Raw genomic sequence first — 115,343 nt, 5'->3', positions numbered from 1 at the left:
AAAGTAACCGATATAAGCCAAGATTTAGGGTTTAGAAACTAGGCTTAACATCATAAGGACTTGTGGATACCTATAGTTTTTTGATAACTGTAGGTAATAATGATGGCTACTTCGCACTTGTAATAAAAATAATTTATCTTGGGTATAAGATGTTGTAGATTCCCGCTTCAACAATCGGAGATGTGCTAAACAAGTCTAAGTGGGAGATCACAAACAGTACCTAAATCTTCTGTACCGTAAGAGGACTTTTAAGTCATATCCTTGGGCTACTAGCCATCAGTGGGGATGAAAGCTCCCCGCTGATTGAAGATTCACTTTATGTGTTTACAATGAAATTTGCGTCTCTGACTTATTGTTGTCTGTTTGTTTTGCATATTTAGCACTACGTGTCGCGTGTAAAATAAAATATGTTAACATACCAAAAAATAGCGATATAATAAGTGCATGCATTAAAGCGGTAGCTAAGTGCAATCGTGTAAATATAATCATAGCACCAAAGAATACCTGTAAAGTTATTAAACTAATAACCGTCCACCACCCCCAAAACATTAACTTATTATTCTTGTAGGTGCGTATCATGCGAAAAGCGAATATAACCGTCCATAAAAATAAAATCCCTGCAGCAAGCCTATGCCCCATTTGAATCCATTGCGGTATAACGTAATTAGAAAAGTCTAGTGGAGCCTGGTTGTTACAAAAAGGCCAACTCTTACAAACTAAATTTGCGTCAGTGTGGCGCACGAGAGCTCCAGAATAAACGACGAGCATCGTGTAGATGGTTAAAGCATAAATTTCCAATCGATGCGCTTTTTTTATTAAAAGTGACTTTGCATCAAATTTTTTATCTACCTCAAAAATAAGTAACATTAACAGAAATACAGCAGCAAAAGAAATTAATGAAATTCCGAAGTGTGCAGCAAGGGCGAAATCAGATTGTCCCCATACCACAGCTGCCGCTCCAATGAGTGCTTGTAAAATTAAAAATAAAACGGAAAGTATAGAAAGAAATTTAACCTCGCGAACATGACCAAGTTTAATCCAGGCTAAAATCGCCAAACCTATAACGGCAAATCCAACTACACCAGTAACTAATCGATGGCTTAGTTCAATAATTAATTCCGGTGTAATTTCAGAAGGCAACCATTCCCCTTCACATAAAGGCCAGCTATTTCCACAGCCATCTTCTGAGCCGGTTTTTGTTACAAGAGCACCCCCAAGCAACACAAATGTCATTCCAAGTGTCGCTACAATAGATAACCATTTTAAGCTTTTTATCATAATTATTGCCTCGCTTTTTATGTATTATTCACGCTAGTGTAAGTATACCTTTTCATCTACACATTCGTTCAAAAACATCATAGAAATAAGGGAGGAAGCATCATCCTTAGATTAAGTACAGAAGGGGGATTTTGAGAATTATTTTCTACAAAACTATTTGTTAATCCTGTATATAAAGTGCTGTAAACTCCACTTTCAAGTCAAAGCGAGAGATCATAGCACCTAAATCGTGGGGAATAGAAGAACCTCCCAATATTTGAAGACTCCCTTTACATATACAAATTCTGAAAGATAGTAGCTTCAGTTATGTGATAGCAGAAATTTTCTGCTAGATTCATCATAATATTAGTAGCGCCTAAAAAGCAAAGAATTAATTAGAAACAGTTCAATCTGTTAAAGGATTGTGTTAATATTAGCAGGTAATCATTTCATTGCAAAAACTGCATTTATCTTAACATGAAAACAAACTATTTTCACTATAAAAATAAAAAACGCTTGCATTGTTTTCGTATGTTTGCTAGAAATAGTGTAGGGGAATAAGTTGCAACTTAGATAATTGAGGGAGAAAGACTGCATACATAGGTGATTCGCTAACTAATTTAAAACAGTTCGCATTTGTAACAAATGATTCACAAAAACGTCACAAAAAATTACTTATTTTGAAGTAGAATAGGCATGAGGGGGTTTTTCATATAGTATTAGATTTGTAGAAATAATTTTAAGATACAATCAAATTTTTGTAACGCTGTCACGATTTTCATTCGAAAGCATGTATCATATGTTTCTACAATTGTGTAAAGGGGGGGGGAAGGGATGGATAAAGTAGAGGCAGCTACTTCACAGGTTATTACGAATACGTCATCAACCGAAAAAAACAAGCCAGTTTCTACACTTGATGATATTAAATCACTAATAAAAATAGGAATTATTAACTCCAATTTAATTACAGTTTTCACTGGATTTTGGTTGGCAATTTATTATAGTGGATATACATTTACGGATTACATCGGCACGTTTATTATTACGATGTTAGGAAGTGCTTTGGTGATTGCCGGTGGATGTATGCTTAATAACTGGTATGACATTGATATTGATCCAGTTATGAAGCGAACGAAAACTCGACCAACTGTAACGGGTACAATCTCGCTTCCGACGGTACTCGTACTAGGGTTAATTACATCTTTTGCTGGTCTTTTACTTTTACTATTTACAACCATAGAAGCAATGTTGTTTGCGTTTCTAGGCTGGTTTTTCTATGTAGTGCTATATACGATGTGGTCAAAGAGAAAATATACACTTAATACGACAGTTGGTAGCTTTTCTGGTGCTGCGCCACCACTCATTGGTTGGGCTGCAGTAAACCCGAACTTTCATATCGTTCCGCTTATATTATTTTTAATTATGTTCATTTGGCAAACACCTCATTTTTTAGCATTAGCAATGCGAAAGAATGAAGAATATAAAGCGGCAAGAATACCTATGTTGCCCGCAGTCCATGGTTTTGAAATGACCAAGCGACAAATCACCATTTATATCGCATGTTTATTGCCGTTGCCATTTTATTTAACTTCTTTAGGCACAACATTTGTCATCTTGGCGACTTTGTTAAATGTTGGATGGCTAGGGCTTGGAATGAGTGGTTTCTTTATGAAAGATGATATTAAATGGGCGAATATTATTTTTATATACTCTTTGAATTATTTAACCATTCTCTTTTTATTAATGGTTATAGTAACGTGGAATTCGCCATTTAGTTAAATTTTGTCCTTAATGTTTTTTATATAAGGAGCAACAAGAAAAGAAAGAGAGGTATGGATACATGAAAGGTTGGATGGGAAAATTTAAATTTGTATTCCTCTTAAGTTTTCTAGCCATCATCCTTGCGGGATGTGGAAGGGAAAACTTAACGGCTCTTGTACCAAAGGGGTATGGTGCAGAGTCTTCCATGAATTTAATTGTTCTTTCAACAGTAATTATGACTTTTGTATTTATTGTTGTTCTTTCTGTTTATTTGATAGCGATTGTTCGCTTTCGCAAAAAGAAAGGGCAGGAGAATTACATTCCAAAGCAGGTGGAAGGTAGTAAAAAACTAGAAACTATTTGGACAGTGATTCCAATTATTTTAGTTTTGATCCTTGCAGTACCGACTGTTGCTGCTACTTTTGATTTGGCTGATGAGTCTGGTAAAAGTGATCACATTAATGTTGATGTTACTGGTAATCAATATTGGTGGCATTTTAGCTATGCAGATGAAGAAGTGCAAACAAGTCAGGATTTATACATTCCTACTGGAGAAAAAGTATACTTAAACATGAAATCCTCAGATGTTATTCACTCTTTATGGGTGCCAAGTATTTCAGGGAAAATGGATGTGAATCCTGAAAACGAAAACACAATGTATATTGAAGCAAATGAAGAAGGGGTTTATTGGGGCAAATGTGCAGAGCTATGTGGCCCATCACATTCACTTATGGACTTTAAGGTTATAGCTGTGAGTCCAGAAGAATATGAACAATGGGTAGCCGATATGCAAAGTGTAGATCCCGAAGAAAAACCACAAGATGCGGTTGCTCAAGATGGAAAAGCAGCGATGGAAGCAAACAATTGCTTGAATTGTCATGCGATCGGTTCATCGCCAAATGCAGTGGGGCCAAACCTAACGAACTTTGGAGATCGAACAAAAATTGCTGGCTACCTTGAAACAAACAAGCAAAACCTTGTGGATTGGTTATTGGATCCAGAATCCATAAAACCAGGTAACTTAATGACTGGTAAATACCCTGAACTATCTGAAGAAGAAGCAGACAGCATTGCAGAATATTTGCTGCAATTAAAGCCATCTGAAATTACTCCAGAAAGTGCAGGTAACTAATTAATAAAGGGTGGAAGATTGAAAAGGGAGGTTTATGATTTGAGTATTGCAGCTGCTCAAAAAAAGGGCTTCGGAGCTTTTTTATGGGATTATTTGACAACTGTTGACCATAAAAAAATAGCTCATTTATATTTGATTGGCGGAGGGTTTTTCTTTATCCTCGGTGGGCTCGAAGCAATGTTTATTCGTATACAATTAATTGCGCCTGAAAATGATTTTATTAGTGCAGGCTTATACAATGAAATGTTTACTATGCATGGAACGACGATGATCTTTCTTGCAGCTATGCCTTTGTTACTAGGATTAATGAACGCTGTCATGCCATTGCAGATTGGTGCACGTGATGTGGCGTTCCCGTTTTTAAACTCATTAGGATTTTGGTTATTTATGTTTGGAGGCATTCTATTAAACTGTAGTTGGTTTTTAGGTGGAGCACCAGATTCAGGTTGGACTGCTTATACACCGTTATCTGTGGAATCTCCAACACATGGTATTGACTTTTATGTCCTAGGCTTACAAATTTCTGGTGCGGGTACACTAATTGGGGGAATTAATTTTCTTGTAACCATTGTGACGATGCGTGCTCCAGGGATGACATATATGCGCATGCCATTATTTTCATGGACTACTTTTGTCACTAGTACATTAATTTTATTCGCGTTCCCAGCATTAACAGTAGGTTTATTCTTACTGATGTTTGACCGTATGTTTGGATCGGCGTTTTTCAATGTCGCTTTAGGTGGTAACTCTGTAATTTGGCAACATTTATTTTGGATCTTCGGGCATCCAGAGGTATATATTTTAATACTGCCAGCTTTTGGAGTGTTCAGCGAAGTTATTCCAACTTTCTCCAAAAAGCGTCTATTTGGTTATACAGCTATGGTCTTTGCAACCATTCTAATTGCCTTTTTAGGCTTTATGGTTTGGGCACACCATATGTTTACAGTAGGTTTAGGGCCGGTAGCGAACGCTATTTTTGCGATTGCCACGATGGCGATTGCTGTGCCAACAGGAATAAAAATCTTTAACTGGCTAGCGACGATGTGGGGTGGAAGCATAACGATTAATTCAGCTATGCTTTGGGCATTAGGGTTTATTCCGTCATTTACAATTGGTGGTATGACTGGGGTTATGCTTGCATCAGCTGTAGCTGACTACCAATACCATGATTCTTACTTCGTTGTAGCTCATTTCCACTATGTTATCGTTGGTGGAGTAGTTTTTGGTATTTTTGCTGGTCTACATTATTGGTGGCCGAAAATGTTTGGTAGAATTTTAAATGAAAAATTAGGGAAAATAGGTTTCTGGTTATTCTTCATTGGATTCCACTTAACGTTCTTTATTCAGCATTTCTTAGGGCTTATGGGGATGCCAAGACGTTATTGGGTGTTTTTAGAAGACCAAGGTCTAGATACGGGTAACTTTATTAGTACGATTGGTACGTTCTTAATGGCTATTGCTGCAACTATATTTTTAATTAATATTATCTACACAGCAGTAAAAGGAGAAAAGCCTGCTGGAGACCCTTATGATGGTCGTACTCTAGAATGGGCAATACCATCACCGCCTCCATATTATAACTTTAAACAACTACCACTTGTTCGTGGTCTGGATCCATTATGGATTGAAAAAATGGATGGTAAAGGAAAAATGACTCCTGCTGAGCCACTAGGGGATGTTCATATGCCAAATGGGTCGATATTACCTTTTGCCATGTCTCTTGGGTTCTTTGTTGCTGGATTCGGCTTTATTTATCAGACCGATCACCAAGCTTGGAATTTAGCCATATTTGTTGGGATGGGAATTGCGTTAGGATCTATGCTGATTCGTTCATTAAAAGATGATCACGGCTATCATATCAGCAAAGAAGAACTAGAAAGGGAGGCGGACTAAATGAGTCACGATCATTCCTTAAACCCTGAAACGATGCCACAAGAACCAGAAAAAGCAACGTTAGAAGGGAAAAATAAATTTTTAGGCTTATGGTTTTTTCTAGGTGGAGAAACTGTATTGTTTGCAAGTTTGTTTGGAACATATCTTGCTCTTCGTAACTCGACAGCTGGCGGTCCAAGTGGTCAGGATATATTTGGTTTAGAGCTTGTTTTTCTTATGACAATGTTATTATTGACTAGTTCATTGACTAGTGTTTATGCGATGTATCATATGAAAAATAATGACTTTAAAAAAATGCATCTATGGCTTGGAATTACAGCCTTTTTAGGGATTGGATTTCTAGCATGTGAAATTTATGAGTTTTACCACTATATTACAGACTTTGGTTTTACATTTAGGTCATCGGCATTTGGCTCAGCATTCTATACACTTGTTGGTTTTCACGGAGGTCACGTTGTCTTTGGACTCAGCTGGCTTATCGCATTAATGGTGCGAAATGCAAAACGTGGACTAAATTTGTATAATGCTCCTAAATATTACACGTTTAGCCTTTACTGGCATTTCATTGATGTTGTATGGGTATTTATCTTTACGGTTGTATACTTGATGGGAAAGGTGGGCTAATACATGACAGATAACACCAATACCAATTCATTTCAGAAACAAAAAAATAAGGAAGAAATGAAAAAGCAACTGATTACATTTGCATTAATGATTGGTTTTACGATTGTTGCTTTCTCTATTGTAGCAACAAATGCTATGGATAAGATGTTTGCAGTTCCGTTACTACTGATCTTAGCGCTCATTCAAGTCGGGTTCCAATTTTATTATTTTATGCATATGAAAGATAGAGGCCATGAGTTTCCAGCTATGATGATTTATGGCGGGGTATTCGCTGCACTATTAACGATAGCTGCTTTAGTAGCTATTGTATGGTGGTAAAAAAGGTCGGGTATTCCCGACCTTTTTTATTTCTAAGAATGTTTTGAAAAAATGTCAAACTTTATTAATGTCCACACGACGATAAGTAAGTTATAATGAATAAGACAATCCTTTTGAGGTGATTATCATGTGGCTAGAATTACAAATTTTTGGCTTCCGAGCTTTATGGAGTCCTTATTTTCTATTGTTCGTAATTGCGTTAGGAATGGTTTACTTTCTAATAACTGGACCATACCGACATAAATTTGGTGGTGATGAAAAACCATCTAAACTGCAGCAAGGTATGTTTTTGCTTGCGCTCGTATTGTTGTATGCAGTGAAAGGTGCTCCAACAGATTTATTGTCACATATGATGTTAACGGCACATATGATCCAAATGGCTGTATATTACTTAATTTTCCCTATTTTAGTCATTAGAAGTATTCCAGTGTGGATTTGGAAAAAAGTGATTCATGCGCCATTCATACAACCAGCATTTCGCTTGTTAACGAAACCATTGATATCGTTACTTTTATTTAATGGGTTATTTTCGCTGTACCATATTCCTGCTGTTTTTGACTTTGCCAAATCTACACAAATTGCACATACGTCCATTTCTTTAATTATTTTAGTAGCTGCTTTTATCGTCTGGTGGCCAATTTTGTCTCCGATAAAAGAAATGGATTCAATGAGACCAGTTTTAAAGATTGGCTATATTTTTGCGAATGGGGTTTTAATAACGCCGGCATGTGTTCTAATTATATTTGCAGATGTTCCGTTGTTTTCAGCGTACAGTCAAAATGGAGCCTGGTTACAAGCACTCGCCTTATGTGTACCTGGAGACGTACTAGATGGGTTAGCTGTACAAATTAGTGGACCTGAAATGTTTTCGCCAATGAGTACGTTGGAGGATCAGCAGCTTGGTGGAATTATTATGAAAATTATGCAAGAAATCACTTATGGAGTTATCTTGGCAAGAGTATTCTTTAAATGGTTTACAGATGAAAGTTTAAAGGTTGATCCTATGCCAGCTGATGTACAACATTCTCAATAAATGTGCGCATAGAGAGTGTAGTGGGGATTCAAACTTCATTTTTATCTGTTCCTATATAAAAGGTGACAAAAATGTTTCTTTAAAACTTGAATTGTCGCAAATAACGGGTCAGATAACAGGCCTTCCCCCCCTATTGGCTATGGGAGATTATAAAGTTTTTAGGGTTAATTATATAAGAAAACGACAACGCTTTTCCGCCATAAGAATTGGCGGAAAGCCATGTTTTCTACCTAATACAAAGGTCTATACACCATACTCTTTCGTAGGGAAAGAATCCCTTGCGAAAGGAAGATTCAATTCTTTTAAGTAACCCTATGTATCTAACAAAAAAGACTACTTGCACTAATCGAGTTTTATGTAATTTACAAGCCTCTTACCGTGCGAATTAATTTTTACTTTTTTTAGGTAAGTGCTTCGCTTGTTAAAGTTTAACTTGTTAAAATGCAAAAAATAAGAATGCTACTTGTTTCTTGATTTATTAAATAGGAGAGTGGATTTAGTATGCCAATTTTACCAACAATAAGTACTTTTTTTATTGTTATAAGCGCTGTTTTTGTAGCTATTGGCTGGCGTTTCATAGTAAAAGGAGAAGCAGTAAAACATAAAAAAGCTATGATAACAGCTGCAGTTAGTGCTATTATATTCTTTATTATTTACATGTCCAGAACAATATTTATTGGGAATACGAGTTTTGGAGGACCAGAAGATTTAGAAATATATTATACAATCTTCTTAATATTCCACATTACTTTGGCAACTACAGGTGCTGTGTTTGGTATAGTAACCCTAATATTAGCGTTTAAGCGCAATATTCGTGTACATAGAAAAATTGGGCCAATCACTAGTGTTATTTGGTTTTTTACGGCTATTACAGGAGTAGCAGTATATTTATTGTTGTACATTTTATATGATGGTGGGGAAACAACGAGTTTAATTAAAGCTATCTTAGGAACATAAAAAAACGGGAAGTTACCAAAACTTCCCGTTTTTTGAATTACACAGAGTAGTCTTATACGAAATTACATTAGATTTTTATATTCCACTTAATAATCCCAGCTTCTTTAGCCGAATTGAAGGTAATTACGATCAGTGGACCAAGTATAAATCCTAGTAATCCTAACAATTTTAAGCCGATAAACATAGAGATTAACGTGGCCAATGGAGAAAGTCCTATATGCTGCCCCATTACTTTCGGTTCAACGGTTCTACGAATGGCAAGTAAAATAATGGCTAATATAGACAATTGTATTCCAAGGGTTGTATCTCCCGCCATAAACATAAATAACGCCCATGGCCCGAGGATAGCAATGGAGCCGATGATGGGGATTAAATCCACAATCCAAATAATTAATGTCATAATAATGGCAACTTCGGGAGCAATAAACAAAAGACCAATTAAAGTTACGACTAAAATGATTAAGCTAACTAGGAACTGCGCTTTAAAGAAACCTAAAAACACGTTTGTCACTCGTTGATTCATAAACGATACTTTTTCTGCTGTTTCCTTTGTCATCATGTGGTACATCTTTGCTTTAAGGATAGGCAACTCCAGCATGAAAAGAAACAAAGCAATTAAATATACGATAAAGCTAATTAAATACTGCGGAATGGAGGAAACGAGTTGCGCAATTCGTTCAATAGTAATCGTTTCTTTTGCGTTGGTCGTTAACGTATTCAAATTTGCTTCAATACTTGAAGATACTTGTCTTACAAATTCATTTGGGAGGTCATCTGTGTAACGTTGAACTTGCCCTTCCCAATCCTGATAAATCCTATTTAACTCATTAAAATGTTGTGGCACTTCTTCTACAAAATTAACAACTTGGGTAACCGCTCGTGTAATAGTAAACGTTCCTACTACTCCAAGAACGATTAAAAACAATAAAAAAACAATGGTTACGGATAATTTCCGATTGACCTTTAATTTTTTTTGCACTAATCTTATTATTGGGTTTAAAATAAGTGCTGTTACAAAAGCCACAATCAAAGGAATGGATATCGGTAAAACAAAAATGAAAAATAAGATTAATAAAATAGTTAAAAAAATTAGTGACCAATGACGTTTAGTTATATTGCGAAACAAAGTAATATGCTGGCTCCTTTCATTATCAAACAATAACGATATACTTATAAAAAATATAGCATTAAATAGCTAATTTGAACAGAATTAATTACTATTACCGGGAGAATATATTTCGACTACAATGAAAAGAGAGAAAATCTACTGCAAAAAGGGCTATAAAATATCTAAATATGGTCGTTAAATATAGAAAACCGACTACCTTCATTATCGGATGGCGTCGGTTTGTTTGAAAATTCATTCCATATCTAAGGACATAAATTATTGTTTTAGTTGGTTTATCTCTGTTTTTAGTTGACTAATATGGCTTTTAGCTCGTTCTACTATATCACTTGGGAAATTCTCTTCTTCCCCATATTCAACCCCATGCGGATAGTAATGTTTACCTAATAACGGCGTCAACATTTGAATGACTGCATCACCACGATCGACATCGCCTTCTACCGCATAGCCTTGGATTCGGATATAGTATGTAATGCCTTTCTCGTCAGAGTCGATCCGATAATCATACGTAACGCGCTCATAATCCCATTGCCCTGCCCGGATAAAAGCATGTTTTGCTGTTACATGATCAAGCGGTTTTAAATCAATAATTTCTTCTTCTAATCCAGTATTTTCTAATTTCATTTTCCCACCTCACCTTGTTATCCTCACTATACTATATTAGTATGAAATATAACAACTTTCAATGAAAAAGACACGGTGCAATATAAATATTTGCCGCAAGTGATTTTTTTTATTATGATACAGTAAAATACTAGAATAAATAGCATGATATATTTGATGCAACATATACATCGTATAAAGTGATTTTTTAAATAGTAGGTTAGTGAGTGTATGTTATCTGTTCTCAAAATTCATTCCGTTTTCTTGTAAGTAAATTAAAGATATGGAGATTGAAAACCTTACTATAAGCTTCATGAAAAATGAAAAGGAGAAGCGAATAATGCGATTTATACGAAACCTCTTACTTTTAGCAGTAGTCGCTGTTGTCGGTTTTTATTTGTTGGAAAGTAGTGAAACATCTCCCAAAGAAACGATGCAAATAATTAGTGATACAGTAAAAGAAAAACAGCAAATGATTAAAACAAAAGACGTACCAGAAGATAGACCCGATATTGCTTTAGAAGGTGATATATTTAAATGGTATGGCAAATCAAGTGAGCAATTAAAAGATGAATTAGGCGAGCCAGTTAGAAAAGATTTAAGTGCTTATGGTTACACGTGGTGGGTTTATACAAATGATAAGGACCAATATATTCAATTCGGGTTGATGGATGGAACGATTCAGACTATTTATGCGACTGGCAAAGGAACAAATATCAAACCTGTTGCCATTGGAGAAAGTTATGAAAAGGTGCAAAAGCATTTTCCATTTAAAGAAGAAATAAATTATAGAGACGGACTTGCTTCTTACACATTTAAGCTAAGCGCTGACGATAGAAAAACGCGGCCATTAGTAAAAATTTCTGATTCTATTTTCATGCAACTTTATTTTGATACTTTTCAACAACAATTATCTTCTATCCGAATTGTTGACATTGATGCTCTTTTAAAGCATCAACCTTATGAATTGCAATATAGAGGTAAAATCCCAGAAAAACCGAGTTTGTCTGATGAGGAATGGGAAAAAGTAGAAGCCGGTATGGAACAACAAGTGTTAGATATTACTAATATTATGCGGCAACAACGGAATAAAGATAAGTTACAGTGGGAAAAATCAGTTGGAGAAGTTGCCTATTTTCACAGCAAAGATATGGCTGTTAATAAATATTTTTCTCATTCCAGTCAAGATGGAAGAGGGTTAAAAGAACGTTTAGAGGAAGGAGAAGTATCCTTTGTTGCAGCAGGTGAAAATATTGCAGCGCAATACCCAGATGCTGCTGCTGCAATGGAAGGTTGGTTGAATAGTAAAGGTCATAGAGAAGCTTTGTTAAGTGATAAATATACACACTTAGGTGTTGGTGTATACCGATTATATTATACGCAAAATTTTTTAGCTAAACCTTTTTAGTAAGCAGGAAGTTAGAAGCTATTCCAAAAAAATATTAGATTGTACATTGTTAGAACCAAACGGTTAGGAGCTAATGACCAACTGCTCCTAACCATTTTTTATGCAACGATAGTGACTTAAAGTTTTAGAAAAACAAAGGCTTTTATTTTTTTAAAAGTGAAACAGTGTAATGTTGATAGTAACCAAGCCTTGCGACAAGCCGTATGCTTCTAACAATATAAGTAGGGGCAAGTACTTGTTAATCACAAGCGTTCACATATAGCATAAGCTAATTAGTACATATGACTATATGCAAAAGAGGTGACTATGTATGAGTGATCAAGATTTACACCCTTCTGTAAGTGAATTTAAGCAATTTATTAATAAACACCCTCAATTGATCAAAGAAGTCCGTAAAAGCGGAAAACCGTGGCAAGACATATACGAAAAATGGGTATTACTTGGTGAGAATGACCCTTATTGGGATAGATTTAAACAAGCAGATGGAGATAATAATGAAAGTAAATCAAAAGATAATCAGTCGAATGAAAATAATAAAGAACTATTTAGTCAACTATTAAAGATGACAGAATCAGTGGATTTAGAAAAGGTGCAACGTCAAATGGAGCAATTTAGTTCTTCTATATCTACTATTCAAGAAATAATTTCGCAATTTAAGCAGACAAAGGACACGAAACAACCAACCAATGAACGGATGGGGTGGTTTCGTGATTAAGGAGAATAAATATGGATCCGTTATGTTATGACTATTTAAAACAGCAACCTGAACTTTTACAATTTGTCCGTATGAATCCAGTTTGGTATCGTTATTTATCCCGCGACCCTTCTCTGTTACCAGAAGTGAAAAAAGAAGCAAAAAGATTCTATGGGAAAACATTTCCTCAACAAGTAGAAAAGGTGAATCAGCATATGCAAATGGTTAGTATGTTAATGCAGTTCGCTGGAGCAATGAAAGACTAAATATTTTCACATACTATAAAAAATGGTACTATGAAGGAGGAGGTGTTAGGATGATAGCGACAATGGACTACGTAGCACTCCTAGATCAATCAGAAGAACTAACTAAAATGATCTTAGGTTCTGATGTTATGGAAGCTTATCATCATGCTCAGAAGGAACTACAAGCAGATGCAGAGGCCCAAAAGCTCATTCAAGCTTTTTCCTCGATAAAAGAGCATTATGAAGATATACAACGGTTTGGCAGATATCATCCAGATTACAATTCTATTATGAAGGAAGTGCGTAGAGTAAAGCGTGAAATGGATATGAATGACAAAGTCGCTTCCTTTAAAATTGCTGAGCGCAATTTGCAAAAACTATTAGATGATGTCAGTCAATATATAGCAAATAGTGTAAGTGAACAAATTAAAGTGCCTAAAGATGGAGCGGCTCTAAGTGATAGCGGCTGTGGTTGCGGTAGTGGTGGCAGCTGTGGTTGCGCTTCTTAAATGGGTAGAGGAACATATCGTATGGATCTGATACCATGAACAAATCAATGAGCGGGGAGTTCTTCTTTCATCCCCACTCATTGTTGCTAAATATATAAAACTTAGCTAATTCACTAAGGAAGCCGCGGGGTGCCCGTGGTTTGACTTTTAAATAATTGATGTAACTGTAGGGGAGCGAGGTGAAAAAAATGCGGGCAGAGCGTCAAGGCTTAATCGTTTGGTTCCAGCATATGAAGAACTTAAAGCAAATTAAGCGATATGGACATTTGCTGTATAGTTCTAAAAAAATGAAATATGCGGTTATATATGTAAATCAACAAGAAGTAGAAAAAGTGGAAAAAAAACTACTGAAGCTAGCATTTGTTTCTAAGGTGGACAGATCATATAAGCCGTTTGTAGAAACAAACTTTGAAAATGCTAAACCAGATAAAGCAAAACAATACGATTATAAAATGGGGATTTAAAAAAGAAAAAACCTGCAGAAATAGTTCTACAGGTCCCTTTGTTTCCTAGTAAAGAAAACAAAAAGGCAAAGGGAGAGGAGAAACCGGAAGAAGAACTTATGGGGAAGTGTAAGTCTTCTCCGTTTAATGAAACAGCCAAAGTTATTTATAGCTGATTCATTACATTAGTATGGACGTTTCTTTGAATAATATACATGATGCGGATTATTTTTAGGTTTCCCTGTTATTGTTTTTCGTTTTCCTATTTTTATGTTAGGATAAATGTCGAATAATGGTAAAGTGGAGGTGAAGCAATGCGAATAATTGCTGGAGAGCATAAAGGAAGGCAATTAAAGGCAGTTCCAGGCCGTATGACTCGTCCAACAACCGATAAAGTGAAGGAAGCCGTTTTTCAAATTATGGGTCCCTTTTTTGATGGTGGTAATGCACTAGACTTATTTGCTGGAAGTGGCGGTTTAGGAATAGAAGCATTGAGTAGAGGGATAGATCGAACGATTTTTGTGGATAAATCACCACAAGCGATACATATCATAAATGAAAATCTACAGAAATTGGATCTCGTTAGTCGATCTGAAGTGTTTCGTGCGGATGCATTTCGAGCTTTACATGCAGCTGCTAAGCGTCAGTTGTCTTTCCAGTTAGTCCTATTAGATCCTCCTTATGGGAAGGTAAAGCTTGAAGAATTGTTACAAAAAATGTTGGACTTGAACTTGATAACTACGAATACATGGGTATATTGTGAGCATGATCTATCCGAGCAATTACCTGTTGCACATCCTCGTCTTGCCATTGTCAAACAAGCGAGTTATGGAGGTACGATTTGTACGACCATCTACAAAGTTAAATAGAAGGGAGCGCTTATCTTGACTAGATTGGCGATTTGTCCGGGAAGTTTTGATCCCGTAACCTATGGACATCTAGATATTATTCAGCGTGGCGCTAAAATTTTTGATCATGTTATCGTCACTGTATTTAATAATCAATCAAAAGACCCATTATTTACGGTGAAAGAAAGAATAGAACTGTTGAAAGCTTGTACAAGCGATTTACCCAATGTAACTGTAGATTCATCTAGTAGTTTACTTATGGATTATGCAAAATCCAAAAATGCTCAAGCTGTTATTCGTGGCTTGCGTGCTGTTAGTGATTTTGAATATGAAATGCAAATTACGTCAATGAATAGGCAGCTGTATGCAGACATAGAAACTTTTTTTATGATGACGAATAATCAGTATTCTTTTCTAAGCTCCAGTATAGTTAAAGAAGTTGCTAAATACCGTGCAAATGTTAGTGATATGGTTCCTAACGTTGTTGAGGAAGCTTTAGCTCGTAAATTTAAATAAAATTGCAATATTTAATATATGATAGGGTTACGAGTAACAAATACATAATGGTATCAGTATGAAATTTTCGAGGAGTATGTAATATAGAAAAATATACCATTTCACGCGTTTATGAAGCAACTAAATCATTTTCACTATATGTGATTTTCAGGGGATATAAGGTGCTGTAAGGTCCACTTCGAGAATGGAGAGATGAGCTTAGGCGAGTATAAATAAAGAGATAGCAGCACCGAATCCTTTTTTTCGCTGTAGATAATTGAAAAATCTAGGACTATTGTCAAAATCAATTTTTTGTCGTCTAGGATATTATCAAATTTAGCAGCTGTTGATAAACTTACTAAGTTATTTAGCCACGTCCAGCGCCCAGCAACTAGGCGACTTCACTCCATTGCTCTAAGCTAAGTCATCATCGGTTCGTTCTAAATAGGAAGGTCGACTAAAGACGGGCTTGCCGGAGGGCGAAGGCATACTCCTGTTGCAGGAGCATAATTCCTAAAACTTTTGTTGACTCGTTCCACTCGCTACGTTGTTAAACGGGCGCCCCGAGCCTTTGTTCAGACTACTACAATCCGCGTGATAATAGAAGCCGTAAAATGCAATCTTTTCCCCCACTGGAAGACTGTTTACACTCTCCTGCTTCCAATCAGTTTTGTCTTCGGTTATATAAGAGGAACAGCGAAAATCCAATAAAAACGATTGTTACTAACGGCCCAATGGCTACTAATTTTTCCAAAATTACACTCCATGTATTCTCAGGCACATCAAGATGTACAGGTACTACATGCATATCAAAAACTTTTCGGTCAATATATAAAGGTTTATACAGAAGAATCGTTAATATGCTTGCAAATAGACCGTGAAGAATACGGGCAAAAAAATATGGGGCAAATCGGATATCTGTTTTAGCAAGAATGCTCGCTACTTGAGCTTGGACAGAAAATCCATTAAAGCCAAGTATAAAACTGACAAAAACTGCTTGTAAAAATAATGTATCTTGAACAACCGAGATACTCTGAACACCGATGGTAATTTCAAACAGACCGGAAAGTATAGGTAAACCAAAATCGCTTGATATAGAAAAGAAAGTTAATAAATCTCCTAAAAACTGACCGATAAAAGCAGAAATGCCTGTTAAAAAAAGTAATTTCGTCAATACAGAGAATAATACAATGAATCCACCAACCATTACTAACGTTTTTACAGAATGAACCACTGCATCACCTAGAACTTCTCCCAATGGACGCTTATCTTCCAATCTTGTACGATGCATAGCGGAGAAAGCTTTACGTATAGAATAGTTGGGCGTTTCATCTATCCTTTCTTGTTGAGACCGGTCCTTCCTTTTTCCATAAAAACGCATGCAAATTCCGACAAATGTATTACCCAAATAATGACATACTGCAAGTAAAATGCCTAAAGAAGCATTTTGAAAAAAACCTACAGAAATAGCAGCGAAAATAAATAGTGGACTTGACGCATTTGTAAAAGCTATTAATCTCTCGGCTTCAATTCTTGTTAATTGTTGTTCTTCCCTTAAACGAGTAGCTATCTTGGCTCCTGTCGGGTAGCCGCTAGCCATGCCCATAAACCAACCGAAACTGCCTGTACCAGGTACGTTAAACAAAGGGCGCATAACGGGCTCGAATAAAACACCTATGAATTGAACGACACCAAAACTAATTAGCAGTTCAGCGATGATGAAAAATGGAAGTAGCGAAGGGAACACGACCTCCCACCAAAGATTTAATCCGCGAATACTTGCTTCCAATGATTGATCTGGAAATCTTATTAAAGATATAGCAATAAATATAGTGGTCATAGAATAAAGGATTGTTTTTAATATTTGTGTCAAAAGTAGTGCCTCCCACCATTTTTTCCTTACTCTGTACTTATTTAAAGGTTAGTAGTAAAATTGGAATATCGTTTCTTGTGTAAATATGTTCACTCGGTTTTTTGTACTATATATAAAGCAGAAAGTTTTAAGGGTAGTAATATAAGAAAAACGGTAGCTTCCTTCATAAAGAATTAGCGGTAAGAAAGTTTATCAAATACGAGTATACTTAAATATACGCTTTAGTATCATGGTTTTATGCCAATACTTTCATAAGTAATGCAATATTTCCTTTGAAAATTGTTTTTAAAAGTTGGGGTAAAGATTTGAGTTTTTCGTTGAGCGATTATCTTGCATTTAAGGAGAAAGCCTATGGAAAAGAATTGCAGCATGTTGTGATATAACGCATACATATTTGGAGTGGATGTTAGATATCACTATATTAGGGTAAGAATTCGTATGCGGAGGGAAGACAATGAAAAAAAAGTATATTATACATATATTGTTGGTTGTCGTAGCAGTATATTTTTTAGCAATATTTCAATTACCGTATTATATTTACAAACCTGGCGGAGCTGATGCCCTCAACCCGATTGTTAAAGTTGAAGATGGTTTTGCTAGTGAAGGAGATATGCATTTAGTAACAGTTAGTGGTGCTAAAGCCACCCCTATGCAGTTTCTTTTGGCGAAAATATTACCTCATCATGATGTGCTACCGATTGATGAAGTATTTCCTGAAGGGATCACAGATGATGAATATATGCACGTACAGTTACAAATGATGGAAAATTCTCAAGAGGCTTCCACGGTGGTAGCCTACCAATCAGCGGATAAGGATATTTCCATTGATTTTAACGGGGTATATGTTGCAATGGTTGTAGAAAACATGCCGGCAGAAGGTAAATTAGAGTTGGGCGATCGCATTATAGGGATAGACGATAAGAAGGTGAACCAAGCTGATGATTTGCTCGATTATATTGAAACGAAGCAAGTTGGTGACAGTATAACTGTGAAATTTGTCCGGGAAGAAAAAACGATGACGGAATCAATTACTTTAGAAGCAGTAAAAGATTTAGATAATAAACCTGGCATTGGCATTCAATTAGTAACAGATCGTGCTGTTTCTGTTGATCCAGAAGTGAAGTTCTCTAGTGGCCAGATTGGTGGTCCTAGTGCCGGTTTAATGTTTGCATTGGAAATTTATGATCAATTGACAGAAGAGGACATTACACACGGTTATGAAATTGCAGGTACTGGAGAAATTGATTATGATGGCAATGTGTATCGCATTGGTGGCATTGACAAAAAAGTAGTTGCTGCAGATAGGGAAGGGGTAGATGTATTCTTTGCTCCTAACGAACAAGGAAAAGAAGGGTCCAATTATCAAATTGCTTTAGAAAAAGCAAAAGAAATTGAAACGGATATGGAAATTGTACCAGTAGACACGTTTGCGGACGCGATTACTTATTTAGAAGGATTAAAATAGTGAAAAGACCTGCCCCGAGTATGTTTGAAGGGTAGGTCTTTTGTTTTCTTTAAGAAATTCCCACGAAAAGTTCTGCTATAAAAATTTGGTGATAAGCCAAGTTTTTCTAATCTTAGCTACATAGAGGGGAGCGCTCTTGCTTGAGCAAGTTTTGTTTTATCGCTATGGGCAAAATACTATAATAGGCGTTGCTTGCTTTTTCTTCCATTTGTAGCATTGGATGCATGTTTCGGCTCATTTGATGGATAATAGGCGTTACCAAGGTCTTTTTTCGCTCGTGCAAGTATTTTTGTCCTTGTTTCGTAAAACCGAGAATACGTACATACGGTATGGCAGTTAAATTATATAACGCTTCTATGTCACTTTTTTTTGTGTTGGTTAAGATATGTACACACATGCGTTGTAAACGTGTCCATGTATACCTTTTTGTTTTTAGCTTTTCCATCCAATCTTGAAATGTATGGGCATGTTTCGCGGTTTTTTTAATGCGATACTCTAACCCCTCGTCTACACCTTGGATCAAAGAAAGTTCCTGAGCGCTCATCGTTGAAGCACGATAGTGAAGCAAAGGGAAATATGCTTCCCATGTATGCCAAGTAGAAGCTGTTCGTTTATAAGTAATTAACTGTTCATACATTGTTTGCGGGATGGCATTGCGAATAGATGCAGTAATCGAATCTTCTTTTTGTATCGCTTCTCGAATACTCGTAGCACTTGCAATGGATCCATAAATGGTTTTATCATGATAACCACTTTGCGTTCGTTGAATGGTCAGTGGTTGAATAGGTAAATGATAGTCATAAATTGTTTTCAAATAGCTAAAGCCTAGTATATTGTTTGGTTGAGTTAAATTCATAGAGGAAAGCCCAATTATTTCATACGCGTTTTTGCTTGCTTCAGGAAAAGCTAACCCTCTATTCAAATTCTGTTTAAGTGCAACTTGGTATGTATCCATATTTTTCGTTAGCTTTTGGTAACTTTCTTTGAAATGGTTAATGTCTCCTGATTCACTGCCAAAACAAATACTGGAAACTTGTAGCGCATGTAGTGCAAGAACTGCTCCTTTCGCGAACAACTCACTGCTTTGAACGGCGAAAGTGTAAGGAAGTTCAATTACAATATCAACGCCTTCTTTTAGAGCAGCTTTTGCTCGATGAAATTTATCTATCATTGCTGGCTCTCCACGTTGTAAGAACGAGCCACTCATAACAGCGATGATACAATCTGTTTTAGCTAGTTTTTTTGCATGTTGTACGTGATAAACATGTCCATTATGGAAAGGATTGTACTCAACAATTAATCCGCATGCGTTCATTTTATCAACTCCTACAATAGTTCTTAATTATCTGTTTAAATACGTACAAAATACATTATCAACCATTTGTTTTGTTGATAAAATCTTAAAGGATCTAAGTTTCTTTTAATTTTATCAGAATAAGATGATATGTGCATGTATGAAATCAGTGAATTAGAAAAGCTAACTGAACATAAGAATTTCACGATATGAAAATATTTCTTGGTCGGATATGAAGACTAATTTCTAGCGGAAAAAGAGAAGGTGCTTCATTATAAAACGTATGCTTAGCTTGCACGCATATTTTGACAGGGGCCTTCTCATAAGGTTATATGAATGAAACAGAAACAAAGGAATATCAGGTTCTAGGTTTGTAGAACGTGATAGAAAAAGCAGACCAGCAATCGCGCAGTAGCTGTTAGGGTATGGGTTATTTAGAGCAAATATAGCACACTTGGTATGGTTAAGCTAGCTGCATTTTGCATGCATGGTTTTTCTTATACTATAAACCCAAAAAAACGTATACTTTACTATAACGCAAAACAATTGGTTTAAAACTAATTAGAGAAAAACTTGATACATACAGTTTCAATGATAAGTGTGTGTCTCGTTTATCTATATGTTATAGTGGAATAGAATTGGGTAAGATAGCAAATGTGTAAAGAGAATATGTTGACAAAATCATGTTTTTCTTTTAAAATTACTCTTGTTGCCTTGAGGTGAGAACTATGAAATTTGCGTTAGCTCAATTAAAGAAGAATGCTTATAAGGAACCTTTTACTTTTTCAGAAACGGAAGATGTTTCCGAATTGGAAGAGATGAACAACGATATTCGTCATATTGGCGAAGTAGAAGTTCAAGGAACGTGTTTTTTTCAAGGAGATAATATTATTTTTTCCTTACGTATTCATGGTGAAATGGTGCTTCCGTGTGCCCGAACGTTAGAAGATGTTCATTATCCGTTTGCTATCCAAACAGATGAAGTATTTACAACGTCGTTATATAGATCGGAAGCTGAAATCGAAGCTGAAATTCACCCAATTGATGGCGAGGTGCTTGATTTAACCCCGTTAATTAAGGAAAATATCTTGCTAGAGGTTCCGTATCGCGTATTTTCAGAGGAAGAAAACAGTCGACCTGATTATTTAACAGAAGGTAAAGGCTGGCAATTTACTTCTGAACAAAATAACGCAAAATCAATAGATGAGCGTTTTAGGAAATTGGAATCATTGTTTAATAAGGATGAGAAGAACGATTAAGTTTATCTTATCTTTCTATGAAGGAGGTGTAAGTCATGGCAGTACCTAAAAGAAGAACTTCAAAAAAGGTGAAAAACCAACGTCGTACACATAAAAAATTACATGTGCCTGGCATGGTAGAATGTTCAAATTGTGGGGAGTTGACGAAACCGCACTACGTTTGTAAAGCATGTGGTCACTACGATGGTAAAGAAGTAGTCAGCCAATAATAAATGTAATTCTAGCATGTTGAGTCAAAGATCTGAGAAACTTTATAATTCTTGGATCTTTTTCATTTCATATGCATTGCAAGATTAGGGCAGGTCACAAACGTGGCTTGCCTTTTATTCTAGCTGGAATATAATAAACGTATCTGTTACATGTTATTTGTTCCACTATAGGAACGTATAAAAATTTTTTGGTCGGTTATAGTGTAAGAAAAATAAAATCTTTCACCATTAGACTTGGGGAGAATCAAAGTTCTCTAATATTTTCATGTGCCTAGTTTATTATCTGATGGAATGGATTATAACTTTTGTAATTTGTAGCTTCACTTGCGCAGAAATGATCTTTTGGAGAAAATTACGGATAATTTTTAAAGAAAAACTCAAACCTTTTATTCTACCACTCCTAGTTTTTGCATACATTGATAGCAAATGTATAAGGAGGGGTGTTATGAATGTTACAAGACAAGACGCATGGACGAAAGATGAGGATGTCCTATTAGCAGAAACCGTTCTACGTTATATAAAAGAAGGAAAGACCCAGTTGGAAGCATTTAGAGAAGTAGCTCATAGACTGTCTAGAACTCCTGCAGCCTGTGGATTTAGATGGAATGCAACGATTCGAAAACAATATCAAAATGAGGTTCAACGAGCAAAAGAGGAGCGTAAGAGTGAAAATATTAATTATAGCTGGCCTGTTCCAGAATCAGGGAGCCAAGATCCGCTTCAAACTGTCATTTCGCTATTAGAAAGAATTAAAGCTGGGAATGAACAAATTGCATCGGAGCATCTGAATGAACATGAATTACATCTGAAAAAACTACAGAAAGAAAACGAGGAATTAAAATATATTTTGCTTCGCTATGACAAGGCATGGCAAGAGATGGCTACCTTATTGAAATCTGTTGTTACTGAAAAGCCTAACCAAGAGTGAATGGCCTCTATTTGGCATTATCTATATTCCATTATGTACAACTGGAAAAAGGAACGAAAGACATGAATGCAAGATAATTCATGTCTCAAGTTCTTTACTAGCACTATAGGAAAGTATAAAGGTTTTAGGGTCTATAGTATAAGAAAAACTACAGCTTCCGCCATAAAGATGTGGCGGTAAGCCGCGTTTTTCTAAGCTTCATCTTGCTCCTTTGTGTGGTTTTCTTTCACACCTACTGGCATCCAAATCAGTGGGTTTTCTCCCAAATCTCGTTCCATTTTGTACTGTGCCTTTTGAAAGCCCATTTTTTCCCAAAAAGCATAAGAGTTAATTCTAGGGTTTGTCTTTATTGGTAATTGATAACTTTTCGCAAAATCTACTAACGCTTTGCCATATCCTTTTCCTTGGTATTCTGGAAGAACTTCTAATTTCCACAAAGTTAGATAATCTTGAGGTGGGTCAAAATAAAAGTCATACTTTCGATTGACTTTATAGAGGCTCATACGAGCAATTAAACTGTCGCCAATATAAATTCCGTAAAAAGGTGAATCACTTTGGTTTTCCACCAAATTATTCTCCAGATCTTCTAACATAGATAATTCTTGATTACCGTACTCTTTAAAATGTTTAAACTTCTCCAATGTTTTATAATTAATCAAAAGCTTTTCAACTTTCACTTTGTCCATCTTTCTACCCCCTTGCAAATAAAATAATTCTCTTTTCACACTATATAAAAGTTTAAAACTTGCACTATAGTATAAGAAAAACCTACAAGTTCCACCATGATGCCTTGGCTTAAACCCGGTTTTTCGAAGAATTATTTTTGCTTTTCTATGAATTTATTATAATATAAAAAAAGCAAAGATGAAAATAAAGTGAAGCGCATTCATATTTGTTGAACACATTTCTGTTCTTATTTATAGAAAAAAGGTGAATTAAAGTATTTCTATTAGTATAATAACAGCAGCGGTATATTGGAGGAAAAGATATTATGATGATTGGAATTATATATATTATTGCTTTTTTTATTTCTCTACCTTTTTTAGCGACATGGATTGTGTATGTTTGTAGTTATAAGTTAACAGAGCAAAAAATCAAATCTTTTCACCTGGCAGTATATGTAACTACTCCTTTATACTTAGTAGCTGTAACATTAATGATAGACATGGTTATAGGCATATCGTTGACGGGTGCTATTGTTATTCTTTTGCTACTCCTTTTGGTGGGTGTGCTTATTTTTCAGTGGAGGAAGGGAACGGAAGTCCTTTTAGGTAAGGCTATTAGATTAGTGTGGCGGCTGATGTTTTTACTGTTTATTACGTTATATGGACTGTTAATTGTTACAGGGATCATACAACGTATCTTTTTTTCTGTGTAGGAAATAATGATTTTTTAAGTTGATACTATTAGAAAAACTTGACTATCGCCAAGTTTTATGGCATTGAAACGTCATCGTCTTGCTTATACTGTTAACCATAGAAGTCCTATATTTTCTATGGCTTCTTCAAATAGACTTCTGAAGCAAGCTCGAACAGATCGCATGAAATTTTTAAAATTATTATGTACAATACATGGAGGAGATTACATATAAAGGAGCTTGAATCGATGCGGATCGAACCTATAAATTTAAAGCAACAAAGTAATTTAATGAAAGATTATCGTAATAATGAGGCGAGTATTCATTCGTTTTTTGATTACGCTGCATTCGGTGAATGGAAGCATAGGTATCATGATCTGCAAAAAAACGTTTTTAAGCGTCAGGAGTTATGTGATGTTTTACAGTCCATAAACAAACAATGGCAAGCCCCTGAAAGCACGCAAAAAAACATTCAAAGATTACGCCAGTCACAAGCTGTGACCGTTATCGGTGGGCAGCAAGCAGGTCTCCTAACAGGGCCGCTATATACGATTAATAAACTGATTTCAATTATTCAGCTAGCAAGGGAACAGGAAGTGGCGTTAGGTGTACCAGTCATACCTGTTTTTTGGATAGCAGGGGAAGATCATGATTTTGCAGAAGTGAATCATGTTTATATGTGTAAAGAACATCAAATGCAAAAACACATATTAAAGCAACAAGTGCACACCAAAACATCTTTGACGGATATGGAAATGGATCACGCGAAACTGAAGCAGTGGCTAGATAAATTATTTGAACAATTAGGCGAGACGAATCATACAAAAACGTTGTACCATGAAATAAATAGCTGTTTATCATCTTCTAATACATTTGTTGATTTCTTTGCTAAACTTATTTTCTGCCTATTTCCTAAAGAAGGGGTAGTACTAATCGATTCTGGAAATAAGTCTGTACGCCAGTTAGAAAGTGATTACTTTGTGGAAATGGTGGAAAATCAACCAGAGATAAGTAAAGCGGTGTGCGATTCCTTAGATCAATTACACTCTTTAGGCTACACCGTAAATCTACCTGCGACACCTGTAGATGGCCATTTGTTCTATTATGAGAATGGTGAGCGCATATTGCTGCAACGATCGAAGGAAAAAGGATGGACGAACAAACAGAACAGTATATATTTTACAACGGAACAACTAAAGCAAATTGCTAAAGATACGCCAGAAAAATTAAATAATAATGTAGTTACTCGCCCCTTAATGCAAGAAAAATTATTTCCCAACCTTGCATTTATAGCAGGACCTGGTGAAATCAGTTATTGGTCTACATTGAAGGCAGCGTTTCATCACTTGCAAATGAAAATGCCGCCAGTGGTACCTAGGTTATCTTTATCCATTATTGATCGTACGACTGATAAATTATTATCCCATTGTCAACTAAGTGCAGAACAAGTGATTAATGAAGGTGTGAGTGAAGCAAAAGAGAAGTGGCTAGCAACAACATCGTACCCTTCCATAAAAAAAATTACTCAGGAAGTACAAGAACAAATAACTAAAGTTCATGCCCCCGTGCGTCATCTAGCTGCTTCTATGAGGAGTGATTTAGGGGCATTAGCAGATAAAAACTTGGACTATATTCAAAATCATATCCAATACTTAGAAAAACGTTTAATAAAAGAACTGCAATTACAGTATCAAAATGATTTAGCCACATTTGATTTACTGGAAAGTACGCTCCACCCAGAAAATGGATTACAAGAACGTATTTGGAATCCTCTTCCGTGGTTAAATATGTATGGTATCTCATTCGCGAATCGATTGTTACAGCATACATATTCATTCAACAATTCCCACTATCTTATTTACCTTTAAGTTATTCATTCAAGGAGTTAAAGATAAGTTTACATTTTTGTTATTGAGAGGGGCTTGTTCTTAGCTTTGGAGGGCTGTTTTCTCCCACTTGAAATAAATTGTATAAAAAAGGCTGTCATTATGATTATGGCAGTCTTTTCTTTGTTAATTTAAATAGGTACAAATACCTATTTTTAAGCCAGCTAAAGTAATAATGAAAAAATTGGTGGTGAATAGTGGGGGGATGTGGTAATATAGGGTATACGAAGGTGGGGCGGACTATATGTTTATGGGTGAATTCCAACATAACATTGATGCAAAAGGAAGAATAATTGTCCCTTCCAAGTTTCGAGACCAGCTTGGAGATAGCTTTGTTGTGACCCGAGGGCTCGATCAATGTTTGTTTGTTTACCCCATGGAAGAATGGAACATATTGGAAGAAAAGTTAAAAAAACTCCCACTAACGAAAAAAGATGCCAGAGCGTTTACAAGGTTCTTCTTTTCTGGCGCAGTTGAATGTGAGATTGATAAACAGGGAAGAATAAATATTCCACAATCATTACGAAACTATGCAGGCATTGAAAAAGAATGTGTTGTTATTGGTGTTTCGAATCGCATAGAAATATGGTCCAGTGAGCAGTGGGAATCTTATGTTACAGACTCTGAAGAATCTTTCGCTGAAATCGCTGAGAACTTAATGGATTTTGATATCTAAAGCATTGTGTTAGTTTTTTAGCAATAAATTGGACTAACCCACTAACTTGCTTGAAAAGGAACAGGGTGTTTATATGTTTGAACATAAAAGTGTGTTAAAAAATGAGACCATAGAAGGGCTTGCCATCAAACCAGATGGGGTGTATGTAGATTGCACACTAGGTGGCGGTGGACATGCAGAAGTGATAGCCTCCATGTTAAATAAAGATGGTTTGTTACTTGGTTTTGATCAAGATATCCATGCATTACAGGCGGCACAAATTCGTTTGCAGCCTTATAAGGATCGGATAAGATTTATTCACGCTAATTTTAGTGAACTAGAGGTTGCATTATCAAAGGAAAATATTCACAAAGTAGATGGCGTTTTATTTGATTTGGGTGTATCTTCACCACAGCTCGATAAAGGAGATCGTGGTTTTAGTTATCAACATAACGCGAAGTTAGACATGCGGATGAATCAACAGCAAAAGCTAGACGCCTATTTTGTAGTTAATTACTGGGATTATCAAGCTTTAGTGAAGATTTTTTTTCAATACGGAGAGGAAAAGTTTTCTAAGCAAATCGCCCGAAAAATAGAAGAACATAGAAAGAAAGCGCCAATTGAGACGACATATCAGTTAGTAGAAATAATTAAAGAAGCGATTCCTGCCCCTGCACGACGTAAAGGCGGCCATCCAGCTAAACGGGTGTTCCAAGCATTAAGAATTGCCGTCAATGATGAACTAGGTGTATTTAATGATGCGCTTCATCAAGCAGCAAAAGCAACAGGAATAAACGGACGAATAGCAGTTATCACTTTCCATTCTTTAGAGGATAGACTTTGTAAGCAAGCTTTTAAAAAATGGAGTACAGACAAAGAAACTCCACGTAATTTACCAGTATTACCAAAAGAAAATGAAGCCCCTTTTCGTTTAGTTACAAGAAAACCAATTGTTGCAACAGAGGATGAGCTGGATGTAAATAGAAGATCACGATCTGCTAAGCTTCGCGTTGCTGAAAAAGTAGCAGAATGGAGAGACGATTTTACTTATAAAGAAGGGTGGAGAAAATAATGAGTGCAAATCATGCAAGAAGCTGGGAGCAACTAAAACCGCAAAAGACCCAGGAACAATCGGTTCCAGTAAAAGTTACCAAGCAAGGTTGGATAACAAAAGGTGAAAAAATTATTTACAGTCTTATTGGGCTAATCATTATAGCGGCCAGTATCTACATGGTTTCATTTACTTCATCCACAGACTCGATTAATCGCGAGATGCAAGAGCTAGAGAATAAAGTGAAAGTGCAACAATCTGAAAATGATTTATTAAAAGATGAAATTAATTCGTTGAGCCGACCAGAGCGAATCATCGACATTGCTAAGAAAAACGGTTTTCAAGTTCAGGATGCAAAAGTGAAGCAAGCAAAATCTATCGATGAATAATTATTCAAGGAGAATAGATAGGTTATGAGGAAAAACAAAACAACGCATTTTATGGCAGGTATTTTTATCATTCTTTTTGTGGGGATATTTTTAACATTATCAGGAAGATTTCTTTATATACAAGCTACTGCAGAAATTGATGGGGTTTCTTTAGAAGCATGGGCTGACAAGCAACGAACAACATCGTATGAACTCCCAGCAGAGCGCGGGAAGATCTTTGATAACAACGGAATGACACTTGCCTACGATCAAACAAGCTACAGAATGTACGCAATAGTCGATGAAACATATTCTGATGGGGCAGAAGAACCAAGACATGTTAAACAAGTAGAGAAAACAGCAAAAAAATTAGCTCCTCTATTAGATATGGAGGAAAAAGACATATTAGGCCGCTTGCAGGAAGGGATAGATAACAATCGCTTCCAAGTTGAATTTGGTAAGAAAGGTAGAGATTTGTCTTTACAAAAGAAAGAGGAAATTGAGGAACTTCATTTACCAGGGATTCTTTTTAGGGAAGAATCAGTTCGCTCATACCCGAATGGTACCTTTGCTTCCCAAATAATTGGTTTTGCGAAAGAGATGGAAGTAAAGGATCAGAAAGAAAGTACTACAAAGCAAAAAATGCAAGGTGTTACGGGAATTGAGAAAGAAATGGATAAACATTTAAGTGGAGAAGATGGTTATATTGCTTTTCAACGTGATAAATATAATAAAAAACTACTTGATCCGAAAGAAATAGTAAAGAAAAATGAGGACGGCGGAAATATCTATTTAACGATCGACCAAAAAATACAGACTTTATTAGAAGATACCTTAACTCAAGTCGAAAAGAAATACGAACCTGAACGTATTTCGGCAGTAGTGATGAATCCTAAAACTGGAGAGGTTATAGCAATGGGAAATCGTCCAAGTTATAACCCGAACAATCCTGAAAATGTAGAAAATTGGTATAATGATGTTGTATCGACACCATTTGAGCCTGGATCTACAATGAAAATGTTTACTTGGGCGGCTGCGATAGAAGAAGGCGTTTATAATGGAACGGAAGCATATAAGTCAGGTCGCTATCAACCCAATGAGCAAATAACACCTATTCGTGATCATAATGGTGGAAACGGTTGGGGGGCTATTTCATACAATGAAGGTTTTGAGCGTTCTTCTAATGTTGCCGCGTCTAAACTTGTATGGGAAAAAATTGGATCTGATAAATATCTTGAGTATTTAAAAGCCTTTCATTTCGATCAAAAGACAAATATTGATCTACCAAATGAAGTGATTGGAAAAATATTATATAATTGGCCAGCAGAAAAGTTAACTACAGCATTTGGTCAAGGTACAACCATGACTCCTATACAGCAAATGACGGCGGCTACTGCTATTGCCAACGATGGGAGAATGTTAAAACCTTATATTATTAATAAGATTACAAACCCTAATACAGAGAAGCCAACAAAAGAAAAAAAACCGGATGTGGTTGGTGAACCCATTTCTAAAAAAACGTCCCAACAAGTGCTGAAGCTTTTAGATCAAGCAGTTAATGGGGAACACGCAACAGGTAAAGATTACCAATTAGAAAGCTATAAAGTTGGTGGAAAAACAGGAACAGCGCAAATTCCTAATCCTAAAGGTGGATATTTAACAGGTAGAGAAAATTATATTTTTTCCTTTTTAGGAATGGCACCCATTGATGATCCTCAATTAATGATGTATGTATCTGTTAAACAACCAAAGCTAGGTGAAAAAGAAGATGGATCTTTGGAAAGGGGTTCTGACCCGGTAGCATTTATTTTTAAAAATGTCATGGAGAATGGCTTGCATTATTTAAATATCGATCCAGATAAACAAGAATCAGATCAAATAAAACATATAAAAATCCCAGAACTCGTAGGGAAGAGTTCAGAAACGCTAAAACAAGAATTGATGAAAAAGGGATTACGTGTAACGTCAGTTGGTAAAGGTAAAGTCGTTTCAAGTAATGTACAAAAAGGAGATCGAGTGTTGCCGAATGATCATATTATTATGATTACGGAAAAGCCTAAGATGCCAAGCATAATCGGCTGGTCACTTCGCGATGCTCTAAAACTGTCTAGTTTGTTAGAATTAAAGACAGAAACGTTTGGTGATGGTTATGTGAAAACGCAAAGTATTAAAGCGGGAACAGCTGTTAAATCAAAAGACTACCTTGGTATAGAGCTGGAGCCACCAAACAATAAAAAAAATAAAGATTAGTGAGCGGATCTTCTTCCTATACGTTATAGAAACCGACAAATAACAAAGGAACAGTGTTCTAATCCTCTTTTATTATTCATATAGTGGATACAAGCATGTCTTTAAAAAGGAGATGTAGTATGAAACGTGTATCTGCTGTGACTACAAAAAAGAGGATTGTCACTGTTTTTCTTATTGGAATATTGGTGTTTGTTATTATCGATATTCGTTTAGGTTATGTCCAATTTGTAATTGGCGATGAGTTGATGGGACAAGCTACAGAATTATGGACGCGAGATATTGAATTTGAACCAGAAAGAGGAAAAATTCTTGATCATAATGGAGATGTACTAGCCGAAAATGTAACAGCTCCATCTGTGGTTGTTGTTCCTAGACAGATAGATGACGCTGAAAAAACAGCTCAAAAACTAGCCTCTATTTTAGAAATGTCAGAGGATGAAGCGTTTGAGTATGTTACGAAGAATGCTTCAAGTGTAAATATTCACCCAGAAGGTAGAAAAATTAACGAAAAACAAGAGCTAGCAATTAGAACATTAGATATGAATGGCGTATATTTATCAAAAGATTCAAAACGTCATTATCCGTTTGGAGATGATTTATCTCATGTGCTCGGTTTCGCAGGGATAGATAATCAAGGTCTAATGGGCTTGGAATTATTTTATGATGAACAACTTAGCGGTAAAAAAGGTAGTTTATCATTTTATTCTGATGCTAAAGGTAGAAGACTGGAACGCTTAGCAGATATATATTCCGAACCAGAAGATGGGCTTGATTTAAAAACAACGATTGATACACGCGTGCAAACGATTATGGAAAGAGAATTGGATTTAGTTGCCTCAAAATATAACCCAGATGGTGCGGTGGCCATTGCTGTTAATCCGAAGACTGGTGGTGTACTTGGGATGACATCTAGGCCAAACTTTCATCCGGAAAACTATCAGGAAGTGGACTCGGATATTTTTGACCGTAATTTACCAATCTGGAGTACGTACGAGCCTGGGTCTACATTTAAAATTATTACACTTGCTGCTGCATTAGAGGAAGAAGTGGTTGATTTAAATAAAGACCATTACCATGATGATGGCGATATCTCTGTGGGAGGTTCGAAATTACATTGTTGGAAAAGTGGGGGGCATGGACACCAAAGCTATTTAGAAGTAGTGCAAAACTCGTGTAACCCAGGATTTGTGAGTCTTGGTCAAATGCTAGGAAAAGATAAACTATTTTCGTATATTGATCTGTTTGGTTTTGGAAAGAAAACAGGAATTGATTTGCAAGGAGAGGGTACTGGGATTTTATTTAAACCTGAAAATGTTGGGCCAGTTGAATTAGCTACTACAGCTTTCGGTCAAGGTGTTTCGGTAACACCAATTCAGCAAGTAATGGCTGTATCTGCAGCGGTGAATGGAGGATTCTTATATGAGCCGTATATTGCAGAGGAATGGATTAATTCAACGAATCAGTCTGTCCAAAAGCAAGTTAAACCGACCATGAAAAGGAGAGTTATTTCTGAAGATACTTCCAATGAAATACGTCATGCTTTGGAAAGTGTAGTAGCTCAAGGAACTGGTCGTCCTGCATATGTCGATGGTTATAGAATAGGTGGAAAAACTGGAACAGCGCAAAAAGTTGGTCCGGATGGAAGATATATGGAAAATAACTATGTCGTTTCTTTTATCGGTTTTGCCCCAGCTGATGATCCTGAAATTGTTGTATATGTTGCTGTAGATAATCCAAAAAATGCAGTGCAATTTGGTGGGGTGGTGGCTGCTCCTGTGGTAGGGACAATTATTGGAGATAGCCTAAGGGCAATGGATGTAAAACCGCGAACAGAAGGTCTTGAAAAGGATTATCAATGGCCAGAACAGCCCAAAATTGAGGTGCCCGATGTAAAGGGAATGAAGAAGAAAGATTTGCAGGAATATATGACCAATTTATCCATTGAAACAAGTGGTGATGGCGACTACATTGTAGACCAAGCGCCTAAACCAGGGACGAAAGTGGAGCAAGGGTCAAAAATTAGAGTTTATTTAGCAGAAAATAATCGTTAAACACATTTAAATTTGCTATAATAGATAGGCGAAAAAGAAAGAGGGTGTTTCCACCCTCTTAAAAGTCATTTACAAGAAGAATGTTATAATAAGATAATTTAATGAAGAATGGGATGTTACGAATGAACTTAGAGCAATTATTAAGGAGTATACCTTTTTATCACACAACAGACCATATGGAAAATCTAACCGTTAACCATATTGTTATGGATTCACGTAAGGTAGAGCCTGGAGATGTATTTATATGTATATCTGGATATACGGTGGATGGTCATGATTTTGTCCCTCAAGCCGAAGCTAATGGCGCAGTAGCTATTATAGCAGAGAAATCTGTGAACACGGAGCTACCAACTATAGTAGTTCCAGATACACATCGAGCTCTATCCATGCTTGCTGTGAGATTTTACGATAATCCGACTGACAAGCTTGCCCTAATTGGTGTAACGGGAACGAATGGTAAAACAACAGTAACCTATTTACTAGAAACAATATTTCAGTTAGCAAAACAAAGAACAGGTGTTATTGGTACGATACATACGAAAATTGGCGATGAGACGTATCCGGTAGTTAACACCACTCCTGATGCGCTTTTTTTGCAACAGACATTTCACAAAATGGTTCAACAGAATGTAGATAAAGCGATTATGGAAGTATCTTCTCATGCACTTGTTCAAGGGAGAGTACATGGTTGTAATTATGATATTGCTGTGTTTACGAATCTTTCTCAGGATCACTTAGATTTTCATAAAGATATGGACGATTATTTGCGAGCTAAGAGCCTTTTGTTTGCACAAATGGGTAACAATTATAATCATACTAAACATAAATACGCCATTATTAATCAGGATGAAGCGGCGAGCGAGTTTCTAAAACAAAGTACAGCTCAACAAGTGTTAACGTATGGCATACATCGAGCTTCCCAAGTGATGGCGCAAGATATTGAACTAGGTGCTGCTGGAACCCATTTTCATTTAATCACTCCAGTAGGTAATATACGAATTGAAAGCAAATTAATGGGAATGTTTAACGTTTATAACATGTTAGCAGCTTCTGCTACAGCGATAGCTTCTAATATCCCTTTGGATACGATCCAACAAGCGTTTAAGCAAATTGAAGGCATTAATGGACGCTTTGAGCCCGTAAATGCAGGACAGTCTTTTGCTGTTATTGTAGATTATGCACATACACCTGATTCGCTAGAGAACGTATTACAGACGGTGAAGGAGTTTGCTAAAAATCGTGTTTTTGTCGTCGTTGGTTGTGGTGGTGACAGGGATCGAACGAAGCGCCCTTTGATGGCTGAAATAGCAGTGAAGTATGCTGATAAGCCGATCTTTACTTCTGATAACCCGAGGACAGAAGATCCATTAGCTATTCTTGAAGATATGACAAGTGGATTAGATCAAGATACAGCATTTGAGGTTATTGCTGATCGAAAAGTTGCTATTCAGGAAGCGATAAAGCAAGCAACAGAAGGTGACGTAATTATCATTGCGGGAAAAGGACATGAAACGTATCAGCAAATAGGCCATACAAAATATGATTTTGACGATCGTGAAGTTGCTCGTCAAGCCATTCTATCTAAGGAGCATGCCTAATGTTTACGGTGAATTGGCTTACTCATGTGTTTTTGGATTATAAAGGAAGTGTGAATCAACAAACGATTCATGGCGTTTATACCGACAGTCGTACAGAAATGACCAATGGTTTATTCGTACCGATCAGTGGTGAAAATTTTGATGGTCACGATTATGTATTGCAAGCAGTAGATAATGGAGCTATTGCCGTTTTATGGAGTAAGCAAAAAGAGCTTCCTGAAGCTCTATCTTCTTCATTAATGGTCTTCTATGTAGAAGATACGTTGGCTGCTTTACAAAAACTGGCTACTGCCTATCGCGAGAAAATCAACCCAGTTGTGATTGGTATTACGGGGTCAAATGGTAAAACATCTACGAAGGATATGGTTGCAGCTATTATGCAAACGACCTATCGGACTCATTATACGCAAGGGAACCTTAATAATCATATCGGTGTCCCACTGACCATCTTATCAATGAAGCCAGATACCGAAGTTTTAGTTGTTGAAATGGGAATGAATCATGCTGGGGAAATAAAAGTATTAACCAATATAGCTAAACCAGATTATGCAATAATTACTAATGTTGGTGAATCTCATATTGAGTTTCTAGGTTCTAGAGAAAATATAGCGAAGGCTAAATTAGAAATTTTACTTGGCTTAAGCGATAAAGGAGCGTTTATTATAGATGGTGATGAACCTTTATTGCAGCATTGTCATGGTCAAAAAAGGTTGATTACTTGTGGTTTTGCAGAACATAACATATATCAAATAACAAAGGTCCATATACAAGACAACGCAACATCGTTTATAATAAACAAAGCTACGCCATATACGATTCCGTTTTTAGGAAAACACCATGCTAAAAATGCTACGCTAGCAATTTCAGTTGGAATTTGTATGAACATCGATGTAGAACAGATTCAATTGGCTTTTTATCATATTCAAAAGACAGGGATGCGCTTTGAAAAGATAAAGGGAAAAAACGGTGTGACATTAATTAATGATGCTTATAATGCTTCGGCAACTTCTATGAAGGCTGCCATTGAAGTAATAAAACAGCTTGAAGATTATTCTGAAAAAATTCTTGTTTTAGGGGATATTTTAGAATTAGGAGCACATACAGAGGCGATTCATAGATCTGTAGCTACTGTTATCGAAAATCCAATTACAAATGTCTACACATATGGTGAAGCTTCTAAATATATTACAGACGCAGTGATAGAACAAGGAAGCAATATTTCTGCTGCACATTATACGAATAAGGCTGAATTGCTTCATGATATAAAACCCCATTTACATGAAGAGGCAATTATCTTATTTAAAGCATCGAGAGGCCTAAAATTTGAATCGATTTTAGCTGAATTAAAACGATAGTCAATGAATTGATGGACGGTTTCTAACGAAGGAGGAAAAGTAATGAATATCACTATGTTAATGGTAACTATTTTAATAGCGTTTTTAATTACCGTCCTTTTATCTCCTATTTTTATTCCATTTTTGCGTAGATTGAAGTTTGGGCAAAGTATTAGAGAAGAAGGACCTAAATCCCATCTAAAAAAAACCGGGACGCCAACAATGGGAGGGATTATGATTGTATTCAGTATTGTTATCACCTCTCTCATTATGAGTTGGAAAATAAATCCAGTTGGAGTTAGCTATGAAATGTGGATTTTGTTGTTCGTGTTAGTAGGATACGGGCTACTTGGATTTTTGGATGATTTTATAAAAATAATGAAAAAAAGAAATCTCGGATTAACTTCCAAACAAAAATTACTTGGGCAACTTATTATTGCGCTGGTTGTTTATTTTGTCTTAAAAGCACAAGGTTTTCCTACTTATATATCTGTACCCGGAACGACCTTCCAATTAGAGCTTGGCTGGGCATATGCTCTTTTAATTATAGTTATGCTTGTTGGAGCATCTAATGCAGTAAATTTAACAGATGGATTAGACGGTTTGCTAGCTGGTACTGCTGCCATTGCGTTTGGTGCATTTGCCGTGTTAGCATTGTATGGATATCCACAAAGTGAGGTAGCTATCTTTGCGCTTGCCATCGTTGGTGCTTTACTTGGCTTTTTAGTATTTAATGCGCACCCTGCGAAGGTCTTTATGGGTGATACCGGCTCTTTAGCTTTAGGTGGAGCAATTGCGATTATTGCTATTTTAACTAAACTTGAAATTATTTTAGTTATTATTGGCGGCGTGTTCGTTATTGAAACATTATCTGTTATCATACAAGTTATATCGTTTAAAACAACTGGAAAAAGAGTTTTTAAAATGAGCCCATTACATCATCATTATGAGCTTTTGGGATGGTCAGAATGGCGAGTAGTTACAACCTTTTGGCTAGTAGGGCTTGTTTTTGCTGCGTTAGGAATTTATATTGAGGTGGGTATAAGTTGAAAAAATTAATACATTTCCCCTATGAGTCTATTCTAGTATTGGGGCTAGCGAAAAGCGGTACGGCAGCCGCAACCACATTACTCGAACAGGGAAAAAAAGTGCGAATAAATGATCAAAATGCAAAAGAATCTGATGCAAATGTAAAACAATTAAAAGAGATGGGGGCAGAGTTAATTCTTGGCTCCCATCCTATTCGTGTTCTAGACGGGATAGAGGTCATCGTTAAAAACCCCGGTATTTCCTATGATAACCCTATTGTTACAGCAGCGCAACAAAGGGGGATACCTGTAATAACTGAAATTGAAATAGCCGGTCAATTGGCAAGCGGACCAATTATTGGAATAACAGGCTCTAATGGCAAAACAACGACAACGACTTTGACTACTGAAATGCTAAAGCAAAGTGAGAAACCTGTTAAAGTTGCAGGGAATATTGGCATTGTTGCAACTGATGTGGCAAAAAATTTGCACCCAAATGAGAATCTTGTACTAGAGCTATCTTCTTTTCAATTAATGGGTGTCGACCAGTTTAAACCGAAAATCGCTGTACTACTTAATATATTTAAAGCTCATTTAGATTATCACAAAACATGGGAAAACTATAAACAAGCAAAATATAATATTTTTAAAAACCAAACGAAAGATGATTTTCTTGTTTATAACGCAGAAGATAAAAGTTTAATAGAGGCTATTAAACTTTCAAAAGCGCAAAAAATACCTTTTTCTGTTAAAAGAAAACAGAGCGAGGGGGCTTGGCTTGACAACGAAGCGATCTATTTTAAAGAAGAAAAAATAATGGAACGTAAAGATATTGTCTTATTAGGATTGCATAATTACGAGAATATTTTAGCTAGTGTAGGAGCTGCTAAGTTAAGTGGAGCAACAAATGAAGGAATTCAAAAAGTGTTAAGTATGTTTACAGGTGTGAAACACAGGTTACAATTTGTAGAAAATCACTGTGAGCGATTGTTTTATAATGATTCAAAAGCTACCAATTGTCTAGCTACACAAAAAGCTTTATCAGCCTTTAATCAACCTATTATTCTACTTGCAGGAGGGTTAGATCGTGGTAACGGTTTTGACGAACTCCTACCATATATGAAGCATGTGAAAGCAATGGTACTATTTGGAGAAACTGCTTCAAAACTAGAAAATTTGGGAATGAAAGCGCAAATTTCTAATATTCGTATAACTAAAAATGTACAAACAGCAGTACAGGAAGCTTATGAAATATCTGAACCTAATGATGTCATATTGTTATCGCCTGCTTGTGCAAGCTGGGATCAATATCGCACGTTTGAAGAAAGAGGAGACATATTTATACAAGCCGTGCATACATTAGTATAGGGGCTTGTTTAATAGATAATAAAAGGATGTAAGAAATTAGAAGTTATTTCAATGTGGAAATGCTTGTTTACGTATTGAGAAGTTAGGTTGCTTACCAGTAATTATCGAATGATGCAGGAAACTACTTACCTTGGCATATGTTATTGTCCACTCCGAAGCCTTTGGTAAATGAAAATACTTACTGGTTGATGGTTCTTTTTACAAACACGAACAAAAATGATCTTAGACGCATTTCTATGATTGATGCATCCTTTTTAAACACCCCCTGGTAATATTCAAAAGTGGGGTGTTATTTTTGTTACAAAAAACAAACCGTTCAACAAATGCTTCACCAGATTATATTTTAATGGGAGTTATTATTGGGTTGCTCGTAATTGGTGTTGTAATGGTTTATAGTTCATCTTACGTTTGGTCAGCGTATAAGTTTTCTGATTCCCTTTATTATGTAAAACGACAACTGTTATTCGCGGGTACTGGAGTAATAGCTATGTTGCTTATTATGAATGTTCCTTATACAACATGGAAAAAGTATGCGAAGTTGATTTTACTAGTTTGTTTCTGTTTATTATTTCTTGTTTTAATACCTGGCATTGGTATGGTAAGGGGAGGAGCGCAAAGTTGGATTGGAATTGGGGCATTTAGTATTCAACCGTCCGAATTTATGAAATTAGGTTTGATTATTTTCCTAGCTTCCCACTTAGCCAAGTATCAAAAATATATTACATCGCTTAAAAAGGGTTTTTTACCTTCGATTCTATTAATATTTACTGCTTTTGGTTTAATTATGTTACAGCCGGATTTAGGAACAGGTATGGTATTAGTATTAACTTGTATGGTGATGGTCTTTACTGCAGGAGCTAGATTATCTCATTTTTTTGGTTTAGGAGCTCTAGGGTTAGTGGGTTTTGTTGGTTTGATTGCTTCTGCGCCATATAGAATTAGTAGGATTACAGCTTTTTTGAACCCATGGGAGGATCCACTCGGAGATGGTTTTCAAATTATTCAATCATTATATGCGATCGGTCCAGGTGGTTTATTAGGGTTAGGATTTGGTAATAGTTTACAAAAATATTTTTATTTGCCAGAGCCCCAAACGGATTTTATCTTTGCTATCTTGGGTGAAGAATTAGGATTTATTGGCGGTACGGTTGTGATTTTATTATTTCTTTTGTTATTTTGGAGAGGAATCAAAATATCTTTAGAAGCACCAGATAGTTTTGCCCGTCTATTAGCTTTAGGCATCGTGTCCATGCTAGCAATCCAAGCAATGATTAATATTAGTGTTGTCATTGGGCTAATTCCTGTAACTGGAATTACTTTACCATTTTTGAGTTATGGAGGATCTTCCTTAACATTAATTCTTTGCTCTGCAGGTATTTTGTTAAATATTAGTAAGTATACAAAAATATAAACATGTCATCCTTCACCCTAAATCTATCATAGTAATAACTTGTTAATATATGGTACGCATATGCATGAAGACATATTATCAAGAAACCTCAGATGATTACATTTGGGGTTTTTATGTATATTATAGGAAACGATAAAATTTAGCGTTATAGTACATGCCAAGTTTTTTCTAAGTTTAAAATAAAATAAAAGGGGTAACGCTACAATGCAGGAATAAAATATGTAAGTTCTCCGGTAGTATTTTTTGGACTATAGCAGGACAAGATATTGAAATAAAAAACTTTACAATTCCCTAAGTCTCACTACATTTTTCCATGGATTATATGATATACTCATAGTAACAAGTTGAAATGGCATGTACATGCCATTTCTTGTTGTTAATTTAGGGATAAAGGAAGAAATAGAGATGGCTCAGAAGAAAGTCGTTTCAATTGAAGATCGAATTCCAAAATTAAAACAAGCAAGGAAAAAAAAGGCAAACCGCAGGCTGTTATTTTACCTGTCTATTTTTTTCATTTTAATTTCAATTATTGTTTATTTACAATCGCCGTTAAGTTATATACGTACGATTCAAGTAGAGGGCAATTCTTTTTTACAGGATAATGAAATTGTAAAGCAAGCGAATTTAACCGATAATAAAAACATATGGACAATTGATACTGATGCGGTAGAGTCGATATTAAATGATAGTCCAATTATTGCTTCTGCAAAGGTAAGTAGAAAATTACCTTGGACCGTTTCCATCACGGTTGAAGAATACGAACTTGTTGGCTACACACAAAAAGAATCGACTTACTATCCAGTATTAGGTAATGGAACAACACTTCAAAGTATGGCAAAAAAAACGTATAATGGAGATGCTCCACTATTAAAGGGATTTAATAAGGAAACGTATTTACATAGGTTAACGAATGAAATGGAAAAACTACCTGAAACGATTCGAAATCTAATTTCGGAAGTGCATTGGACACCAGAAAAAGATAATAACGATAAGATGCGGTTATATATGAATGATGGTTTTATCGTTGATGCCCGCATTCCAAACTTCGCTGATAGTATGGAAATATACCCTTCCATCGTGTCACAACTAGAGGAAGAAAGTGAAGGAATTATTCATATTGGGGTTGGTGCATATTTCGAGTCATTTCACAATGGAAAGAAGGGACAAGAGGCTGAGAAGGGGGATTAGCGTTTTGTTTTTGCAATAAGAAACCATCATTTAAGGGTTCTTAACTTAAGAAGAATGTTTCTCAGTCAAGTGTTTATATAAAATTACCCTTTTTTATAAATCAATTTTTTCTAAACGACATATTTTGAATCTGTTTTACGAATAATTATATTGGCGTTTCTTATACGATTAAAAAATGTAGCGAACTTTATAGTTTAGCATCCAAGAATAAGGAACTTAACATCTTCATTTTTGTTCATAAATGAAGAATAGGAGAAAAAAAGAGTCAGTTAAAATAGTGTTTAAATGTTGTTTGGTTTATTCAATTACTATGAAGCGATGCTTTTGTATATTAGAGTTCTCAAGCAGCTTAGAGATAAGTTATAGTGTATTTTTCATTTACAATCCATTTGTACGGCTACGAATACTTCATTGCAATGGATAACTGCCTTATTAGAAAAACATGACTTTAAAGCCGTCGTTTTGCTTAAACCATAAATTCTAGAAATCAATACTTTCCTATAGTGTAAAAAAAGTACTAAAAAATAAAGGGAATTACTAGTTTTATGTGGAATAAATTTATATATTACGTTTTGTGCGTGTATTATAGGAAATGATAAATCTAAGAACAATACATCTGTCGCTAAAAAAGTATAGTAGATAAAAATATATTATGGAGAGAAGTTTGCTTTTGTGCAGCTTTTGAATTTGGGAGGTGCCTTGTTTTGAACAACAGTGATATTTTAGTAAGCCTAGATATAGGTACATCAAAAATAAAAGTAATTATCGGTGAAGTTTTAAATGATTCATTAAATATTATTGGTGTAGGTACTGCTAAATCGAATGGTATGAAAAAAGGAGCTATCATAGATATAGATCAAACGGTACATTCCATTCGTAATGCGGTAGAACAAGCAGAAAGAATGGTTGGTATGAAAATTGAACGCGTAGTTGTAGGAGTGAATGGGAATCACATTCAATTGCAACCATGCCACGGAGTTGTAGCAGTTCAAAGCGAAAATCGTGAAATAACGGATGAAGATGTTACAAGGGTAATTGATGGTGCGCAAGTAATGTCTATTCCTCCAGAAAGAGAAATCATTGATGTGATTCCTAAACAATTTATTGTCGATGGGTTAGATGAAATTAATGACCCTAGAGGGATGATTGGTGTACGTTTAGAAATGGAAGGGACTATCATTACTTGTTCAAAAACTATTTTGCACAATATCTTAAAATGTGTAGAACGTGCTAACCTCGAAGTAGCGGACATCTGCCTTCAACCGCTTGCCGCCGGAACAATTGCTTTATCGAAAGATGAAAAAAGCATGGGAGTCGCTTTAATAGATGTAGGCGGCGGTTGCTCCACAGTTTCCATCTTCGAAAATGACCATCTGGTTTCATCTAGTGTTATACAATTAGGCGGAAACAATATCACAAAAGATCTATCCATTGGATTACGTACGTCGACAGAAGAAGCTGAAGATGTAAAATTAAATTTTGGACATGCATTCTATGATGATGCATTGGAGGAAGAAGTATTCGATGTATCTATTATCGGTAGTAATTCTAAGCAAACGTCGAATCAATTAGAAATAGCAGATATAATTGAGGCAAGGATGGAAGAAATTTACGCCTTTGCTGAGAAAGAGATACGACAAATGGGTTATCAGGAATTACCTGGGGGTTATGTATTAACTGGTGGAACGATGGCAATGCCTGGTGTGCTTGAGTTGGCTGAAGACGTATTTCGTTCTAATGTTCGAATTGCTATCCCCGATTACATAGGTGTGCGGGAGCCACAATTCACTCCAGGCGTTGGTATCTTGCAATTTGCTTATTGGAATGCGAAAATACAGGGAAAAGATTTATTTCCAACTGTTATGTCACAAGATCCAGACGCTCAACCAAAACGTATAAAGAAACAAGCGAAAGCAAATGAAACGAAAGAACCAAAGAAAAAAGAAGCTAAAATTGCTAATTTGTTTAAGTATTTTTTTGATTAAAGTAGATCCTTTCTTTTATTATATGAAAGTTTTCTATTAATATACGAAAAATAACCTCTATTCAATTAGCTTATAGAACGTTTGTAATTTTGCACATTAGGAGGAACGAACTATGTTAGAATTTGATATGAATATGGAAGAATTAGCTACAATAAAAGTAATTGGAGTAGGTGGCGGAGGTAACAATGCTGTCAATCGTATGATTGAGCATGGTGTAGAAGGTGTAGAATTTATAGCAGTAAATACAGATGCGCAAGCATTGAACCTTTCTAAAGCTGAATTAAAGATTCAAATAGGCGAAAAATTGACAAGAGGTTTGGGTGCTGGAGCTAATCCAGAAGTTGGAAAAAAAGCAGCTGAAGAAAGTAAAGAGCAGCTGGAAGAAGTTTTACAAGGTGCAGATATGATCTTCGTTACTGCTGGTATGGGTGGGGGAACGGGAACAGGTGCAGCACCTGTTATAGCACAAATTGCTAAAGATTTGGGTGCCTTAACAGTCGGTGTAGTTACTCGACCATTTTCCTTTGAAGGAAGAAGACGCTCCACCCAAGCTATTTCGGGGATCGATGCGTTAAAAGGAAGCGTTGATACGCTAATTGTCATTCCAAACGACCGTTTGTTGGAAATAGTAGATAAAAATACACCGATGTTGGAGGCTTTCCGTGAAGCTGATAATGTATTACGTCAAGGTGTACAAGGCATATCTGATTTAATTGCCAAACCAGGGTTAATTAACGTCGATTTTGCTGACGTCAAAACAATTATGTATGATAAAGGTTCTGCTTTAATGGGAATTGGAGTCGCAACAGGTGAAACTCGAGCGACAGAAGCAGCTAAAAAAGCTATATCTTCACCATTACTTGAAACTTCCATCGATGGTGCACATGGTATTTTAATGAACATTACCGGTGGAACAAATTTAAGTTTATATGAAGTGCAAGAAGCTGCGGACTTAGTGACTTCTGCTGCAGATAATGAAGTGAACGTAATATTTGGTTCTGTTATTAATGAGAATTTAAAAGACGAAATTATAGTCACTGTAATTGCTACAGGTTTTGATGAATCTGTTCAAAAATCAGAACAACCTGCTAGACAGCAACGATCTGCACAGCAACAACATGCAGCGACGCGTACACATGATACAGTGTCAAGAAGGGAAAGAGAAAGAGAGCCTGAACCTCAACAGCAACAGCGCCCTGCTCAAGAAGAGGATACATTAGATATTCCCACCTTCTTGCGAAACCGAAACCGAAATAGAAACCGTTAAAAGTGAAAAACAGTCCAAAAAAATCTTAGGGAATATCCCTAAGATTTTTTTAGGTTTATAGGAAATTATAATAGTAGCTGTGGACAACTTACTAATTTATTTAGCTACGTCCGGCTCCAGCGCCCAGCAATTAGGCGAATTCACGCCATTGCCCTACGCTAAGTCATCATCGGTTCGTACTAAATAGAAAGGCCGACTAAAGACGGGCTTGCCGGAGGGTGTCGTCAAACTCCTGTTGCAGGAGCATAATTCCTAAAACTTCGTTGATTCGTTCCACTCACTACGTTGCTGAACGGGCGCCGAGCCTTTGTGCTTTGTAGTATAAAAGAAAAAACAAAGGTTTTCTAACAATAGGAAGTTTTTTACATCTACAATTGGCATAAAATGAAGCTATACACATAAATGACAAACCTTCTAATAACTCGAGAAAATTAGTCAGATATACGATACAGAATATGACAGACTTTTCTTGTCTGCTTCGCTATACTATAATCACTATAATTTATCTCGCATATAAGGTGCTGTAAGTCTTCTGCTTCAAGAATTGAAGATGTGAGATGAACAAGTCTAAATGGGCGGGACATAACAGCCTAGTTTACCGATTTTTTCAAAGGCCTTTATGTCCTATTTTTGGGCTACTAACAATCTGTGGGGGAAAGAAATCTTCACGGATTGAAGCTTTACTTTATGGCAAGCTTTTACTATTAAAAGCTAGAAAATGATGATTCCTGATAATTGAAGGGAAGTCAATATGACTATTTACTTGGATGCAGTTTGGGCGTTGAACTTTTTATTGGATTTTATGCTGCTAATGCTTACTCAAGCATTGGCTAGAGATGATACGAAAAAGCTTCGTTTAGCTATTGGAGCGTTTGTTGCATCCTTGACCGTACCTATTTCTATCTATTTTCCTGAATCCATTGCTACTAGTGTACCAGGGAAAATAGTAGCATCTGCTATTATTATTGTTGTTGCCTTTGGCTACAGAAATAAGTATCGATGGGTAAAGCTATTTGCATTATTTTACTTTGTAAGCTTTTCGATAGGAGGTGGTTTAACGGCTATCCACTTTTTACTCCAACAGCCATTTCATATGCATACAAATGGCTTTTTAACGTATAACAGTGGTTTCGGTGATCCGATAAGTTGGTTGTTTATAGTAATTGGTTTTCCAATAGTGTGGCTGTTTACAAAATTCCGTTTGGACAAGCACGTACAAGAAAAAATTCGTTATGACCAAATTTTACCAGTAACTATTGAAATGAAAGGAAAAAGTTATTCAACAACAGGATTTATTGATAGTGGAAATCAATTAACCGATCCAATCACTAAAAAACCAGTTGTCCTATGTGATGAAGTGTTTTTAAAGCAATGGTTCTCTGAACAGACTTGGGCCGATCTCGAGCGTTGCTATCATACTTTTCAAATGGAAGCATTACCAGCGGAGTGGGAGAAATATTTACAAATAGTACCTTATCAAGGTGTAGAAGGAAATAATATGTTTCTATTTACGCTACGTCCCGAACGAATCATTATTTACTATGGAGAAGAACGAATTACAACAAGAAAAGCGTTAATCGGGATTCAGTTTGGAGAATTAACAAAAGATGCAAGTTATCATTGTTTATTACATCCGAGAATGATTCAAACATCTACCATTCATAGTGCATAAAGGAGAGATAAATGTTGAGAATTTCTAAATTGCGTCTTCGTTTATGGTGGCTTAAATTATTAGTAAAGCTACGTATAAAATCAGAAGAGATTTATTACATTGGTGGTAGTGAAGCACTCCCTCCACCTTTGTCTAAAGAGGAGGAGCAGGAATTATTAGCTTTATTGCCTAAAGGGGATAAATCGGCTAGAGCCATCTTAATAGAGCGTAATTTGCGTTTAGTCGTTTATATAGCTAGAAAATTTGAAAACACGGGAATTAATATTGAAGATTTAATTAGCATAGGTACAATCGGTCTTATTAAAGCTGTTAATACCTTTAACCCAGAAAAAAAGATAAAATTGGCAACGTATGCATCGCGCTGTATTGAAAATGAAATTCTCATGTATTTACGACGAAATAATAAATTAAAATCAGAAGTTTCTTTTGATGAGCCATTAAATATAGATTGGGACGGAAATGAATTATTGCTTTCTGATGTTTTAGGGACGGATGAAGATATTATAACCCGAGATTTAGAAACGAATGTAGATAAACATTTGTTAAAAAACGCCCTATCACAGCTTAACCCTCGTGAAAAACAAATTATGGAATTGCGTTTTGGACTCATTGGTGAAGAAGAAAAAACACAAAAAGATGTAGCCAATATGTTAGGAATTTCCCAATCCTATATATCTCGGTTGGAGAAAAAAATAATTCGACGATTAAAAAAAGAATTTAATAAAATGGTTTAACCCTGTGCTGGTAAGTTTTCATGTTTTTTCATCATGATTTTGAGATAACGCATTGCATAAAAACCCTCTATTACGGAGATACTGTCCATGAACAGCATCACCAACTGGGAGGGTTGAACATAAATGACGAGACATAAGGTTGAAATATGTGGTGTTGATACATCCAAATTACCCGTATTAAAGAACGAAGAAATGCGGAAGCTGTTTAAAAGAATGCAGGAGGAAGATGATTTAGCTGCTCGTGAAGAGTTGGTAAATGGAAATCTAAGACTAGTTCTAAGTGTAATACAGCGGTTTAACAATCGAGGAGAATACGTTGATGATTTATTTCAAGTAGGCTGCATCGGTTTAATGAAATCCATTGATAATTTTGATTTATCCCATAATGTTAGATTTTCCACTTATGCTGTTCCGATGATTATTGGGGAAATCAGAAGATACTTACGAGATAATAATCCTATTCGTGTATCAAGATCCTTACGTGATATTGCGTATAAAGCATTGCAGGTGAGAGAAAATTTAATAAGCAAGACTTCAAAAGAACCAACTCCAATGGAAATAGCAGCAGAATTGGGGATTCCCCACGGAGAAGTCGTTTTTGCTTTAGATGCGATTCAAGACCCTGTATCTTTGTTTGAACCAATATATAATGATGGTGGGGATCCTATCTATGTCATGGACCAAATAAGTGATGACAAGGAAAAAGATTCCACTTGGTTGGACAAATTATCTTTAAAGGAAGGGATGCACCAATTAAATGATCGAGAAAAAATGATTTTAAACAAGCGCTTTTTTCAAGGAAAGACGCAAATGGAAGTTGCTGATGAAATAGGAATCTCACAAGCCCAAGTGTCTCGGTTGGAAAAGGCAGCTATTAAACAAATGAACAATGAAATGTTTGAATAGAACTGTTCTGTTCTTTTAGCGAGAATGAGGTTTCGAACTGTGATGATTTGTTAGTTCAAAAGAAAGGTTTAACCCAAAAGTCCTCCTCATCCATTTGAACATTCTGCTGTTGACGCGATTTAACGATGCTCATTATCAGCTTATGAAGGGGCTTGCGGTAACTTTATAATATTAAAAAAGTAGAAGAAGAGATAACTTGATCTCTCTTCTATTTTTTGTATGATATAGCTTTTTCCCTAAAGGCTTGGCAATAAACCAATTCTTTCTCAAGTGGTAGATTTCATTCTCATTCAGTAATAAATGTATAGATTTAAATAAGAAATAAAGAAAGAATGCATTGATTTAGCATATATATAAATATCAGAGGTTGTTCAAAGAACTGATGAAAAAAAGCATGTTGAGAGAGGTGGAAAGATGGTTAGGTTATCGGAACTGCAAGTGAAAGAGGTTATTATTATGGATAGCGGAAGGAAACTTGGTCATATACATGATTTAGAAATAGATACAAAGTTGGGGAAAATAGCTGCTATTATTGTTATTCCAAGGGATAAGAAAAGCGGTCTATTTGGAAAATCGGAGGAGTTAGTGATTGACTGGCAACAAATAATTCGGATCGGTACCGATGTTATTCTTGTAAAAGAAGCGGAAAAGCCAGCATTATATTATAATTCAAGCACATAAACTTAAAATAGAAAACGTTTTTCTTGCACTATAGGAAAGTACAAGATTTTTGGTTATAGTATAAGAAAAAAGCTTTTTCCATAAGACTTGGCAACAAGCCAAGTTTTTTAACCCCTTCATACAGTTAAAATAACATAAGACGTTAAAAAATAATTGCAATTTATGATAAAATATGATCAGGACTTATAGGAGGTGCTGTATTGAGCGACGTCTTTCATTCATTGCAAACAACGTATTTACATATAGAGAAATGGCAACGATTAAACAAAAAAATTGTAGCTGGATTTACAACTAAAAAAGCTGGTGTTAGTGATGGGAGCTATTCTTCCTTAAATGTCGGCTTCCATGTAGACGATTTGTCAAAGAATGTATTATTGAATAGGGAACGTATTGCACGTCATGTTCAATTTCCTTTGGAGAACTGGGTATGTGGCGAGCAAGTACATCAAACGAATATTCATTTTGTTCAACCATCAGATAAGGGAAAAGGGGCTAAAAATTATCATTCTGCCATAAAGGGAGTTGACGGTCTCATTACTAATCACTCTAATATCATGTTAACGGCTTTTTTTGCAGACTGTGTCCCACTATATTTTTATGATCCTGTAACATCTTTTATTGGAATTGCTCATGCTGGATGGAAAGGAACGGTCCACCAAATGGCCAAGCATATGGTCCAAAAGTTACAACGATATGGAGTTGAGATAGAAAATTTACTTGTTACCGTAGGACCATGCATTTCGAAAATGTGTTATGAAGTGGATGCACATGTAGTAAAACAAATCCCCACCATGTTTAAAGCGAACGTAGTGGATACAAAAGCAGGAAACCGTTACTTTTTAGATTTGAAACAATTAAATGTGGATATCCTTTTACAAGCAGGGGTATTACGTAATAATATAGATGTAACAAATTACTGCACATATCGTGATGAAGCACTTTTTTTCTCACATCGCAGAGATCATGGGAAAACAGGGCGAATGTTAGGTTTTATTGGCTTTTTACCATGGCTACATGAGGGGAGAGAATAAGAAACAATGGACGTAGCAAACAATTTGCAAACAATTCAGAAAAATATTGCGCATGCTTGTCAGGCATGTCAGCGAAAAAAAGAGGATATTACCATCATAGCAGTGACGAAATATGTTACAATAGAGCGAACTGAAGAAACGCTACAAGCAGGGATTACGGATTTGGGAGAAAACCGTTTGGAAGGCTTTTTAGAAAAATATAACCATTTCCATGATCGAGCGAATTGGCATTTCATTGGAACGTTACAGTCAAGAAAAGTGAAAGATGTCATTAACCATATTGATGTATTGCATTCGTTAGATCGGATTTCTTTAGCGAAAGAAATTGAGAAACGGGCTAATAAACAGATTGACTGCTTTATTCAAGTAAACGTTAGTGGAGAAGAATCAAAACATGGTGTACGTCCTGAAGCATTATTTACCTTTATTGAAAAATTAAAAACGTATTCCAAAATACGGGTAATTGGTTTGATGACTATGGCGCCACATATTAAAGATGAGGCAAGATTGAGAAGTATTTTTCGTCATTTAGCTACATTACGCAATGACATTCACATGCAAAATTTGATACACGCTCCTTGTAACTTTTTGTCTATGGGGATGAGTAATGATTATACAATTGCTGTGGAAGAAGGTGCTACTCACTTACGAGTTGGTACAAATTTAGTGGGGTGAGGTAATGAGTATAAAAAATAAGCTGAAGAATTATTTCACAATGGAAGATGAATATGAATACGAATATGTAGATGCTGACCAGTTTGAAGCTGAGCAAGCACTACCAAAAGAAAAACATAAAAACGTAGTAAATCTTACAAGTGTAAATAATCCAACTTCTAAAGTTGTTTTATGTGAGCCAAGAACGTATAGCGAGGCACAGGAAATTGCTGATAATATTGTGAACCGTCGTGCAGTGGTAATTAATTTACAACGCATGGAGAACCAACAGGCAATGCGCATCGTCGATTTTTTAAGCGGAACGGTGTATGCTGTTAACGGGGACATTCAAAAACTTGGAGCTAAAACATTCTTATGTACGCCTGATAATGTGAATGTTACTGGTTCCATTACAGATACACTTGAAGAAGAATACGGTAAAGGATGGTAATGGATATATGCAAGAAATTTTTCAAATAATAAATATGGCTTTTACGGTTTATACATTTGCATTAATTATTTATATATTCATGTCCTGGTTTCCAGGCGCTCGTGAATCGGCATTCGGTGAAGTTTTGACTAAAATTTGTGAACCATATTTAGAAGTGTTTCGTAAATTTATACCACCACTTGGAATGATAGATCTTTCTCCCATTGTTGCGATCATTGTTTTAAAATTTGCTCAAGGTGGTTTACAGCAATTGTATTGGATGTTAATTTAAGCGTACTCTTGAAATGGTGAATGTAATCTGAAAGTGGAAATGCGACTGTTTTTTGTGAACTATTTTTATGATATTTGTTTAGGAGTTTCGATGATGGAATTATATCAACATTTTCGTAAAGAGGAAGAAGCTTTTATTGATCAGATTCTGTCTTGGAAAGAGCAAGTAGAACGAACGTATCAACCTAAGTTGACTAACTTCCTTGATCCTCGAGAGCAACAGCTAGTTACCATGCTTATTTCAACGAAGGATAGTGATGTTAACCTGCTGTTTAATGGTGGGCATAAATTTGCGGAGCGCAAGCGGGCTGTGATTGCTCCATTATATGAAGATATACAAGCAGTGGATACGGGATTAACCTTACTTGAAGGTCATTTTCCAAATAAATTCATACATTTATCCCATCGCGATGTAATGGGAGCTTGCCTGTCGCTCGGCTTAAAACGACAGATACTAGGGGATATTGTTGTAGACAATGGGCTTGTTCAATTGGTAGTTGCTTCAGAAATAGCCCCTTATGTAAAGTCTCACTTAACTAAGATAAAGCATGCCTCTGTTAAGTTGGAAGAACGCCCCTTAAATGAATGGAACATAAGAGAACCTATTTGGCTGGAACAAGAAACAACTGTTTCTTCATTAAGACTCGATGTTGTGGTGAAGGAAGCTTATCGCTTATCGAGAAAAGAAGCGACTGAATATATTAAAAAGCTATTGGTTAAAGTAAATTATAAACTTGTAGATGATGTGTCATTTACGCTCCAAGCAGGAGATGTCCTTTCATTGCGGGGAAAAGGCAGGAGTAAATTAGTACATGTGCGAGGCCGATCAAAAAAAGACAAGCAAAAAATTACATTAGCACGATTAAAATGAGATACAAACTCTTGATTTCTATGTAAGATGTTATGCTAAATACTTTTATTATGCCATTAAATATAGAAATAAGTGTAGCTTTCTATAAAATTTTGCAGGAATTAAGTAGTTTTTGTTGAAATGAATAGTGTATAATAAACATTAGTGAACGAAAGATCATGGATGAAGTGAAGTTCAATTTTTATTTGAACAAACCGTTATTATAGCAATGTACATTATGTGAATGGTAAATGAGATATAGTAAAATAGGAGGTGGCAATTGTGCCATTAACACCACTCGATATTCATAACAAAGAATTCACTAAAAAGTGGAAAGGTTATGATGAAGATGAAGTAAATGAATTTCTTGATCAAGTGATAAAAGATTATGAAATGGTAATAAGAGAAAAAAACGATCTGCAAGAACAAGTAAATCAATTGAATCAAAAAATAGGTCATTTTACCAACATTGAGGAGACGCTTAATAAATCTATTCTAATTGCGCAAGAAACCGCAGAAGAACTAAAAGGAAATGCTTCAAAAGAATCTAAGTTGATTATTAAAGAGGCAGAAAAAAATGCAGATCGAATTATTAATGAGGCGTTAACAAAGTCTCGTCGTATTTCTATGGATGTAGAAGAATTAAAAAAACAGGCGAAAGTATTTCGAACCCGTCTGAAAATGCTTGTAGAAGCGCAGTTAGATATGATTGAAACAGATGATTGGGATCAATTATTTGATGCAGAGCTAGGAGAGGATCTTGAATTGGAAGAAAGCGAAACGTAAATCTTGACGATTTTTTAATTTTTACATATAATTCATACACAGAACTGTTTTCTGTTCGATGAAGTGCTTATTATATAATAAACTTAAAAATGAATAAAACAAAGCATGGAAAGAGAGAGTATAAAAGCATGAACTGATTTAGCGAGTCAGCGGATGGTGGGAGCCTGATACAGTCGGACTTTTAGAAAATCACTCTTGAGTTGTCGTTATGAACAAATAGTAATAATGACCGGTTATTCCCGTTATCGATGTCGAGTGAATATGGAGAGATTTCCCATATTTATAAGGGTGGTACCGCGAGTCTTCTCGTCCCTTGAGGGATTGAGAGGATTTTTTTGTACAATAAAGCAGTAAAATTCTAGAAACTATAATAGAAGTAAACGTGGTTTTATAAGCCAAGTTTGTCTAGTATTATCCTTCGACAACGGGTCACGATGTGAATGATTTTATAATTTAACGTTTAAGCATTTAATAACAACAGCTTTAAAGGAGGAAGGCAATAATGGAATATAAAGATACATTATTAATGCCGAAAACCGCGTTTCCAATGCGTGGTAATTTACCAAATAAAGAACCAAATCGACAAACAGAGTGGGACGAAAACAAACTATATGAAAAAAGCTTGGAACGGACAAAAGGACGCCCAACGTTTATTTTGCATGATGGACCACCATATGCGAATGGGGATTTGCATATCGGTCATGCATTGAACAAAATTTTAAAAGATTTTATTATTAGATATAAGTCTATGAGTGGCTATTACGCACCATATGTTCCTGGATGGGATACACATGGTTTACCTATTGAAACAGCATTGACAAAGAAGAAAAAAATCAATCGTAAAGCGTTAAGCATTGCTGAATTTCGTAAGCTCTGTGAAGAATATGCATTAAAGCAGTTGGATAATCAGCGTAATCAATTTAAAACATTAGGAATTCGTGGGGATTGGAACAATCCATATATTACGTTAACAAAGGATTATGAAGCAGCACAAATAAAAGTATTTGGAGAGATGGCTAAAAAAGGCTACATTTATAAAGGACTTAAGCCGGTTTATTGGTCACCTTCTTCAGAGTCTGCTTTAGCTGAAGCTGAGATAGAATACCATGATAAACGATCTCCATCTATTTACGTTGCCTTTGAAGTAACGGATGGGAAAGGATTGCTAAATGCAGGAGATAAGTTGATTATTTGGACAACTACGCCTTGGACGATTCCTGCTAACTTAGGAATTAGTTTGCATCCAGAATTGGAGTACATTGTTGTAGCAGTAGATAAAGAAAGGTATGTTATCGCACATGCATTGTTAGAAACCGTAGCTGAAGAGCTAGGGTGGGAAGCTTATCAAATAGAAAAAACATTTCGTGGTGAGCAAGCGGAACATATCAAAACGAAACATCCGTTTTACGATCGATCCTCGCTTGTAATGCTCGGTGATCACGTTACTACGGATGCCGGAACAGGCTGTGTACACACTGCTCCAGGTCATGGGGAAGATGACTTTTATGTAGCTAAAAAGTACGGTATTGATGCTTTATGCCCTGTTGATGAAAAAGGGGTGTTTACAGATGAAGCACCTGGATTTACTGGGATTTTCTATGATGAAGCAAATAAACTAATTACGGAAAAATTAGAAGAAACTGGGTCTTTGTTAAAATTACAATTTATTACTCATTCTTATCCGCATGACTGGCGGACAAAGAAACCAACTATTTTTCGGGCAACGTCACAATGGTTTGCGTCCATTAAAGATTTTCGCCAAACTATTTTAGAAGAAATTAAAAATATTCAATGGTACCCACAGTGGGGAGAAACGAGATTATATAACATGGTAAGAGATCGTGAAGATTGGTGTATATCCAGACAACGTACTTGGGGTGTTCCAATTCCGGTTTTTTATGGGGAAGATCGTACACCAATTATCACAGACGAAACGATCAGCCATGTATCGGAACTGTTTAAAGAGTATGGGTCAAATATTTGGTTTGAATGGGAAGCGAAAGATTTATTACCAAAAGGGTTCACCTCAGAGCATAGTCCAAACGGTATTTTTACAAAGGAAATGGATATTATGGACGTTTGGTTTGACTCTGGTTCTTCTCATGAAGCTGTATTAATTGGTAGAGATGATCATCATCGACCAGCAGATGTATATTTAGAAGGAAGCGATCAGTATCGTGGATGGTTTAACTCGTCCTTATCTACTTCTGTAGCCGTAACAGGTAAAACGCCATATAAATCGGTAATTAGTCATGGCTTTGCACTTGATGGTGATGGTCGTAAAATGAGTAAATCTTTAGGAAATGTCATCCAACCTACTAAAGTGCAGAAACAGCTTGGTGCTGATATTTTACGTCTGTGGGTTTCATCTGTAGATTATCAAGCAGACGTTCGTATTTCAGATGACATTTTAAAACAAATTTCAGAAGCATATCGTAAAATTCGTAATACGATTCGTTTTATGCTTGCAAACCTTAGTGATTTTCAACCATCAACGGATCGTGTTCCTTATGCGGATTTGGAAGAAGTAGATCAATACATGCTACATCGGTTGAAGAAATTAGTAGCCGGCGTAAGGAAAAATTATGACAACTATGAGTTTTCACCAATCTTCCATCAAATTCATAATTTCTGTGCTGTTGATTTAAGCTCATTTTACTTGGATTTTGCTAAAGATATACTTTACATTGAACAAGCAGATAATAAGCGTAGACGAAGTATTCAAACAGGTTATTATGAAGTATTAACAGCGATTGTCAAGTTATTGACACCTATCATTCCACATACTGCAGAAGAAGTGTGGGAGTATATTCCTGAAACAGAAGCAGATTGGGTTCAGTTAACAGATATGCCGGAACCAAATGAAATGAATGAATGGAATGAAGTAGCTGAAAAATGGGATCATTTTATGCTTGTTCGTGATGATGTGTTGAAAGCTTTAGAAGCAGCAAGAAATGAAAAAGTGATTGGTAAATCATTAGAAGCTAAGTTAACGATCATTCCAAAAGATGTGCAAACAAAAGAAGTATTACAAGCGATGGACCATCTTCACCAGTATTTTATTGTTTCAGAAGTAAACCTAGCCGAAACAAGCGAGCATGCTAAGGTGTATACGCATGTCGATGTATATGTAGAGAAGCATCCTGGAGACAAATGTGAGCGTTGCTGGGTCGCCTCCAATACTGTTGGAGAAGACGCAGAATACCCAACACTTTGTACCCGTTGTGCAGATGTAGTAAAAAACCTTACATCCCTTTAAATATGAAAAAGGTTAAACTCCTTCTTGGGGTTTAACCTTTTTTACACCAGTATGAAAGTCGTAAATATATTGCTATTTTTGCTTGTAACGTTTACCATTAAACTAAAGTTTTAAAACAAAATTTCGGAGGAAAGAACATGTATTGGTATTATATGATTGCACTATTAATTATTGTACTTGATCAGGCTAGTAAATGGCTAATAGTGACGAGAATGGAACTGGGAGAGCAGATCACCCTGATAGAGAATTTCTTCTACATTACTTCCCATCGTAATACAGGGGCTGCTTGGGGAATACTAGAAGGACAAATGACCTTCTTCTATATTGTTACGGTGATTGTTGTAGCTGTTGTTGTCTATTACATACAAGCATATGCAAAAGAGAGTAAACTATTAGGAATTGCATTAAGTTTTGTGTTGGGAGGCGCGATTGGTAACTTTATTGATCGCTTGTTTCGCAAAGAAGTAGTTGATTTTTTTGATTCTATTATCTTTGGTTATGATTTCCCAATTTTTAATATAGCAGATGCCAGTTTAGTCGTAGGCGTTTTTTTCATAATTATTACCATGTTTCTTGATGAACGAAAGAAAGGGAAAATAGCATCATGACAAAGAATAAATATATAGTTGGTGAACATGAGCATAAGACACGCGTTGATAAGTTGTTAGCAGAGCAAAATAATAATGTTTCTCGTTCGCGTGTACAATCATGGATTGAAGAAGCTTATGTTAAAGTAAATGGTGAATGTGTAAAACCAAATTATAAATGTCAGCAAGGTGATCGGATTGAATGGATGGTTCCAGAGACACAACCTTTATTATTAATACCCGAAGCCATTGATTTGGATATTGTTTATGAAGATAAGGATATTTTAGTCGTAAATAAACCTAAGGGGATGGTTGTCCATCCTTCTGCTGGTCATCAGAGTGGGACGTTAGTACATGCTTTACTTTATCATTGTACTGATTTATCTGGAATAAATGGAGTAGAAAGGCCCGGTATCGTTCACCGGCTTGATAAGGATACGAGTGGATTACTTGTAGTAGCAAAGCATGATGAGGCACATCAACAATTGGCTAATCAGTTAGTTCAAAAAACAATGAAGCGAACATATCAAGCCATTGTGCACGGTCAAATTCCTCATGAAAAAGGATTAATAGAAGCTCCCATTGGCAGAGACCCGAAAGACAGACAAAAAATGGCTGTTGTTGACAATGGTAAGCAAGCTATTACGCATTTCCGCGTCCTTCAACCTTACCAAGATTTTTCTCATGTGGAATGTCAATTAGAGACAGGAAGAACGCATCAAATACGTGTTCATATGAAGTATATTGGTTATCCGATTGTAGGAGATCCAAAATATGGACCAAGAAAAACATTGCCTACAAATGGGCAAGTATTGCATGCGAAAGAGCTACGCTTTAACCATCCAATCAATAATGAAGAAATGCATTTTACTACAGAGTTACCGACTTATTTTCATGATTTGCTTGTTTATATTCAAAAAATGTATTGACAAATGAAACGTAATTTGCCATACTTACAAAGAAGAATTAAATAGCTCCTTTAAACATAGTCCAGTGAGGCTAAAAAGGTTACGGAATGACTCTAAAACAGTATGCCCTTTTTCCTCATGGATAAAAGGGCTTTTTGTATGTCGTCTACTCGGAGCATATTGAGTCCCGAATGAGAAAAGCAGTATGGAGTGGAAACAACTAATTAAAATGGGACGGTGATAAAAATGAAGAAAAAAGCAGATTTACTTGATGCATCAGCAATTAATCGAGCGTTAACGAGAATTGCCCATGAAATATTAGAAAAAAATAAGGGCGGAGAAGATTTGGTCCTTGTTGGTATAAAAACACGAGGTGTACCAATCACAAAGCGTTTGCAAAAAAAGATTAACCAAATTGAAAACATGGAAGTGCCAGTCGGTGATCTTGATATTACATTATACCGAGATGACTTGGATAAAGCCATTGAAGGAGAAGATCCAGACCTAAAAGCAACCCACATTTCAACGGATATCAATGGCAAAAATGTAGTGTTAATTGATGATGTTCTATATACAGGAAGAACCGTACGGGCAGCAATGGATGCGGTTATGGACATTGGAAGACCAGCACAAATTCAATTAGGTGTTTTGGTTGACAGAGGTCATCGTGAGCTTCCAATACGCGCTGACTATGTAGGAAAGAATATCCCTACATCCGAAAAAGAAGTAATTATGGTAAAACTTGAAGAAATTGATGGGACTACAGACACAGTTTCTATATACGAGAAATAAGCATTTTGATTAGACCTTTAATCAGGTACGAGAGATCTGAAAGGTTGTCCAAGATAATACGTGTATACACTACACGTTTACCTCTTTGCGACCTTTTAGCGCAAAGAGGTTTTTTATACCTATAGGAAAGTACGAGTTTAAAGGTTTAGATAAGAAAAACTACAGCATTCGCCACGTTGCTAAACGGACGCTTACGCCATTGATCAATACTACATGTTTGTTCAACAGGATAAAAAACGTGAATTGCTTAAAAAAAGTTTGTTTCAAATATAACTAAAGGAGTGAAGAAAGATGGTGCGACATTTTATTTCATTAGATGATTGGACAGAAGCGGAGATTATGAGTTTTTTACAATTAGCGGAGCATTATCGTAAAGCTTCATTTTATATCGATCAGCAACTCTTTGCAGCAAATTTATTCTTTGAACCGAGCACTCGGACAAAGATGAGCTTTATCGTTGCACAGCGCAAATTAGGGTTGGATATTTTAGATTTTAACGAAGAGTTTTCCAGCACGCAAAAGGGTGAGTCGCTATACGATACAGCTAAAACGTTTGAGGCTATTGGTGCTAACCTGTTAATTATTCGACATCAGGATGATTGTTGGACGGATGAATTAAGGAGTAAATTATCTATTCCAATCATTAACGCAGGAGCAGGAAAGAAAGAGCATCCAACGCAATGTTTGTTAGATTTACTAACGATTTATCAAGAATTTCATCGATTTAAAGGAATAAATATAGCCATTGCAGGGGATATTTCACACAGCCGCGTAGCCAAATCGAATGCGTATACGTTACAAAAAATGGGCGCCAATGTGTATTTAACTGCAGCTGAAGGATGCAAAGACTACTCACTCCCTTTTCCTTATATATCTATGGACGAAGCCGTAGAGATGACAGATGTACTTATGCTATTACGCATTCAGCATGAAAGACATCAAGTAGCGTATGACAAAACAACAAGCTATTTAGATAAATATGGCTTAACGAAGCAACGAGAAAAAAGAATGCAATCACATGCTATTCTTCTGCATCCTGCACCAATAAATAGAAATGTGGAAATTGATACAGATTTAGTGGAGTGTGAGCGCTCAAGGATTTTTAAGCAAATGAATAATGGTGTTTATGCAAGAATGGCAATAATGAGTAGTGTACTAAAAGAATGGGGGATTATGGATGAAAAAATTAGTGAAAAACATCAAACATCTTTTACCTACGGGGGAGTTAGTTAAAAGAGATATTCTGATTGAAAATGATAAGGTAATGAAAATAGCTTTTGAAATAGATGAACAGACCGACATGGAAATCGACGGAAAGGGACGATTGGCTCTTCCTGGTTTCGTCGATGTCCATATCCATTTACGCGAGCCCGGAGGTGAACATAAGGAGACCATTCTTACAGGAACGAAGGCAGCTGCTCGAGGTGGATACACTACTGTTTGTGCGATGCCAAACACGAATCCTGTTCCTGATGAAGTTGAGACAGTTCAAAAATTGCAGCAAAGAATTGAGGAGGATGCTGTCGTTCGTGTTCTTCCATATGCTGCAATTACGAAACAACTGTACGGTAAAGAACTAACAGATATTCCTGCATTAGCGCAGGCGGGTATTTTTGCGTTTACAGACGATGGTGTCGGAGTCCAAACAGCTGATTTAATGCTTCAAGCAATGAAATTGGCAAAGGCACAAAATAAAGCAATTGTTGCTCATTGTGAAGATAATTCCATTGTTTATGGTGGTGTAGTCCATGATGGAGAAGTGAGTAAACGATTAAATGCTCCTGGTATTCCATCTCTAGCTGAGTCTGTGCAAATTGCTAGAGATGTACTATTGGCAGAGGCCACGGGTTGCCATTATCACGTATGTCACGTTAGTACAAAAGAGTCTGTACGAATAATTCGAGATGCAAAAAGAGCTGGAATTCGTGTAACAGCGGAGGTAACACCACATCATTTATTGTTAAATGAAACAGATATTCACACTGCTAATACGAATTTTAAAATGAATCCCCCATTACGATCTAAACAGGACCAAGAGGCGCTTTTAAATGGATTAATCGACGGTACGATTGACTTTATTGCAACGGATCATGCACCACATGCAAAGGAAGAAAAAGAACAAGGACTCTTAACTGCTCCGTTTGGAATTGTAGGTTTAGAACATGCATTTTCCTTACTCTATACACATCTTGTTTTGACAGAAAAAGTCAACTTGCAACAACTTGTTTCTTGGCTCGCAACAAAACCAGCGGAAATATTTGCATTACCATATGGTACATTGCAAGCAGGCTCTATAGCTGACCTTGTACTTATTGATTTACAACAAACAGATAAAATTGATAAAAATAATTTTTATTCTAAAGGAAAAAATACACCGTTTCATGGGTGGGAAGTGCAAGGTGTTCCAACGCTAACGATAGCAGCTGGAAACATCGTTTATGAGGGGGTAAAATAATGGGCAAACGTCAGTTAGTATTAGAGGATGGAACTGTTTTTATCGGTGATGGATTTGGTAGTACCCAAGAAGCTATAGGAGAAGTAGTGTTTAATACAGGAATGACAGGATACCAGGAAGTAATAACGGACCCGTCCTATTGCGGACAAATTGTTATGATGACTTACCCGTTAACAGGTAATTATGGAATTAATCGTGATGATATGGAAACTGTAACACCATTTATCCATGGATTTATTGTGAAAGAGGTTGCTGAATATCCTTCTAATTTCCGCAGTGAAGAAACGTTGGACGATTATTTAAAAGCAAACCATATTCCTGGAATAGCTGGAATTGATACGAGAAAATTAACCAAAACAATTCGTTTACAGGGGACAATGAAAGGAGCAATTGCTGACATTACAATTCCTTCAGAAGAAATAGTGCGGAAACTACATAAGACAGATTTAGCGAAAAATCAAGTACAAAAAACATCTACTTTAAAGCCTTATGTTGTACCAGGACGAGGTAAACGGATTGTTGTGGTCGATTGTGGAATGAAACACGGAATTTTACGTGAATTAACGAAGCGAAATTGTCATATTACAGTTGTTCCTTACAATTATTCAGCAGAAGACATCCTCCGTTTAAAAGCAGACGGATTACTTGTTACAAATGGACCTGGAGACCCTAAAGATGTACCAGAGACGATGAATATGTTGCAACAAGTTGTCGGGAAGCTTCCTGTATTCGGTATTTGTCTAGGCCATCAGCTGCTTGCTTTAGCTTGTGGAGCAGAAACGGAAAAAATGACTTTTGGGCATCGTGGTTCAAATCATCCCGTAAAAGACTTACTTACAAATAAAACGTATATTACTTCACAAAACCATAGTTATGCAGTACAACGAGCATCGCTTGCAAAAACAAATTTAGAGTTAACACAAATAGCGTTAAACGATGGTACCGTAGAAGGCATAAAACATAAATTATTTCCAGCTTTTTCCGTACAATATCATCCAGAGAGTTCTCCAGGCCCAGAAGATACGAACCATCTATTTGACTCATTCTTAAAGCTAACAGAGCAAGTGATGAAGGGGGAAGAAGTATATGCCTAAAAGTAAGTTGATGTCTAAGATTTTAGTAATTGGATCAGGGCCAATCGTGATTGGTCAAGCAGCTGAATTTGATTATTCAGGAACACAAGCGTGCCAAGCATTACAAGAGGAAGGTTATACTGTTGTATTAGCTAATTCTAACCCAGCAACAATTATGACGGACCATACAGTAGCAGATAAAGTATATATGGAGCCGTTAACCGTTGAATTTTTAACCAAAATTATACGAATGGAGAAACCAGATGCTTTATTACCAACACTAGGTGGTCAGACAGGGTTGAATTTAGCCGTTGCATTAGATGAAACAGGGATTTTAGAAGAATATAATGTCACTTTATTGGGAACTTCCTTGCAAGCTATCCAAAAAGCAGAGGACCGTGAAAGATTTAGAGATTTAATGTATGAACTAAATGAGCCTGTGCCTGCGAGCCAAATTGTTCATACTGTGGAGGAAGCTTGTGCATTTGCCGATAAAATAGGTTACCCTGTTATAGTTCGTCCTGCCTATACATTAGGAGGAACTGGCGGAGGTATGTGTAATACGAAGGATGAGTTGCTAACAATTGCTCAAAACGGTTTAAAACTTTCTCCGGTTCATCAATGTTTAATCGAAAAGAACATTGCTGGATTTAAAGAGATCGAATATGAAGTAATGCGTGATAAGAACGACCAGGCTATCGTTGTGTGTAACATGGAAAATATTGATCCAGTTGGTATTCATACAGGGGACTCTATAGTCGTTGCTCCATCGCAAACATTAAGTGATCGTGAATATCAGCTATTACGTAATGCTTCCTTGAAAATTATCCGTGCTTTAGAAATAGAAGGAGGATGTAATGTTCAGCTTGCACTAGATCCGAATAGCTTTCAATATTACATTATCGAAGTGAATCCACGAGTGAGTAGATCATCTGCATTAGCATCAAAAGCTACTGGTTACCCCATTGCAAAGATGGCAGCAAAAATTGCTGTTGGTTTAACACTTGATGAAATTATTAATCCGATTACTGGTAAAACATATGCATGCTTTGAGCCAACACTTGATTATGTGGTTACGAAAATTCCACGTTTCCCATTTGACAAATTTACTACAGGAGATCGGAAATTAGGAACACAGATGAAAGCAACTGGGGAAGTAATGGCAATTGGAAGAAATTTTGAAGAATCTCTGCTAAAAGGCGTTCGTTCGTTGGATATAGGAACAGATGAACTGTGGCTAGAAAACTTAACGACATTAGATGAACAAGCTTTGCAAGCACGAATGAAAAAAGCGGATGATGAACGAATCTTTGTATTAGCAGAAGCACTTCGAAGAAACATGACGATTGAAGATATTTTTCAAATTACGAAAATTGACCGATTTTTCTTAGTGAAATTACAAAAATTAATTGTAATGGAAGAGGCTTTGCTGGAGTATGTAGGATCTCCTGACATACTAAGACAAGCAAAAGAGCGTGGGTTTTCTGATCCACATATCGCCCGCTTATGGGGAAAAGCGGAAGATGAAGTCTACGCTTTGCGGAAAAAACATGAGATTCTTCCTGTATATAAAATGGTAGACACCTGTGCGGCTGAATTTGCTTCGGAAACGCCTTATTTTTACAGCACCTATGAATTGGAAAATGAATCCCTTGTATCTAATCGTAAAAAAGTACTGGTACTTGGTTCAGGCCCAATTCGAATTGGGCAAGGAATTGAGTTTGATTACGCTACGGTGCACTCCGTATTGGCTTTAAAAGAAATGGGATACGAAGCAATCATTATGAATAACAACCCTGAAACGGTATCAACGGATTTTAGTATTTCAGACAAATTGTATTTTGAACCGCTCACTTTAGAAGATGTCATGCATGTCATTGCACTGGAACAGCCTGAAGGAGTTATTGTTCAGTTTGGCGGTCAAACGGCTATTAATCTTGCAGCTGGGTTAGAACGTAGGGGAGTAGAGATATTAGGAACGAGCTTACGAGCCATTGATCAAGCAGAAGACAGAGACAAATTTGAATTACTTGTGGATCAGTTACAGTTATTACGCCCTAAAGGGAAAACAGTCATGAAGATGGAGCGGGCTAAAGAAGTAGCTATGTCTATAGGTTATCCTGTACTTGTTCGTCCATCTTATGTCATTGGTGGAGCGAGAATGGAAATTGTATACAATGATGCAGAGCTTGCAGCTTATTTAGCAAAAACAGGGCATATAAATGACCAACATCCGATATTAATTGATAAATATATTACTGGGTTAGAAGTAGAAGTAGATGCAATTAGTGATGGGGAAACAGTTATTGTTCCTGGAATTATGGAGCATATTGAACGAGCGGGAGTTCACTCTGGAGATTCTATTGCTGTATATCCACCGCAACGATTAAGTCAAAACGTAAAAGATCAATGCTTACACGCAGCTACAAAAATTTCTCATGCATTACAAGTAAAAGGGTTAATTAATATTCAATTTATTGTTAGTGAAGGCCAAGTGTACGTATTGGAAGTGAATCCAAGAGCAAGCCGGACAATCCCATTTTTAAGTAAAATTACTGGTGTAACGATGGCAAATTTAGCAACCAAATGTATCCTAGGGGAGAAGCTTACGGATATGGGGTATGAAACAGGTATATTGCCAGAAGATGACCAAGTGTCGGTAAAGGTTCCGGTTTTTTCCTTTGAGAAGTTACGCAGTGTAGATACGATCTTAGGACCAGAAATGAAATCAACGGGTGAGGCAATTGGTTATGATAAAACATTAGAAAAAGCACTATACAAAGGCTTAATTGCTTCTGGGCTTACATTACCGCAGGAAGGAAGTGTATTATTAACGGTAGCAGACAAAGATAAAGAAGAGATGATTCATATTGCTAAGCGATTCCATCAACTAGGCTTTCAATTGTATGCAACAGAAGGTACCGCTGACTATATTCAACGAAACGATATTCCTGTAACAAAAGTAGGTAAAATTGGTTCGCAACAACCAAATGTGCTTTCTGTTATTGAGAATGGGGAAGTTCAATATGTTATTAACACATTAACTTCTGGAAAACAACCACGCTCTGACGGTTTTCGGATTCGGAGAGAATCTGTAGAACATGGCATTGCTTGTTTAACGAATTTAGATACAGCAAATGCAATTTTGTACATTATAGATTCGATGACGTTTCAAGCTAAACCAATGGAACAGAAAAAGGTCGTGATTTAATGCAACAACTTCTAAAGATTAAATCAAAACAAACCGTTGCCCTTGATACAGTTGAGATGGTGCTTGAAAATAAGGCTGTCAGTCAAATAGCAGTTCCTGGGCAATTCCTTCATTTACATGTTGATGGACATATGCTCAGACGTCCCATTTCCATTGCTGATGCTGATCCTTCTGTTCATACAGTTACGATTTTGTTTAAAATACTTGGTGAAGGTACAAGAAAGCTATCCACTTATCAAATTGGTGATGTCATTGACGTGTTAGGTCCGAATGGAAATGGATTTCCATTAGTGAATGCTACCAAGAATTCGGTTTTAATCGTCGGAGGAGGCATAGGTGTGCCACCACTTTACTACTTAGCTAAAAAGTTAACAGAAAGCGGAGTGACGATAACAGCTGTACTAGGTTTCCAATCAAAGGAACATGTGTTTTATGAAGGGGAGTTTGAAGAGTTAGGGAAAACGATTGTTGTAACGAATGACGGCTCTTACGGTGAAACAGGATTTGTTACCAATATTTCTAAGGAGGCACTACCTTCTATTGACGAGTATTACTCCTGTGGGCCACTGCCAATGCTGCAGGCAGTAAAAGAACGTTGGAATAATATTCCAGGGTATCTATCTCTTGAGGAACGGATGGGATGTGGAATAGGAGCATGCTTTGCTTGTGTCATTCCAACAGATGATCATGGAGGATATAAAAAAATATGCCAGGATGGCCCTGTTTTCTCAGCAGAGGAGGTGCAACTAAAATGAGTCTAGCAGTGGAATTACCAGGTTTATCACTAAAGAACCCAATCATGCCAGCTTCTGGCTGTTTTGGATTCGGTAGAGAATATAGTGATTTTTATGATCTTAGTATACTGGGCGCAGTTATTATGAAAGCAGCAACAATGGAGTCTAGGTTTGGTAACCCCACGCCTCGGGTAGCGGAAACGTCTGCTGGAATGTTAAATGCTATTGGACTACAAAATCCTGGCGTAAAAAAAATAATTGCAACAGAGGTGCCATTTCTCGCTTCATTTTCAATACCAATAATTGCTAATATAGCAGGAAGTACGATTGAAGAGTATCGGCAGGTTGCCAAAGCTTTTCAGCATACGGATCAAGTAGCTGCTTTGGAGTTGAATATTTCTTGCCCCAATGTAAAAGAAGGAGGTATTCAATTTGGTACAGATCCCTTTATGGCGCAGAAAGTCACTGAAGCTGTAAAAGAAGCTACAAATCTCCCGGTCTATGTTAAATTATCACCGAATGTTGCTGATATTGTAGGCATGGCAAAAGCGGTTGAAAAAGCAGGAGCAGACGGTTTGTCTATGATTAATACACTGACAGGTATGCAAATTCATTTAGCCACAAGAAAACCAGTCATTGCGAATAAAACGGGCGGGTTATCTGGACCTGCCATTAAACCAATCGCTATACGAATGATTTATGAGGTGAAACAACATGTTTCTATTCCAATTATTGGCATGGGTGGCATTATGCACGCGGAAGACGTATTAGAATTTCTATTAGCAGGAGCAAGTGCTGTTGCTGTTGGTACAGCTAATTTTCAAAACCCGTACGTATGTAAGGAAATTATTGAACAATTACCACATACGCTAATGCAGTATAGTTTTAGCTCCGTAAAAGAAGCCATTGGAAAGGGGATTGTTTAATGACTGCATCAATTTATCTGGCATTAGATTTTCCAAACTGGCATACAACGAATCAATTTTTAACAAGGCATGATTTAATTGGTGTTCCAGTAAAAATAGGGATGGAGTTATTTTATCGTGAAGGCCCAGCGTTAATAGAAAAATTAAAGCAAAATGGGCATTCCATATTTTTAGATTTAAAACTACATGATATACCAACAACAGTAAAAAAAGCGATGCGTAATTTGGCAAAATTAGAAGTAGATATGGTCAATGTTCATGCTTTAGGTGGAAGTGCTATGATTCAGGCAGCAAAGCAAGGATTAGTGGAAGGAAATACGCGTTTTCAGACCAAATTATTAGCAGTTACGATTCTAACATCTATGGATCAGACAAATATGGAACAAAATTTGCGGCTACCTGGAACGTTAGAAAGTAATGTACTTCATTTTGCAAAGCTTGCTGAACAAAGCGGCGCGGATGGCGTAGTATGTTCCGTTTACGAAGCAAATGCTGTAAAGAATGTATGTGGCAATTCTTTTTTAACGGTCACGCCTGGGATTCGATTGGTGGATGCACAAGATGACGACCAAAAAAGAATTGCTACCCCAAGCTATGCCAAACAACATGGAGCTAGTGTGATCGTTGTAGGGAGAACAGTAACGCAAGCTGACTCACCGAAACAAGCATATGATCAAATTAAAGGAGCGTGGGCAAATGGCAACAGGTGAAGAGGTTATACGTGAGTTATTACAAATAAAAGCCGTACAGATTAAAACAGAAGGATATTTTACATGGACATCAGGAATTAAATCACCAATTTATTGCGATAATCGTTTAACGATGTCGTACCCAATTGTACGCCGAAAAATCACCCAAGCATTTGCAAGGATTATAAAAGAACAACAAATTCAATTGGATTGTATTGCTGGTTGTGCAACAGCAGGTATACCGCATGCCGCGTGGTTAGCTGAAGCGCTTGATTTGCCAATGGTGTATGTTCGTTCCAAGCCGAAAGCGCATGGGAAAGGTAATCAAATTGAAGGAGAAGTGAAGCAAGGCCAAAAAGTAATTGTGATTGAAGATTTAATTTCTACAGGTGGCTCAGCTATTGCGTCAGCCAAAGCTTTACATGCAGCTGGAGCTGAGGTGACAGGTGTGTTAGCCATTTTTACATATGGGTTGAGAAAAGCGGAGGTGGCTTTTCGTGAATCTGGTTTCCATTATCATACGATTACAGGATTTGATGCATTCATTCAAGTGCTAGAAGCTGATGGCAAGATTAATCAAATGGATAGCAAACAATTATTGGCTTGGAGAGAAAGTCTCAACTAGTAAAAGGTTACGTATGGAAAGGAGGGCTATTGTATTGAATCTTACATTAGACCTCCGTTTTTATATGGCTAAGAGCAATCCGTGAGGAAGAAAAGGTCATACTTTATTTTTCATGTTCCATTAAAACCGACCATTCATCAATAGAAAACTGCAGTGGTTTCTCATTTCTGTTTTTAATTTGATAATAGTTTGTGATATCTGTATCTGCTTGTAATAGACGTTTGCTGACGTTGTTTTTTTCATCTTCATGACATAAAGTGCGATCTAGCCACTTATTAACAGATAACGTCTTTTTATGAGTATGTTGCTGACTTATTTTTAGTCCATGTTGTTTAAACAGACAACCCCACTCTTCTTTCGTAAGGAATTTGACATGGCTTTCATCTCGCATTTTTTCCACCTGATTCATGAATATCGCGTGCTGTTTATTGTTTGGAACGATATTGTCAATGAACAGGAATTTTCCATCCTTTTTTAATACGCGCTTTACTTCACAAATAAATTGGTCAGGATTTGGAAAATGATGTGCGGCAATTCGACATGTGAGGAGGTCAAATGAAGCATCTAAAAAGGGCAGTTGTTCTGCGTCTGCCATAATATATATAAGGTTAGTTAGTGCTTGTAAATGTTGTTTCGTATTTGCAAGCATTTCTTTGGTTAAGTCCGTTGCGTATACGATACGTACATACGGGGATAATTGTTTAGCAACATGTCCCCCTCCTGTTGCTATATCTAACATTTCCATTGTAGGTGCAGGGTTTAGCCATGTACTTATTACTTCTTGACTAATTCCCAATGCATGCGTAGTACTTGTTACATAATCTTGTGGACGTTTAGCAAACGTTTTTTTTACTAATTCCTTTTCCAGCATAAACTCCTCCCTAGGTCATTATTTTATCTTGTATCTTAAGCATAAAACATGTCATGATATAATTAAAATATTGAATAGTTATAGTATTTGATAAGCCATTTTTATCAGATTATTTAAAGAAAAACAAAGTGAGGAAGTGGAGTTTATGAAAATAGACGACTACAAACTATTGTTAAAGTTGCAAGAAATTGGAACCATTCGTGGTACAGCAAAAACAGTACTGATTTCTCAGCCTGCAGTAACCCAACGTTTGAAATATATGGAGGAATATTTTGGACATAATGTATTTATTCGTACCCCGAAGAAGCTTATTCCAACACCAGAAGGGGAAATAATTTTACAACACGCTATGGAGGTAATACAACGAGAAAATGCATTGCAAAATCAATTAGCTATATCTAGTAACGATGTGCAAGGAACATTATCGATTGCTTGCTCTTCCCTTATCTCGCAACGGTATTTACCAGCTTTGTTAGGAAGATTTACAGCCAAATTCCCTAAAGTTGCCATCGATCTAGTGACAGGTATTAGTGAAGACATTAAACGAAATCATAAAGATTATCATGTTTGTATTATCCGTGGTGAAAAATTGAAAGAGACTACTTGTCTTCCATTATTTGATGATCCATTATATATTTTTGATACAGAAGCGTTTCCTGCAGATTCTATTAAAGAACGTCCACTCATTGCATTTAGTTCTGATGATAGTATGCATGAATTAGTAGATCATTGGCTTTATGTACATCAAGATAAAATAAAACCGATTAAAACAATGACGGTTGATCAAATAGAGACGTGCAAGCAATTAATGAAGCAAGGGTTAGGAATGGCTGTGTTACCTGAAAGTGTCTCTGATTTTATGAAAGAAGACTATCCTTATTTACCGCTTCTGTTAAATGGGGAACCTGTCTCTAGAAAAACATGGGTTTGTTTTCAAGAGGGAATTCGTTCTTTACCACAAGTGAATCATTTTATAGAAGAATTGACATCCTTTTTAACGCCATCTAAATCTTGATGTTTAAAAGTGCGAATAGGAAGGTATATTACTAGTACGTGGTTTCTAATGGCACCCTGTTACTTGCAAATCATAAAGTAATGGTGACATACAGAAATCAAGTGTTTAAGTAATTTTGATCATGGGATTATGGTCTATAAAAAAGGAGTGCTTAAAGATGGCAAATGTAATTTTTACATCGAAGGCGACAGCAAAAAATGGACGTGATGGTCATGTACAATCAGATGACGGTTTAATTGATCTTAAACTAGTAAATCCAGCTACGAATAAAGAAGACAAGGGGTCAAACCCAGAACAGCTTTTTGCAGCAACATATGCATCTTGTTTTGATGGTGCCTTAAATTTAGTTGCTTCCAAAGAAAAGAAAGAAATTGATTCCTTGACGACAGCAGCTGTTAGCTTTCTAAAAGATACGGACGATAATGGTTTTAAAATCGGTGTAGAGTTAACAGTGAAAATAAAAGGTGTTGATCAAAACGAAGCAGAGGAACTTGTGGAAAAAGCGCATCAAGTATGTCCTTATTCCAAGGCGACTAGAGGAAATATCGATGTACACTTAAAACCACAAGCTGTTTAAATTTGAAAACATTTATCTTGCTAAATAAGTTAGCGATCAAAGAAGGCTTTCGCCACTATACTTGGCGATTAGCCTTCGTTTTTTATGGTGTTAATTTGTGGATGAGTTGTTCATTAGGCGTAACAAAAACTGTTTTTTGATTATCATACGTTACAAAGCCTGGTTTTGCACCATTCGGTTTTTTTACGTGACGAATTTTTGTATAATCTACTGGAACGGACGAGGATTGACGTGATTTACTAAAATAAGCTGCAAGTTGAGCTGCTTCCAATATGGTGTCTTCTGAAGGAGTAGCGGAACGAATAATAACATGTGAGCCAGGTATATCTTTCGTGTGCAACCAAATATCATCGCGAGCAGCTAATTTCATCGTTACATATTCATTTTGTTTATTATTTTTACCGACTAATATTGTTGTTCCGTCAGATGCAATATATTTTTCAGGTACTGGTTTGGCTGTTTTTGCTTTCTTTTTCTTGGTTGCTTTCTGTTTTTTTAAATAGCCTTCATCGCGAAGTTCTTCACGAATCTCTTCAATATCCTGTATGCTTGCTGTTTCAATTTGCTGAAGTAATCTCTCTAAATACTCCATTTCCTGCTCTGTTTTTGCTATCTCCTCCTTCACTTTTAATTCTGAAGTTTTTAGTTTTTGATATGTCTTAAAGTATGCCTGTGCATTTTCACTTGGTGTTTTCAATGGATTTAAATCAATGGTTAACTGTTTTTGTTCAGGGTCATAATAGTCTACTACGGTTATTTGCTTGTCACCCTGCGTTACGAGATGTAAGTGAGCTGTCAGCAATTCTCCTGCTTTCTGGTAGTGTTCTTTTCGTTGCGCTTTTTGCATCGTTTGTGCATGCTTTTTTTGTTTCCGTTTATTTTTAGCTAATTCATTTTTTAACAAGCGTGCTAAATCCTTCGTTTGCTGTTTCACTCGATCTCTTTCTGCTTTTCCAGTGTAAAACTGGTCAAGCATGCCATTTGTTGTCAAGAAAGTTTGTTTTTCTCCTTTTAAATGCGTTAGTGGGAGAACATGATAATCTTCTTTTTGATTTCGATAGATCACAGGAGTAAAGTCTTTATCTAACAGTTGTTGCTGCATGTCAGTAAATATTTGCTCATATACTTTCTCATTACCTAAATGGGCTTGATGAACAATCTCTTTGGCAACGACAGGTGAAAATCCACTAAGTAGGTTTACAATTTGGGTGTCTAATTTTCCAGCATTAAAATCTAGCTTTTTAATAAGTTGTTCTGGACGGATTAAAAGCGGATTTAATTTATTTTGTTCTGGTGGCAGCTGATAAGTTTGTCCAGGTAAAATGGTCCGGTGGCGATTTTGCCAGCTGGAAACATGTTTTAAACTATCGATAATATGTCCATCTTCCCCGTCTACAAGCAATAAATTGCTATGGCGCCCCATAATTTCCATTATTAATTTTTTCTCGGTTATGTCTCCAATTTCATTTCGTGAATGTATTGTGAATTGGATAATTCTTTCCAAACCCCGTTGTTCAATTTTTTTAATGATGGCTCCAGATAAATATTTTCTCAACACCATACAAAACATTGGTGGTTCTTTTGGATTTTGAAACATTTCTTCGGTTAGGTGTATTCGGGAGTAAGTAGGGTGGATAGAACATAAAAGAACCGTATTCTGTCCACGATTTCGAATGGTAAATAATACTTCCGTTTCCGTTGGTTGATAGATTTTTGTTATTTTCCCCGCTGTTAATTTGGTATGCAGTTCGTTCGTTGTCGCGTACGTTACTATACCATCAAATGGCATCTTAATCACCTCAATGGTAATTATAGCATTTTTGTGGACAAGTCTGCATACATATCATATATGGAAAGAGGTAGTACAAAGGAGCAACCGATCGAATAGAACTCTTTTAAAAGATTGAAAGGTAAGAATCTGGAGGAATGCAGGATGAAATGGTATCAGTTAGAAGTAGAAGATGTAGAAAAAAAATTGCACGTTACTGCTAACCGTGGTTTATCTGTTAAGCAAGTGGAAAAAAGACGTAAGCAATACGGAGAAAATGTTTTAGAAGCGCAGAAAAAAATGTCAAAATGGTTGATTTTTATAAAGCAATTTCAAGATTTTATGGTACTTGTTCTGTTAGCAGCGACATTAATTGCGGGTCTGTTAGGTGAATATATTGATGCAATTGCAATTATGGTTATTGTAATCGTCAATGGTTGTATCGGTTTTTTTCAAGAGCAAAAGGCAGAAAAATCACTTGATAAATTAAAAGAATTATCAGCCCCTATGGCTTATGTTCTACGTGATAAAAAATGGGAAAGAATTCCTTCCAAACATGTAGTTGTTGGCGATATTGTTCGGATTTCAAGTGGTGACCGTATACCAGCAGATATACGGATTATTCGTTCAGATAGTTTAGAAACGGAAGAATCAGCACTAACCGGAGAATCGCTTCCAGTATCAAAACATGCCCAAGCTATCCACCGTGCTAAATTAGATGCGCAAGATCAAGTTAATATGGGATTTATGGGGACATTAGTCACTCGCGGAACAGGAATTGGCATCGTTGTTGGCACTGGCATGCAGACGGTTATGGGGCAAATTGCTTCTCTAATGGCAAATACAAAGAAAGTGATGACACCTCTAGAGCGTAAACTTGCAGAATTAGGTAAGTTTTTAATTGTTATTGCCTTACTTCTTACTGCTTTAGTCGTCGTATTAGGTGTTATACAAGGTCAGCCAGCTTATACGATGTTTTTAGCCGGTGTTTCGCTTGCAGTTGCTGCTATTCCGGAAGGCTTGCCAGCTATTGTAACGGTCGCACTTTCCCTCGGTGTTCAACGTATGATAAGAAAAAAAGCAATCGTTCGTAAATTGTCCGCAGTTGAAACATTGGGATGTGCTTCGGTTATTTGTTCAGATAAGACGGGAACAATGACGGAAAATAAAATGACAGTAAAGGAAGTATTGCTTCATGGAAAACAGCTATATGTAACTGGTGATGGATATGATTTACAAGGAGATTTTTTTTACAACGACGAAAAAATAAAGAACAGTTCTCCTCATTTGTCAACGATGCTTTTATATGGTTTGCTTTGCAATCAAGCTTCACTTGCTAAAAAGAAAGGTAAATATACCATTGATGGTAATCCAACTGATGGGGCATTAGTTATTGCTGCTAGAAAAATCGGACTAAGTGAAGAAGATAAACAAGCCTATAACATTATTAAGGAATTTCCGTTTGATTCCGATCGTAAACGGATGAGTGTCATTGTGGAAGATAAGGAGAAACGTCGCTTTTTAATTACGAAAGGTGCACCAGAAGTTTTATTACCTCGATCAGCATATGTGTTAGAAGAAGAAGGAAAGCAGCTTCTAAAAGCCCAAAAGCAAGTTGCAATTGAGCAAGCTATTAATCAAATGGCTGAAAAAGCATTACGTACACTAGCTATTGCTGTAAAGCCGTTGTCCAATGATGAAGATGCTTTATCATCTGTTCTTGAAAAAGATTTAACTTTTATCGGTGTTTACGGGATGATGGATCCACCTCGGAAAGAAGTAAAGAAAGCAGTTCAAGAATGCCGTAACGCTGGTATTAAAACTGTCATGATTACAGGAGATCACGCTAAAACGGCTCGGGCGATTGCGTTAAACTTAGAACTAATGCCAGAAGATGGGAACGTACTAGAAGGATATCAAATGAACAATATGTCTCAACAAGAATTGGAAGATACGATTGAAGATGTTTATGTGTTTGCACGTGTTACCCCAGAACATAAATTAAGGATCGTCCATGCTTTTCAACAAAAGGGGCATGTGGTGGCGATGACAGGTGATGGCGTAAATGACGCACCTGCTATAAAAGCGAGTAATATTGGGATTAGTATGGGGCAAAGCGGAACAGATGTAACAAAAGAAGCCTCCTCGCTTATACTAATGGATGATAATTTTGCTACGATAAAAGCTGCAATTGAAGAAGGACGAACGATTTATGAAAATATACGAAAATTTATTCGCTATTTGTTAGCTTCCAATGTTGGTGAGATTTTAGTTATGTTGTTTGCTATGTTACTTTCCTTACCATTACCACTTGTACCTGTACAAATTTTATGGGTGAACTTAGTTACAGATGGACTACCAGCAATGGCTTTAGGGATGGATAAAGCAGAAGGGGATGTGATGAAGAAACATCCAAGGAGTATAGATGAGGGAGTATTTGCCCGTGGACTAGGCTATAAAATCATTAGTAGGGGGATCGTAATTGGTGCTGTCACCCTCATCGGGTTTATCATTGCGTATCAAAATGACCCAACTCATCTAACTTATGCCCAAACAATTGCTTTTACCACATTAGTAATGGCGCAATTGATTCACGTATTTGATTGTCGGAGTGAGCGGTCTATTTTTGCAAGAAACCCATTTGAAAATATGTATCTTGTATTAGCTGTGTTGTCATCTCTTGTACTGTTATTAGTCGTTATTTATTGGACGCCACTACAACCTATTTTTCATACAGTATCTTTAAATTTAAGAGACTGGGCGTTAATCTTAGCTCTTAGTGCGTTACCGACCGTTATTTTTGGTTTCACTAAAAAATAATAGTAACTATTTGAGCGTGCCGTCGTAACATATGGCACGCTCCTTTTGCATGGAGGACGAAGTGACTATTTATTTTCTTAAATCAACTGTCTTTTTCTCTATACATTAATAATGACTAGTATTGAGATTGTAATAGAACGGACAACCATATCTCTTTTCAATAAAAAGGAACTGAGGGTATAATACGATATAGATGGAGTGATTAGTATGGCAAAAAGTATGACGAGCTACGGAAGAGCGAAGGTTGGTACGAATGAGCTAACGATAGCAGTTGAGGTTAAAACGGTGAATCATAGATATTTTGATGTAAGTATGAAAATCCCAAGTCAATGTATATTTTTGGAGGATCAACTTAGAAGGATACTCCAAACCTTTTTTCAACGTGGAAGAGTAGAATTATATATTCAAATTTATGGAGAAACATTACTACAAAAAACGGTGGAAGCAAATTGGGACCTAGTAGATCAATACATGGTGCAGTTACAAGAGTTGAAGCAGCGATATCAGCTTAATGGAGATTTGCCAATGACGGTTATTACTAGCTTTCCAGAGATATTTTCTGTATCCGAAAAGGAGAACAACATATCGGATGAATACATTTCCTTGTTAATGAATGCAGTCAATCATGCGAGTAAACAAGCATTAGAAATGAGGGAAAAAGAGGGTGTCTCTCTATTAAAAGATTTACGGACACGTATACATAATCTAGTACAATATGTAGAAAAAATAAAGGGACGTCAACCGTTTGCTTTAACTGCACATCGAGAGCGAATTAAACGTAGAGTATCCGATCATTTTATGGAAGAACCGCTACAAGATACAGCTAGATTATATCAAGAAATTGTTTTATTAGCTGAAAAAGGCGATATTACTGAAGAAATAATACGTATGCATAGCCACTTAGCACAGATGGAGCAAACAATCATATTAACAGAGCCGATTGGAAGGAAGTTAGAATTTATTGCTCAAGAATTACTTCGTGAAGCAAATACAATTGGTTCGAAATCCGTTGATACAGTAATTAGTGAATATACCATTTTGATTAAGAGTGAAATTGAAAAAATTAAAGAACAAGTGCAAAATATGGAGTAATAGTTGTGTTAAGCACCTTTTTTTACGTATAATATGAATAAAGGTTGAAAACATATTTGTGACTTCATTCGTGTTTAACTAGCAATCGTTTATAAATCTTATCTATTAACGCCAACATTTTTATATGTAACTATAGTAATACTTTGTTAAAAACAGCCTGCATTCATAACCGGAGTTTTTCTATCTTCTCGTGCAAACACCTTGAACAGGGTATCCATGAGCATTAGAAAGACTTGGCGATCGCCAAGTCTTTCTAGCGATAAAACACCATCGCTTTGCTTATACATAAACCCTGAAAATTTTATACTTCCCTATAGTGTAACAAAGGAAGGCGTTCTTATCTTATATCATTGATATAAAAATTGAAATGGAATTGTTTTTATAACATAATTGTTAAAAAAGTGATATGAAGGCCCGGTTCAGTCGCAAATGTCTTGTTAAGAGAAAAATCGTTAAGGAGTATCGCTTCGTTATAAAAACGAAGCGAAGCAATGTAGAAATAAGGGACATTTGTAATACACTATTTAAGCAATTTTTAGAACGGAATATAAAAATTATAGAGAGAAAGAATATACGGAGGGTTCATATTGAGTTTACGACTAATAAATATTGGTTTTGGGAATGTTGTTTCAGCGAATCGAGTGATTTCTATTGTCTCGCCTGAATCAGCTCCAATCAAACGAATTATTACAGTTGCCAGAGAAAATAATAAGTTAGTAGATGCAACTTACGGAAGACGAACAAGAGCAGTTATCATCACAGATAGTGATCATGTAGTACTGTCTGCAGTTCAACCTGAAACAGTGGGTCAACGTGTATTGAGTCATGAAGAAATTACAGACGATAATTAGGAGGAAATAATTTGATTGAAGAAAAAGGGATTCTTTTTATTCTTTCAGGGCCTTCCGGAGTCGGGAAAGGAACAGTGCGTAAAGCGTTGTTTAATCAAGATACAGATTTAAAATATTCCATTTCTATGACGACCCGTGAAAAACGTCCAGGAGAAAAAGAAGGCGTAGATTATTTTTATAAATCCAAGCAGGATTTTGAGCAACTAATTAAAGAAAACCAGCTGTTAGAATATGCGAAATATGTCAATAATTATTATGGTACACCCCGTGAATATGTAGAAAAAACATTGGAATCAGGGTATGATGTATTTTTGGAAATCGAAGTACAGGGTGCTTTACAAGTTAGGGAGAACTTCCCCGAAGGTGTGTTTATCTTTTTATTTCCACCTAGCCTTGAGGAGTTAAAAAATAGAATTGTTCATAGAGGAACAGAATCTCAAGACCTTGTCTTAAACAGACTAAAAGAGGCAAGAAAAGAAATTGAGATGATGGACAAATACGATTATGTAGTTGTAAATGATGATGTTGCTCTAGCTGTGAAAAAAATTCAAGCGATTATTCAAAGTGAACACTTAAAGCGGGAGCGCATTGCAAAACAATATAAACAATTATTGGAGGATGAATTATAATGCTAGACCCATCGATTGACTCTTTATTAAAAAAAGTTAACTCAAAATATAGCCTTGTTACACTCGCTGCCAGAAGAGCTAGACAAATTAGCGAAACGAAGAAAGTGTTAATTGATAACCCAAAATCCTATCAATACGTTGGTATGGCACTGGAAGAAGTTCAAGCAGGAAAGTTATTTATTGACGAAGAGGCGGGAAAAAGTCAATTATAAGGAATGTCTCCCAGTTGCAGGGATGATGAAAGAGGTTATCATAATGAAGCGTAGAGACTCCCTCGCAAATATAGTTGCGAGGGAGTTTCTGCATAGGCCTATTTAAAATGAAGTAACAAATACAACATGGTCAACTGGAAGATGAAAAGAAAGGGGCAAAAACCATGGTTTATTCCAAAAATATTGTATTGGGTGTATCTGGAGGGATAGCAGCTTACAAGGCTTGTAGTCTCGCTAGTAAGTTGACACAGCAAGGAGCAAATGTAAAGGTGATCATGACTGATAATGCAATGAAATTCGTTACACCTTTAACATTTCAAGCGCTTACCCGTAACCCTGTATATACGGACACATTTGATGAGAAAGACCCAGAAAGAATTGCTCATATCGATGTGGCTGATTGGGCTGATATTATAATTATTGCTCCAGCAACTGCAAATATAATCGGAAAGCTTGCCAATGGAATTGCTGATGACATGTTATCGACGGTATTACTTGCTACCCAAGCAGATGTATATATTGCTCCTGCAATGAATGTGCACATGTATGCACATTCAGCAGTTATAAAAAACATGCAAACTTTAGTAGAATGGGGGTATCATTTTATCGAACCTGGATCCGGTTATTTGGCTTGTGGTTATGTAGGAAAAGGCAGATTAGAAGAGCCGGAGCAAATTATACAAACGATAGAAGTACATCAACAGAAAAAAGCACAACTATTTCTAAAAGGAAAGCAAATGTTGATTTCTGCTGGACCGACACAAGAAAAAATAGATCCAGTTCGTTATTTTACGAATCGTTCTTCCGGAAAAATGGGCTTTGCGATAGCAGAAGCAGCTGCTAATGCAGGTGCTTCCGTTACGTTGGTAGCTGGTCCAAGTCAAATGCAAGTGCAACATCATCAAATTGAAAGAGTGGATGTTACAACTGCTGAGGAGATGTATGAAGCTATGCTGGAGCACGCTACTAAAAGTGATATTATCATTAAAGCTGCAGCTGTTGCTGATTATCGTCCGAGCATCACGTATGATCATAAAATGAAAAAGCAACCTGGTCCGTTATACCTCGAGATGGAACGTACAAGAGATATATTACAGACGTTGGGTGACCAAAAAGAGGATCAGTTTCTTGTAGGATTTGCTGCTGAAACAGAAACACCGATCGAAAATGGTTATAAAAAGTTGCAGAAAAAGAACCTTGATGCAATTATTGTTAACGATATTTCTCTTGAAGGTGCCGGATTTTCTGGGGACACAAATGCCGTTACGTATTTGAATAAACAAGGGAGAGAGGAAAAGCTCGCTTTGAATACAAAGCAGGTGATAGCTGAACAAATTGTTAAACTGATTCATGAAGACTTGGAGGGTCAATAATTGTGAATATAGCAAAAGTAATTGTCGATGTTCCAGCTAGTTCCATCGACCAGACGTTTGACTATCTCATTCCAGAAAAATTTCTTGATATTGTTGCTCCGGGGGTTCGGGTTATTGTGCCATTTGGTCCGAGAAAAGTGATGGGATTTGTAGTAGAAAAGGCAAGTAGCTCTGAATTCTCTAAGCTAAAGTCTCTTAATGATGTTCTTGATCTTGAACCTGTATTGACAAAAGAATTATTACGTGTTGGAAAATGGTTAGCTTATGAAACGATAAGTTTGCAAATAACGACCTTTCAGGCGATGTTACCACAAGTATTGAAAGCCACTTATAAAAAGGAAATCGTACGTCTTTCAGAAGCTCGTTTGTCTGAGGAACTGGAATTTTTGTTTGCAGGTAGAGATGTTGTTCCATATGAAGAATTTATTGCTTCTGATATAAGATATATTCGTTTGTCAGAAGCGGTACAAGCTGGCGATATAGCAATTGAGTATTTAGTAAAGTCTCGAATCACAAAAAAATTTTTAACGATGGTCCGTCCTGCCAAACCGTTGCATGAGTTAGAGGAAGCGGCTTTAGACTTATCTAAACTAGCCAAAAAACAGAAGCAAATTCTTCACTTTTTTTTGCAAAACCGAAAACCAGTTGAAAAGCGCTATTTGCTTAAGCAGCTACGTACAACGGATAGCACAGTAAATGCATTACGTAAGAAAGGATTGTTAGAAATTTTTCAACAAGAGATTTATCGTGATCCTTACGCAGTCGGAGATTTTACTAAAACAGAACCGTTATTATTAACAGAGCAACAAGCAGAAGCGATTAAACCTATAAAAGAAACAGTAACAAACAGACAGCATGATGTCTTTTTATTACATGGTATAACGGGAAGTGGAAAGACAGAAATATATTTACAAGTTATTCAGGAAGTCATTGAAAAAGGAGAGGAAGCTATTGTCCTTGTTCCAGAAATATCGTTAACGCCACAAATGGTTAAACGATTTAAAGGAAGGTTTGGTTCGAATGTAGCAGTCATGCATAGCGCTTTATCTGCAGGTGAAAAATACGATGAATGGCGTCGCATACAACGTAAAGAAGTACAAGTTGTTGTCGGTGCAAGGTCAGCTGTTTTTGCCCCATTTGAAAACTTAGGTGTCATTATAATCGATGAGGAACATGAATTGACCTATAAACAGGAAGATCAGCCGCGTTATCATGCAAGAGATGTTGCCATTCAACGGGGAATGAATCATCAATGCCCTGTTGTTTTGGGAAGTGCAACGCCAATGTTAGAATCTTATGCTAGAGCAAGTAAAGGTGTTTATCAACTAGAAACGCTTGACAAACGAACAAATGACAAGCCGTTGCCCCCAGTAGAAATTGTAGATATGCGTAAAGAATTACATGCTGGTAACCGAACGATGTTTTCTAGATCCTTGAAAAAAGAAATAGAGGCCTGTTTGCAAAAAGGGGAACAAATCGTACTATTATTAAATCGGAGAGGCTACTCTACATTCGTTATGTGCCGAGATTGTGGTCATGTTAAAGAGTGCCCTTATTGTGATATTGCTTTAACTTATCATAAGCATAGTCATCGGTTAAAATGTCATTACTGTGCATATGAGGAACAAATGCCGACGCAATGTCCAGATTGCGGAAGTGAAACCATTCGCTATTTCGGAACAGGCACACAAAGGGTTGAGGAAGCTTTATTAAAACTAATACCAGAAGCGCGTGTTATTCGCATGGATGTTGATACGACAAGGAGAAAAGGGTCCCATGAAAAGCTACTGCACCAATTTGCAACGAAACAGGCTGATATTTTGTTGGGTACACAAATGATTGCTAAAGGGCTTGATTTTGAAAATGTCACATTAGTTGGCGTATTAACCGCAGATTCTATGCTGCATTTGCCAGACTTTCGTTCATCTGAAAAAACATTCCAAATTTTAACGCAGGTAAGTGGTCGCGCAGGTAGACATGAATTGAATGGGAAAGTTATTGTGCAAACATATACTCCTGATCATTATAGCATTCAACTAGCAAGTCAGTATGATTATCAAAGCTTTTATAAAAAGGAAATGGTCATGCGAAAAACATTCCATTACCCACCCTATTTCTTTTTAGCACTTATTACTGTTACACATACAAACCAAGTGAAAGCCGTTCACACAACACAACAATTTGTACAAAAATTATCCAGTGTTGTTCATAATCAAACGATATTATTAGGTCCGACTCCATCTCCTATACCGCGAATAAAGAATAGATATCGATATCAATGCATGATAAAATACAGAAATGAACCGCATTTACAAACAAAACTTCGGAAGATTGCTGCGCTTTTTTCGGAGGAAATAAAAAAAGAAGATTTGTTAATTTCAATTGATATGCAACCGTATCATTTAATGTAAAGAAAGTAGGTAATGAAATGAAGCGAATTGTATTTATGGGAACTCCCGATTTTGCAGTACCGATTTTACGGACATTAATAAACTCTCCTTATGAAGTTGTTCTTGCTGTTACCCAGCCTGATCGACCTAAAGGAAGAAAAAGGGTGCTTAGCCCCCCACCAGTGAAATTGGAAGCAGAGAAACATCATATTCCTGTTTTTCAACCAGAAAAGTTAAAGGATAATTACGAAGAGATATTGACATATCGCCCTGATTTAATCATAACCGCAGCTTATGGTCAATTATTGCCTAACGCGTTATTAACTGCACCTCCATATGGATGCATTAATGTACATGCTTCACTATTGCCAGAATTACGAGGCGGAGCGCCCATTCACTATGCCATTATGGAAGGTAAAAAAGAGACAGGTATTACGATTATGTATATGGTAGAAAAATTAGATGCAGGTGATATGCTGACACAACAAAAGGTGTCGATTGATGCACATGATCATGTTGGTAGTTTACATGATAAATTGGCCAACGCAGGTTCGAAATTACTAGAGGAAACCCTTCCTAAACTATTTGTAGGCGAATTAAAAGCAATGAAACAAAACCACGATCAAGCAACCTTTGCTGCTAATATCAAACGGGAGCAGGAGGAAATTGATTGGAATAAACCTAGTCACGTGATATATAACCATGTTCGTGGCTTACATCCATGGCCAGTTGCCTATACGACGTTGCAAGACAAACCAATGAAAATTTGGTGGGGAGAACCGATTGATAAGGTGTATGACGGACAACCTGGAGAAGTTGTCGAAAAACCAGATAACTGTGCTTTTATCGTTGTTTGTGGGGACAAGAAAGGTTTCCGTATCACAGAAATACAACCAGCTGGTAAAAAAAGAATGAAAGTTAAGGATTATTTACAAGGTAATCCGAATCGAATTCAAATTGGTCAAGTAATGGGTGAATAATGATAATGAAAACAGAATCGCTACGAAGCAAAGTGTTAGATACATTAATACGAATTGAAAAAGATCAAGGATACAGTCATTTACTTGTAAATCAAGAATTAAGATCAGGTGATATTTCTCCAAAAGACGAAGCATTATTTACGGAGATCGTTTACGGTACAGTGCAGCAACAAATTACATTAGATTATTATTTGGCGTCTTTTTTAAATCGAAAGAAAACTCCTGATTTATGGGTAAAGGTGTTATTAAGAATGTCTATGTATCAAATGGTATATTTAGATCGTATACCAGATCATGCGATTATTCATGAAGCTGTTGAGATAGCAAAAACAAGAGGACACAAGGGTATCGCATCCTATGTAAATGGAATTCTACGTACCGTGCAAAGACGAGGTGTCCCTTCTACAGCATCTATCAAGGACGATGCAACCAGAATTTCAATTACAACAAGCCATCCTAAATGGTTAGTGGAACGTTGGATCCAACAGTATGGAAAAGAGACGACAGAAGCAATGTGTAGAGCCAATACCAATCACAAGCCATTGTCTGTTCGTATTCAACCTCTGAAAACAAATAGGGAAGAAATAATGCAAGAAATGGCGGAAAGTGGTTTTAAAGTGCGTCCTTCCTTTTTTTCTCAACAAGGAATCATTGTTGAAGAAGGGAAAGTGTTAAAGAGCAAGTGGTTTAAAGAGGGCAAGCTCACGATCCAGGATCAATCCTCTATGCTTGTAGCAGAAATCTTACGTGTACAACCTGGTATGCATGTACTTGATACGTGTAGCGCTCCTGGTGGAAAAGCTACCCATATAGCTGAGAAAATGGAGAATAGAGGAAGAATCGATGCTTACGACCTTCATAGTAAAAAGGTGAAGCTTATTCAAGCAAAGGCAAATGAACTTGAATTGTCCATTATACATCCGTCTAAAGAGGATGCGCGTAATTTACAAAGGATGTATCAAAAAGGAAGCTTTGATCGGATTTTAGTTGATGCACCTTGCTCAGGATTGGGTGTTATTAGAGGGAAGCCAGAAATAAAATATCATAAACACGAACAAGATATAGAACGGTTATCTCTCATTCAACAGGAAATACTGGAAACAGTTGCTTCTTTATTAAAGCAAGAAGGTCTGCTTGTATACAGCACATGTACGGTCGACCAACAAGAAAATGAACATGTTGTTCGTGCTTTTTGTGACAAACATCCTTCTTTTGAAGTGGACCAGACATTTTTTTCTGATTTGCCACGACCCTTACGTGATTCAGCAGGTGTAAGTGAAATGGGTTTACAAATCTTCCCTCACTCATTTGAGACGGATGGTTTCTTTATGACACGATTAAAGAAAAAATGGGTAAAATAGACTTCTTTTCTGGGAGGTAATGTGTAATACTGTAGTTGTATAAACAATACGTCGTGAAATAAATGGCGTACAGAAGAGAATCTTTTTTCTTGAGAAATATTTAAACAAGTATTTTTAAGCTTGTAGTTACAGAGGAATGCTAGCTTTTCGTTATGGTTTAAAGCGAAGCTGCGTTTCTCTCAGAATAAGGGAGTGAAATAATGAAAGCTCATTTTTTAACAGATCGCGGGCAAGTCCGAAGTCATAATGAAGACTCTGGAGGCGTGTTTTATAATGTTGCAGGCCAGGCACAAGCCATTATAGCTGATGGTATGGGCGGGCACCAAGCTGGTGATGTTGCTAGTCAAATGGCTACCAGATTGCTACAAGATAAATGGGAAAAAACACAACAAGTAGACACCCCGGAGATGGCTGAAGCATGGGTGAAAGATGCTGTTCAAGAAGCGAATACGGCTATTTTTCAGCATGCTCAAGAACATGAAGCTTGCCATGGGATGGGAACGACCATTGTTATCGCGATTATTCTTGATGATGCTTTAACGATTGCACATATTGGTGATAGTAGGGCTTATGTAATCAATAATGAGCAGATGAAACAGATTACCGAAGATCATTCCTTTGTAAATGCTCTTGTTCAATCAGGACAAATTTCTAAAGAAGAGGCTGTTTACCACCCACGAAAAAATGTCGTTTTAAAGGCTCTGGGGACAGAAGAAAATGTTACATGTGATGTTCGCACATTGAGTTTAGAACAAAATGATTTGCTGTTACTATGTACAGACGGATTAACTGATAAATTAACAGATGACGAAATTTATTCCATGATATATTCTGGTGAGGAACTTTGCCATATTGGGAAAAAGATGATTCAAGTAGCAAATGAACGTGGCGGTGAGGATAATATTTCTCTTGTTTTAATACAACACGATAAGCCTGAAGAGAGAGCAGGTGAATCATCTTGATGAAAGGGCACCTAATTAATGATCGCTACTTGATTAAGGAAACAATTGGCGGTGGTGGTATGGCAAATGTTTATTTAGTCAGAGATACCATTTTAGAAAGAGATGTAGCGCTTAAAAGTTTGCGGTTGGAGTATGCAAACGACCAAGAGTTTATCGCTCGTTTTGATCGCGAAGCGCATGCTGCTACAAGTTTAAATCATCCAAATATCGTTAATATATATGATGTAGGTGAAGAAGATCATTTACTTTATATGGTCATGGAATATGTAAAAGGCATGACTTTAAAAGAATACATACAAAATAAAGGTCCCATAGAAGTTAAGGAAGCATTGGATATTATGGGACAAATTACCTCGGCTATTTCTCATGCGCATGAGAATGGTATTGTGCATCGTGACATAAAGCCGCAAAATATTCTAGTTGATACAAATGGTCAAGTGAAAGTAACAGACTTCGGAATTGCTGTTGCTTTAAGTGCTACTTCGTTAACACAGACAAATTCAATTCTAGGATCTGTTCATTATTTATCACCAGAGCAAGCAAGAGGAGGAATGGCTACCAAAAAGTCCGATATTTATTCGCTTGGGATTGTTTTATATGAATTATTAACAGCAAAGTTACCTTTTTTGGGACAATCAGCTGTTTCTATTGCTTTAAAGCATTTGCAAAATAATACACCTTCTGTACGAGAGTTTAACGCAAGCATCCCGCAAAGTGTAGAAAATATCGTTTTAAAAGCAACAGCCAAAGACCCGTTCCACCGTTATGAAACGGTGGATGATATGCAAGATGCACTAGAAACAGCACTTGATCCAAACAAACGAAATGAACCAATGTTTATTCCACCGATAGAAAAGGGGGAAGAAACGAAGGCAATTCCAATTATTACAGATCAGGTAGAAATGTCACCTAATGATGAAACCATCATTCATACCTCTAACACAACTAAATCTTATACAGAGCCCGAGAAGGTAGTAGATAAAAAGCAACCTGATAAAAAAGTAAAGAAACAACGACCGAAAAAGAAAAAAAGCAAGAAGAAATGGGTTATTTTAATAGGTAGCATACTTTTACTTGTTGCTGGATTATTAGCAATGTACTTTTTTACCGATTTATTCCAACCAAAAGATGTTACTGTTCCTGATGTCACAAATATGACATATAGAGAAGCAACGACCAAGCTAGAAGATTTAAACTTAATTGTAGATAGGCAAGAAGTTTTTTCAAATGAAATAGAAGAAGGTGAAGTCGTAGGTACTGATCCAAGCGCTGGCGCTACAATAAAGGAAGAATCAACGATTAAATTATTGATTAGTAAAGGCAAAGAAACAGCTTCTTTCGCTGATTATGTGGGAAAAGATTTTAAACAGGTAAAACGTTTGCTAGAAGAAGATGGTTACGAGGTGTTAGATCCATACGAAGTCAATTCAGACAAACCAATTGGAGAGGTTATTGAACAGATTCAACCTAGTCCAGAAAGTGAAGTTGTACCGAGTGAGACAAAGGTAATCTTCCGCATTAGTAGTGGGCCTAAGACAGTTCGTTTAAATAATTTAAAAGGGATGACAGAAGCAGAGGCTGAAGAATATTTAAAAAACTATGGTCTAAAGATGAATAAAGAAACAGACCATTCTGATACAACGCCAGAAGGAGAAGTTATTCGCCAAGATCCACAAACAGATACTGAACTGGAAGAAGGTGCAACAGTAACCGTAGTCATTTCTTCCGGGCCTGAAGAAATGCCTCCTAAAACGCATGAAGTTGCTTATACAGTTCCTTATAAACCTAAGAAAGAGACAGAGGAGCAAGAAGAACTTCCAGAGCAAACGGTGACTATATATATTGAAGATATGGAGAATGAATTATCTGAAGTTTATATGGAGGAAAAAATAACCGAAGATACAGAAGTAACTTTCTCACTTACAATTGCACCGGATAGCGAGGCCGAATACATTATAAAACGAGATGGAGAAGTCATTTCGAATAAAGTAATAGCATATAAAGAAGGTGAATAGATGGCAAAAGGGAGAATAATTAAAGCTATAAGCGGCTTTTACTATGTACAAGCTGACGGAGATATGTACCAATGTAAAGGTAGGGGAGTTTTTCGTAAAAAAAAAATAACCCCGTTAGTTGGTGATGTAGTAACTTTTGACTTTAGTGGTGACAATGAAGGATATATTTTAGAAGTACATGAAAGAGATAATGAATTAATTCGCCCGCCGATTGCAAATATTGATCAAGCAATTATAGTTACTTCTGCAATGAAGCCTGCTTTTAATGCAACATTGCTTGATCGTTTCCTTGTTTTAGTAGAATCCAATTTGATTAAGCCAGTTATCTTCTTTACCAAATTGGATGTCGCGGAACAGGAAAGAGATCGATTTGAAAAATATCAAAAAGATTATCAAAAAATCGGTTATGACGTGGAGTTACTATCCGTTAAGCATTCCGATCATACATCCATTTTGAAACGGTATTTAAAAGATAAAATTACAGTCATTGCTGGGCAATCGGGTGTAGGGAAAACAACATTACTCAATGCAATAGACCCTTCTCTTGCATTAAAAACAGGGGAAATTTCGGATAGTCTTGGTCGAGGAAGACATACAACAAGACATGTGGAATTACTTCCTATGTTTGGCGGACTTGTCGCAGATACACCTGGTTTCAGTTCTTTGGAATTTCAAGATCTAGGCGCATCTGAACTAGCTGATTATTTTCCAGAAATAAGAGAAAGAAAAGCAAATTGTAAATTCCGTGGTTGCATGCATATGAAAGAGCCTAAATGTGCCGTTAAGCAAGCGGTTGAAGACGGTGAAATAACGGATTATCGCTATGACCATTATGTGCGTTTTTACGAAGAAATCAAATCAAGAAAAGCGAGGTATTAATATGATAAAATTAGCACCATCGATTTTAGCTGCAGATTTTGCTCGTTTAGGAGAAGAAGTGAAGGAAGTAGACCAATTTGGAGCTGACTATATTCACGTCGACGTGATGGACGGTCATTTTGTACCAAATATTACTTTAGGGCCGCCAATCGTTGAAGCAATTCGCCCTGTAACAAATCTTCCTTTGGATGTCCATCTTATGATTGAAAATCCAGATCAATATATACCTTCATTTACTAAAGCAGGAGCGGATATCATTACAGTGCACCAAGAAGTTTGCCAACATTTACACAGGACTATTCAGCTTATCAAAGAGCATGGAATGAAAGCAGGCGTAGTTATTAATCCTGCTACTCCGGCTGAAACGTTACTACCTATTTTACCTGATATCGATATGATTTTAATTATGACAGTTAATCCTGGATTTGGCGGACAATCGTTTATTGATAGTACGTTAGGAAAAATAAAATTAGTAAATAAGTGGCGTAAAGATTTTGGTTTTTCTTTTGAAATTGAGGTTGATGGAGGGGTTAACTCCAAAACTGCCAAACGATGTGTAGATGCTGGTGCTGATGTGCTCGTAGCGGGAAGTGCTATTTTTGCCCAAGAAGATCGTAACAAGGCGATGCAGGAAATTTTACAGGCAGTAAAGGGGTCTAATTAACGTGACTGTTGTGGGCATTGTAGGTAATGCACCTGGACACCATCCTGATTTAAAAACATACAAGGAAGAGGTGGATTTTTGGATAGGTGCTGATCGAGGCGCATGGGTTTTAGCTACTTGCGATTTGCCAATTACCTATGCTATTGGGGATTTTGATTCTACAACGAAAGAAGAAAAATTGCTAATTGATAAACATGCACAATATGTGCATGTTTATCCTTCTGAAAAGGACGAAACAGACTTAGAATTAGCTTTAAACAAAGCCTATGAACTTGAGCCGGACACAATCTATTTATTTGGTGTATCAGGAGGGCGTAAAGATCACGAGTTCATCAACGTACAATTGCTCTATGCTATTTTATCGAAAGGGATTCGTGGAATTATAATAGATATAGCGAATTATTTAGAATTAACGTTTCCAGGTAAGTACACAGTTTTACATGATATCAATTATCCGATCATTTCTTTCGTGCCTTTTTCGAAAGAAGTGAAAGGTATTACGCTAACACATTTTTACTACCCTTTAACAAATGCGAATATTTCATGGGGGTCCACGTTATGTATTTCAAACAAGCTAATTAGAAATAGTGGTACTTTTTCTTATAAAGAAGGCATATTATTATTAGTAAAGAGCCGTGATTAGATTTCTAGTTAGTTTTGTTTGTAAAGAGGAGGGCGAACTCATGAAATTTTATACGATTAAGCTCCCAAAGTTTATAGGTGGATTTGTAAGAGTGATTATTGGTACATTCAAGAAAGAGAAGTAAAATGCAAGAAGATGAGTGAGGTATAAATTATTTTGAAAAATTGGCCATGAAATTGATCATGGCTTGTTTTTTTATACCCTAGAGAATTAAAGGTATATAGTATAAGAAAAACTAAAATAATACATTATAATTCTATATAAATAAGCACCTTTAGTAAAAGGTGCTTATTTATAACTAATGTGTGAAGCTGTATATTATACGCGTTCCACTTTCCCTGATTTTAGGGCGCGTGCAGAAACATAAACTTTTTTCGGTTTACCATCTACCATAATGCGTACTTTTTGTACATTAGCTTTCCATTTTCGCTTGTTTGAATTCATTGCGTGAGAGCGGTGGTTTCCAGTGCGAGTCTGGCGTCCAGTAACAACACATTTTCTGGCCATGCTATCCCTCCTACTTCTTTCATTTCAAGTTAAATCTCATACTTATATAATTTACCATAACATTAGTTTATTTGCAATTATTGTTTTGGGTTGGTATGTGTCAAGTTTTTCTCAACATATTATAACCTTCATATTTCCATCACTATTCATATAAACTTTTACTGTCCTTTTAATGCAACGACTGTTTTATAAATGCAAAGTGTAGCTATTGACCGCTGCGGAAAAACACTACGTTTTCCCTCTGGACAAGGAAGGTTACGACAGCGAGACATCGCACAAAGGAAATGACTGTTCATTTTCGAGGAATTTCCGTTAAAATTTCTAAAGCATATTGTTTAGATCAAGCTTTGCAAAATTTTTCCTGGTAAAGGAAAAAAGTAGACAATCTATAGAACATCAAGAAAAAACGCTTGACAGATGCATGGAAATCGTACATTGTAAGAAGGGGTAATTTTATATTGCAATCATCTTTGACTTTTAAAATATAGTTGCATGTAGTAGAATGATTTTAGAATGTGAGCAGGTACTAAAAGGAGGATTCAAATGTCCATTGAACTGCATACAAATGATGGTCAAGTAACAATAACAAACGAAGTAATTGCAACGATTGCCGGAGGGGCTGCGGTAGAGTGTTACGGTATTGTTGGGATGGCTTCAAAAAGCCAAATACGCGACGGTATTGCGGAGATTTTACGTAAAGAAAATTTCTCTAAAGGTGTTATTGTTCGCCAAGAGCAACATCATCTCCATATCGACATGTATATTATTGTAAGTTATGGTACAAAAATATCTGAGATTGCTCATAATGTTCAATCAAAAGTTAAATACACGCTAAATCAATCACTCGGTTTGGAGATTGATTCTGTCAATATTTATATTCAAGGAGTTCGTGTTACTCAAGAATAATTTATTAACTATGAAACGTATGACTATATACGATTTGTCTTAGCGTCTGTTTCTTAACAGACGCTTCTAAGTTCTTGATTAGAGGAGGAAAATTTAACGTGAGTTTACAACAAATCGATGGCAAGAGACTGGCACAAATGATTTTGTCTGGTGCTCATCATTTGTCCAATAATGCCAAGAGAATTGATGCATTAAATGTTTTCCCTGTACCAGATGGCGATACAGGGACGAATATGAACCTAACGATTACTTCTGGGGCAAATGAAGTGAAAAATATCCAAAGTACTCAAGTATATGAAGTTGCGCAGGCATTTTCCAAAGGGCTCTTAATGGGCGCAAGAGGGAATTCAGGTGTTATATTATCGCAAATATTTCGTGGTTTTGCAAAAGGGTTGGGAAAAGAAGAAGTTGTTACAACGAAAGGGCTTGCAAAAGCATTTGAGAGTGCTGTATCCACAGCATATAATGCTGTAATGAAGCCAGTTGAAGGAACTATTTTAACTGTGGCAAAAGATTCTGGAAATAAGGCGGTTGCGATCGCAGAAGATGAAACAGATATTATTACCTTAATGGAGGAAGTTGTAGCTGAAGCGAAAGCTTCTTTAAAGCGCACACCTGACCTGCTTCCTGTATTAAAAGAAGTTGGAGTGGTGGATTCAGGTGGACAAGGATTAGTAACGATTTATGAAGGCTTTTTAGCTTCCTTAAAAGGGGAAGAGCTACCTGAAGGCACTTCAAATATTAATATGGATGAAATGGTTAATGCAGAGCACCATAAAATAACACAAGATTTTATGAATACCGAGGATATCAAATTTGGTTATTGTACGGAGTTCATGGTAAAATTTGAAGAAAAAAAGGTAAGCAACCACCCTTATGATGAAGAAGCATTCCGTCAAGAATTAAGCAACCATGGTGATTCTTTATTAGTTGTAAGTGATGAAGAACTAATAAAAGTGCACATTCACTCAGAATATCCTGGAGAGTGTCTCACGCTAGGGCAACGCTATGGAAGTCTTATTAATATGAAAATAGAAAACATGCGCGAACAGCATACGGCGTTAGTTGGGAAGAAAGAAAATAAATCTAAAGAACCAGTAGAATATGCCATTGTTACAGTGGCTATGGGTGAAGGGTTAAAAGAATTGTTAGAAAGTTTAGGTGCCTCTGTCGTTATTCAAGGTGGTCAAACGATGAACCCAAGCACACAAGATATTACGAACGCTATTAGACAAGCAAATGCTAAAAAAGTGCTTCTGTTACCTAATAACAAAAATATTTTTATGGCAGCAGACCAAGCGGCAGAATTAGCAACGGAAGATGTTCGAGTTGTACCAACCAAGACTATACCTCAAGGTATTAGCGCTATGTTGGCGTTCCATCCAGATCACGATCTAGATACGAACCAAAAGGCAATGGATGAAGCTAGAAAAAATGTAAAAACTGGTCAGATTACATATGCCGTTAGAGATACACAAATGGATGGTATTACTATCAAAAAGGATCATTTCATGGGTATTGCAGACGGGAAAATTGTCACTACCGATGCAGATAAAATGGAAACTGTTAAATTATTATTAGAAAAAATAATAACAGAAGACGATGAAATTTTAACTGTATTACAAGGTGAAGATGGTACGGATGAAGAAACCCAAGCGCTTATTGCCTATATTGAAGAAAAATATGAGGATATTGAAGTAGAAGTTCATAATGGGAAACAACCAATCTATGCCTTTATTTTTTCTGTAGAGTAATTTTCAACTTGGTATAGTAAGCAATGGAATACTTCTTTCGTGATGCATGGGATATATATCCCTTAGCTAGATAGCACAAATAAATAAAAGAAAGGTTCCTTGAAAGGTACTCAAGGGGCCTTTTATGTTTCATCTTACTATACTTTAAAAGGTAATGGGAGATTTTGAAAAAAATCATTTATAATAAAACCGCATGATACCATATTGGATCTCATGCGGTTTAGTAATTCAGAATGAGCTATAGTTGCTTTAAGTTAAATCCCTATCATTTTTATAACAAAATCAAGTAAGAATAAACTAGAAATAACTAAGAGCGGTGCTGAAAGCTCGTGTTTTTCGCCAATTGCCATTTTAACAATTGGGTAAGCGATAAAACCAAAAGCCATACCATCTGCAATGCTGTAAGTAAATGGGATCATGACAACAATTAAAAATGCTGGCAATGATTCTGATAAGTTGTCAAGCGGCAGTTGCTTTATATTTTGCACCATTAAAAAGCCAACAATGATTAAAATGGGGCTTATTGCCGTATTAGGTATCATTGTAATCCAAGGGATCAATACAATGGTTGCTAAGAAAAGAAAGCTGGCAATAATTGCTGTTATTCTTGTTCTTCCTTTAGAAGCGATCACAGCTGCGTTTTCAGCAGCAGAAACAGTAGGTGAAGTACCAAGGAACGCGCAAGTTAAAGTTGAAAATGCAGTGACTTGGTAAGCTCTTTGATACTGATCTTCTCGTTTTAGCATAGAGAGTTGTCCGTGTAAAAGTCCCATATTTTCAAATATTAAAATCATCGATAAAGGAAAAACGGATAACCAGAATGAAAGTTCACCAATTGCGTTAAAAGATGGAATGAAGAGTACGTCACTCCACTCTACTTGCAATGATTGATTGCCAGGTTGGATAATTCCGCCGATAGCAGCAATAATGGTCCCTAATAGCATCGTAATTAAAAAGTTGGCAGGGATATTCTTAACAAATAGGAATATTGCTAGAAATAGTGTGATTAAACTAACAATAACTGTAGAGGATGTAAAATCACCAATAGCAATAATGGTATTACTTCCTTTACTAACAAGTCCGCTCTTCTCTAGTCCAATTAAAATTAAAAATAGACCTAACCCGACGGTGATAGCGTGCTTTAATGAATCAGGAATTGCCTTTTTAAATAATACGCCTAACTTTGTAAAAGCAGTAATTAAAAAAACAATCGCTGCAATAAAGACAACAGCCAAACCTTCATGAAAAGTGAGATTAGTGCCACCGATAATGGAGTATGCAAATAATGCGTTTATACCCATACCAGGGATAACGATTAGCGGAAGTTTTCCGAATATCCCCATCAATAATGTTCCAATGAAGCTAGCGAGAATAGTGGCGATCATGCCGCTTTCTAACGAGATTCCAGCTTCGCTAAGAATGGAACCATTGACGACAACAATGTACATTGTTGTAAGGTAACCAATTAAGCCTGCGACCCATTCGTTACGTAGGGTAGAATTATTGGCTAGTTTCAAGTTGCTTTTCTTATCAGGCATACAAACTCCTCAATGTATTTCCTGTCCCTCTCCCGCCCGATTATATAATATATAATCCACAAGAAGTAATTATATCGAGAATATAATATAAAGTCAAAGAATCACCCAATCTTTATGGTTCGTGTGGAGTCCGTATCCACTTGCGGTAATATGTAACTTTAAAGCGAAGATGAAAAAATATCTAATGGGAAGATCGTTATGCTATCTTTTGGTTAATGTACATGCGATGAATGATGGAATAGTATTTTTTTGTTATAATCAACAAGAGAAGAAAAGTTCGTGATTAAAGGATGGGATGGAGATTGAAATACAATTCTGTTTTCGACATTATTGGACCTGTTATGATTGGTCCGTCAAGTTCACATACAGCTGGTGCATCTAGAATTGGTAAAGCTGCACATAGTTTATTTGGTAGAGCCCCAACATGGGCTAATATTCATCTTTATGAATCATTTGCAAAAACGTACAAAGGTCATGGAACAGATTTTGCATTAGTAGGTGGTTTGCTCGGTTTTGATACAGATGATACACGTATGAAGGATGCATTAAAAATAGCTGAAGAACGTAACATGCAAATAGAATTTATTGAAGATAGCGCTGCTGTCAGTCATCCAAATACGGCACGATTAAAGATAGGCGATGAGAGAGACTCCATGGAATTGGTAGGTATATCTATTGGTGGTGGCAAGGTAGAAATTACGGAATTAAATGGTTTTGAATTACGTTTATCTGGAAACCATCCAGCGATTTTAATTATGCATAATGATCGTTTTGGGGCTATCGCTTCTGTAACGTCTGTTCTAGCTAAGCATGAAGTCAATATTGGTCATATGGAAGTAAACCGAAGAGATGTAGGGAAGGAAGCGTTGATGGTTATAGAAGTTGACCAAAACGTCGATGATGATATATTGCATGAACTCGAAAAAGCAGAGCATATTATCCGAATCGCTAAGATTAATAGCTGATTAGTAAAGAAAAGAGGTGAATATCTCATGATGTTTCGGACTGTTCAAGAATTAGTGGAGATAGCTGAAATGAAAGCAATATCTTATGTATAGAATTGGAAAGCAAATGCCATCCAGTTTACGAGAAACGGGAGAAGGCAGATTGGCCGATACACCAACTGGACGCTGGCTAAAAGATAAATTGTTAGGACTATCAAGCTAAGAAAGTGTGATAATTATGTTAACCGATCCTGTTACCCACGTGAAAGGTGTTGGGGAGAAAATGGGTGAGGATTTTTCTCATATCGGCATTTTTACAGTAGAAGATTTATTCAATTATTTTCCCTATCGGTATGATGTTTTTGAAATAAAGCCATTAAGTGAGCTTGTACACGATGATAAAGTTACGATTGAGGGAAGGGTAGTCCACGATCCTTCTCTCACTTTTTATGGAAAGCAAAAATCAAGATTAACTTTTACATTGGAAGTAGAGCAAATTGCTGTAAAAGCGGTTATGTTTAATCGATCCTTTGCTAAAAAACATATTTTTAAAGGAGAAATAATTACCCTTGTTGGAAAATGGGACGCGCATCGCTTACAAATTACAGTGAATACGTATAAGAAAGGACCAGCTTCACAGCAAGATGAAATGCAACCTGTTTACCCTGCTCGCGGAGAGCTATCGTCTGGGAAGTTAAAGAAAGTCATGAAGCAGGCGTTGGCGAGTTATTCTGATGCTATTGGGGAAATTCTTCCGACAACTTTTTTAACTGCATATAAATTACCAACCCGTAAGGAAGCGTATCAGACGTTGCATATGCCCACGAGCCGAATTGCTTTAAAACATGCACGTAGAAGGCTTATATATGAAGAGTTCTTAGTATTTCAGTTACAAATGCAGTTACTACGAAAGTGGAAACGTGAAGCTACTGTTGGAAATGCGCAAGACTATAATAGGAAGCTTGTTAAAGAATTTATAGATACATTTCCATTTACGCTAACGAGCGCACAGCAAGGCGCACTTGAGCAGATTTTAACGGACATGCAATCGCCTTATCGTATGAACCGTTTGCTTCAGGGTGATGTTGGGTCTGGGAAAACTGCTGTTGCAGCTATTTGCTTGTATGCTTCTGTTACAGCTGGGAAACAAGGCGCTTTAATGGTACCTACGGAAATATTAGCAGAACAACACTATGAATCGCTTGATAAATTATTTGGAGGACGAGCAAATATTGCTTTACTTACTGGTTCCATTAAAGGAAAAAAACGTAAAGAACTAGTGGAACAAATTTACAGTCAACAAATAGATATTGTTATCGGAACGCATGCTTTAATTCAAGAAGATGTGCAGTTTTCTGAGCTTGGGTTTGTTATTGTAGACGAACAGCATCGATTTGGTGTAGAGCAAAGACGAACCTTGAGAGAAAAAGGTTTGTCCCCGGACGTTTTGTTTATGACAGCAACCCCCATACCGCGTACTTTAGCTATAACAGCATTTGGAGATATGGATGTTTCCATCATCGACCAGATGCCTTTAGGAAGAAAAGAGATTGAAACGTATTGGGTACGAGAAACGATGTTAGATCGCGTATTGCAATTTGTGGGTAGTCGTATTCAAACTGGTGAGCAGGCATACGTTATTTGCCCGCTTATTGAAGAATCAGACAAATTGGATATTCAAAATGCGGTCGATGTGTATCACCAATTAAGGGCATATTTTCCTGAAACTGTAGAAATAGGTTTAATGCATGGAAGATTAACGACTGAAGAAAAAGAAACAATCATGAAAAAATTTGCTAATAATGAAGTTCACCTACTTGTTTCCACAACTGTAGTGGAAGTAGGGGTGAATGTTCCCAATGCAACAATTATGATGATTTATGACGCAGAGCGATTTGGATTATCACAATTGCATCAATTACGTGGGAGAGTAGGCAGAGGAGAGAAGCAAAGCTATTGTATCTTAATTGCTGATCCGAAAGGGGAAACAGGGAAAGAACGCATGCGAATTATGGCAGAGACGACAGATGGATTTGCATTATCGGAACAAGATTTGCAACTACGTGGGCCAGGTGATTTTTTTGGAAAAAAACAAAGTGGCTTACCTGAATTTAAACTTGCTGACATGATTCATGACTACCGAGCATTAGAGACTGCTAGACAAGATGCTGCAAAGATTATTCAAGACGGTTTATTAGAAACGAAAGAATATGCATTGCTTTCAAAATATGTAGAGAATAAATTTCAGGTGGATGAAAAATTGGATTAATAAATAGTTGCATTAAGCGCTTTGGTAATATATATTACTATTAGGAGCAAGTCATAATTGTTGTTTTTCCGGTTTATGTATTAGAGGATTGCGTTAGAGATTAAAGGAGTTTTTCTTTTACGAAAGCAAACTTTAAATTTATAGTAAAAAAGAAAGCTGTCGTCCTAAAAGATTTGCTCGTAACTCTAGTTTTTTCAAGCTAGCAGTAAAGCCTATACGCTTTGTTTAAAGTTACATTCCCTTATTTTTTCTTGTATGCAAAAGTAGTAGGAATCGCTTATGAATACGACAAATTTACGTTTTATAAGTCTCTGTGAATAACCTATATAAGCTAATGGATAATTTTATATGGATGGTGCAGTCATGAAAAGATCAAAGGCTGATCGGCAGCGTTTATTAAAAGAAACGATTGAACAAACACCTTTTATAACAGACGAAGAGTTAGCCAAGAAATTTAATGTAAGTATCCAAACTATTCGCTTGGATCGCATGGAATTAGCCATTCCTGAACTGCGACAACGTATTAAATCAGTGGCGACGGAACAGTGGAATGAGACGGTTAAAGCACTACCACTTGAAGAGGTGATTGGTGAAGTTATTGATTTAGAATTGGATGAACGAGCAATTTCAATTTTAGATATTCGTCAAGAACATGTTTTTTCACGAAATAAAATAGCTCGCGGTCACCACCTCTTTGCACAAGCCAATTCGTTAGCAGTTGCTGTATTGAATGACGAACTGGCACTGACTGCTAAATCAGAGTTGAAATTTACGAGGCAAGTGAAAGAGGGAGAACGCGTAATAGCTAAAGCTGTAGTAAAAGGGGAAGAAAAAGGATTAACTCTCGTACATGTAAATAGTTTTGTAGAAAATGAGTTAGTATTTACAGGTGTATTCTATATGTATCAATTGAATCAGCATAAAGGAGCAGACTAAATGAGAATTGCAATTGACGCCATGGGAGGCGATCACGCACCAGAATCGACTGTTCTTGGTGCCATGAAAGCTGTCTCTGAAATGAAGGATTTACACATTACGTTAGTCGGTAATGAATCAGAAATAAAAAAATATGCGAGCGAACATGATCGAATTCATATTCTACATACGAATGAAGTGATTACTGCTGAAGATGAGCCTGTGCGTGCTGTTAGAAGAAAAAAGCATTCTTCACTAGTTTTGGCAGCGAATGAAGTCAAACAAGGTAAGGCAGATGCTTGTATCTCAGCAGGAAACACGGGAGCATTAATGAGTGCGGGATTATTTATTGTAGGTCGAATCAAAGGGATTGAACGACCAGCTTTAAGTCCTACGCTTCCAACATTAGATGGTCAAGGATTTTTATTTTTGGATGTTGGAGCCAATGTAGATGCAAAACCGAACCATTTACTTCAATACGCCATAATGGGCTCTATTTATTCCGAAAAGGTTCGTGGTTTATCTCAGCCAAAAGTAGGTCTTTTAAACGTTGGCACGGAAGATGGAAAAGGATCAGAATTAACGAAAAAGACTTTCCAATTACTACAAGAAGCACCGATTAATTTTATTGGAAATGTTGAAGCTCGTGATATGTTAGATCACGTTGCAGATGTTATTGTAACGGATGGATTTACCGGAAATGTTGCGCTTAAAACGATCGAAGGGACAGCTGGTTCGATCTTTGCTATGTTAAAACAAACATTAACGTCATCTACTAAAAGTAAGCTAGCAGCAGGCATGTTGAAAAAAGATTTAAAAGCTTTGAAAACAAAGTTAGATTACTCGGAATATGGTGGTGCCGGTTTATTTGGACTGCAGGCACCAGTCATTAAAGCACATGGATCCTCTGATCAAAGAGCAATAGCTAACGCGATTAAGCAAGCACGCTATATGGCAGAAAACCAAATCGCAGAAACGATTCAGTCAACGATTGAGTCCTTACATGTAGCGAAGGGGGAAGATGAATGAAAAAAGTAGCTTTTATGTTTCCGGGACAAGGTTCTCAAGAAATAGGCATGGGGAATGAATTGTATCATACTTATCCAGAAGTGAAGCAATTATTTCAAGAAGCTGATGACTTATTGGAAATAAACTTAAGTCAAATTATAAGTAACGGACCAAAGGAACAATTAACCGCTACTGAATATGCGCAACCAGCTTTGCTATTATTAAGTACTGCAATACACGCGCTACTCTCAAAATATGGCGTTCAGCCAGTTAATCTGGTCGGACATAGTCTTGGGGAATATAGTGCGCTCGTTGCTTCAGGTGCGATTGCTTTTGATGAAGCACTTCCATTAGTAGCTAAACGGGGTCAGTTAATGGAGGAAGCTTTCCCGAAAGGACAAGGAACGATGGCAGCCGTATTAGGTCTAGATGGGCAAACTGTTCATCAATCATTAACCGAAGTAGAAGATGAAATAGTGGATATCGCTAATTTGAATTGTCCTGGTCAAGTTGTTATTTCGGGCTCTGTAAAAGGTGTGGAACGTGCTACTGAAATATTAAAGGCGCACGGAGCAAAGCGGGTATTACCTCTAAATGTTAGTGGTCCATTTCACTCTCGACTAATGCAAGCAGCCAATGAGTCATTTTCCGCTTATTTGGATAAAGTAACGATAAGAGATGCTAAAATACCAGTTTATGCTAACGTTTCTGCTCAACCAGTAAGAGACAAACAAGAAATAAAACAATTACTCGTAAAACAACTTTATTCTCCTGTGCGCTTTGAAGAATCCATTCAAAATATGATGAAGCATGAAGTTGATGCGTTTGTGGAAGTAGGAAATGGAAAAGTTTTAAGTGGACTTGTAAGGAAAATTGATCGGAAAACGAAAACATTCGCCGTTCAAGATGTCGCATCATTAAATGAATTTATTGCATGGTATAAGGAGGAGAAAATGTGATTCTAACTGGAAAAAATGCACTAGTTACAGGAGCTTCAAGAGGAATTGGTCGGGCTATAGCCCTTGAATTAGCGAAGCGAGGAGCAAATGTTGCTGTTAATTATGCAGGTAGTGAAGCAAAAGCAGAAGCCGTTGTAAGTGAAATTCAACAGCTTGGAAGACAAGCTTTTAAAATTAGAGCAAATGTAGCAGACGAATCCGAGGTAAAAGCGATGATAAAGGAAGTAGTTTCTCGTTTTGGTTCGTTGGACATTCTAGTGAATAATGCTGGAATAACGCGGGATAATTTGCTAATGAGGATGAAAGAAACGGAATTTGATGAAGTTATTAATACGAATTTGAAAGGTGTATTCATTTGTACGAAAGCAGTTACGAGACAAATGATGAAGCAGCGTGCAGGAAAAATTATTAACGTTGCCTCCATCGTTGGTGTGAGCGGAAACCCTGGTCAAGCAAATTATGTAGCTGCCAAAGCAGGAGTAATTGGGTTAACCAAGACAACTGCAAAAGAGTTAGCTACTAGGAATATTCATGTAAATGCGGTAGCACCAGGTTTTATTTCAACAGATATGACCGATGCTTTATCGGAAGAACAACATAAAGAAATGCTTGCATTGATTCCGTTGCAAAAACTAGGAGAGCCAGAAGATGTAGCGAAGGTTGTCCGATTCTTGGCAAGCGAAGATGCAGACTATATTACTGGTCAAACGATCCATATTGATGGTGGCATGGTAATGTAAGAACTTCTATACATAACTTGAAAGGGGGTGACTGGATATGGCAGATGTATTTGATCGTGTAAAAGCAATCATTGTCGATCGTCTTGATGTTGACGAGGCAAAAATAACAATGGAAGCTTCTTTTAAAGATGATTTAGAAGCAGATTCATTAGATGTTGTTGAACTTGTTATGGAACTAGAAGACGAATTTGACATGGAAATTGCTGATGAAGAAGCAGAAAAAATTAATACAGTAGGTGATGCTGTTAACTACATAAATAATTTACAAGGTTAACAGTTTAGCGAAAGAAAGTCTCGTCTAGCGAGACTTTCTCTATATTAAGATGTAAATAGAGGTGCCATTCATGAATGTTGACCAATTAGAAAAGCAATTAGGTGTTCGTTTTCACAATCCCTCACTAATCGTACAAGCATTTACTCATTCATCTTATGTGAATGAGCATCGTGATCAAGTATTTTCGGATAACGAAAGGCTCGAATTCTTAGGAGACGCTGTATTAGAGCTTGGCGTATCTCAATATTTATTTCGGACGAATGAAAAAATGCCTGAAGGGGAAATGACAAAGTTAAGAGCTGCAATTGTTTGTGAACCTTCTTTAGCCAGTTTTGCACGTGGCTTACGGTTTGGAGCGTATATCTTACTAGGTAAAGGAGAAGAGCAAACTGGTGGTCGTGACCGCGATGCCCTGCTGGCGGATGTTTTTGAAGCATTTTTAGGTGCGCTTTTTTTAGATCAAGGTTTTCATACAGCCATACAGTTTCTCGAAGACTATATATTTCCGAAAATAACAAATGGTGCTTTTTCGCATGCGATGGATTATAAGAGCCAATTACAAGAATTAATTCAACAAGTAAAACACCGTTCAGTTGAATATAAGATTGTCGAAGAACGAGGGCCATCTCATGACAAGGAATTTGTAGCTAAGGCTTTTATACAAGGTGAAGTATACGGATCAGGAATAGGGCGTACAAAGAAAGAAGCTGAACAGAGGGCAGCTAAAGCCGCTTTAGATAAATACAAACAATAGCAAAAGGCTGTATTACCTTTTACAGCCTTTTGCTATTGTTTTTCTACAGGTTTATTCAAAAAGTGCCCAAGGAAATGATATAATAAGTATTTATCGGCTCATTTTTACGTTTCTTGTTAGTGAAGCCTAGGTTATTGCTAGTCTTTATGACGAAATGTCGTTATTTTTTATACGATAACTCCGTTTTAAAGTGGAATACATAACTACCCTCTTTCCGCACCTTGTCTGTACATGCTTTTGGTTAGTTGTACAACTTTTGGAGCTATTTACCTACCATTTTTTGTTCTTATTTACGAGTATTTCGTAATTCCTCTATAAAGGCTTGCGTCTCAAGTGTACTAAGGTGCCCTTTTTGTTTAATTAAATCATACAGCGACTTTAGCTCTGTATATTTATTTAGATCGTAATCTTTTGCATCCATAATTGTACGATTGACAATGGAAAGGTGATCAGCAATCTCATCTAAAAGTATTTTTAAATTTTCCTGAGATGGTGTTTCTAAATTCATTATTTCAGCTCCTTTTATCTTCATATCACGGCAAAACTTCTTTTACTATAACATTTATGATAAAATATATGCGGTAAAATGCCAACTATTTTTTGTTTGTAGTTAGATATAGATAGATAATAAAAAAGTATAAATTTATTTGTAGGATTGGATATGAGGCTATATAACGATTGTTATCCATATTCTTTCAATCATTAGGAGAAATGTCAGGTGTATTTGAAAAAATTAGAAAGCGTCGGTTTTAAATCGTTTGCCAAACGAATAAGTGTTGATTTTGTTCCGGGAGTAACAGCTGTAGTTGGACCAAACGGGAGCGGAAAGAGCAATATTACAGATGCTATTCGTTGGGTTCTCGGAGAGCAATCAGCAAAATCGCTGCGCGGTTCGAAAATGGAAGATATTATATTTCAAGGTAGTGATACACGCAAACCGCTTAATGTTGCTGAAGTAACATTAGTTCTTGATAATCATGATCAACTTCTACCATTAGATTATGATGAAGTAAGTGTAACGAGACGTGTTTATCGCTCTGGTGATAGTGAGTACTATATTAATAACCAATCCTGTCGCTTAAAAGATATTGTTCATCTATTCATGGACTCAGGGCTTGGTAGGGAAGCTTTTTCGATTATTAGCCAAGGAAAAGTAGAAGAAATATTGAGTTCTAAGGCAGAAGAAAGAAGAACCATTTTTGAAGAAGCAGCAGGCGTTTTAAAATATAAACAACGAAAGAAAAAAGCAGAATACAAACTTGCGGAAACACAAGAAAACTTAAATCGTGTGGAAGATATTATTCATGAAATTGAACAGCAAATGGATCCTTTACGAGAGCAAGCAGAAACTGCTCATCAATATAAGGTGTTTAAAGAGCAATTAAAGGAGACTGAAATTACATACTTACTTGCTGAAATTGATCGCCTCCATACAGAATGGAAATCAATGTTAGCAGAATTAGAAAAGGTAAAAAATAAACAACATCATGTACAACAAACTTTGAAGCAAAAAGAGCAGCAGCAGGAACAAGAGCGTTTAGCTATTGTGCAAATGGATGAAAAATTAGAGCAATTACAAGCAGATTTATTAACAGCAACACAAACACTGGAAAAATATGAAGGGAAGAAGCAATTGTTTTTGGAACGTTCTAAACACTTTTCTGAAAACAAGGCAAAGCTAGATTCCCAGAAGAATCAAACTTCCGTACGAATAGGTCGTTTACACGATGTTTTTGTGCAAGAAAAGAAGAACTTAACAGCATTACAAACCGCCAAAAAAACAACTGCTGATACTGTGAAAGAGTTAGAGCAGAAGCTCAGATTAGGAAATGCAAATTTGACTCAAAAGATAGAAGATCGAAAGTCCGATTATATTGAGTGTTTAAATCAACAAGCTGCTAAACGTAATGAAAAACAAACGTTAGATGAGCGACTGCAGCAGTTAGCTGTAAAGACAGAAAAACAAGCAGAAAAGTTTGCCGGGTTAATTCACGAACGAGAGAAATTACAAGAAAAATGGAACACGCTTGCACCTGATGTGGACAAGCAAAAACAAGTATGTATGCAAAAAGAAAAGAATATTCATTCCACGAAAGAATTATTACAACAGGAACGTTATGCCTTTCAAGAAGCACAAACTAAACTATATCAAGGCTACCAATATATCGAAAAAGTAAAATCCAAAAAAGAAATGCTTGAGGAGATGAAGGAAGAATTTCAAGGTTTTTTCCAAGGTGTAAAGGCTGTACTAAAGGCTCGTAAAGAAAATAAACTTGCTAACATATATGGCGCAATTATTGAACTAATAGAAGTTCCTAAAGCGTATATTACAGCTATAGAAACCGTGCTTGGTGGGCAAGCGCAGCATATTGTTGTAAGAGATGAACAATCAGCTAGGCAGAGTATTTCCTGGTTAAAGCAAACAAATAATGGGAGAGCTACTTTTCTACCTCTTTCCTCCATTCAACAGCGGTTTATTCCTAATGAACTAAAAATTCAACTAGCTGAGCATGAGGGATATGTTGGTGTTGCAGGTGAACTTGTTCAAACCGAGGCTATGTATCGTAAAGCAATTAATCATTTAATGGGGCATGTTATTATAGCTAAAACTTTGAAGGATGCAAATGAATTAGCGGCGCTAGCTTCTAGACGGTATCGTATTGTAACTCTGGATGGAGATGTCGTTCATCCAGGAGGCTCCATGTCCGGTGGTGCCAAGAAGAAGACAAACCAATCGTTATTTACGCGTGAAAAAGAACTTGAAGAAATGGTTGAGAAGTTAGCTACTTTTAATAAGAAAGTGTTGGACTTTGAAAAAACTGTCCAAAATAAAAAGGCGAACATTCAACAATTGGAACAAAAGTTAAATGAAGAAGAATCAAGTGTACAAGTTGAGCAAAGCCAACTCCAGCAAATGCAAGAAAGTATGCACGAGTTAGAAATAAGGTTGCATGCTTTAAATGATCAATTGCAAATATATGATCAGGATAAACGACAACATTCCGAAGATCATGAGGGTGTAGCAAATCGAAAAGCGGAGTTAGAAAAAGAACTAAAGCAACTTGATGAACAAGCAAAAGAAATTGAACAGGAAATTAACGAGTTAAACAAACAACAGACAGAGTTAATCGAGAATAAAGAAAAGCTGCAAGAAGAATTGCACCAAAAGCAAGTTTTACTAGCGGAACAAGAAGAACGTGTTAAGAGCCAACGAGAAAAAACAAAACAAGTGCAAAATCAACTAACAGAGCTTCAACGCGAATATGATCAATATGTAGAAGAGTGGAATAATCTCATTGAATTTCAAGAAACCAAGGAAACAGAGGAAGACATCGATGATACAATTCGCCAACAGTCAGACGCGAAACAAGGAATAACAGCATCTTTACAAAAAATACGAGCAGAACGAGATACTAAATCAAAACAAATGCAAGCAAAAGAGCAGGAGCTTAAGCAAATTCATACTGAATTGGACGACCTTAGACGAGAATCAAATGAGAAAGAAGTGAAGTCTAATCGGATGGATGTAGAACTTGAGAATATGTTAAATCATTTACAAAATGAATATTTGATGACTTATGAAAAAGCGCGTCAATTCTACGTAAAAGCTCAAGATAAACAAGCTGCCCAAGCTGCTGTTACCCAATTAAAGCAACAAATTTATCAATTGGGAACAGTGAATATAGGAGCGATTGATGAGTATGAGCGCGTCTCTGAACGATACGATTTCCTCAAAGAACAACAGACAGATCTTGTAGATGCGAAGAAAACATTATATGAAGTAATTGGCGAAATGGACGAAGAAATGAAAGACCGTTTTGGTGAGACTTTTTCGCAGATTAAAGAAGCTTTTGCGAATGTTTTCAAGCAATTGTTTGGCGGTGGCCATGCTGAATTGAAATTAACAGACCCTAAAAATCTACTCGATACAGGTGTGGAAATTATTGCACAGCCACCAGGAAAGAAATTGCAGCATCTAGGTTTATTATCGGGTGGGGAGCGGGCGCTAACTGCAATTGCTTTGTTATTTGCAATTTTACATGTTCGTCCGGTTCCATTTTGTGTGCTTGATGAAGTAGAGGCAGCGTTAGATGAAGCAAATGTAACTAGATTTGCTAAATATGTGAAAATTTTTAGTGAAAAAACACAGTTTATTGTTATAACACACCGTAAAGGTACAATGGAGCAAGCAGATGTGCTATATGGTGTAACTATGCAAGAATCAGGTGTTTCACGTTTAGTATCTGTTCGCTTAGAAGAGACAGAACAATTAGTTGAACAATAGGAGGACTGAACAATGGGATTTATGGATAAGTTAAGAAACAAATTTCAACGAGGTCAAGAGGATGTAGAAGAAGTATCCGATAAGTACAAGGAGGGGATGAAAAAAAGTCGACAAACTTTTTCTGGAAAAATAAACGATTTGCTGGCTAAATATCGAAAAGTAGATGAAGATTTCTTCGAGGAGTTAGAAGAGGTACTAATTTCTGCAGATACCGGTGTATCTACTGTAATGGATCTAATTGATGAATTAAAAATGGAAGTAAAGCGTCAAAAGATGAAAGATACATCAGAAATGAAAGATGTTATCTCGGAAAAACTTGTAGAAATATATTATGGAGATGATGATCAGGAAATAGAGAGCCTTGCTATTCAGAAAGGTGAACTTTCCGTCATCTTAGTTGTCGGCGTAAATGGTGCAGGTAAAACTACTTCGATTGGAAAATTGGCCCACCAGCTTAAACAGGACGGAAAAAAAGTGATGCTTGCTGCTGGTGACACTTTTCGTGCTGGAGCAATTGAACAATTAGAAGTATGGGGAGAGCGAATAGGTGTGGATGTAGTAAAACAAACTGCTGGTAGCGATCCGGCAGCTGTGATTTTTGACGGGATCAAATCAGCAAAATCAAAGCAAGCTGACGTTCTCATTTGTGATACTGCGGGAAGGTTGCAAAACAAAGTGAACTTAATGAACGAATTAGCAAAAGTGAAGCGGGTCATCGCAAAAGAAATTCCAAACGCTCCGCATGAAGTGTTGCTCGTTTTAGATGCAACGACTGGTCAAAATGCTTTAAGCCAAGCAAAAGTCTTTGCTGAAGCGACAGATGTAACCGGGATTGTTTTAACGAAATTAGACGGTACAGCTAAAGGTGGAATTGTTTTAGCTATCCGAAATGAACTACAAATTCCAGTTAAATTTGTCGGTTTAGGAGAAGGAGTAAATGATTTACGCCCGTTTGATGCTCATGCATTTGTCTACGGTCTCTTCGCTGATTTATTAGAAAAAGAATAAAGTGACCTTTTAACCAGTGGAGGGTAATCTCCACTGGTTATTCATAACTTTAGAAAACTTAACTTACAACCATATGTTAATAGCAAAAGTCGGAGAATCTTACAACAGTTTTTATTAAAGGATAAAGGAAGTTTGCTTGACACATAAATTACATTCCGTTATTCTTATTTTGAAGTAGTGTCAAAAGAGTGTTTTCGTTTTTTCTTTATGCTATAGTACAGTAATCGTTTTAAGTATTATAGCCTAAGAAAATTTAAGGCTTTTGCTATAAAAATGGCAGAAAGCTAAATTTTGTTAATCCAAAGATGCGTACTCGTATTTTTTTACCAAAAGTGCGTATAAGAAGAGTTTTGGTATGAAAGAAGTCTTATAACAAAAACATACAACATTTAAATTAATTGATAAACAAAAAGAAGAGAGGTGTAACAACATGCTAGAAAAAACGACTAGAATGAACTATTTATTTGATTTTTATCAAGCATTACTTACACCCAAACAGCGTAACTATATGGAAATGTACTATTTAGAGGATTATTCTCTAGGTGAGATTTCAGAAGTATTTGATGTATCTAGGCAAGCTGTGTATGATAATATAAAGCGAACGGAACAAATGTTGGAATCATATGAACAAAAGCTTCACTTATATGAAAAATTTCAGCGGCGCTTTGAGCTGTTAAAGCGACTGGGTGAAATAATTTCTGACGATAATGACGCGCAACAGCTCGTGAATAAAATAAAAGAATTAGATTAGGGGGACACCTTCTATGGCATTTGAAGGATTAGCTGACCGCCTGCAAAGTACCATAAAGAAAATAACGGGTAAGGGTAAGGTAACGGAACAAGACGTAAAAGAAATGACAAGAGAAGTTCGTTTAGCTTTGCTAGAAGCAGACGTTAACTATAAAGTCGTTAAAGATTTAATTAAAAATATTAAAGAACGTGCGGTTGGTCAAGAAGTAATGGAAAGTTTAACACCTGGCCAACAGGTTATTAAAGTTGTCAAAGAAGAATTAACGGATTTAATGGGTGGAGAACAGAGTAAAATTGCTGTAGCTGATCGTGCTCCTACTGTCATTATGATGGTAGGGTTACAAGGTGCTGGGAAGACAACCACCTCTGGAAAGCTAGCAAACCTCTTACGAAAACAACATAATCGCAAACCATTACTCGTTGCTTGTGATGTTTATCGCCCTGCAGCGATTCAGCAATTGGAAACATTAGGACAACAACTTGACATGCCAGTATTTTCAATGGGGACAGATGCAAATCCTGTAGATATTGCAAAACAGGCAATGGTAAAAGCCAAGGAAGAGCATCATGATTATGTCATTATTGATACTGCTGGACGCTTGCATGTAGATGAAGAACTTATGGGAGAATTACAACAAATTAAAACCGAAGTCGATCCCCATGAAATTTATCTTGTAGTTGATTCGATGACCGGCCAGGATGCTGTGAACGTTGCAGAAAGCTTCAATGAACAGCTTGATATAACAGGTGTTGTGTTAACCAAATTGGATGGTGACACTCGTGGTGGGGCCGCTCTATCTATTAAAGCTGTTACGGACAAACCTATTAAATTTGCGGGTATGGGAGAGAAACTTGATGAATTAGAAGCATTTCACCCTGATCGCATGGCGTCTAGGATTTTAGGTATGGGAGACGTGCTATCTTTAATTGAAAAAGCTCAAACGAATGTAGATGAAAAGCAAGCGAAAGAACTGGAAGAGAAAATGCGCACGATGTCTTTTACATTGGATGACTTTTTAGAGCAAATGGGTCAAGTGAAAAATATGGGTCCATTAGAAGACCTAATGAATATGATTCCAGGTGCAAATAAAATGAAGGGTTTGAAAAATGCCCAATTTGATGAAAAACAACTCGCACATGTAGAAGCGATTATTCAATCTATGACCAAGAAAGAACGTCAAGACCCAAGCATTATGAATGCAAGTAGAAAAAAACGGGTAGCTAAAGGTTCAGGTACAAATGTTTCACAAGTGAATCGCTTGCTGAAGCAATTTGAAGAAATGAAAAAAATGATGAAGCAAATGACAAATATGCAAAAAGGAAAAAAAGGCAAAAAAGGAATGAAGCTGCCGTTTATGTAACAGCTTGAAGCAGATGCATTCAATTGATATGTTCTGCCTAATTAATTTACTCTGTAATGGGAAAACACTTTACAGACTTAAATTTTTCTGCTAGAATTTAAAAATGTGTTAAGTTTTTAAAGATGGAGGTGCAAGAAAATGGCAGTAAAGATTCGTTTGAAGCGTATGGGATCAAAAAGAAACCCTTTCTACCGTATCGTTGTAGCTGATTCAAGAGCGCCACGTGATGGTCGTTCTATCGAGCAAATTGGAACGTATAACCCTGTAGTTAATCCAGTTGAAGTTAAAATAGATGAAGATAAGGCACTTGACTGGATGTCTAAAGGTGCAAAACCTAGTGATACAGTTCGCAATCTATTCTCTAAAGAAGGCATCATGAAGAAATTTCACGAGCAAAAAAATCAAGTTGCAAAGTAGTGTGATAACATGAAAGCTCTTATTGAAACGATTGTTACATCACTTGTAGATCATCCTGAAGATATCGTTATTACTGAAACAGAAGAAGAAACGAAGATTGTATATCATCTTTCTGTTCATTCTGAAGATGTCGGTAAGGTGATCGGAAAAAATGGTCGAATTGCAAAGGCTCTTCGAACGGTTGTTTATGCAGCGAAGACAAATAGTACTAAACGTGTGTATTTAGATATTATGTAAAAGGGAAAGGGATTAAAACCCTTTCCCTTTTTGCCACGTTAATGCTAATATAATAATGGGGCAGTATGCAGATTGAAGTGGAAAAGGTAATAGAGGAATTAAAGCATGTAAATGTATGAACAAGGGTGTTTAAAACAAGGTAAAGAGCATATAATTATTGCTATGCTCTGCTGAGACGTTCTGAGAGTGAGGCGAGCCATATGCAAATAATAAAAAAGGTACAGATTAAACAAGTTTTAACGGAAGATAGTAAACAGAAAATGCAGGCAAATTTCCATGATCATAAAATGCGACTTGAGCAAGAGTGTCAACAGTTGTTGTTTGAACAGCGTAAACTACTAAATAAATCTACTTACTCCAAGCATGAACTCGAACAACGGTTTCAACAGGAAATTAATAATCGGAAAGAAAAAATAAAACTGGTTGAGTTTAAAATGGAACAACTGGATATGCTTGAAATAGGTAGTGAAATTGTTGAAAAAGAGGTTGAAGCTCTTGTTGAGGTTACAGAAGGATCCAATTGGCATGAGATAATGAAAGAACAAGCAATTGTTATAAAAGATAATATGGTGATACGGATAGATGAATAGCAGGTGATTAAATGGCAGAGAAGATGTTTACAGTAGGAAAAATCATAAATACACATGGCATTAAAGGAGAAGTCAAAGTGTTACGTATAACCGACTTTGATGATCGATTTGAAGTTGGTAAGCGCGTTTACGTGGTAAATGATGGACATGCCCCTTTACTAGTTACTATAACCAGTCATCGCGTGCATAAGGGTTTCGATCTGTTGCAGTTTGAAGGTTATGAAAACGTGAATGATATTATTCATTTTAAAGGCTGTGAGCTAAAAATCCCTGAATCGGATCAGACGGAATTAAATGAGCATGAATACTATTATCATGAAATAATTGGCTGTACTGTTATAACAGAAACAGGAGAAGAATTAGGAATAATTAAGGAGATTTTATCACCTGGTGCGAATGACGTATGGGTCACTAGAAAAAAAAGCGGCAAAGATATACTCATCCCGTATATTGAAGATGTTGTTTTGGAAGTTGATGTCAAAGCAAAGAAAGTCATCATTTCTCCAATGGAAGGGTTGTTGGAATAAATGATGCATATAGATATATTGACACTCTTTCCAGAAATGTTTACAGGTGTGATAGAATCATCCATATTAAAAAAAGCACAGGATAAGAATAAGTTTACTTATCAACTAGTTAATTTTCGTGAATATGCTCAAAACAAGCATCAGAAAGTCGATGATTATCCGTATGGTGGAGGAGCGGGAATGGTGTTAACTCCCCAGCCTATTTTTGATGCGGTAGAAGCAGTAAAAAAAGAACGTTCTTCTAAGCCACGTGTTATTTTAATGTGCCCACAAGGAGAAACATTTACCCAAAAAAAAGCAGAAGAACTTGTACAAGAGGATCATCTTATTTTTATTTGTGGGCACTATGAAGGATTTGATGAACGTATACGTACACATTTAGTAAATGATGAAATATCCATAGGGGATTACGTTTTAACAGGTGGAGAGCTAGGTGCTATGGTAGTAATGGATAGTGTTATTCGCCTACTTCCTAATGTACTTGGGAATGAAGCTTCAGCACCTCAGGATTCGTTTTCATCAGGTTTATTAGAACACCCTCATTATACGAGACCAGCAGAATTTCGTGGAATGAAAGTTCCAGAAGTTTTGTTGTCTGGTGATCACGGTAAAATTGCGGCATGGAGAAAAGAACAGTCGCTCAAGAGAACGTATGAACGGAGAAAAGATCTGTTAAATAATTCAAAGTTGACAATAGATGAAAAAAGCATTGTAAAAGACTAAATACGATATTGGCAAAAGTAGTTGCAGTTCTTTGAAGTATATGGTATATTAGAACCTGTGTTTAAAGTAATATATGTTTTAAACACTATCAACGATGTTCCGCTGCCATTTAAAAGGCATGAGCATTGGTTTGGAAGGAGTGAAACAGGATGCAAAAATTAATTGAAGATATTACAAAAGATCAATTACGCACAGATCATCCTGAATTTCGCGCTGGGGATACTGTAAAAGTACACGTTAAAGTTGTCGAAGGTTCCCGAGAACGTATTCAGGTATTTGAAGGTGTTGTAATTAAACGTCAAAACGGCGGGATTAGTGAAACATTTACAGTGAGAAAATTATCTTACGGTATCGGTGTGGAACGTACATTCCCATTACATTCTCCACGGATTGATAAAATCGAAGTAAGCCGTCGTGGTATTGTTCGTCGTGCGAAACTTTACTATTTGCGTAATTTACGTGGAAAAGCGGCTCGCATTAAAGAGCGTCGTTAATGAAATACATGACAAAATAGAGTGTTTAAGAAAAGGGGCTTGGCAATTATGCATAAGCTCCTTTTTTATACTACAGGAAAGTATCGGGTTAAAATCTCTTCTAACCTGAAAGGCTACATAATTGCTAAGTTACACTTACATATGAATGGCCGTTGTAATTTATATTCTTGCCTCATTTTAAAAAAGTGTATTTTGAAATGGAGGTTTGTTCTTTGACTGAAAAATCAAATAGAAAAAAGTATCGCGAAGAGTGGTTAGGATGGGGAAAAACAATTTTAATTGCTCTTGGCTTGGCATTTATCATTCGTACATTTTTGTTTGCGCCTATTGTGGTGGAAGGTCCATCTATGCTCCCAACATTACATAATGGCGATCAAATGATGGTAAATAAAATCATTTATGACCTGAAAGACCCAAAACGTTTTGATATTGTTGTATTTCATGCTTCTAGTGAAAAAGATTTTATTAAACGTGTTATCGGTTTACCTGGAGACCATGTTGAAGTTAGAAATAATATATTGTACATTAATGGAAAAGAAATAGAACAGAACTTTTTAAACGGCCAAGCGAATAAAACTCAAGCAAAAGTATATACAAACAATTTTACCTTGGAAGACCTTCCGGGCAGTTATCGTAAAATACCTGAAGATTACGTCCTTGTTTTAGGCGATAATCGAGAGAATTCAATGGATAGCCGTTCCCTAGGGCTTATACCAATGGATCAGATTGTTGGCAAGACAAATTTCATTTATTGGCCGTTCGAGCGTATGCAACTAATTGGAAAGTAGGGTTAAGTAATGACAATACAATGGTTTCCTGGCCATATGGCAAAAGCAAAGCGTGAAGTAGAGGAAAAACTGAAGCTCGTTGATTTTGTTATCGAACTAGTAGATGCTAGAGCTCCTCTATCTTCTCAGAATCCCATGTTGCAGCAAGTAATTCAGCAAAAGCCAAAAATGGTTGTAATGATGAAAAAAGACTTAGCTGATCAACAAATTACGGAACAATGGATAAAATACTTTGAACATCATCAGATCTCAGCCATTGCTATTAACGTAAATGAACGGCATGATATACAAGCTGTTATACGGTTGGCAAAAGAGCATGCTAAGATGAAAATGGAAAAACTACGTTCTAAAGGTATACAGCCTCGAGCTCCTCGTGCTATCATTGTTGGCATACCAAACGTTGGTAAATCGACATTAATTAATCGCTTGGCAAATAAAAAAATAGCTAAAACGGGAAATAAGCCAGGGGTGACAAAACAGCAACAATGGATAAAAGTGAAATCTGATTTTGAACTTTTAGATACACCTGGGATATTATGGCCGAAGTTTGAAGATCAAGAAGTTGGGCTTCGGTTAGCTGCAATTGGTACTATTAAAGATCAATTACTTTCATTGCAAGATATCGTTGCCTTTGTTATTCAATATATGCAACAATATTACCCAGAAAACTTAAAACAACGTTATAATTTGGAAAATACGCTAGAGGATATGTGGGATATATTCAACTATATCGGTAAGCAGCGTGGAGCGCTTGAAAGCGGAGGGAAAGTTAATTTTGCAAAAGTGTCTGATATCGTAATTCAAGATTTACGTTCAGGTAAACTTGGTAAAATTTCTTTGGAAACACCTGAAATCGAATCAACTTAAAACAGTGTGAGCAGCTTGAAATTAAAAGTATGATTCACTTTTAACTGTCATGAAGGCTTACTGGATTAACGTAAAGGTTTGTCAATTAACGAAGAAATACGCATAGCATAATAAGATACACTATTGTAAGACATGCATCTTCGGATGGGTGTCTTGTTATTTCATTTGGAAATTTTAACGCAGAACTAGTGTTAGAAAACTTGTCTTATCGTCAAGTTGTTATGGCGTAAGCCTTCATTTTTCTTATACTATAAACCAAAACATCTTATGATTTTCTATAGTATAAAAAGTTTAATCACTAGCCGATTTTTCTAAAAATGAATAGAAGAGAAACATTCATTTCATATTTTTATTATTTAGTCGATAGTAAAAAGGTAGGGGTAATATGAAGAAAATATCTATTAGAGAACTGAATTGCTTGTTTGATGCAGATGAATTGGACGAGAAACAAATTGAATATTTGCGATTGGATGAAAGAAAAGGCGTGCAACAATTAATTCATAAATATGATAAACAACAGCTTAAATTTCAAGCGCTACAAGAACGTTATGTGGAAATGACGATATTTGAACGCTGGCACTATAAACAAGGAATAAAATATATAGCTGGAGTTGACGAAGCTGGAAGAGGCCCCTTAGCTGGGCCTGTTGTAGCAGCTGCAGTAATCTTACCATCCAATTTTAAATTATTAGGACTAGATGATTCCAAACGGTTAACGGAGTCAAAACGAAATGAATTTTTTTATTACATAAAAGAACATGCAATTAGTTATGGAATTTCTATAGTTGATAGTAAAATAATAGATCAAATTAATGTATTAGAGGCAACAAAACTAGCTATGGCCGAAGCTATTGAAAAATTAGACCCTGTCCCTGAACATATATTAATTGATGCTGTAGAATTGCAAAAAATAACAATTTCAAGTGAAGCAATTACAAAAGGTGACGCCAAAAGCATCTCAATTGCAGCAGCTAGTGTACTGGCAAAAGTGACAAGGGATAATTATATGAAGGAATTACATCTTCAATTCCCTATGTATGAATTTGCTTTTAATATGGGGTATGGGACAGCAGAGCATGTGAAAAAAATACATCAATATGGTGTTTGTCCACAGCACCGCCGCTCATTCACACCAGTTAAAAAAATGATCAATTAGGAAAGAGGGAAGTATTGTGCGCATCCATCAGTTGAAAGAAATATTACAACTAAATAAGTTAAAAATTCCCTCACAACAACTCAAAAAAGGTCAAATTATTCAAGGACAGGTTATTAAAATATACCCCGAAAATAAGGTGCAAATACAATTAGGTGGCTTGCGACTGGTAGCTCAGTTACAAGCTTCTTTAACAACTGGAAAGTATTATTATTTTCAAGTTATGCAAGCTGATGAATTGTTAAAATTAAAGGCATTAGGTAATGAAGCATTGAATGCGAATCAATTGTTACAGCAACTTTCTTTAAAAATGGCAACGAACCAAGCGGAGCTTGTGCAGCAATTAACGAAGGAACAAATATCTTTTAATAGAGAGCAATTGCAACAAGCTTTTGAATATATGTCACAATATAAAGATAAGCAAGTTCAAGTTTTTATGCCTATAATGAAAGAGTTAATAGCGAATGAATGGCCAATAACTGAACAAACTACGAAAGCTCTTCACATGCAAAAAAATTATCCTTTCGCTACTCAATTGCAAAAACTTTTGCATATGCTACCGAAGGATTCGAATTTTTCAATGCTGCGAGGCCATTTAAGCGATCTTTTACAACCAACTGCTGAAAATATTGCAAATAGCCAAAATCAAATGGGTAAGCTACTATCTTTACGAAATAAACAAGTGTTTTCCCTCATCCAGTCGTTATTAGATGGTCAAGACCTTTATTCTTCCAACACAATAAATAATTTAAAGCATTATATAACTAATAATCAATGGTTTATACAAAATGCTGACCAAATATTAAAAAAATGGGAAAGCAAACTTCTATTAACTGCGGCTAATCAATATATGTTTTCAGATGATGAAGTCTCACAGTTAAAACAAGATGTAACAAAAGTTTTTCCGACAATATTCGCCAAAAACGTAGGTAACGGAGGTGATTTTGGCGGTTTACTCGTTCAGTTACGTGCATTGCAAAAGTCACAGACATATGAACAATTAGAGCAAATTATTACGTTTTCACAAAAATTTTTATTAACAGAGCCAAAGGAGCAATTTTTGCAATTGACAAAACGGTTTTTGCAACTTTCTGGTATATCACATGAAAATTTGTTGGTTAAAGGAGAATCTCCGCCAACTACGATTAAAAGTCAATTGATTTCCATGTTACAGCAAACAAAAGGTGGGTTGGGGGAACAACTACAGCAAGTGCTTCACCATTTACATGCTGTGCAATTATCCTCTGTGCAAGATTTCGATAATGGCTTTTTGCAAGCATACCTACAAATACCAGCCTTAAAGTTAGGATTAACAAATGATATGGAAATAAAGTTCGAAGGAAAGAAAACAGAAACAAATAAGTTAGATCCAAATCATTGTCGAATTGTGTTCTATTTGGAATTAACAAATATAAAAGAAACTGTGGTAGATATGCATGTACAAAACCGAAATATTAGCATTCATGTTTTCAATGATCATATCCAATCGCGAACACTTCCAATGCAATTTCAGCCTTTATTAAAGAAAGGGTTAAAGGAAATGAATTATCATCTATCTTCTATTTCATTCTTTGCTTTACATCAAGGAAAGAAAGCAAAAAAAGTTGCATTTAATGCTCAGAGTTATCAAGGGGTGGATTATCGAATATGAATTTAAAACAAAGGAAAGTAGCAGCACTGCGCTATCATGAAGCACATCACACTGCTCCTGTCGTTACTGCTTCGGGTAGAGGTAAACTGGCAGATGAAATCATTGAAACAGCAAAGGAAAATAATATTCCAATTTTAGAAGATGCTTCTTTAGTAGAGTTGTTAGGTCAATTAAACATAAATGAAACGATTCCAGAAGAGCTTTATGAAGTAGTAGCTGAAGTATTTGCATTTATCTATCGTACAGATCAGCAAATGTAACATAAAGCATGTTTAAAGGCTATTATACGTGACTATTGTATGAATTCAATGGTCTTTTCATAGTAAAAGATATATATGTAGAAAAAATGTGGCGTAG

107 protein-coding genes, 2 pseudogenes and 1 other annotated feature are annotated in these 115,343 nt (G+C 36.4%); of the genes and pseudogenes, 98 read left to right on the top strand and 11 right to left on the bottom strand.

Annotation, left to right across the window (positions count from 1 at the left end; translation table 11 throughout):
- Positions 1 to 324: 324 nt before the first annotated feature.
- Positions 325 to 1,278 carry a COX15/CtaA family protein gene (locus BUB45_RS03580; RefSeq protein ID WP_073005340.1) on the bottom strand — a complete coding sequence of 318 codons (954 nt, stop codon included), beginning with the start codon at positions 1,276 to 1,278 and terminating at the stop codon, positions 325 to 327.
- 813 nt (positions 1,279 to 2,091) lie between these two features.
- On the opposite strand from BUB45_RS03580, the gene cyoE reads away from it, so the two are divergent.
- The 7 genes from cyoE (at position 2,092) to BUB45_RS03545 (ending at position 8,975) form a co-directional block, all read left to right on the top strand.
- Positions 2,092 to 3,036 carry a heme o synthase gene (gene cyoE, locus BUB45_RS03575; protein WP_073005338.1) on the top strand — a complete coding sequence of 315 codons (945 nt, stop codon included), beginning with the start codon at positions 2,092 to 2,094 and terminating at the stop codon, positions 3,034 to 3,036.
- A 61-nt stretch (positions 3,037 to 3,097) separates the two neighbouring features.
- A complete protein-coding gene (coxB, locus tag BUB45_RS03570; RefSeq protein WP_073005336.1) occupies positions 3,098 to 4,150 on the top strand; it encodes a cytochrome c oxidase subunit II in 1,053 nt (350 codons plus the stop codon).
- A gap of 39 nt (positions 4,151 to 4,189) precedes the next feature.
- Positions 4,190 to 6,043, top strand: a complete 1,854-nt coding sequence (ctaD, locus tag BUB45_RS03565) for a cytochrome c oxidase subunit I (RefSeq protein WP_073005334.1) — start codon at positions 4,190 to 4,192, stop codon at positions 6,041 to 6,043.
- Entirely contained in the window at positions 6,044 to 6,667 is a 624-nt protein-coding gene (locus tag BUB45_RS03560) for a cytochrome (ubi)quinol oxidase subunit III (RefSeq protein WP_073005332.1), read from the top strand. It abuts the gene before it with no gap.
- A gap of 3 nt (positions 6,668 to 6,670) precedes the next feature.
- Positions 6,671 to 6,985 carry a cytochrome c oxidase subunit IVB gene (ctaF, locus tag BUB45_RS03555; RefSeq protein WP_073005330.1) on the top strand — a complete coding sequence of 105 codons (315 nt, stop codon included), beginning with the start codon at positions 6,671 to 6,673 and terminating at the stop codon, positions 6,983 to 6,985.
- Positions 6,986 to 7,112: 127 nt separating this feature from the next.
- The gene (gene ctaG, locus BUB45_RS03550; RefSeq protein WP_073005328.1) at positions 7,113 to 8,018 is read left to right on the top strand and encodes a cytochrome c oxidase assembly factor CtaG; all 906 of its coding nucleotides are present in this window, start codon (positions 7,113 to 7,115) and stop codon (positions 8,016 to 8,018) included.
- A gap of 501 nt (positions 8,019 to 8,519) precedes the next feature.
- Positions 8,520 to 8,975, top strand: coding sequence for a DUF420 domain-containing protein (locus BUB45_RS03545; RefSeq protein ID WP_073005326.1), 456 nt, complete (start codon positions 8,520 to 8,522; stop codon positions 8,973 to 8,975).
- 67 nt (positions 8,976 to 9,042) lie between these two features.
- On the opposite strand, the gene ytvI is transcribed toward BUB45_RS03545, so the two are convergent.
- Both ytvI and BUB45_RS03535 read right to left on the bottom strand, forming a co-directional pair.
- Positions 9,043 to 10,101, bottom strand: a complete 1,059-nt coding sequence (gene ytvI / locus BUB45_RS03540) for a sporulation integral membrane protein YtvI (RefSeq protein ID WP_073005324.1) — start codon at positions 10,099 to 10,101, stop codon at positions 9,043 to 9,045.
- Between the two features lie 258 nt (positions 10,102 to 10,359).
- Positions 10,360 to 10,725, bottom strand: coding sequence for a YugN family protein (locus BUB45_RS03535; protein WP_073005322.1), 366 nt, complete (start codon positions 10,723 to 10,725; stop codon positions 10,360 to 10,362).
- 319 nt (positions 10,726 to 11,044) lie between these two features.
- Here BUB45_RS03535 and BUB45_RS03530 point away from each other — a divergent pair, with 319 nt between their 5' ends.
- The 7 genes from BUB45_RS03530 to coaD all read left to right on the top strand — a co-directional run bounded on the left by BUB45_RS03530 (position 11,045) and on the right by coaD (position 15,367).
- Positions 11,045 to 12,112: a CAP domain-containing protein gene (locus tag BUB45_RS03530; protein ID WP_073005321.1), complete on the top strand. Its 1,068-nt coding sequence runs from the start codon at positions 11,045 to 11,047 to the stop codon at positions 12,110 to 12,112.
- 310 nt (positions 12,113 to 12,422) lie between these two features.
- Positions 12,423 to 12,827 (top strand): spore coat protein YlbD, encoded by a 405-nt coding sequence (gene ylbD, locus BUB45_RS03525; RefSeq protein WP_073005320.1) that lies wholly within the window; start codon positions 12,423 to 12,425, stop codon positions 12,825 to 12,827.
- A gap of 11 nt (positions 12,828 to 12,838) precedes the next feature.
- Positions 12,839 to 13,072 carry a YlbE-like family protein gene (locus BUB45_RS03520; RefSeq protein WP_073005318.1) on the top strand — a complete coding sequence of 78 codons (234 nt, stop codon included), beginning with the start codon at positions 12,839 to 12,841 and terminating at the stop codon, positions 13,070 to 13,072.
- Between the two features lie 50 nt (positions 13,073 to 13,122).
- Positions 13,123 to 13,560 carry a YlbF/YmcA family competence regulator gene (locus tag BUB45_RS03515; protein WP_073005316.1) on the top strand — a complete coding sequence of 146 codons (438 nt, stop codon included), beginning with the start codon at positions 13,123 to 13,125 and terminating at the stop codon, positions 13,558 to 13,560.
- A 188-nt stretch (positions 13,561 to 13,748) separates the two neighbouring features.
- Positions 13,749 to 14,024, top strand: a complete 276-nt coding sequence (locus BUB45_RS03510) for a YlbG family protein (RefSeq protein ID WP_073005732.1) — start codon at positions 13,749 to 13,751, stop codon at positions 14,022 to 14,024.
- A gap of 293 nt (positions 14,025 to 14,317) precedes the next feature.
- Positions 14,318 to 14,872, top strand: coding sequence for a 16S rRNA (guanine(966)-N(2))-methyltransferase RsmD (gene rsmD / locus BUB45_RS03505; protein WP_073005314.1), 555 nt, complete (start codon positions 14,318 to 14,320; stop codon positions 14,870 to 14,872).
- A gap of 15 nt (positions 14,873 to 14,887) precedes the next feature.
- Entirely contained in the window at positions 14,888 to 15,367 is a 480-nt protein-coding gene (coaD, locus tag BUB45_RS03500; RefSeq protein ID WP_073005312.1) for a pantetheine-phosphate adenylyltransferase, read from the top strand.
- A gap of 643 nt (positions 15,368 to 16,010) precedes the next feature.
- Here the strand turns inward: coaD and ylbJ are convergent.
- Entirely contained in the window at positions 16,011 to 17,219 is a 1,209-nt protein-coding gene (gene ylbJ / locus BUB45_RS03495; protein WP_170861698.1) for a sporulation integral membrane protein YlbJ, read from the bottom strand.
- Positions 17,220 to 17,673: 454 nt separating this feature from the next.
- Between ylbJ and BUB45_RS03490 the strand changes: the two genes are divergently transcribed.
- Entirely contained in the window at positions 17,674 to 18,684 is a 1,011-nt protein-coding gene (locus BUB45_RS03490) for a SepM family pheromone-processing serine protease (protein ID WP_073005300.1), read from the top strand.
- Positions 18,685 to 18,796: 112 nt separating this feature from the next.
- Here BUB45_RS03490 and BUB45_RS03485 read toward each other — a convergent pair whose 3' ends face one another.
- Positions 18,797 to 19,999: a nucleotidyltransferase gene (locus BUB45_RS03485; RefSeq protein ID WP_073005298.1), complete on the bottom strand. Its 1,203-nt coding sequence runs from the start codon at positions 19,997 to 19,999 to the stop codon at positions 18,797 to 18,799.
- A 707-nt stretch (positions 20,000 to 20,706) separates the two neighbouring features.
- Here BUB45_RS03485 and BUB45_RS03480 point away from each other — a divergent pair.
- The 3 genes from BUB45_RS03480 (at position 20,707) to BUB45_RS03470 (ending at position 22,374) form a co-directional block, all read left to right on the top strand.
- Complete coding sequence (locus BUB45_RS03480) at positions 20,707 to 21,237, top strand: YceD family protein (RefSeq protein ID WP_073005296.1); 531 nt, start codon at positions 20,707 to 20,709, stop codon at positions 21,235 to 21,237.
- A gap of 35 nt (positions 21,238 to 21,272) precedes the next feature.
- The gene (rpmF, locus tag BUB45_RS03475) at positions 21,273 to 21,446 is read left to right on the top strand and encodes a 50S ribosomal protein L32 (RefSeq protein WP_073005294.1); all 174 of its coding nucleotides are present in this window, start codon (positions 21,273 to 21,275) and stop codon (positions 21,444 to 21,446) included.
- Between the two features lie 445 nt (positions 21,447 to 21,891).
- The gene (locus BUB45_RS03470) at positions 21,892 to 22,374 is read left to right on the top strand and encodes an RsfA family transcriptional regulator (protein ID WP_073005292.1); all 483 of its coding nucleotides are present in this window, start codon (positions 21,892 to 21,894) and stop codon (positions 22,372 to 22,374) included.
- Positions 22,375 to 22,565: 191 nt separating this feature from the next.
- Here BUB45_RS03470 and BUB45_RS03465 read toward each other — a convergent pair whose 3' ends face one another.
- Entirely contained in the window at positions 22,566 to 23,060 is a 495-nt protein-coding gene (locus BUB45_RS03465) for an N-acetyltransferase (RefSeq protein WP_073005290.1), read from the bottom strand.
- A gap of 305 nt (positions 23,061 to 23,365) precedes the next feature.
- Between BUB45_RS03465 and BUB45_RS03460 the strand changes: the two genes are divergently transcribed.
- The 37 genes and pseudogenes from BUB45_RS03460 (at position 23,366) to pyrE (ending at position 66,465) form a co-directional block, all read left to right on the top strand.
- Complete coding sequence (locus tag BUB45_RS03460) at positions 23,366 to 23,752, top strand: DUF3397 domain-containing protein (protein WP_073005288.1); 387 nt, start codon at positions 23,366 to 23,368, stop codon at positions 23,750 to 23,752.
- Positions 23,753 to 23,979: 227 nt separating this feature from the next.
- Positions 23,980 to 25,599 (top strand): bacillithiol biosynthesis cysteine-adding enzyme BshC, encoded by a 1,620-nt coding sequence (gene bshC / locus BUB45_RS03455; RefSeq protein ID WP_073005287.1) that lies wholly within the window; start codon positions 23,980 to 23,982, stop codon positions 25,597 to 25,599.
- Positions 25,600 to 25,861: 262 nt separating this feature from the next.
- Positions 25,862 to 26,293: a division/cell wall cluster transcriptional repressor MraZ gene (mraZ, locus tag BUB45_RS03450; protein WP_073005285.1), complete on the top strand. Its 432-nt coding sequence runs from the start codon at positions 25,862 to 25,864 to the stop codon at positions 26,291 to 26,293.
- Positions 26,294 to 26,366: 73 nt separating this feature from the next.
- Positions 26,367 to 27,344, top strand: a complete 978-nt coding sequence (rsmH, locus tag BUB45_RS03445; protein ID WP_073005283.1) for a 16S rRNA (cytosine(1402)-N(4))-methyltransferase RsmH — start codon at positions 26,367 to 26,369, stop codon at positions 27,342 to 27,344.
- Complete coding sequence (gene ftsL / locus BUB45_RS03440) at positions 27,344 to 27,712, top strand: cell division protein FtsL (RefSeq protein WP_073005281.1); 369 nt, start codon at positions 27,344 to 27,346, stop codon at positions 27,710 to 27,712. Before rsmH ends, ftsL begins: the two co-directional genes overlap by 1 nt.
- Positions 27,713 to 27,736: 24 nt before the next feature.
- Positions 27,737 to 29,941, top strand: coding sequence for a penicillin-binding protein (locus BUB45_RS03435; RefSeq protein ID WP_073005279.1), 2,205 nt, complete (start codon positions 27,737 to 27,739; stop codon positions 29,939 to 29,941).
- A 119-nt stretch (positions 29,942 to 30,060) separates the two neighbouring features.
- Entirely contained in the window at positions 30,061 to 31,992 is a 1,932-nt protein-coding gene (locus BUB45_RS03430) for a stage V sporulation protein D (protein WP_073005277.1), read from the top strand.
- Between the two features lie 122 nt (positions 31,993 to 32,114).
- Positions 32,115 to 33,590: a UDP-N-acetylmuramoyl-L-alanyl-D-glutamate--2,6-diaminopimelate ligase gene (locus BUB45_RS03425; protein WP_073005275.1), complete on the top strand. Its 1,476-nt coding sequence runs from the start codon at positions 32,115 to 32,117 to the stop codon at positions 33,588 to 33,590.
- On the top strand, positions 33,590 to 34,945 hold the full coding sequence (locus BUB45_RS03420; protein ID WP_073005264.1) for a UDP-N-acetylmuramoyl-tripeptide--D-alanyl-D-alanine ligase: 1,356 nt from the start codon (positions 33,590 to 33,592) through the stop codon (positions 34,943 to 34,945). The genes BUB45_RS03425 and BUB45_RS03420 overlap by 1 nt, the downstream gene beginning before the upstream one ends.
- Before the next feature lie 42 nt (positions 34,946 to 34,987).
- Complete coding sequence (mraY, locus tag BUB45_RS03415) at positions 34,988 to 35,974, top strand: phospho-N-acetylmuramoyl-pentapeptide-transferase (RefSeq protein ID WP_073005262.1); 987 nt, start codon at positions 34,988 to 34,990, stop codon at positions 35,972 to 35,974.
- Positions 35,971 to 37,320: a UDP-N-acetylmuramoyl-L-alanine--D-glutamate ligase gene (gene murD / locus BUB45_RS03410; protein WP_073005260.1), complete on the top strand. Its 1,350-nt coding sequence runs from the start codon at positions 35,971 to 35,973 to the stop codon at positions 37,318 to 37,320. The genes mraY and murD overlap by 4 nt, the downstream gene beginning before the upstream one ends.
- Positions 37,321 to 37,666: 346 nt before the next feature.
- Positions 37,667 to 38,731 (top strand): stage V sporulation protein E, encoded by a 1,065-nt coding sequence (gene spoVE, locus BUB45_RS03405; protein ID WP_073005716.1) that lies wholly within the window; start codon positions 37,667 to 37,669, stop codon positions 38,729 to 38,731.
- Positions 38,732 to 39,136: 405 nt separating this feature from the next.
- The gene (locus BUB45_RS03400) at positions 39,137 to 39,919 is read left to right on the top strand and encodes a cell division protein FtsQ/DivIB (protein ID WP_073005259.1); all 783 of its coding nucleotides are present in this window, start codon (positions 39,137 to 39,139) and stop codon (positions 39,917 to 39,919) included.
- Positions 39,920 to 40,623: 704 nt separating this feature from the next.
- Positions 40,624 to 41,904, top strand: coding sequence for a cell division protein FtsA (ftsA, locus tag BUB45_RS03395; RefSeq protein ID WP_073005257.1), 1,281 nt, complete (start codon positions 40,624 to 40,626; stop codon positions 41,902 to 41,904).
- Between the two features lie 112 nt (positions 41,905 to 42,016).
- Positions 42,017 to 43,171 (top strand): cell division protein FtsZ, encoded by a 1,155-nt coding sequence (gene ftsZ / locus BUB45_RS03390; RefSeq protein WP_073005256.1) that lies wholly within the window; start codon positions 42,017 to 42,019, stop codon positions 43,169 to 43,171.
- 751 nt (positions 43,172 to 43,922) lie between these two features.
- Positions 43,923 to 44,843: a sigma-E processing peptidase SpoIIGA gene (gene spoIIGA, locus BUB45_RS03385; protein ID WP_073005254.1), complete on the top strand. Its 921-nt coding sequence runs from the start codon at positions 43,923 to 43,925 to the stop codon at positions 44,841 to 44,843.
- Between the two features lie 14 nt (positions 44,844 to 44,857).
- Positions 44,858 to 45,577, top strand: coding sequence for an RNA polymerase sporulation sigma factor SigE (gene sigE, locus BUB45_RS03380; protein WP_073005714.1), 720 nt, complete (start codon positions 44,858 to 44,860; stop codon positions 45,575 to 45,577).
- Between the two features lie 123 nt (positions 45,578 to 45,700).
- Positions 45,701 to 46,483, top strand: coding sequence for an RNA polymerase sporulation sigma factor SigG (gene sigG / locus BUB45_RS03375; protein ID WP_073005252.1), 783 nt, complete (start codon positions 45,701 to 45,703; stop codon positions 46,481 to 46,483).
- 414 nt (positions 46,484 to 46,897) lie between these two features.
- Positions 46,898 to 47,164: a YlmC/YmxH family sporulation protein gene (locus tag BUB45_RS03370; RefSeq protein ID WP_073005250.1), complete on the top strand. Its 267-nt coding sequence runs from the start codon at positions 46,898 to 46,900 to the stop codon at positions 47,162 to 47,164.
- Between the two features lie 200 nt (positions 47,165 to 47,364).
- Positions 47,365 to 48,195, top strand: coding sequence for a peptidoglycan editing factor PgeF (gene pgeF / locus BUB45_RS03365; RefSeq protein WP_073005248.1), 831 nt, complete (start codon positions 47,365 to 47,367; stop codon positions 48,193 to 48,195).
- Positions 48,196 to 48,201: 6 nt separating this feature from the next.
- The gene (locus BUB45_RS03360; protein ID WP_073005246.1) at positions 48,202 to 48,870 is read left to right on the top strand and encodes a YggS family pyridoxal phosphate-dependent enzyme; all 669 of its coding nucleotides are present in this window, start codon (positions 48,202 to 48,204) and stop codon (positions 48,868 to 48,870) included.
- Positions 48,871 to 48,874: 4 nt separating this feature from the next.
- Positions 48,875 to 49,300, top strand: coding sequence for a cell division protein SepF (locus tag BUB45_RS03355; RefSeq protein ID WP_073005244.1), 426 nt, complete (start codon positions 48,875 to 48,877; stop codon positions 49,298 to 49,300).
- A 7-nt stretch (positions 49,301 to 49,307) separates the two neighbouring features.
- Entirely contained in the window at positions 49,308 to 49,571 is a 264-nt protein-coding gene (locus tag BUB45_RS03350) for a YggT family protein (protein WP_073005242.1), read from the top strand.
- Between the two features lie 93 nt (positions 49,572 to 49,664).
- Positions 49,665 to 50,441 (top strand): YlmH family RNA-binding protein, encoded by a 777-nt coding sequence (locus BUB45_RS03345; protein WP_073005240.1) that lies wholly within the window; start codon positions 49,665 to 49,667, stop codon positions 50,439 to 50,441.
- A 261-nt stretch (positions 50,442 to 50,702) separates the two neighbouring features.
- Positions 50,703 to 51,206, top strand: a complete 504-nt coding sequence (locus tag BUB45_RS03340; RefSeq protein WP_073005238.1) for a DivIVA domain-containing protein — start codon at positions 50,703 to 50,705, stop codon at positions 51,204 to 51,206.
- Positions 51,207 to 51,303: 97 nt separating this feature from the next.
- Positions 51,304 to 51,523: a binding site (T-box leader), on the top strand.
- A gap of 185 nt (positions 51,524 to 51,708) precedes the next feature.
- The gene (gene ileS / locus BUB45_RS03335) at positions 51,709 to 54,465 is read left to right on the top strand and encodes an isoleucine--tRNA ligase (protein ID WP_073005227.1); all 2,757 of its coding nucleotides are present in this window, start codon (positions 51,709 to 51,711) and stop codon (positions 54,463 to 54,465) included.
- A 128-nt stretch (positions 54,466 to 54,593) separates the two neighbouring features.
- Positions 54,594 to 55,073 (top strand): annotated as a pseudogene (gene lspA, locus BUB45_RS03330) (signal peptidase II); the annotation flags it as partial.
- Entirely contained in the window at positions 55,070 to 55,981 is a 912-nt protein-coding gene (locus BUB45_RS03325; protein ID WP_073005224.1) for an RluA family pseudouridine synthase, read from the top strand. The pseudogene lspA and the gene BUB45_RS03325, both read left to right, overlap by 4 nt.
- A gap of 225 nt (positions 55,982 to 56,206) precedes the next feature.
- Positions 56,207 to 56,752, top strand: a complete 546-nt coding sequence (pyrR, locus tag BUB45_RS03320; RefSeq protein WP_073005222.1) for a bifunctional pyr operon transcriptional regulator/uracil phosphoribosyltransferase PyrR — start codon at positions 56,207 to 56,209, stop codon at positions 56,750 to 56,752.
- Positions 56,753 to 57,046: 294 nt separating this feature from the next.
- A complete protein-coding gene (locus BUB45_RS03315; RefSeq protein ID WP_073005712.1) occupies positions 57,047 to 57,985 on the top strand; it encodes an aspartate carbamoyltransferase catalytic subunit in 939 nt (312 codons plus the stop codon).
- Complete coding sequence (locus tag BUB45_RS03310; RefSeq protein ID WP_073005220.1) at positions 57,930 to 59,207, top strand: dihydroorotase; 1,278 nt, start codon at positions 57,930 to 57,932, stop codon at positions 59,205 to 59,207. The genes BUB45_RS03315 and BUB45_RS03310 overlap by 56 nt, the downstream gene beginning before the upstream one ends.
- Positions 59,207 to 60,301 (top strand): glutamine-hydrolyzing carbamoyl-phosphate synthase small subunit, encoded by a 1,095-nt coding sequence (gene carA / locus BUB45_RS03305; RefSeq protein WP_073005218.1) that lies wholly within the window; start codon positions 59,207 to 59,209, stop codon positions 60,299 to 60,301. The genes BUB45_RS03310 and carA overlap by 1 nt, the downstream gene beginning before the upstream one ends.
- Entirely contained in the window at positions 60,294 to 63,491 is a 3,198-nt protein-coding gene (gene carB, locus BUB45_RS03300) for a carbamoyl-phosphate synthase large subunit (RefSeq protein WP_073005216.1), read from the top strand. The genes carA and carB overlap by 8 nt, the downstream gene beginning before the upstream one ends.
- Entirely contained in the window at positions 63,491 to 64,246 is a 756-nt protein-coding gene (locus tag BUB45_RS03295) for a dihydroorotate dehydrogenase electron transfer subunit (protein WP_073005214.1), read from the top strand. The genes carB and BUB45_RS03295 overlap by 1 nt, the downstream gene beginning before the upstream one ends.
- Positions 64,243 to 65,151, top strand: a complete 909-nt coding sequence (locus BUB45_RS03290) for a dihydroorotate dehydrogenase (protein WP_073005212.1) — start codon at positions 64,243 to 64,245, stop codon at positions 65,149 to 65,151. Before BUB45_RS03295 ends, BUB45_RS03290 begins: the two co-directional genes overlap by 4 nt.
- Entirely contained in the window at positions 65,151 to 65,861 is a 711-nt protein-coding gene (pyrF, locus tag BUB45_RS03285; RefSeq protein ID WP_073005210.1) for an orotidine-5'-phosphate decarboxylase, read from the top strand. Before BUB45_RS03290 ends, pyrF begins: the two co-directional genes overlap by 1 nt.
- Positions 65,848 to 66,465: an orotate phosphoribosyltransferase gene (gene pyrE, locus BUB45_RS03280; RefSeq protein WP_073005208.1), complete on the top strand. Its 618-nt coding sequence runs from the start codon at positions 65,848 to 65,850 to the stop codon at positions 66,463 to 66,465. Before pyrF ends, pyrE begins: the two co-directional genes overlap by 14 nt.
- Positions 66,466 to 66,568: 103 nt before the next feature.
- Here pyrE and BUB45_RS03275 read toward each other — a convergent pair whose 3' ends face one another.
- Complete coding sequence (locus BUB45_RS03275) at positions 66,569 to 67,336, bottom strand: class I SAM-dependent methyltransferase (RefSeq protein WP_084723519.1); 768 nt, start codon at positions 67,334 to 67,336, stop codon at positions 66,569 to 66,571.
- Positions 67,337 to 67,481: 145 nt separating this feature from the next.
- Between BUB45_RS03275 and BUB45_RS03270 the strand changes: the two genes are divergently transcribed.
- Together BUB45_RS03270 and BUB45_RS03265 are read left to right on the top strand one after the other, a co-directional pair.
- Positions 67,482 to 68,351, top strand: coding sequence for a LysR family transcriptional regulator (locus BUB45_RS03270; protein ID WP_073005206.1), 870 nt, complete (start codon positions 67,482 to 67,484; stop codon positions 68,349 to 68,351).
- Positions 68,352 to 68,508: 157 nt separating this feature from the next.
- Positions 68,509 to 68,928, top strand: coding sequence for an organic hydroperoxide resistance protein (locus BUB45_RS03265; RefSeq protein ID WP_073005204.1), 420 nt, complete (start codon positions 68,509 to 68,511; stop codon positions 68,926 to 68,928).
- A gap of 82 nt (positions 68,929 to 69,010) precedes the next feature.
- On the opposite strand, the gene BUB45_RS03260 is transcribed toward BUB45_RS03265, so the two are convergent.
- Positions 69,011 to 70,717, bottom strand: coding sequence for an Rqc2 family fibronectin-binding protein (locus BUB45_RS03260; protein WP_073005202.1), 1,707 nt, complete (start codon positions 70,715 to 70,717; stop codon positions 69,011 to 69,013).
- A 144-nt stretch (positions 70,718 to 70,861) separates the two neighbouring features.
- Here BUB45_RS03260 and BUB45_RS03255 point away from each other — a divergent pair, with 144 nt between their 5' ends.
- From BUB45_RS03255 to spoVM, 15 genes are all read left to right on the top strand, one after another.
- Positions 70,862 to 73,516, top strand: coding sequence for a calcium-translocating P-type ATPase, SERCA-type (locus tag BUB45_RS03255; RefSeq protein WP_073005200.1), 2,655 nt, complete (start codon positions 70,862 to 70,864; stop codon positions 73,514 to 73,516).
- Positions 73,517 to 73,723: 207 nt separating this feature from the next.
- Positions 73,724 to 74,608, top strand: a complete 885-nt coding sequence (locus BUB45_RS03250) for a YicC/YloC family endoribonuclease (protein WP_073005198.1) — start codon at positions 73,724 to 73,726, stop codon at positions 74,606 to 74,608.
- A gap of 587 nt (positions 74,609 to 75,195) precedes the next feature.
- On the top strand, positions 75,196 to 75,459 hold the full coding sequence (gene remA / locus BUB45_RS03245; protein WP_073005196.1) for an extracellular matrix/biofilm regulator RemA: 264 nt from the start codon (positions 75,196 to 75,198) through the stop codon (positions 75,457 to 75,459).
- Positions 75,460 to 75,470: 11 nt separating this feature from the next.
- Positions 75,471 to 76,088, top strand: a complete 618-nt coding sequence (gmk, locus tag BUB45_RS03240; protein WP_073005195.1) for a guanylate kinase — start codon at positions 75,471 to 75,473, stop codon at positions 76,086 to 76,088.
- Positions 76,085 to 76,300: a DNA-directed RNA polymerase subunit omega gene (rpoZ, locus tag BUB45_RS03235; RefSeq protein ID WP_101934024.1), complete on the top strand. Its 216-nt coding sequence runs from the start codon at positions 76,085 to 76,087 to the stop codon at positions 76,298 to 76,300. Before gmk ends, rpoZ begins: the two co-directional genes overlap by 4 nt.
- 164 nt (positions 76,301 to 76,464) lie before the next feature.
- Positions 76,465 to 77,673: a bifunctional phosphopantothenoylcysteine decarboxylase/phosphopantothenate--cysteine ligase CoaBC gene (coaBC, locus tag BUB45_RS03230; RefSeq protein ID WP_073005191.1), complete on the top strand. Its 1,209-nt coding sequence runs from the start codon at positions 76,465 to 76,467 to the stop codon at positions 77,671 to 77,673.
- Positions 77,674 to 77,675: 2 nt separating this feature from the next.
- The gene (priA, locus tag BUB45_RS03225) at positions 77,676 to 80,084 is read left to right on the top strand and encodes a primosomal protein N' (protein ID WP_073005189.1); all 2,409 of its coding nucleotides are present in this window, start codon (positions 77,676 to 77,678) and stop codon (positions 80,082 to 80,084) included.
- A 17-nt stretch (positions 80,085 to 80,101) separates the two neighbouring features.
- On the top strand, positions 80,102 to 81,043 hold the full coding sequence (fmt, locus tag BUB45_RS03220) for a methionyl-tRNA formyltransferase (RefSeq protein WP_073005187.1): 942 nt from the start codon (positions 80,102 to 80,104) through the stop codon (positions 81,041 to 81,043).
- Positions 81,044 to 81,048: 5 nt separating this feature from the next.
- Positions 81,049 to 82,404, top strand: a complete 1,356-nt coding sequence (gene rsmB / locus BUB45_RS03215) for a 16S rRNA (cytosine(967)-C(5))-methyltransferase RsmB (RefSeq protein ID WP_073005185.1) — start codon at positions 81,049 to 81,051, stop codon at positions 82,402 to 82,404.
- A gap of 200 nt (positions 82,405 to 82,604) precedes the next feature.
- The gene (locus tag BUB45_RS03210) at positions 82,605 to 83,366 is read left to right on the top strand and encodes a Stp1/IreP family PP2C-type Ser/Thr phosphatase (RefSeq protein WP_073005183.1); all 762 of its coding nucleotides are present in this window, start codon (positions 82,605 to 82,607) and stop codon (positions 83,364 to 83,366) included.
- Positions 83,366 to 85,381: a Stk1 family PASTA domain-containing Ser/Thr kinase gene (pknB, locus tag BUB45_RS03205; RefSeq protein ID WP_342068337.1), complete on the top strand. Its 2,016-nt coding sequence runs from the start codon at positions 83,366 to 83,368 to the stop codon at positions 85,379 to 85,381. The genes BUB45_RS03210 and pknB overlap by 1 nt, the downstream gene beginning before the upstream one ends.
- Complete coding sequence (gene rsgA, locus BUB45_RS03200; RefSeq protein WP_073005179.1) at positions 85,382 to 86,260, top strand: ribosome small subunit-dependent GTPase A; 879 nt, start codon at positions 85,382 to 85,384, stop codon at positions 86,258 to 86,260. It begins immediately after the preceding gene.
- 1 nt (position 86,261) lies between these two features.
- A complete protein-coding gene (gene rpe / locus BUB45_RS03195) occupies positions 86,262 to 86,924 on the top strand; it encodes a ribulose-phosphate 3-epimerase (protein ID WP_073005177.1) in 663 nt (220 codons plus the stop codon).
- Position 86,925: 1 nt separating this feature from the next.
- Positions 86,926 to 87,567, top strand: coding sequence for a thiamine diphosphokinase (locus BUB45_RS03190; RefSeq protein ID WP_073005175.1), 642 nt, complete (start codon positions 86,926 to 86,928; stop codon positions 87,565 to 87,567).
- A 40-nt stretch (positions 87,568 to 87,607) separates the two neighbouring features.
- Positions 87,608 to 87,691 carry a stage V sporulation protein SpoVM gene (spoVM, locus tag BUB45_RS03185; protein WP_073005173.1) on the top strand — a complete coding sequence of 28 codons (84 nt, stop codon included), beginning with the start codon at positions 87,608 to 87,610 and terminating at the stop codon, positions 87,689 to 87,691.
- Between the two features lie 194 nt (positions 87,692 to 87,885).
- Here the strand turns inward: spoVM and rpmB are convergent, their stop codons facing one another.
- Positions 87,886 to 88,074, bottom strand: a complete 189-nt coding sequence (gene rpmB, locus BUB45_RS03180) for a 50S ribosomal protein L28 (protein ID WP_073005172.1) — start codon at positions 88,072 to 88,074, stop codon at positions 87,886 to 87,888.
- 543 nt (positions 88,075 to 88,617) lie between these two features.
- Between rpmB and BUB45_RS03175 the strand changes: the two genes are divergently transcribed.
- Positions 88,618 to 88,980 (top strand): Asp23/Gls24 family envelope stress response protein, encoded by a 363-nt coding sequence (locus BUB45_RS03175; protein ID WP_073005170.1) that lies wholly within the window; start codon positions 88,618 to 88,620, stop codon positions 88,978 to 88,980.
- A 98-nt stretch (positions 88,981 to 89,078) separates the two neighbouring features.
- Positions 89,079 to 90,734: a DAK2 domain-containing protein gene (locus tag BUB45_RS03170; protein WP_073005169.1), complete on the top strand. Its 1,656-nt coding sequence runs from the start codon at positions 89,079 to 89,081 to the stop codon at positions 90,732 to 90,734.
- A gap of 254 nt (positions 90,735 to 90,988) precedes the next feature.
- On the opposite strand, the gene BUB45_RS03165 is transcribed toward BUB45_RS03170, so the two are convergent.
- The gene (locus tag BUB45_RS03165; RefSeq protein ID WP_073005167.1) at positions 90,989 to 92,272 is read right to left on the bottom strand and encodes an NCS2 family permease; all 1,284 of its coding nucleotides are present in this window, start codon (positions 92,270 to 92,272) and stop codon (positions 90,989 to 90,991) included.
- Between the two features lie 302 nt (positions 92,273 to 92,574).
- Here BUB45_RS03165 and sdaAB point away from each other — a divergent pair, with 302 nt between their 5' ends.
- From sdaAB to rnc, 9 genes and pseudogenes are all read left to right on the top strand, one after another.
- Positions 92,575 to 93,237 carry an L-serine ammonia-lyase, iron-sulfur-dependent subunit beta gene (sdaAB, locus tag BUB45_RS03160; RefSeq protein ID WP_073005165.1) on the top strand — a complete coding sequence of 221 codons (663 nt, stop codon included), beginning with the start codon at positions 92,575 to 92,577 and terminating at the stop codon, positions 93,235 to 93,237.
- Positions 93,238 to 93,322: 85 nt separating this feature from the next.
- Positions 93,323 to 93,439: pseudogene (locus tag BUB45_RS03155) on the top strand (L-serine ammonia-lyase, iron-sulfur-dependent, subunit alpha); the annotation flags it as partial.
- 15 nt (positions 93,440 to 93,454) lie between these two features.
- Positions 93,455 to 95,485: an ATP-dependent DNA helicase RecG gene (recG, locus tag BUB45_RS03150; RefSeq protein ID WP_073005164.1), complete on the top strand. Its 2,031-nt coding sequence runs from the start codon at positions 93,455 to 93,457 to the stop codon at positions 95,483 to 95,485.
- Between the two features lie 363 nt (positions 95,486 to 95,848).
- Positions 95,849 to 96,421 carry a transcription factor FapR gene (fapR, locus tag BUB45_RS03145; protein WP_073005708.1) on the top strand — a complete coding sequence of 191 codons (573 nt, stop codon included), beginning with the start codon at positions 95,849 to 95,851 and terminating at the stop codon, positions 96,419 to 96,421.
- Positions 96,422 to 97,429, top strand: coding sequence for a phosphate acyltransferase PlsX (plsX, locus tag BUB45_RS03140; protein ID WP_073005162.1), 1,008 nt, complete (start codon positions 96,422 to 96,424; stop codon positions 97,427 to 97,429). It begins immediately after the preceding gene.
- Complete coding sequence (gene fabD, locus BUB45_RS03135) at positions 97,426 to 98,367, top strand: ACP S-malonyltransferase (protein ID WP_073005160.1); 942 nt, start codon at positions 97,426 to 97,428, stop codon at positions 98,365 to 98,367. The genes plsX and fabD overlap by 4 nt, the downstream gene beginning before the upstream one ends.
- Positions 98,367 to 99,107: a 3-oxoacyl-[acyl-carrier-protein] reductase gene (fabG, locus tag BUB45_RS03130; RefSeq protein ID WP_073005707.1), complete on the top strand. Its 741-nt coding sequence runs from the start codon at positions 98,367 to 98,369 to the stop codon at positions 99,105 to 99,107. Before fabD ends, fabG begins: the two co-directional genes overlap by 1 nt.
- Before the next feature lie 37 nt (positions 99,108 to 99,144).
- A complete protein-coding gene (gene acpP / locus BUB45_RS03125; RefSeq protein WP_073005157.1) occupies positions 99,145 to 99,381 on the top strand; it encodes an acyl carrier protein in 237 nt (78 codons plus the stop codon).
- Positions 99,382 to 99,451: 70 nt separating this feature from the next.
- A complete protein-coding gene (rnc, locus tag BUB45_RS03120; protein ID WP_073005155.1) occupies positions 99,452 to 100,135 on the top strand; it encodes a ribonuclease III in 684 nt (227 codons plus the stop codon).
- 286 nt (positions 100,136 to 100,421) lie between these two features.
- Here the strand turns inward: rnc and BUB45_RS03115 are convergent, their stop codons facing one another.
- Positions 100,422 to 100,643, bottom strand: coding sequence for a DUF1128 domain-containing protein (locus tag BUB45_RS03115; protein WP_073005153.1), 222 nt, complete (start codon positions 100,641 to 100,643; stop codon positions 100,422 to 100,424).
- Positions 100,644 to 100,853: 210 nt separating this feature from the next.
- Between BUB45_RS03115 and smc the strand changes: the two genes are divergently transcribed.
- The 15 genes from smc (at position 100,854) to BUB45_RS03040 (ending at position 115,246) form a co-directional block, all read left to right on the top strand.
- Positions 100,854 to 104,420, top strand: coding sequence for a chromosome segregation protein SMC (gene smc, locus BUB45_RS03110; protein WP_073005151.1), 3,567 nt, complete (start codon positions 100,854 to 100,856; stop codon positions 104,418 to 104,420).
- A gap of 12 nt (positions 104,421 to 104,432) precedes the next feature.
- A complete protein-coding gene (gene ftsY / locus BUB45_RS03105; protein WP_073005149.1) occupies positions 104,433 to 105,428 on the top strand; it encodes a signal recognition particle-docking protein FtsY in 996 nt (331 codons plus the stop codon).
- Between the two features lie 430 nt (positions 105,429 to 105,858).
- Complete coding sequence (locus BUB45_RS03100; protein WP_073005148.1) at positions 105,859 to 106,179, top strand: putative DNA-binding protein; 321 nt, start codon at positions 105,859 to 105,861, stop codon at positions 106,177 to 106,179.
- Between the two features lie 13 nt (positions 106,180 to 106,192).
- Positions 106,193 to 107,539, top strand: coding sequence for a signal recognition particle protein (gene ffh, locus BUB45_RS03095; protein ID WP_073005146.1), 1,347 nt, complete (start codon positions 106,193 to 106,195; stop codon positions 107,537 to 107,539).
- 138 nt (positions 107,540 to 107,677) lie between these two features.
- The gene (rpsP, locus tag BUB45_RS03090; RefSeq protein WP_073005144.1) at positions 107,678 to 107,956 is read left to right on the top strand and encodes a 30S ribosomal protein S16; all 279 of its coding nucleotides are present in this window, start codon (positions 107,678 to 107,680) and stop codon (positions 107,954 to 107,956) included.
- Between the two features lie 9 nt (positions 107,957 to 107,965).
- On the top strand, positions 107,966 to 108,193 hold the full coding sequence (locus tag BUB45_RS03085; RefSeq protein WP_073005142.1) for a KH domain-containing protein: 228 nt from the start codon (positions 107,966 to 107,968) through the stop codon (positions 108,191 to 108,193).
- A 200-nt stretch (positions 108,194 to 108,393) separates the two neighbouring features.
- Positions 108,394 to 108,783: a YlqD family protein gene (locus BUB45_RS03080; RefSeq protein WP_073005141.1), complete on the top strand. Its 390-nt coding sequence runs from the start codon at positions 108,394 to 108,396 to the stop codon at positions 108,781 to 108,783.
- A gap of 11 nt (positions 108,784 to 108,794) precedes the next feature.
- The gene (gene rimM, locus BUB45_RS03075; RefSeq protein ID WP_073005139.1) at positions 108,795 to 109,310 is read left to right on the top strand and encodes a ribosome maturation factor RimM; all 516 of its coding nucleotides are present in this window, start codon (positions 108,795 to 108,797) and stop codon (positions 109,308 to 109,310) included.
- A 3-nt stretch (positions 109,311 to 109,313) separates the two neighbouring features.
- The gene (trmD, locus tag BUB45_RS03070; RefSeq protein ID WP_073005705.1) at positions 109,314 to 110,033 is read left to right on the top strand and encodes a tRNA (guanosine(37)-N1)-methyltransferase TrmD; all 720 of its coding nucleotides are present in this window, start codon (positions 109,314 to 109,316) and stop codon (positions 110,031 to 110,033) included.
- Positions 110,034 to 110,182: 149 nt separating this feature from the next.
- Positions 110,183 to 110,527, top strand: a complete 345-nt coding sequence (gene rplS / locus BUB45_RS03065) for a 50S ribosomal protein L19 (RefSeq protein ID WP_073005137.1) — start codon at positions 110,183 to 110,185, stop codon at positions 110,525 to 110,527.
- Between the two features lie 212 nt (positions 110,528 to 110,739).
- The gene (gene lepB, locus BUB45_RS03060; protein ID WP_244527645.1) at positions 110,740 to 111,315 is read left to right on the top strand and encodes a signal peptidase I; all 576 of its coding nucleotides are present in this window, start codon (positions 110,740 to 110,742) and stop codon (positions 111,313 to 111,315) included.
- Between the two features lie 9 nt (positions 111,316 to 111,324).
- On the top strand, positions 111,325 to 112,182 hold the full coding sequence (ylqF, locus tag BUB45_RS03055) for a ribosome biogenesis GTPase YlqF (RefSeq protein WP_073005133.1): 858 nt from the start codon (positions 111,325 to 111,327) through the stop codon (positions 112,180 to 112,182).
- Positions 112,183 to 112,567: 385 nt separating this feature from the next.
- A complete protein-coding gene (locus tag BUB45_RS03050; protein WP_073005131.1) occupies positions 112,568 to 113,338 on the top strand; it encodes a ribonuclease HII in 771 nt (256 codons plus the stop codon).
- 16 nt (positions 113,339 to 113,354) lie between these two features.
- Positions 113,355 to 114,986 carry a hypothetical protein gene (locus BUB45_RS03045; protein ID WP_073005120.1) on the top strand — a complete coding sequence of 544 codons (1,632 nt, stop codon included), beginning with the start codon at positions 113,355 to 113,357 and terminating at the stop codon, positions 114,984 to 114,986.
- Positions 114,983 to 115,246, top strand: a complete 264-nt coding sequence (locus BUB45_RS03040; RefSeq protein ID WP_073005118.1) for an EscU/YscU/HrcU family type III secretion system export apparatus switch protein — start codon at positions 114,983 to 114,985, stop codon at positions 115,244 to 115,246. Before BUB45_RS03045 ends, BUB45_RS03040 begins: the two co-directional genes overlap by 4 nt.
- The last annotated feature ends 97 nt before the right edge of the window (positions 115,247 to 115,343 follow it).

Origin of the sequence: Virgibacillus chiguensis (assembly GCF_900129865.1) — a bacterium.
GTDB lineage: Bacteria > Bacillota > Bacilli > Bacillales > Amphibacillaceae > Virgibacillus > Virgibacillus chiguensis.
Note: the sequence above shows the minus strand (reverse complement) of the source record. Positions and strands in the feature narration are given on the sequence as shown.

Excerpts from the sequence above, each read along its gene's own strand:
- BUB45_RS03580 (WP_073005340.1), bottom strand. The coding sequence starts at position 1,278 with ATGATAAAAAGCTTAAAATGGTTATCTATTGTAGCGACACTTGGAATG.
- cyoE (WP_073005338.1), top strand. The coding sequence starts at position 2,092 with ATGGATAAAGTAGAGGCAGCTACTTCACAGGTTATTACGAATACGTCA.
- coxB (WP_073005336.1), top strand. The coding sequence starts at position 3,098 with ATGAAAGGTTGGATGGGAAAATTTAAATTTGTATTCCTCTTAAGTTTT.
- BUB45_RS03560 (WP_073005332.1), top strand. The coding sequence starts at position 6,044 with ATGAGTCACGATCATTCCTTAAACCCTGAAACGATGCCACAAGAACCA.
- ctaF (WP_073005330.1), top strand. The coding sequence starts at position 6,671 with ATGACAGATAACACCAATACCAATTCATTTCAGAAACAAAAAAATAAG.
- ctaG (WP_073005328.1), top strand. The coding sequence starts at position 7,113 with ATGTGGCTAGAATTACAAATTTTTGGCTTCCGAGCTTTATGGAGTCCT.
- BUB45_RS03545 (WP_073005326.1), top strand. The coding sequence starts at position 8,520 with ATGCCAATTTTACCAACAATAAGTACTTTTTTTATTGTTATAAGCGCT.
- BUB45_RS03535 (WP_073005322.1), bottom strand. The coding sequence starts at position 10,725 with ATGAAATTAGAAAATACTGGATTAGAAGAAGAAATTATTGATTTAAAA.
- BUB45_RS03530 (WP_073005321.1), top strand. The coding sequence starts at position 11,045 with ATGCGATTTATACGAAACCTCTTACTTTTAGCAGTAGTCGCTGTTGTC.
- ylbD (WP_073005320.1), top strand. The coding sequence starts at position 12,423 with ATGAGTGATCAAGATTTACACCCTTCTGTAAGTGAATTTAAGCAATTT.
- BUB45_RS03520 (WP_073005318.1), top strand. The coding sequence starts at position 12,839 with ATGGATCCGTTATGTTATGACTATTTAAAACAGCAACCTGAACTTTTA.
- BUB45_RS03515 (WP_073005316.1), top strand. The coding sequence starts at position 13,123 with ATGATAGCGACAATGGACTACGTAGCACTCCTAGATCAATCAGAAGAA.
- BUB45_RS03510 (WP_073005732.1), top strand. The coding sequence starts at position 13,749 with ATGCGGGCAGAGCGTCAAGGCTTAATCGTTTGGTTCCAGCATATGAAG.
- rsmD (WP_073005314.1), top strand. The coding sequence starts at position 14,318 with ATGCGAATAATTGCTGGAGAGCATAAAGGAAGGCAATTAAAGGCAGTT.
- BUB45_RS03490 (WP_073005300.1), top strand. The coding sequence starts at position 17,674 with ATGAAAAAAAAGTATATTATACATATATTGTTGGTTGTCGTAGCAGTA.
- BUB45_RS03485 (WP_073005298.1), bottom strand. The coding sequence starts at position 19,999 with ATGAACGCATGCGGATTAATTGTTGAGTACAATCCTTTCCATAATGGA.
- BUB45_RS03480 (WP_073005296.1), top strand. The coding sequence starts at position 20,707 with ATGAAATTTGCGTTAGCTCAATTAAAGAAGAATGCTTATAAGGAACCT.
- rpmF (WP_073005294.1), top strand. The coding sequence starts at position 21,273 with ATGGCAGTACCTAAAAGAAGAACTTCAAAAAAGGTGAAAAACCAACGT.
- BUB45_RS03470 (WP_073005292.1), top strand. The coding sequence starts at position 21,892 with ATGAATGTTACAAGACAAGACGCATGGACGAAAGATGAGGATGTCCTA.
- BUB45_RS03465 (WP_073005290.1), bottom strand. The coding sequence starts at position 23,060 with ATGGACAAAGTGAAAGTTGAAAAGCTTTTGATTAATTATAAAACATTG.
- BUB45_RS03460 (WP_073005288.1), top strand. The coding sequence starts at position 23,366 with ATGATGATTGGAATTATATATATTATTGCTTTTTTTATTTCTCTACCT.
- bshC (WP_073005287.1), top strand. The coding sequence starts at position 23,980 with ATGCGGATCGAACCTATAAATTTAAAGCAACAAAGTAATTTAATGAAA.
- mraZ (WP_073005285.1), top strand. The coding sequence starts at position 25,862 with ATGTTTATGGGTGAATTCCAACATAACATTGATGCAAAAGGAAGAATA.
- rsmH (WP_073005283.1), top strand. The coding sequence starts at position 26,367 with ATGTTTGAACATAAAAGTGTGTTAAAAAATGAGACCATAGAAGGGCTT.
- ftsL (WP_073005281.1), top strand. The coding sequence starts at position 27,344 with ATGAGTGCAAATCATGCAAGAAGCTGGGAGCAACTAAAACCGCAAAAG.
- BUB45_RS03435 (WP_073005279.1), top strand. The coding sequence starts at position 27,737 with ATGAGGAAAAACAAAACAACGCATTTTATGGCAGGTATTTTTATCATT.
- BUB45_RS03430 (WP_073005277.1), top strand. The coding sequence starts at position 30,061 with ATGAAACGTGTATCTGCTGTGACTACAAAAAAGAGGATTGTCACTGTT.
- BUB45_RS03425 (WP_073005275.1), top strand. The coding sequence starts at position 32,115 with ATGAACTTAGAGCAATTATTAAGGAGTATACCTTTTTATCACACAACA.
- BUB45_RS03420 (WP_073005264.1), top strand. The coding sequence starts at position 33,590 with ATGTTTACGGTGAATTGGCTTACTCATGTGTTTTTGGATTATAAAGGA.
- mraY (WP_073005262.1), top strand. The coding sequence starts at position 34,988 with ATGAATATCACTATGTTAATGGTAACTATTTTAATAGCGTTTTTAATT.
- spoVE (WP_073005716.1), top strand. The coding sequence starts at position 37,667 with ATGGGAGTTATTATTGGGTTGCTCGTAATTGGTGTTGTAATGGTTTAT.
- BUB45_RS03400 (WP_073005259.1), top strand. The coding sequence starts at position 39,137 with ATGGCTCAGAAGAAAGTCGTTTCAATTGAAGATCGAATTCCAAAATTA.
- ftsZ (WP_073005256.1), top strand. The coding sequence starts at position 42,017 with ATGTTAGAATTTGATATGAATATGGAAGAATTAGCTACAATAAAAGTA.
- spoIIGA (WP_073005254.1), top strand. The coding sequence starts at position 43,923 with ATGACTATTTACTTGGATGCAGTTTGGGCGTTGAACTTTTTATTGGAT.
- sigG (WP_073005252.1), top strand. The coding sequence starts at position 45,701 with ATGACGAGACATAAGGTTGAAATATGTGGTGTTGATACATCCAAATTA.
- BUB45_RS03370 (WP_073005250.1), top strand. The coding sequence starts at position 46,898 with ATGGTTAGGTTATCGGAACTGCAAGTGAAAGAGGTTATTATTATGGAT.
- BUB45_RS03360 (WP_073005246.1), top strand. The coding sequence starts at position 48,202 with ATGGACGTAGCAAACAATTTGCAAACAATTCAGAAAAATATTGCGCAT.
- BUB45_RS03355 (WP_073005244.1), top strand. The coding sequence starts at position 48,875 with ATGAGTATAAAAAATAAGCTGAAGAATTATTTCACAATGGAAGATGAA.
- BUB45_RS03350 (WP_073005242.1), top strand. The coding sequence starts at position 49,308 with ATGCAAGAAATTTTTCAAATAATAAATATGGCTTTTACGGTTTATACA.
- BUB45_RS03345 (WP_073005240.1), top strand. The coding sequence starts at position 49,665 with ATGGAATTATATCAACATTTTCGTAAAGAGGAAGAAGCTTTTATTGAT.
- ileS (WP_073005227.1), top strand. The coding sequence starts at position 51,709 with ATGGAATATAAAGATACATTATTAATGCCGAAAACCGCGTTTCCAATG.
- BUB45_RS03325 (WP_073005224.1), top strand. The coding sequence starts at position 55,070 with ATGACAAAGAATAAATATATAGTTGGTGAACATGAGCATAAGACACGC.
- pyrR (WP_073005222.1), top strand. The coding sequence starts at position 56,207 with ATGAAGAAAAAAGCAGATTTACTTGATGCATCAGCAATTAATCGAGCG.
- BUB45_RS03310 (WP_073005220.1), top strand. The coding sequence starts at position 57,930 with ATGAAAAAATTAGTGAAAAACATCAAACATCTTTTACCTACGGGGGAG.
- carA (WP_073005218.1), top strand. The coding sequence starts at position 59,207 with ATGGGCAAACGTCAGTTAGTATTAGAGGATGGAACTGTTTTTATCGGT.
- carB (WP_073005216.1), top strand. The coding sequence starts at position 60,294 with ATGCCTAAAAGTAAGTTGATGTCTAAGATTTTAGTAATTGGATCAGGG.
- BUB45_RS03295 (WP_073005214.1), top strand. The coding sequence starts at position 63,491 with ATGCAACAACTTCTAAAGATTAAATCAAAACAAACCGTTGCCCTTGAT.
- BUB45_RS03290 (WP_073005212.1), top strand. The coding sequence starts at position 64,243 with ATGAGTCTAGCAGTGGAATTACCAGGTTTATCACTAAAGAACCCAATC.
- pyrF (WP_073005210.1), top strand. The coding sequence starts at position 65,151 with ATGACTGCATCAATTTATCTGGCATTAGATTTTCCAAACTGGCATACA.
- pyrE (WP_073005208.1), top strand. The coding sequence starts at position 65,848 with ATGGCAACAGGTGAAGAGGTTATACGTGAGTTATTACAAATAAAAGCC.
- BUB45_RS03275 (WP_084723519.1), bottom strand. The coding sequence starts at position 67,336 with ATGCTGGAAAAGGAATTAGTAAAAAAAACGTTTGCTAAACGTCCACAA.
- BUB45_RS03270 (WP_073005206.1), top strand. The coding sequence starts at position 67,482 with ATGAAAATAGACGACTACAAACTATTGTTAAAGTTGCAAGAAATTGGA.
- BUB45_RS03265 (WP_073005204.1), top strand. The coding sequence starts at position 68,509 with ATGGCAAATGTAATTTTTACATCGAAGGCGACAGCAAAAAATGGACGT.
- BUB45_RS03260 (WP_073005202.1), bottom strand. The coding sequence starts at position 70,717 with ATGCCATTTGATGGTATAGTAACGTACGCGACAACGAACGAACTGCAT.
- BUB45_RS03255 (WP_073005200.1), top strand. The coding sequence starts at position 70,862 with ATGAAATGGTATCAGTTAGAAGTAGAAGATGTAGAAAAAAAATTGCAC.
- BUB45_RS03250 (WP_073005198.1), top strand. The coding sequence starts at position 73,724 with ATGGCAAAAAGTATGACGAGCTACGGAAGAGCGAAGGTTGGTACGAAT.
- coaBC (WP_073005191.1), top strand. The coding sequence starts at position 76,465 with ATGGTTTATTCCAAAAATATTGTATTGGGTGTATCTGGAGGGATAGCA.
- fmt (WP_073005187.1), top strand. The coding sequence starts at position 80,102 with ATGAAGCGAATTGTATTTATGGGAACTCCCGATTTTGCAGTACCGATT.
- rsmB (WP_073005185.1), top strand. The coding sequence starts at position 81,049 with ATGAAAACAGAATCGCTACGAAGCAAAGTGTTAGATACATTAATACGA.
- BUB45_RS03210 (WP_073005183.1), top strand. The coding sequence starts at position 82,605 with ATGAAAGCTCATTTTTTAACAGATCGCGGGCAAGTCCGAAGTCATAAT.
- pknB (WP_342068337.1), top strand. The coding sequence starts at position 83,366 with ATGAAAGGGCACCTAATTAATGATCGCTACTTGATTAAGGAAACAATT.
- rsgA (WP_073005179.1), top strand. The coding sequence starts at position 85,382 with ATGGCAAAAGGGAGAATAATTAAAGCTATAAGCGGCTTTTACTATGTA.
- rpe (WP_073005177.1), top strand. The coding sequence starts at position 86,262 with ATGATAAAATTAGCACCATCGATTTTAGCTGCAGATTTTGCTCGTTTA.
- spoVM (WP_073005173.1), top strand. The coding sequence starts at position 87,608 with ATGAAATTTTATACGATTAAGCTCCCAAAGTTTATAGGTGGATTTGTA.
- rpmB (WP_073005172.1), bottom strand. The coding sequence starts at position 88,074 with ATGGCCAGAAAATGTGTTGTTACTGGACGCCAGACTCGCACTGGAAAC.
- BUB45_RS03175 (WP_073005170.1), top strand. The coding sequence starts at position 88,618 with ATGTCCATTGAACTGCATACAAATGATGGTCAAGTAACAATAACAAAC.
- BUB45_RS03165 (WP_073005167.1), bottom strand. The coding sequence starts at position 92,272 with ATGCCTGATAAGAAAAGCAACTTGAAACTAGCCAATAATTCTACCCTA.
- recG (WP_073005164.1), top strand. The coding sequence starts at position 93,455 with ATGTTAACCGATCCTGTTACCCACGTGAAAGGTGTTGGGGAGAAAATG.
- fapR (WP_073005708.1), top strand. The coding sequence starts at position 95,849 with ATGAAAAGATCAAAGGCTGATCGGCAGCGTTTATTAAAAGAAACGATT.
- plsX (WP_073005162.1), top strand. The coding sequence starts at position 96,422 with ATGAGAATTGCAATTGACGCCATGGGAGGCGATCACGCACCAGAATCG.
- fabD (WP_073005160.1), top strand. The coding sequence starts at position 97,426 with ATGAAAAAAGTAGCTTTTATGTTTCCGGGACAAGGTTCTCAAGAAATA.
- acpP (WP_073005157.1), top strand. The coding sequence starts at position 99,145 with ATGGCAGATGTATTTGATCGTGTAAAAGCAATCATTGTCGATCGTCTT.
- rnc (WP_073005155.1), top strand. The coding sequence starts at position 99,452 with ATGAATGTTGACCAATTAGAAAAGCAATTAGGTGTTCGTTTTCACAAT.
- BUB45_RS03115 (WP_073005153.1), bottom strand. The coding sequence starts at position 100,643 with ATGAATTTAGAAACACCATCTCAGGAAAATTTAAAAATACTTTTAGAT.
- ftsY (WP_073005149.1), top strand. The coding sequence starts at position 104,433 with ATGGGATTTATGGATAAGTTAAGAAACAAATTTCAACGAGGTCAAGAG.
- BUB45_RS03100 (WP_073005148.1), top strand. The coding sequence starts at position 105,859 with ATGCTAGAAAAAACGACTAGAATGAACTATTTATTTGATTTTTATCAA.
- ffh (WP_073005146.1), top strand. The coding sequence starts at position 106,193 with ATGGCATTTGAAGGATTAGCTGACCGCCTGCAAAGTACCATAAAGAAA.
- rpsP (WP_073005144.1), top strand. The coding sequence starts at position 107,678 with ATGGCAGTAAAGATTCGTTTGAAGCGTATGGGATCAAAAAGAAACCCT.
- BUB45_RS03085 (WP_073005142.1), top strand. The coding sequence starts at position 107,966 with ATGAAAGCTCTTATTGAAACGATTGTTACATCACTTGTAGATCATCCT.
- BUB45_RS03080 (WP_073005141.1), top strand. The coding sequence starts at position 108,394 with ATGCAAATAATAAAAAAGGTACAGATTAAACAAGTTTTAACGGAAGAT.
- rimM (WP_073005139.1), top strand. The coding sequence starts at position 108,795 with ATGGCAGAGAAGATGTTTACAGTAGGAAAAATCATAAATACACATGGC.
- trmD (WP_073005705.1), top strand. The coding sequence starts at position 109,314 with ATGCATATAGATATATTGACACTCTTTCCAGAAATGTTTACAGGTGTG.
- rplS (WP_073005137.1), top strand. The coding sequence starts at position 110,183 with ATGCAAAAATTAATTGAAGATATTACAAAAGATCAATTACGCACAGAT.
- ylqF (WP_073005133.1), top strand. The coding sequence starts at position 111,325 with ATGACAATACAATGGTTTCCTGGCCATATGGCAAAAGCAAAGCGTGAA.
- BUB45_RS03050 (WP_073005131.1), top strand. The coding sequence starts at position 112,568 with ATGAAGAAAATATCTATTAGAGAACTGAATTGCTTGTTTGATGCAGAT.
- BUB45_RS03040 (WP_073005118.1), top strand. The coding sequence starts at position 114,983 with ATGAATTTAAAACAAAGGAAAGTAGCAGCACTGCGCTATCATGAAGCA.